We start from the raw sequence: 115,343 nt of genomic DNA, 5'->3' as shown, positions 1-115,343 counted from the left end.
GTTTCGGATTCTGGTCGCGCGATTGCGCACGAGACACCAGGAAGAGCTGATGACAGGCACGCGGGCGCGCCGCGCGAACCAAGGAGGACATGCAACATGGGCCGACTGATCGTCGTGTCGAATCGCGTCGCAACGCCGACGGAAACCAAAGGATCGGCCGGCGGCCTCGCGGTCGGCGTATTCGGCGCGCTGAAGGACGCCGGAGGCGTGTGGTTCGGCTGGAGCGGCGACGTGGTCAGCGAGACCGTCGCCAACGCGGGGCCGACCCTGGAGCAGGACGGCGCCGTGACCTTCGCGACCGTGGGCCTCACGCGCAAGGACTACGACCAGTACTATCGGGGCTTTTCGAACGCGACCTTGTGGCCGGTGTTCCACTACCGCAACGACCTCGCACGCTACGAGCGCGAGGAGTACGCGGGCTACCGGCGCGTGAACGCGTGGCTCGCGCACAAGCTGATCAAGCTGCTCGAACACGACGACGTGATCTGGATTCACGACTACCATCTGATCCCGTTCGCCGAGGCGTTGCGCAATGAGGGCGTGACGAACCGCATCGGCTTCTTCCTGCACATTCCGTTTCCCGCGCCGCAGATCCTGCTCAACATTCCGCCGCACGAAGAACTGGTGAAGTCGCTGTCGTGCTACGACCTGCTGGGCTTCCAGACCGCCACCGACGAACTCGCGTTCAAAGACTACGTCACGCGCCACGCGCGCGGTTCGGTGAGCGCGGACGGCGTGGTCGAAGCATTCGGCCGCAAACTGCGCACCGGCGTCTACCGGATCGGCGTGTTTCCCGACGAGATCGCCGAGCAGGCAAAGCGCTACGAAAGCCGTCAGCACGTGCTCGACCTCAAGCAAAGCCTGGAAGGCCGCAAGCTGATCATGAGCGTCGACCGGCTGGATTATTCGAAGGGTCTCGTCGAACGGTTCCGGGCTTTCGAGCATCTGCTGGAGCGCTCGCCGGAATGGCGCGGCAACGTCACGCTGGTGCAGATCGCGCCGCCGACGCGTTCGGACGTCGCCACGTATCAAAAGATCCGCCAGGATCTGGAGTACGAAGCAGGGCGCATCAACGGCCGTTACTCGGGCCTCGACTACACGCCGATCCGTTATCTGAACCAGCAGTACGACCGCTGGAAGCTGATGTCGCTGTTTCGCGAATCGCAGATCGGTTTCGTGACGCCGCTTCACGACGGCATGAACCTGGTCGCGAAGGAATACGTCGCCGCGCAGAATCCCGACGACCCCGGCGTGCTGGTGCTGTCGATTTTCGCGGGCGCCGCGGCGGAGCTGACCGGCGCGCTGCTCGTCAATCCGCATGATGCAATCGGCATGTGCGAAGCCTTGCAACGCGCGTTGCAGATGCCGCTCGACGCGCGTCAGCGGCGCCATGAGATCAACATGGCCGCGTTGCGCAAGAACGATCTCGGCGTCTGGCGCGATACCTTTCTGCGCGATCTGCGCAGCGTGCCGGTGCAGAAGCCGGGCAAGGGCGGCGGGCATTACTGATGGATTGCATGAACCTGTGTCTGGCCGGCGCCTCGCGCGCGCGGCTTGGCGCGTGCGCGAGCGTGGCCGGGTGGCGGCGCACGCACGCATGCGCGACTGAACGACGGGCGGCAGCATGCTGACCACACTGGCTGTTGCGGGATACCGGTCGCTGCGCGAGTTGATCGTGCCGCTCGGCCGCCTGAACGTGATCACGGGCGCCAATGGCAGCGGCAAGTCGAGCGTGTATCGTTCGCTGCGTTTGCTGGCGGAGACGGCGCGCGGCGGGGTAATTACGTCGCTGGCGCGTGAAGGCGGCTTGCCGTCCACCTTGTGGGCCGGCCCTGAACGCTTTTCGCGCGCCGTGCTGGCCGGCGAGTTTCCGGTGGAGGGCACGCGGCGCAAGGAGCCAGTGAGTCTGCGGCTCGGTTTTGCCGGCGACCAGTTCGGCTATGCGATCGATCTCGGACTGCCTGCGCCGGAACGGCCATCCCCCCCCATACCCAGCAAGTTCCTGCTCGATCCGATCATCAAGCGCGAGTGCATCTGGAGCGGCCCCGCGCTGCGGCCATCGGCCTTGCTCGTGGACCGCCACGGCCCGGCGCTGAGCACGCGCGACGAGCGTGGCGACTGGCAAACCATTCCGCAACCGGTCGCGAGCTTCGACAGCATGATGACGGAGTTCTCCGACCCACGCACGGCGCCCGAGATGGTCACGGTACGCGAGCAGATCCGCTCGTGGCGTTTCTACGACCATTTCCGCACCGACGCGGAAGCGGCCGCGCGTCTGCCGCAGATCGGCACGCACACGCCGGTGCTCGCGAACGACGGCGCGGACCTCGCCGCGGCCTTGCAAACCATCCGCGAGATCGGCGACCCGGACGCGCTCGACGCCGCCATCGACGACGCCTTTCCGGGCTCGCGCCTCGACGTCGCCACCCAGGACGGCCGTTTCGAAGTGGTGATGCAGCAGCATGGCCTGCTGCGGCCGCTGAAAGGCGCGGAGCTGTCCGACGGCACCTTGCGCTATCTGCTGCTGGTCGCCGCGTTGCTGACGCCGCGCCCGCCGGAGCTGCTGGTGCTGAACGAACCCGAGACGAGCCTGCATCCGGATCTGCTGCCCGCGCTCGCCCGGCTGATCGCGCAGGCCGCCCGGCATTCGCAGGTGCTGGTGGTGTCGCATGCGGCGCGTCTGATCGCGGCGCTCGAGCGCGAGGACGCGAGCGAGTCGATCGTGCTGGAGAAGCACTTCGGCGCGACCCGTATCGCCGATGCGGACGAGCGCGACCTGCCGGCCTGGAAATGGCCGGCGCGATGAACGTGAGGCCGTGGCGTCGCGCATCGCATGTAAGTTGAATGTAACAGCGCCGAGGAAATGCAAGATTGGCGGCTTTTTGTTCTACCGTAGTGAATAATGCAGCGATGCCGATCCTGCGTCGCTGCCCACGCGCGACCCTGCATTGATCGGAGGTATCGGCGCTGTCATACTCAGCGCCGCTGACGCGCACCGCCCGAGGCGCAAGCCGTCAGCTCACGGAGACAAAATATGAAGATTGCGCAGATCGCCCCTTTGACCGAATCGGTGCCGCCCAAGCTCTATGGCGGCACGGAGCGCGTCGTGTCGTACATCACCGAGGCGCTGGTCGAACTCGGCCATGACGTGACGCTGTTCGCGAGCGGCGACTCCGTGACCAACGCGAAGCTCGAACCCGTCTGGCCGCGCGCGCTGCGTCTCGATCCGGGCATTCGCGACCGCGTGGCGCCCCATATGCTGCTGATGGAACTGGTGCGCCGCCAGGCCGAAAATTTCGACGTCCTGCATTTTCACCTCGACTATTACTCGTTCTCGGTGTTCAAGCGTCAGGAAACGCCGTTCGTCACGACCATGCACGGCCGTCTCGACTTGCCCGAGCAGCAGCCGGTGTTCGACACCTTCAACACCGCGCCGGTGATCTCGATTTCGAACGCGCAGCGCCATCCGCTGCCGCAGGCCAAGTGGCTGACCACCGTGTATCACGGCTTGCCGGAGCAGCTTTACACGCCGCAGCCGGTCGAGCAGAAGTACCTCGCGTTTCTCGGCCGCATCTCGCCGGAAAAGCGTGTCGACACCGCGATCCGGATTGCCGGCCGCTGCGGCATGCCAATTCGCATCGCCGCGAAAGTGGACGCGGCCGACCGCGAGTATTTCGAACGCGACATCCGGCCGCTGCTGGATTTGCCGTATGTGGAGTTCATCGGCGAGATTGCCGATCATCAGAAGGCCGAGTTCCTCTCCGGGGCGCACGCGTTGCTGTTTCCGATCGACTGGCCCGAGCCGTTCGGCCTCGTGATGATCGAGGCAATGGCATGCGGCACGCCGGTGATCGCGTTCAACCGCGGCTCGGTGCCGGAAGTGCTGGAAGACGGCGTGACGGGCTTTATCGTGGAAGACGAGATCGGCGCGGTGGCGGCGGTCAATCGCCTGCACAAGATGCCGCGTGCGGGCGTGCGGCAGCGCTTCGAGGAGCGCTTTACCTCGCATCGCATGGCGCAGCAGTATGTGGACGCGTATCAGTCGGTGATTCGCGCGCAGAAGCGTTCGCGCTTCAAGGTGATCGATACGTCGGGAGGCTGAGCCGAAGGGATTCGGCGAAAGCGGCAGGATGAAAAAGAGCGGCGATGCGTGATGCGCATCGCCGCTCTTTATTGACGCAGCACTCGAGAGATCGAGACATCGAGGCGCTCAGGACGGCCGGACTTCGGAAGCGGGCAACGCGGGGAGCCTGCGCCGAGCAGCGGCCTGCAAAAGCCTGTCGGCGCGGCGCGTGCCGCGTTGTTCGCATCGCGAGGCAATCTGCGCGGGATTGCGTCTGATCCGGCCACCGCTGCTCACGGAACCCGGCGGATCAGACGCACACCCCGCAGACCGGCAGTCGGACCGCGCGTCTCAGATCTTCAGACGCGTAACCTTCGTGCCTTGCAGCGATACATCGGCCATCAGGCCGGCATTGGTCAGCACGAAGACTTCGACCGGAGCCGTCGCCGTGTTGGTGTCGATCGCGCCGTTGGCGCCCATCTTCACCAGCGCGACGGAAGCGTCGCCGCCCGCGGACCAGCCGTCGGCATTGCGGAATCTATCCAGCGCGTCCTGCGTCATGAACAGGAAGATGATCGCCTTCGACTGCGCACCAGCCTGGAAGCCGAACGAGCCGGAAATCGTGCTGTAGTAGCCGACCGTGCCGCCGCCGACCCTCAGCGAACCTTCGCCGTACTGCCCGCCGACGACGAAGCCGACCTGCAGCACCGACGGGAAAACGAGGACGCCGCGCGCCTTCGAGACCAGTTCGCGCGAGCCTTTCACGGTCGTGAACAGCCGCGACATGGTGCCGTCGACGCTAGCGTCGATCGACTGGCGTTTGGACGCATCGGTAGTGGGGGTGTCCGGGTTGCCTTTGTTCGTCGTACAACCAGCGAGTGCAAGGCCTCCGAAAGCGAGCGCAGCGGTAGTCTTCAGCATGAAGTTTCGTCTTTGCATCGTTTTTCTCCGTCATGGTTCCGGGGCGCAACCTCATTTGATATTGCCGGGTTGCCTTTGAGTTATATCACACGCAAGCACAAATGGCGCGCTTCCTTGAGAGGCGAAAAGCCTTGTGTGACGGGGCTTTCGGGCAAATCGTAAGGCGCCGTGCTGTAATTTTGACTGGCTGCGAAGCGCGCCGCGCGGCCTCGCCGTGCGGCGCATTGGAATGGGTTCCCGGGAATTCGGGCCTGATTTGACCGAACGCAAGGGAAGAGCGCCCAGGGCGGAACCGAAAGATCGTTTTTACCGATTTTTCGCCCGGCGGATTCGCGCTGAAATCAAAATGAAAGTGTTGCTTCGACGCCGCAAAAATGGACGCTGGATTGAACGCTGGATCGAATGGACGTCGTCATCCGTGGTTCGCCGGGCTTTTGACCTGCGGCGGGCGTCGCAGCACACGGCGCAGCATACCGATCAGCACGCCGAGCAGAAACAGCGTCACGGCAGGCACGATCCAGTAGCCGACGAACGCATGCCAGAGATAGGCCATCAACGTGGAGCGGCGCACGCTGTATTCATTGCGGGCGTCCTGCTGACGCGCCGCATTGGCGGCCAGCACCTCGGCCGGGCAGCCCGCGGCTTGTGCCTCGTCGCGCTTGCCGTGGCAGCGCGCGGGAGCACCGGCGGCGCGTTGTGCGTCGGTAAAGTTCCAGGTGGTCAGCGCGCGGTCGAGGTCGACGGCGTTGTACGCCATTTCCTCCCGGATCTCGCTCACTGCCACGATCGCCACGGGCACGGCCCAGAATATGATGACGACCAGCCACCGCCTCAACCAGCGGTTTTTATGCTTCGATACCATCCTTGCCTCCGATGGATGCTCTGCAGCACCAACGACAAGATGGCGGCCCGTCTAATGTTGTTTGTGAGGGTGGGCCGTCTCCGCAGCCATCATAGAAGAAAAATGCCGCGCTCGGGGCGACGGACTGCGAGGGGTGGAACGAGGGGTGGAACGAGGATGGAACGGGAGGCGGGCAACGAGCGGTCCGGATACCGCGCCGCCTTGTTCGAGCGGGATGCGCTCGCGCGCCGCGCTCAACGCGCGGCGCCGGTTTGCTCTGCTGTGCTCTGTTTGATTCGCGCGTTCAGTTCGACGGCGCGGACGACAGGCAACTCTTCATGAACGCCTTGCGGTCATCACCCTTCTTGCCGGTGGCTTGCGTGTTGCACGCCTTCATCTTGTCCTGCTGGCTCATCGGCGCGGCGGCGGCAGGCTTCGCCGACAGACAGGTTTTCATGAATGCCTTGCGGTCGTCGCCTTTCTTGTCGCCGGCCTGCTTGTTACAGTCGGCCATTTTCGTTTGCTGGCTGTTTTCCGCGAACACCGGCGAAACGAGGACAGCGCCCAGCACCAGCGTAGCGATAGCGGATTGGATTTTCATGTGACACTCCATCGGTGGTGAAAACGTTTTTGGTCGTTCATGCGCGCGGGCGTCAATGGCATCCAGGACCCTCGGCACGTCCATTATGGCAAATGCTGTCTGCCAGAACGGCCAAAACAGCAATCCGGTTGACATGCCGCTCACGCTGGTTTTCCCTTATGTGGCGGGGGCGGGCGGCGCATTGCGGAATGAAAGCCCAATGGCGGCGGAGTCGAATTATGTTATGCATTCCAGATTAAATGCGTAAGGCGAATTCAATCGAATTAGTCCGATGCCATTCGACAGAGCCGGTGAAGAAATTCAATCATGCTTTGCGCATTGCTGCAGATGCAACTGAATAGTAAATCGGCAGGAAATTCATTCTCCCGATATATGGGTAATATTGACCACGATGCATGCCGTCGATGCGTCGCCGGTCCGCTTCCACACACTGGCCAAGGAGGCTCGCCATGCACTATCTGTTGACGTACGACCTGGTATCCGACTACCTCGAACGGCGTGCGGCTTACCGGGATGCGCATCTGAAGCTCGCGTGGGCCGCCGTGGAGCGCGGCGAACTGCTGCTGGCCGGCGCATTGGCCGAGCCCACGGACACCGCCGTTCTGCTCTTTCAGGGCGACTCGCCCGCTGCCGCCGAAGCCTTTGCCCAAGCCGATCCCTATGTACTCGCCGGTCTCGTGACGCGCTGGCGCGTGCGTGAATGGACGACGGTGGTCGGCGAGGGCGCGGCGAAACCGGTGCGCTGAGACTCTGGTCGGTCGCTCGTGTTGGAGCGGGTTACCCAGCGCGGCCGGTCGGCTGTGCCAGTGCTGCGTGCGTGGCCTGTGCAGCCCATGGTGATTGCGGCTATGTGCCGCGCATATCCGGTTCAACCACTGCTTCCGCTGTCCACTCGCTCTCCGAAGCGTGGACGAAATGCATCGAAATCCTGTGCGGGAAAGATGCCGGATTCATAAAAGCCTATTCACCGGAGATTGCCAAGGGTTGTGCGATGCAATTACGCTATTTCGTGGCTAGAAGCGACATGATCTGTGTGACGGCAATGCGAGAAAAGACGCAGCAAAAAGGACAAGTTTGTTTCTATCCGTAACACTTGTCTCACTCATATTCACGGAAACCCTGGGGATGGTATGCTTCGTGCACAATTCTCCCATGCACGAGTGAGACCACGTTTTGTGCTTCGCAATAGGGACAAGCCGCACTAAGAAAGGGCGGGTTTGACCGGCTGACAGAACGTACAAGACATATTTGTGCAACCGCGGGCTGCACACGGATCGTGAAGGTTCTGAATCCGTGGCGTCCCAAAGCCGCGGCCCGGCCAGGCTGCGTGGAGAAAATCCAATGTTTTTCGATGAGCTAAGCAATGACGAATGGGCGCTGCTGGCAGCGCTTGTCTCAGACGAGCCGGCCGTCCGTTTAAACCGGCGTGGCCGGCCTCGCGCCGAACCGCGCATCGTGGCGAATGCCGTCCTGTGGATTCTCACAACCGGTGAGCCCTGGTCGAAACTGCCCGGCCGTTATCCGTCGGGGCCTACTTGCCGGCGCCGTTTCGAAGAGTGGCAGTTGAACGGCACGCTTCTGGAGATGGTTCGACTGCTGTCGCAAACCGGGCGCACCTTCGCGTATGTCCCGCAACCGGCGCCGCCCGTCGCGGCCAAACCCGCGGCACCGGTAGCCGAAAGCCCCCGCATGCGTGACGAGAATCCGCGTGGCGTGTCGTGGAGAAGTCCGGAGTCGTGGCAGGCGCCCGGCATGTCGAGCAGCCTCGGCAACTGGCGTTCGGCCGATCCGATTGCCGACATGACGCGTCAATTGTCCGGCGCTTCGAACGGGGTTCCCGGAGGAACGGCAAACGATATGGCGAACGGCGCTCACGTCCCGCCGGTGTCCCGTGCGCCGGCGGTGCACGGTGCAGCGCCCGCACGATACGTCACGCGTGCGGAGTTGCCTCGTGCGGACGAAGCGGGCGCGGTGAACGCGGCCATGCACGGTTTGAATTCCGCCGTTGCGTCGGCGCGCACACCCGCGCCCGACGATCGGCGCAGCCCGCTGTCGATGAGCCTCGCGCCGCGCGGCACGGAAATCGCCGACCGCGGCTATGTGATTTATGTCGCGGCTGAGCGGGTGCCGAATGCCATGTATCGCGCATGGGCGGAAATCATGAAGGACGGCAAGCGCGTCGAGCGTTCCGGCCTCGTCGGCCCACGCTTCGCGGACATGGAGACGGCGCAGCACTATGCGCTCGACTGGGCGCGCCAGTGGATCGACCGCGAATGCCTCACGCTGGCGGCAGCAGCCGAATCCGCGGCGGCGGCTCAGGCAGCGGCCGCGCATGTTTCGGCGAACCCGGCGAACCCGGCGCACGCGGCGGCGCGTCCGTTGCCAGCCTTGCGCCATGTGCCCGAGCCGGTCGCGGTGAATCACGGCGCGCCGTTGCACGGCCCGCTGAATGCGTTCCGGGGTCCGTTGCGACGTTATCCGGGCGAACCGGCCGTTGTCGGCGCAACCACCGAAAGCAGCGCATCAGATCGTTTTCCGTCGTACACAGAACTCATCTCCCACGCGGGGTGAGCACAGCAGTTCCCCGCGGCCGGTAGGAGCAACCGCCGCAGGTTCCCGCTTCAATCGTTGTGATTCACTGGTGATATCGGAAGGACGCCATTCGTTGACGCCCTGGGCCGTTGCGCGTTACTGGCGTCCGTAGGTGTCGTCGAAGCGCACGATATCGTCTTCGCCGAGATACGAACCGGACTGGACCTCGATCATTTCGAGCGGCATCTTGCCCGGATTCTCGAGACGGTGGGTGACGCCCAGCGGAATATAGGCCGATTCGTTTTCGGAGACGATAAAGCGCTCTTCGCCCCGCGTGACGAGCGCCGTGCCGCGCACGACGATCCAGTGTTCGGCGCGGTGATGATGCATTTGCAGCGAGAGCCGCGCACCCGGTTTCACCACGATCCGTTTGACCTGGAAGCGCTCGCCGGTGTCGACGGAATCGTAGTTGCCCCACGGGCGATGCACCTTGCGATGGTTGGCCGCTTCCAGCCCGCCGTCGCTGCGAATCCGGCCCACGATCTTCTTGACGTCCTGCACGCGTGACTTGTCGGCAACCAGAATGGCGTCGGCCGTTTCCACCACCACCAGATCCTGCGTGCCCACGCAGGCAATCAGGCGTCCTTCCGAATGTGCGAAGGTCGACGCGGCGCCTTCGAACATCACGCGCCCACGCCCCACGTTCTGATCGGCGTCCTTATCCGAGATGTCCCAGATCGCGTCCCACGAACCCACGTCGGACCAGCCCGCCTGCAACGGCACGACGATCCCCGAGGCCGCGCTCTGGTCGTTGCCGAGCTGCTCCATGACCGCGTAGTCGATCGAATTCGACGGCGAGGCGCTGAACGCGTCGCGTTGCAGACGGAAGAAGTCGCCGTCCGCCTTGCCGCCCGCGAAGGCCGCGTCGCAGGCTTCGTAAATGGCCGGCTGGAAATGGCGGATCGCCTTCAGCCAGGTCGACGCGCGCATGATGAAAATGCCGCTATTCCACCAGTACTCCTTCGATTCGATATAACGCTGCGCCAGTTCCAGATGCGGCTTCTCGACGAAGCGATCGAGCTTGTGCGCGCCGATCTTGCCAGCCGGTTGCACGCCGGCATCCTGCGCATCATTAGTCGTGCCAAGCGCCGCACCGATGCGAATGTAGCCATAGCCCGTTTCCGCACGTGTCGGCACGATACCCATCGTGACGATATGACCGGCCGCCGCATGCTGCACGCCGGTGGCCACCGCCGCATGAAAGCCGTCGATGTCCGTGACCGCGTGGTCGGCGGGCATCACCACCATGATGCCGTCTTCGTCCTGCGCGGCGACCGAGAGGGCGGCCACGGTGAGCGCCGGCGCCGTGTCGCGGCCGGTGGGTTCGAGAATCAGCCGGGTCGGCTTGCCGCTCGTGCGCAACTGTTCGGCGGTGGTGAAGCGCTGGTCTTCATTGGCCACTACGACGAGTTGATCGGTGAGCGGATAACCGGATTCGAGTCCGTCGAGACGGCGGGTGGTGGATTGCAGCAGCGAATCGTCGCCGAGCAGGCCGATGAGCTGCTTCGGGTGCTGTTCGCGCGACATCGGCCACAGCCGCGTGCCGGAGCCGCCCGCCAGAATCACGGGATGAACCTTGAGCTTGACGTTCAGGGACTTGACTTGCGTGGACCGGGTGTCGGCGGGCGTGGCCGTAACCGGAGCTGTCATGATGGACTCCTCGAGGCTGGGTGAATGCGTCGAGTTTTATCACGAACTCAGGAATCAATAAAAGCGCGTTAAATAGAAACTAGATAAAGCGGCCAATAAATTTATCCATTCCATGAAGAAAAAATGTCCGGTTAATTCTTTTAAAAGAAAAATTATCCGAAAAAAATCGCGGACTATTTTTTTGCCGGCCTTCATGCCGCAGAATGATGCCGGAAGGCCGCGCGTAAGCTTCGTAGGAAAACGCTCAGAAAGCGCGGGATCGGCCCGCATTCTGGCCTTCAGGACGGAGTTCAAACGCCGAATCCGGTAACAATTGCCGGAAAAAATCGAGAAAAAATGCTGAAACTTTGACCGATACAATTTGAGATATTTTGCGGTCTTGCAGTGGGAATTTTAATATCGCTTTATCTATACCTGTACAAGGGTATTCACTCATTCAGACACCCGTTTCCCAATCCGGCCATGCAGATGGTTTTTCGAGCGGGAAACTAGAAGGGCAATTAGCACCGGTTCAAACAGTTTCGCGTCGCGCATGGATCTGGCTGACGCGCATACCGGCGTTGTGCGTCCCATCGCCGGACTGGATTTCAACCAACCAACGGATGGCACTTGACTGACGAACTGAGGGGCAGCGCATGCTGAGCGTTCTATCGAGAATCATCGACATCGCCATGGTCGCGCTCGGTGCTGCCATCGCGGCGGCCGTGCACAGCGGGAAAGCCGTCTGGCTGGACGATATGCAAAGCATCTCGCTCGCGTTCGACTGCCTGCTGGTGGTGGTGTTCTTCCCCGCGCTCGGGATCTATCAGTCGTGGCGCGGCAAGCCGCTGTACGACCTGCTGTGCCGCGTGGCGGGCGGCTGGCTGCTGGTGGAAGTCACCGGCGTGCTGATCAGCTTCAGCCTGCACCGCTCGGACAGCCTGTCGCGGCTGTGGCTCGTCTATTGGGCCGTGGCCACGATCGTGCTGCTGATCGTCACCAAGGTGATCGTCTATTCGATCCTGCGCGGGCTGCGCCGCGAGGGCTTCAATCAGCGCGCGGTGGCGATCGTCGGCGGCGCGCCGTATGGGCGTTTTCTGATCCAGCAGATGCGCGGCCGCCCGGAAGCGGGCTTCAGTCCGGTCGTGGTGTTCGACGAGGACGGCACGATCAATCCGTACGAAGACCCCGACGCGGGCGAGGCGATCGAGGGCGTGCCGGTCGAGCGCGACTATCAGCGCATGCTGCACCTCGTGCGTCAGCGCGCGATCCGCGAACTGTGGCTCGCGCTGCCGATCTCGAAGGAAAAGGCGATTCATCGCTTCGTGATGGACCTGCGCAACGACTTCGTGAACATCCGTTTCATTCCGGACGTGCGCAGCCTGACGCTCTTCAATCAGCCGATGGTCGATCTGCTCGGCGTGCCGGCGATCAACCTGGCCGCCTCGCCGATCACCGATCTGCGCGTGCTGCCCAAGCGCGTGTTCGATCGTCTGTTCGCGCTCGCCGCGTTGACAGCGCTTGCACCGGTCATGCTGATCATCGCCGCCGCGGTGAAGCTGAACTCGCCAGGCCCCGTGTTCTTCCGGCAAAAGCGCAAGGGCATCGACGGCAATCAGTTCGAGATCTACAAGTTCCGCTCGATGCGGGTGCACAAGGAAGAGGCCGGCAGGATCACCCAGGCCACGCGGCGCGATCCGCGCATCACCGCGGTCGGCGCGTTCCTGCGGCGCACCAGCCTCGACGAGCTGCCGCAGTTCATCAACGTGCTGCGCGGCGAGATGTCGGTGGTCGGCCCGCGTCCGCACGCGCTCGAACACGACGACATCTACAAGGATCTGGTGAAGGGCTACATGCACCGCTACCGGATCAAACCGGGCATCACCGGGTGGGCGCAGATCAACGGCTATCGCGGCGAAACCGACCGCATCGAAAAGATGATGGGCCGCGTCAAGCTCGATCTGTACTACATGCAGCACTGGACCTTCTGGCTCGACATCAAGATCGTCGTGCTGACGCTGTGGAAGGGCTTTGTGGGCAACAACGCATATTGAGCGCTGCTTGCCCGCTGCCCGGGCCCTGGCCGCGCAACGCATCGCGCGGGCGCATTCCTGAATCAACTCCATTTTCCGAGGTGTAATACATGAACCTGACGATCATCGGTAGTGGCTACGTGGGCCTCGTGACGGGCGCGTGTCTGGCCGACATCGGCCACGACGTCTTCTGTCTCGACGTCGATCAGCGCAAGATCGACGTGCTCAACAACGGTGGTGTGCCGATCCATGAACCGGGTCTGCAGGAGATCATCGCGCGCAACCGCAAGGCCGGCCGCCTGAAGTTCTCGACCGACGTCGAAGCCGCGGTCGCGCACGGCGATATCCAGTTCATCGCGGTCGGCACGCCGTCCGACGAGGACGGCTCCGCCGACCTGCAATACGTGCTGGCCGCCGCGCGCAATATCGGCCGCCATATGACGGGCTTCAAGGTGATCGTCGACAAATCGACGGTGCCGGTCGGCACGGCCTCGCGCGTGCGCGAGGTGATCGCCGCTGAACTGGCGGAGCGCAACGCCGCGCACATGTTCTCGGTGGTGTCGAATCCCGAGTTCCTCAAAGAGGGCGCGGCGGTGGAAGACTTCACGCGGCCCGATCGCATCGTGCTCGGTTGCGACGAGGACGTGCCGGGCGAGAAAGCGCGCGAGCTGATGAAGCGCCTTTACGCGCCGTTCAACCGCAATCGCGAACGCACGCTGTACATGGACGTGCGCTCGGCCGAATTCACCAAGTACGCGGCCAACGCCATGCTTGCCACGCGTATTTCGTACATGAACGAGCTTGCCAATCTGGCCGACCGCGTCGGCGCGGATATCGAGGCGGTGCGGCGCGGCATCGGTTCCGATCCGCGCATCGGCTACGACTTCCTGTATGCCGGCTGCGGCTACGGCGGTTCCTGCTTTCCGAAGGACGTGCAGGCGCTGATCCGCACGGCCGCCGACCACAAGGCGAATCTGCGCATTCTCGAAGCGGTGGAAGCGGTCAACGAGACGCAGAAGCAGGTGCTCGCGCAAAAGATCGTCTCGCGTCTGGGCGAAGATCTGTCGGACCGCACCTTCGGCGTATGGGGCCTCGCGTTCAAGCCGAATACCGACGACATGCGCGAAGCGCCGAGCCGTCCGCTGATCGCCGAGCTGCTGCGCCGCGGCGCCCGCGTGAAGGCTTACGACCCGGTCGCGATCGACGAATCGAAGCGCGTGTTCGCGCTCGATCTGAAGGACGTGCCGCAGCAGCACGCGCGCCTCGAGTTCGTGAAGGAGGAGATGGACGCCGCCGTTGGCGCCGACGCGCTGGTGATCCTCACCGAGTGGAAGGTGTTCAAGAGCCCGGACTTCGATTCGCTCAAACGGATCCTGAAGACGCCGCTGATTTTCGACGGCCGCAATCTGTACGAACCGGACGCGCTGCTCGAACTCGGTATCGAGTATCAGGCGATCGGCCGTCAGCACGCATTGCGCAATGCGCCGGCGAAGGTCGGCGCGAACGGCTTGCCGCTCGCGCGAACGGAAGCGGCGGAAACGACGGATACGGCCGAAGCCGGCCGCTGATCCGGTTCCAACGCACCGATTAGCCGTCACCACGCGCCTCATCACGGAGCCCGCCATGTTCGCCAACGTATTGATCGTCTGCCACGCCAACGTGTGCCGTTCGCCTGCCGCCGAAATGCTGTTCAAGTCCCGGCAACGCGCGGCATCGCGTTCGCAGGCGGCGCCGATTGCGTTTCATTCGGCGGGCATCCGGGCCGTGAACGGCCACGGCATGGACCCGGTCATGCGACGCCTGCTCGCCGAGCAGGGCGTCGCCTCGGACATCCACTACTCGCGGCGGCTGAACCGTCAACTCGTGCGCGACGCCGATCTGGTGCTGGTCACCGAGCGCGCGCAGGTGGACGACGTCGAAGCGCTCGATCCGGCCTCGCGCGGCAAGGTCTATCCGCTCGGCAAGTGGGAAGCGGATTCCGACGTCGCCGATCCGCACGGCGGGGCGGAAACCGACTATAGGGAGAGTCTCGTGCTCATCGAACATCTGGTCATGGGATGGCTGAAAAAAATATGCTGATGAAAAAACTCACTGCACACTCATTCGCGGACGGCACGTCCAGACTCGCCGCCGCGCTTTTGCTGACGTCCTTTCTGTCGGCCTGCGCCACCGCACCTGGCAATTACCTCGACACCTCCCGTCTGAAAGACGACGGCCAGCACGACAGTCAACCCGCCGAAACCTATCCGGTCCATGTGATCGACGCCGCCGTCGTGACCGCGCAGGCGCAAGCCACCGCCGCGAAGACCCAACTGCTGCCGACCTCCACGCTGAGCGACCCGTCGCAGTACGTATACCGGCTGTCGCCGCAGGACATTCTCGGCATCACCGTGTGGGACCACCCTGAACTGACCACGCCGCAGGGCAGCACGCTGTCGGCGGGCGGCAACACCACGCAGTCGATCGGCGGCGCCTTGCAGCAGCCGTACACGGCCGCGCTGCCGGGCCAGGCCGACCCGTACGGCCAGACCATCGCCGCCGACGGCACGATCTTCTTCCCGTTCGTCGGCCGTATTCGCGCGGCCGGCAAAACCGTCGGCGAGTTGCGCGATCAGTTGAGCTCGGGCCTCGTGCGCTATATCCGCAATCCGCAGGTCGACGTGCGCGTGCTGTCGTACCGCGGCCAGAAGGTGCAGGTGACCGGCGAAGTGAAGACGCCGGGCCCGCTCGCCGTGAGCGACGTGCCGCTCACGCTGGTCGACGCGATCACGCGCTCGGGCGGCACGAACGCAGACGCCGATATTCAGCGCGTGCGTCTCACGCGCAACAACAAGCTCTACATCCTCGACGCCGACCGCATGCTCGATCGCGGCGACACCACGCAGAACGTGATGCTGCAAAACGGCGACGTGATCAACGTGCCGGACCGCACCGATAGCCGCGTGTTCGTGATGGGCGAAGTGAAGACGCCGATCCAGCTGCCGATCATCAAGGGGCGCATGACGATCGCCGACGCGCTCACGCAAGGCGGCGGCATTCTCGATACGGACGCCAATCCGCGCCAGATCTTCGTGATGCGCGGCATGAAGGATCATCCGACCACGCCGGACGTCTACCGCCTCGACATGACGCAGCCTGACGCCATCATGCTGTCCTCGCAGTTCCAGTTGCAGCCGCTGGATGTCGTGTACGTGGGCACGGCGGCGTCGACCACCTTCAACCGTGTGTTGCAGCAGGTCTTGCCGAGCGTGCAGACATTGTTCTACCTCAAGCAGCTGACGCGCTGATCGTCTGAACCGCCGTGGTCAGGCCCGCGCCGCACCGTCCTTCGACAAGACGCGGCGCGGGACCGAAGCAAACGCCGATGTAACCGATACGGGAAGCGAATTGTGAGCAACCAAATCTCTCCACACATGGCCGGTCCGATCAAGACCGAAGAAGAGGACGTCGTCCTCGGACAACTGGTGCAGGTGATCCTCGACGACATCTGGTGGCTCATCGCCATCGCCGCCGTGATCGTCGCGATCGCGGGCGCGTACTGTTTTCTCGCCAAGCCGATCTATTCGGCCGACGCGCATGTGCGGGTCGAGCAGTCCGACAACACCTCGCAGGCGCTCACGCAGACGCAGACCGGCGCGGCGATCACCACCGGTTCGACCTCGTTGCCGACCGACGCCGAGATCGAAATCATCAAGAGCCGCGGCGTGGTCGGCCCGGTCGTGCAGCAACTGAAGCTGAACTTCAGTGTCACGCCGAAGACGCTGCCGCTCCTCGGCAGCATCGCCGCGCGCATGGCGACGCCGGGTCGGCCCGCGCGTGCGTGGCTGGGGCTGTCGTCGTATGCATGGGGCGGTGAGGAGGCCGACGTCGATTCGATCGATGTGATCCCGGCGCTGGAAGGTCAGAAGCTCACCATGAAGGTGATCGACGACCAGCACTACGAACTGTATGCGGCAAACGGCGCGCTGCTGCTGCGCGGCCTCGTCGGCCGGCAGGAGCAGGGCGGCGGCGTGACCATGATGGTCAACAAACTGGTGGCGCGGCCGGGCGAGGAATTCACGGTGATGCGCGCCAACGACCTCGACGCGATCTCCGCGTTCCAGTCGGCCATCGCGGTGCAGGAGCAGGGCAAGCAGACCGGCGTGATCCAGATCTCGCTGGAAGACAAGAGCCCCGAGCATGCCGCGCTGGTCGCCAATGCACTGGCCGAGTCGTACGTGCGCCAGCACGTGCTCAACAAGCAGGCCGACGCGAGCAAGATGCTCGACTTCCTGAAGAGCGAAGAGCCGCGCCTGAAGTCGGACCTCGAACGCGCCGAGGCGGCCTTGACCGCGTATCAGCGGCAGTCCGGTTCGATCAACGCGAGCGACGAAGCCAAGGTGTACCTCGAAGGCAGCGTGCAATACGAGCAGCAGATCGCCGGCTTGCGCCTGCAGATGGCGCAGCTCACCGAGCGCTACGGAGACGATCACCCGATGCTGGTCGCCGCGCGCGCGCAGATGGCCGAATTGCAAGCGCAACGCACCAAGTACGCGGACCGCTTCCGCGATCTGCCGGCGACCGAAGTCAAAGCCGTGCAGTTGCAGCGCGACGCGAAGGTGGCGGAAGACATCTACGTGCTGCTGCTCAATCGCGTCCAGGAGTTGTCGGTGCAGAAGGCCGGCACGGGCGGCAACGTGCATATCGTCGACGTCGCGCTGCGTCCGGGCGTGCCGGTCAAGCCGAAGAAGGTGCTGATCCTGTCAGCGGCGGTGATTCTCGGGCTGATCGCGGGCACGGGCTTCGTGTTCCTGCGCCGCAACATGTTCAAGGGGATCGACGACCCCGATCACATCGAGCGCGCGTTTCATCTGCCGGTGTTCGGCCTCGTGCCGCAGAGCGCCGAACAGGCTGTTCTGGAAAGCAGCTTCCAGCGCGGCGGCGAGCGCCTGCGCTCGGTGCTGGCGAATGCGCGGCCGAAGGACGTCACGGTGGAAAGCCTGCGCAGCCTGCGCACTTCCATGCAGTTCACCATGATGGATGCGAAAAACCGCATCGTCATGCTGACCGGTCCGATGGCCGGCGTCGGCAAGAGCTTCCTGACCGTCAACCTGGCGGTGCTGCTCGCGAATTCGGGCAAGCGGGTGCTGATGATCGACGGCGACATGCGCCGCGGCGTGCTCGAACGCTATCTGGGCGGCGTGCCGGATAACGGCCTGTCGGAACTGCTGAGCGGCCAGATCTCGCTGGAAGAAGCGATCCGCAGCTCGCACGTGGAGGGCCTGAGCTTCATCTCGTGCGGCCGCCGTCCGCCGAATCCGTCGGAACTGTTGATGTCGCCGCGTCTGCCGCAGTACCTCGAAGGCCTCGCCAAGCGCTACGACGTGATCATCATCGACACGCCGCCGGTGCTGGCCGTGACCGATGCGTCGATCATCGGCGCCTATGCCGGTTCGACCTTCTTCGTGATGCGCTCTGGGGTGCACAGCGAAGGCGAGATCGCCGACGCGCTCAAGCGTCTGCGCGCGGCCGGCGTGCACGTGCAGGGCGGCATCTTCAACGGCATGCCGGCCCGCTCGCGCGGCGGCTACGACCGGGGCTACGCGGCGGTTCAGGAATACCTGAGCACCTGAGGCGGGTGCGTTTCGGGATGCGATTCGATCTTCGCGCAACGACGATAAAAAAGGACATCACGATGAAAGTGACGGTACTGGTTCCGACTTACCGACGCCCGGCCGACCTGGCGCGCTGCCTCGCCGCGCTGCAACGGCAGTCGCGGCTGCCGGACGAAGTGGTGGTGGTGGCGCGCGCCGACGACGCGGCGACCCACGCCTGCCTGCGCGATCCGGCCGTGCCGGGCGCGCTGCCGCTCTCGGTGGCGCTGGTCGAGGCGCCCGGCCAGGTCGCGGCCCTGAATCGCGGACTGGACGCGGCCAACGGCGACGTGATCGCGATCACCGACGACGACGCCGCCCCGCACGCCGACTGGGTCGAACGCATTGCGGCCGCGTTCGCGAGCGACGCACGCCTCGGCGCGCTCGGCGGACGCGACTGGGTGCACGAGAAAGGCCGCGTGCTCGACGGCGAGCGGCCGCTGGTGGGCAAGGTCACGGCGCACGGCAAGATCATCGGCAATCATCATCTCGGCGTGGGCGGTGCGCGCGAAGTCGACATTCTGAAGGGCGCGAACATGAGCTACCGCCGCGAGGCGGTGCGCACCATCCGCTTCGACGCGCGCCTGCGCGGCGCGGGCGCGCAGGTCCACAACGACATGGCGTTCAGCCTGGCGGTGAAGAACGCCGGCTGGAAGCTGATGTACGACCCGCGCGTGGCGGTCGATCACTTTCCCGCCGAGCGTTTCGACGACGACCGGCGCGACGCGCAGACCATGGCCGCCTTGCGCAACGCCGCGTTCAATTTCCATCTGATCCTGCGCGACCAGTTGCCGCCGCTGCGCCGCGAGACCGCGTGGTGGTGGTGGACGCTGGTCGGCACGCGGGTCTATCCCGGGCTCACGCACGCGGCGCTCGCGCTGCTCTCGAAGCAGGCGGGCCTGAAGCTCACGCGCTGGCGAGCCGTGCGCACCGGCGCGCACGAAGCGCGCCGCGCGCTGTCCCGCGCCGCGTGATCACCACCCCACGCCCCACGTCCCGCACGTTCGCGCATCGGCGCATGGCCCGCATCAGGGCCGCCGATGCCCCTTTCCACCGGCAGAGCGGAGTGTCTGCATGAGTACGAAAGTTCACGTTCATCTGTTTTACGGCGCGGACCCGCGCTTTTATCGACAGGGCGACAACATCGGTTGTCTGTACGGCTATCACCACGCGGAATCCGACGCGTTCAAGCTCACCTATTCGCAGGACGCGCGCGAAGGCAAGCCGGTGCGCCTGTTGCGGCGTGCGCTGAAGGCGGCGCTCGGCTTCGACTTCATCCATACGTGGCGCAACCGCGCCGAGATGCTGCGCTCGGACGTGATCTGGACGCACACCGAACAGGAATGGCTGTCAGCGGCGCTGATGCTGCTATTGAGCGGCCGCAAGGCCGGCGCCGCTAACGGCCCGTTGCTGCTCGCGCAAAGCGTCTGGCTGCTCGATAAATGGCCTTCTTACGGCATTCTGCGCAGCTGGCTGTATCGCAAGCTGATGGCGCGCGCCGACCAGCTCACCACGCTCGCCAGTGAAAACGCCGCGTTGTGCCAACGCTACTTCGAGCGCGATGCCAGGCCGCTGCTGTACGGCCTGAACACGCGCGATTTTCCGGTCAAGGCACCGACCGAATGGACGCCGCACACGCCGATCCGCATCGCCGCCATCGGCAACGATCGCGATCGCGATTGGGAGACGCTCATCAAGGCGTTCGGCAACGACGCGCGCTACACGGTGAAGCTCGCGACCCGGCGGCGCATTCCCGCCTCGCTGCGCGCGCCCAATGTCGAGATCGCGCTGTTCTCCGGCATCAAGAAGCAGCACGAACTGTACGACTGGGCCGACCTGATCGTCGTGCCGCTGCGGCCGAATTCGCACGCTTCGGGCATCACCGTCATGCTCGAAGCAGCGGCGCTCGGTAAGCCGATGGTGGTCACCAATGTGGGCGCGTTGCAGGATTATTTTCCGGCCGGCGAGGCGTCTTATATCCCGCCGTTCAACCCGCAGGCCTTGCGTGAAGCGGTCGACCGGCTGGCCGCCGCGCCCGTGGACGCGCTGCGCCAGGCGCAGGCGGCCGCGGCCGGCCTGCTCGCGCGCGATCTGACCACGCAGCACTACGCCATGCAGCATGTGCGGATCACGCAGGAGATGCTGCGGGCGAGGGCCGCCACGCGCGCGCGGCCGGCGGCCGGCCTCGCGACGGCGGCTGCGGTGTCCGAGTCCGAGCGCCCGGCGCGCCAGTCGCGCGGGGGTCTCTGAACGATGTCGACGATTGCGCGAAGCGCCGATAGCGCGAACGGCACCGCGGGGGCGCGCTCCCGCGCCCGCAAGGAATGGCTGCCGGAGGCTTTGCTGTGGTTCGTGACGACGCTGCTGATCGGCGCGCATCAGGGCACGGTGCTCACGCTCGCGTTTCCGGTGCTCGCGATCCTGACGGGCCTGTGGCTGTACTTCAAAAGCCCGGCGCGCTACATCGGCTTCATGTGGTGGCTGTGGTTCCTGAGCCCGGAGGTGCGGCGTCTGGCCGACTGGTCCAAGGGTTCGTTCACGCCGACCAGCCTGATCCAGGTCGCGCCGCTCGCGGTGACGATGATCAGCGCGCTGTCGCTGCTGCGCTACTACAAGCTGCTGGCGCAGCGGCGCGGCCTGCCGGTGCTGCTGGTGCTGCTCGGCCTTGTCTATGCGTTCCTCGTCGGCGTGATGTCGAGCGGGCCGCTCGCGGCCACCTACGACCTCGCGAACTGGCTTTATCCGATCCTGATCGGCTTTCACATCATGGCGCACACGCGCCAGTATCCGACGTACCGCGACACCATTGTCAATACGTTCATCTGGGGCATGCTGGTGATGGGCGGCTACGGCCTCGTGCAGTTCTTCATCATGCCGCAGTGGGATGCACTGTGGATGCTCGGCTCGCAGATGAACTCGCAGGGCGACCCGGTGCCGATGGGCGTGCGCGTGTTCAGCACGATGAACTCGTCGGGACCGTTCGCCTTCGCGATGATGGGCGCGATGGTGTTCGTGATGGCGGCCACGCACCGGGTGCGCTGGGTCGCCGCGGCGCTGGGCTTTTTCTCGTTCGCGCTGAGCCTCGTGCGCTCGACGTGGGGCGGCTGGGTCATCGCGCTGCTGATCCAGCTCGTCAAATCGAACAACAAGGTGCGGGTGCGCATTGTCGCGAGCGCGGTGCTGCTGGCCGGGCTATGCGTGCCGCTGCTGGCGGTCGGCCCGGTGGCCGAGCGCATGCAGGCGCGCCTGACCACCATCGTCAACCTGAACGACGACCAGAGCTACGCCGCGCGTAACGAGTTCTACGCGACCTTCGCCAAAACGGCCTTCACCGACGTGTCGGGCGAAGGCATGGGCGCCACCGGCACCTCCACCAAGCTCTCGAACGACGGCGGCCAGCTCGGCCAGTACGGCAACTTCGACAGCGGCGTCATGAACATTCCGTTCGTGCTCGGCTGGCCCGGCACGCTGCTCTACATGTCCGGGATCATCTGGCTGGTGACGCGCGCGGTGCTCGCGTCGTTCAAGCTGCGCAACGACAAATTCGTCTCCGCCTGCCTGAGCCTGAGTCTGGCGACCTTCGCAATGCTGGTGTTCACCAATTCGCTGGTGGGCACGGGCGGGTTGCTGCTTTTCATGAGTGTTTTTTCGATCCTTTCCGCGGTGCATTACGAAAAACTCAACCGCGCCGGGAGGTCATATCGCACGCTATCTTTCCACGGAGGCACTGATTGAGAGTCGCCATTGTCACGCACGTGGTGCGCCATAACGACGGCCAGGGGCGCGTCAACCACGAGATCGCCCGCGCCGCCCTCGACGAGAACATCGGCGTCACGCTGGTCGCTTCGCACGTCGCGCCGGATCTGCTCGCGCATCCGAACGTCCGCTGGGCGCAGGTGAAGATCGGCCGCTGGTGGCCGACCAATCTGCTGCGCCAGCAGGTGTTCGCGTTCAAGAGCGCGATGTGGCTGCGCGCGCACCGCGGCGAATACGACGTGCTGCACGTGAACGGTTTCATCACGTGGATGCCCGCCGACGTCAACACCTCGCACTTCGTGCATAGCGGCTGGTTCGGCAGCAAGTACTACCCGTTCGGGCTCACCAAGGGCGTGTGGTCGGCATATCAGTCGGTCTATACGCGCTGCAATGCGCTGCTCGAACGCTGGGCTTACCGGCGCTCGAAGGTGATCACGGCGGTGTCGCAAAAGGTCGCCGATGAAATCCGCGCGATCGGCCTTACGCCGGAGAACCGTGTCGATGTGATCTACAACGGCGTCGATACGCAAGGCTTCGCCGCCGCCACGGGCGAGCGCGAGAAATTCGGCTTGCCGCAGGACGCGTTCCTGCTGCTGTTCGTCGGCGACCTGCGTACGCCGCGCAAGAACCTTGGCACCGTGCTCGCCGCGCTCAAGTTTCTGCCCGAACACGTGCAGATCGCGGTGGCCGGCTTTCTGCCGGGCAGTCCGTATCCGGACGAGGCGAAGGCGCTCGGCATCGCGCATCGCGTGCATTTTCTCGGCCTCGTGAAGGAGATGCCGGTGTTGATGCATTCGGTCGACGCCTTCGTTTTCCCGTCGCGCTACGAGGCGATGAGCCTGTCGCTGCTCGAAGCGATGGCGGCGGGCTTGCCGGTGGTGACGGCGCGCACGGCGGGCGGCGCTGAAATCATCACGCCGGAATGCGGCATCGTGCTCGACGATCCGGACGATCCCACGGCGCTGGCCCGCGCGGTCGCGCGCCTCGCCGAAGACCACGCCGGGCGCCGCGCGATGGGCGTCGCCGCCAACGAACTCGCGACCGGCTTCGGCTGGGCGCGCATGGCCGCGCAATACATCGCGCTGTATCGCCAGCTGGCGGGCCAGCAGAAGGACCGCCGGCGCAGCGAGGCCGAAACGGCGGCGGTCGCCAGTACCGACGCGCTGACGCTGAACACGCTGGCCGGCCAGGAGAGCGCGGAATGACGCAGCGGGCTTCACCAAACCGGCAGACGCATTCAGCGCTTCACCATCACAACTCTCAGAACGCACAGGGGTCACAATCATGACGACGAGCTCAATCAAATCGCTGCAGATCGGGATGCACTGGTTCCCCGAGCGCGCGGGCGGCCTCGACCGCATGTACTACTCGCTGGTCGGCGCGCTGCCGGGCGCGGGCGTCGCGGTGCGCGGCGTGGTGGCCGGCTCGCCGAAGGTGGCCGCCGACACCGGCGGGGCGATCAACGGCTTCGGCTCCGCCGCGCAATCGCTGCCGTTGCGGCTGATGGCGGCACGCCGCGCGCTGCGCCACGAACTCAGCACGTCGCGCCCCGACGTGATTTCGTCGCACTTCGCGCTTTACACGTTTCCGGGTCTGGACGTGACGCGCGGCATTCCGCAGGTTTCGCATTTTCAGGGCCCGTGGGCCGACGAGAGTCACGTGGAAGGCGCCGACTCGCTCGGCCAGCGCGCCAAGCGCTATCTGGAGCAATCGGTCTATGCGCGCTCGTCGCGGCTGATCGTGCTGTCCGAGGCGTTCGGCAAGATTCTGACTTCGCGCTACCGGATTGCGCCGGAGCGCGTGCGCGTCGTGCCGGGTTGCGTGGACGTCGAACAATTCAATCTGCCGATCTCGCCCGCCGAGGCGCGTTTGAAGCTGCAATTGCCGCAAGACCGGCCGATCGTGTTGGCGGTGCGGCGCCTGGTGCGCCGCATGGGTCTCGAAGATCTGATCGATGCGGTGAAGCTGCTCAAGCGCAGCGCGCCGGACGTGCTGCTGCTGATCGCGGGCAAGGGGCGGTTGGAGGGCGAGTTGCAGGCGCGCATCACCGAGGCGGGTCTGGAAGATAACGTCAAACTGCTGGGTTTCGTGCCCGATCAGCATCTGGCGGCGCTGTACCGCGCGGCAAATATCAGCGTCGTGCCGACGGTGGCGCTGGAGGGCTTTGGCCTCATCACGGTCGAATCGCTGGCCTCGGGCACGCCGGTGCTGGTGACGCCGGTGGGCGGCTTGCCCGAAGCGGTGGCGGGTTTGTCGCCGAATCTGGTGTTGCCGCAGACGGGTGCGAAGGCGATCGCGGATGGACTCGCGGGCGCGCTCAACGGCACGCTGAAATTACCGGATGCGGATGCTTGCCGCCGTTATGCACGTGAGAACTTCGATAACTCGGTGATCGCAAAGCGGGTGGCCTCGGTGTATAGCGAGGCGATTGCGGCGGGCGGGGTGCACTGAGGCAAGGCCGCGGCGTGGTGAAATAAAAAACGCGGAGCTTCGATCATTGCGATCGGACTCCGCGTTTTTTTGCGTTCCGGCGTGGCATGAGAGCAGATCCCAGCCGATCAAGGTGAAGATGGGTGGAGATGGGCGAGCGCCGGCGCGGCCGCGCATTTCCACCGCGCATCAGAAGAATCAGAACGTCTCGTGCTGCTCGTTACGTCCGAGATCCGCATGAACCATCATGTGGCACAACTGCTCCAGCGTGGTTTCCGGCTTCCAGCCGAGTTTCTCGTGCGCCTTGTCGGCGCAGCCGATCAGCAGGTCCACTTCGGCGGGGCGATAGAACTTCGGATTGACGCGCACGAGGGTCTTGCCGGTGGCGACATCGATACCCGTTTCGCGCTCTTCCTTGCCCGACCATTCGAGCTGATAGCCCGCGGCCGCGAACGCCATGCGCACGAAATCGCGGACCGTTTCGGTGCGGCCGGTGGCGAGCACGAAGGTGTCCGGCTCATCGGCTTGCAGCATGCGCCACATGCCTTCCACGTATTCGAGCGCGAAGCCCCAGTCGCGCCTCGCACTCATGTTGCCCAGTTCGAGCACATCCTGCTTGCCGAGCTTGATCTTGGCGACGGTGTCGGTGATCTTGCGGGTGACGAATTCGCGACCACGCAGCGGTGATTCGTGATTGAAGAGAATCCCGCTGCTCGCGAAAAGGCCGTACGACTCGCGATAATTGATGGTCGACCAGTGCGCGAACAGTTTGGCGACGCCGTACGGGCTGCGCGGATAGAAAGGCGTGTCCTCGCGTTGCGGCACGGCCTGCACGAGACCGAACATTTCCGAGGTCGACGCCTGGTAGTAACGCGTCTTCGGATTGAGAATGCGGATGCCTTCGAGCAGATTCAGCGCGCCGATGCCGGTCACTTCGGCGGTCGTCACCGGCTGGTCGAACGAGACGCCCACGAAGCTCTGCGCGGCGAGGTTGTACAACTCGTCGGCCTGCGCGCCTTCGAGCAGGCGCAGCGTCGAACCGAGATCGGTGAGATCGTGTTCGACCAGCCGCAGATTCGGATGATCGAGCACGCCCAACTCGCGCATGCGCCAGAAATTGACGGAACTCGTGCGCCGATAGGTGCCGGTCACGTGGTAGCCCTTGTCGAGCAGCAGCTTGGTCAGATAGGCGCCGTCCTGTCCGGATACGCCGGTGATGATCGCTTTGCGTGGTTGGCTCATAGCTTGCCTTCGAGATTGTTAAAAGAAAAAAGAAAAAGCAGTCGCGCCGGTCAGGCGCATTTCATCGGCACACTCGGAAAGCGCATCTCAGAAGCACGTTTCGCCAGCGCCAGCAACGCCTAAAACACGAAACCCACTTGAAAAAGCGCTTCAGGGCGTGCCGTCCAACAGGCGCCGCACCAGCGGTTCGACGACCTGAAAATCCTGTTCGGCCTTCAGCCGGTACAAACCCGGCTTGGGATGCGCGCCGTCGGACATCAACGTCTTCCAGTCCGGCAGATTGCTGATGTAGGCGAACTGATCGACGAGCGGCACCTGCTGTTCGGCGGCCACGCGGCGTGTCACCGCGACCATCGTGGCGAGCCGCGCGTTGAGCCGGTTGTCGGGCATCGGGTTCGCGGTCTGCAGAACCGGCTCTTTGCCGAGCGCGCGAGCGGTTTTCACGAGCGTCGTCTCGGCCGTGTAGAACTGCTCGGGCGTCTGGTTCTGCATGACTTCGTTGATGCCATAGTTGATCAGCACGATCTGCGCGGACGAGGCGGCAAGCCGCTCCTGCCATGGCAGGCCGGCCGTCGGCCCGGCGCGGCGATTGCCCGTGCCGTCGCGCAGTTGCATCGCCATCGTGTTGCCCACGCCGTAGTTCGTGACGCGCACCCGTTCGCCGTGGCGCGCCTGCAATTCGTCCTGCAGATACGACACGGCGTTTTGCGACTGCGGACCGCAATGGCCGTCGGCGCACGTAATGCCGAGTGTGGTCGAATCGCCGTAGGCTTCGATCAGCACTTGCGTTGCCGGGCCCGGCGCCGCGGCCGACGCGGCCAGCGCGAGCATCGATGCGGCCGCCCACACGCTCGCTGCGAGCCATCCCCGGCGTTTCATGCGCGGCTTTGCGGCGCTTGCGGCGCCGTGCCGACGCGGCTGCCCGTCGCGGCCTGCGTATGCGTCTGTGGTTGCGCTTGTTTCTGCGCGGGCGCGCCGCGCGCCGAGCCGAAAATCAGGCGCTTCTCGAACGCGAACCAGGTGATGCTGGCGTAGGCGAGCGTGATCGCGAGCGCGAGCGCGGCGCTCACATAGCGGTTCAGATGCAGCGGCCACAGCGCGTACAGCACGCTCAGGTGAATCAGATAGATCGTGTAGCTGATGGTGCCGATATAGACCAGCACGGGATTGCACAGCAGCCGTTTGACGATGCCCTTGCTTTGCAGGGCGATGACCACGACGGAAGTACAAAGCACCAACGAAACGCTGTAGAGCCCGGCGTTCGAGAGGGGCGTGTTCGCCGCGCGAAAGCGCGGAAAGTGCAGATGCAGCCACGCCAGCACCGCGAGCGCCGCGAACATGCCCAGCACCGCGACGCCCTTGAACGGTTCGAGCGCATTGCGGTCACGCCGCACGGCAACCGCCAGCAACGCACCCGCGGCGAGCAGGTCCATGCGGAACGGCGTGAGGTAATAGATCGGCCAGAACGAATCGAACCACGGCGTGGCCACCGCGCGCAGCACGGGCACCAGCAGGATCAGCGCGGCGGCCACGTAGCCGAGCACGCGCTCGGGCACGAGCAGGATCACGAACGGCCAGAAAATATAGAACTGCTCCTCAACGGCGAGCGACCACAGCACATTCAGGCTGTCGTGGCCGCTCTGGTTGAGCGCGTCGCCGATATTGGCGGCGAAGAACGCGTACCACTGCCAGTGCTGCGCCCAGCCGAAGCCGAACAGAATCGACGACACCACCATCAGCAGCACGTAGGGCGGCAGGATGCGGCGCGCCCGGCGTGCGTAGAAATAACCGAAATACGACTGTTGACGCGCCTTGCGCTCGAGCAGGATGCCGGTGATCAGAAAACCGCTCAGAACAAAAAACAGATCGACACCCATCCACAGCGGCGCCTTCAAGGCGTGCTGCGCGAATACGGCGAGCACGGCGATGGCGCGCAAGCCGTCGAGCTGCACGATGCGGCGGGAGTGGGAAGGCGCTAAGGGCAGTGCGCTGGCAGTCATGAACCGTCCATGGTGTGAAGCGGATGGGCCGGGCGAAGGATCGCGCGAGGATTGCGGAGAAAGAGGCGCGCTCGCTTCGCGTCGCAACGGAAGTGCAATCGATTCTAGGGAAAAGAAAATCGTGAAAAAACGGGAATGAATTGGATAAATGAATCAGATTGCAACAGGGTGTTTCGTTGTCCATTCTCAATGGATTTTTATGCTTATGTCGAATGGATGGCCGGCGATGTAATAAGTGCGGATCGCGTTGCCGAAGATCGGTAAGGATGATGTGCAGCGGCGCGCAGCGATCCGCGTCGCAGCCAATTTTGTTTTAATTCATTTTTAAATGGGTTTCTTTCACATTGCTTAAAGCATCGAATATTTTTGAATTATTTTCGATTTTCGTCGCGGCGTTTTTTCCGCGTAATGTGAGCCGTGCGGATTGGGTGGCCGGCGACGGCGCGTGGGCTGCGCGCGGCGCGTGAATTCCCGCGTGAGTTCATCAGCGCGTCACGCGCGGCAGCCGTTCTGTCGAGGCTCTGCCTGGGCCCTGTCCCCGCACGAATCTGTCCGATGTCCCTGCATGGCTTCTAGCGACTTGCATCACGAGATCGACCGCGATGCGTACCGTCATTTCACCGGGTTGTGTCGCCGCGCGAGCCTCGTTGCCCGCGCGCGGCGCGACGCTGATTGGAGGAAATACCTTGCCCCGTTTCACGTTCAAAAGCTGGCTCGCCGTGTTCGCGTGCGCCGCCGGACTGACCGCGCAATCGGTCAGTTTCACGGCTCATGCGGAAACCGCGTTGAACGCGAAAACGTCATGGATCGGCAATACGTTCGGTTTCGGCGACGGCACCTGGGCGCAGATCAACATCACCGCCATTGCGGTCGCGCCCGACGGCAAGGTGTACACGAACGCGCCTTGGGATGAGAGCGGCGCCGAGGCGAGCGTGTATCAGAACGGCAAGATGCTCGGCTTCGCGGGCGGCACGCATGGCTGGGGCAACAGCGGCGGCAACGCCGTCGCGGTGAATCGCAAGTATGCGTTCGTCGCGATCGCGGTCGGCAACGAGAAGGGGCGGCTGGTCGAACAGGGCGTGTGGCCGGAGAAGGGCAAGCAGTGGTTCGGCATCTCGCGCCGGCAGATCGCCGATCCGAAACGCGCCGCACCGTTCCAGCCCGCCGCGAAGAGCGCCGATCCGCATGCGCAACTGGCGGCCGGCTTCCTGATGATGAACGAAGTGCCGACCGGCACGAGCGCCGAAATCGGCGGCCTCGCCGCGAACGACACCACGCTGTATGCGGCCAACACGGCGCGCGATCGTATCGAGGTGTACGACGCGGAATCGATGCAGCAGAAAACCACCTGGAGCGTGCACGAGCCGGGCCGGCTCGCGCTGGCGCCGGACGGCACGCTGTGGGTCTTGAGCGGCACGCGCAACGACGCCGCGCCGCATGTCGAGCACTACACGGCGGCAGGCAAACGCATCGACGAAAACTTCACGCTGCCTGCCGGAACGATTGCGGTGGATATCGCGGTGGATGCGCAAGGCCGCATTCTGATCGCCGACAACGGCCCGCGTCAGCAGGTGCTGTATTTCAGCAGGAACGACGGCCGTTACGCGGAGTCGGGCTCGCTCGGCGAGCGCGGCGGCATTTTCAGCGGCGTCGCCGGCAAACCGGGCCCGCGGCGTTTCAACGGACTGACCGGCGTGGGCGTGGACGCGCGCGGCAACGTCTATGTGTCGACCAACGGTATCGGGCCGCGTTACGACCCGATCGGCGCGGGGCTCGGTGCGACGCTCGAAAGCTACGCACCAGATGGAAAGCAGAACTGGCAGGTGCAAGGGCTGCTGTTCGTCGACGGCGCGTGGATCGATCCGTCGCGCCCGGACAGCGTTTATACCGGCAACAAGCGTTTCGAACTCGATCTGTCGAAGCCGGCGGGGCAGGACTGGAAATACGCGGGCTTTCTGTCGAACCGCTTCAAGTATCCGGACGACCCCGTGTTCCACACCGACCAATATCCGGGCCTGCCGATCGCCCGCAAATTGAAGGGGCGCACCTTCCTGTATCTCACGGATATGTATGCGGATCATCTGAAGATCTATCGCTTCGATCCGCAACATGACGGCGAATCGGCGATTCCTTCGGGCTTTATCGCGGGACGCGAGCGCGCGGTGGCCAAGGTGCCGAATGCGCCACCCGGCGGCGACTGGATCTGGCGCGATGCGAACGGCGACGGCCGCTTCAACACCGACGAATTCACGCTCAACACGTCCGGTACGAAGCTCGCGGGCGGCTGGGGCTGGTGGGTGGATACCGTCGGCGACATCTGGCGCACACGTGACACGAAGGGAATTTATCGCTTCCGTTTCGGCGGGCTGGATGCGAAGGGCAATCCGGTCTACTCGTATTCGAACATGACGCAGTACCCGGTGCCGCAACCCTTTACGGAACTGCATCGCGCGATCTACGACCCGGACACCGACACGATGTACGTGACGGGCTATACGCCCGACACGCCGGTCGACCGCGGCTTCTGGAAGGAAGTGGGCCGCGTGCTCGTGCGTTACGACAAATGGTCGAGCGGCAATCCGGTGCAGCGCTATGCGATCACGCTGCCGTGGCAGACGCAGAGCAAGCCGATCGTCACCATCATCGGCCTGACGGTCGAAGGGCAATACCTCTTCGGCGTCGAGCCGGTCGGCGCGGTGCACGTGTGGGACAAGGACAGCGGCAAGGAGCTCGGCGTGATCCGGCCGGGCCCGGAAGTGGGCCGCGCGTCGGGCTGGGTCGACGTGCCCAACGGCATCAGCGCCGCGAAGCGCGCCAACGGCGAGTACCTTGTGTTCGTCGAGGAGGACGCGCGCGGCAAAGTGATGATGTACCGCTGGAAACCTTGATGAGCGACACATGTGCGCTTCATTCGCATGACCAGGTAATCCGCACGCAACACGAAGACAAACGTAGTCAACCCCAAGGCATCCGATGGACAAAGGCATTCTCAGGAACGTAGCGATCAATTTCTTCGGATTGGTGCTGCCGACTTTCGTCTCGCTCGTGACCGTGCCGTCGTATATCAAGCTGCTCGGCGTCGAGCGCTACGGCGTGATCAGTCTCGTGTGGACGCTGATCGGCTACTTCGGGATTCTCGATCTCGGCATGAGCATGGCCGCGCAGAATCACATCTCGAAGGCACGCGCGTCCGGCGACAAGGATGAGAGCGATCGCGTGTTCTGGAGCGCGACATGGCTCAATCTCGCGACCGGCGTGATCGGCGGATTGATCATCTATTTCGGCGCGTTTCTCTACACCGCGTATTTCACCAAGGTTTCGCCCGAGTTGCAGCACGAGGTGTACATGGCGCTGCCGTGGCTCGCGGTGGCGATTCCGATTGCCAATGTCTCGTGGGTGTTCGCGGGCGCGATCAACGGCGCGGAACGTTTCGGCGTCTACAACACCAATCAGACTATCGGCACCTTCCTGTTCCAGTTGCTGCCGCTCGGCGCCGCGTTGTGGATGGGCGCGACGCTGCAGAACGTGCTGGCCGCCGCGGTGTTCGCGCGGATCGTGGCCGCGCTGCTGCTGGGCCGCTCCGCGCTGAAAGTGCTGGAAATCCGCCGTGTTCTGCCGCCGCAGTTCGGCGTGGCGAAGGGGCTGTTCAATTTCGGCGGCTGGATGCTGATTGCCAGCGTCACCACCATGATCGCCGACTCGCTCGACCGCGTGATGCTCGGCACGAGTCTCGGCGCGCGGTTCGTCACGTATTACACGGTGCCGCAAAACCTCGTGACACGTCTGAACATCGTGCCGACGGCGCTGGTGCGCACGTTGTTTCCGCGCCTCTCCGCAGTGGGACGTGCCGACGCCGACACCATCACCCGGCAGTCGCTCGAGTTTCTCAACGGCGTGTTCACGCCGGTCGCGCTGGTGGCGATGCTGGTGCTCGAACCGTTCCTGCATCTGTGGGTGGGCAGTGAAATCGCCACCGTGGCGGCGCCTGTGGGCCGCATCATGATCGTTGCCGTGTGGCTCGTCGGTCAGGCGAACGTCACGCGGATTCTGATCCAGTCGCAGGTCAATCCGGCCACCGCCGCGCGCGTTGGTTTATTCGAATTGCCCCTGTTTGCAGGCGCGTTGTGGTTCGGCATCACGCATTTCGGTCTCACGGGCGCCGCGGTGGCCGTGGCCGGCCGGGCGCTGTTCGACTACGCCGTGCTGCTGCGCCTGTCGGCGATTCACGCGCGGCAGATCGCGCTCGACATGCTCGCTCACCTCGCTTTCCTGCTGGCGAGCCTATGGCTTGCCGGTTTCCTGCCGGGTCTCGCGGCGGCGATTGTCGCCGGCGTATTGATGGTCGGCGCCAATGTCGCCTGGTCGATCACGATGACACCCGCCTTGCGCGATCTTGCGCGTTCACTGCTGTTGCGACTGAATCCGAGGAAAAGCGCATGAACCACGAAGTCCTTGAAGAAGCCGTGCTACAACCCGCTACGCGCAGCGCACTGGCCGAACTCACCACCGTTGCCGTTCCGGCGCCGCCGCGCCGCGCCGCATGGCGCGGCGATAAAACGGTGCGCGTTGCGATCGTGCACGACTGGCTCGTCACGTATGCGGGGGCGGAGAAGGTGCTCGAACAGATTGTCGCGTGCTTTCCCGACGCGGACCTGTTCAGCCTCGTCGATTTTCTCGACGACCGCAGCTTTCTGCGCGGCAAGCCCGTCACCACTTCGTTCATCCAGAAGCTGCCGCTCGCGCGCAACAAGTACCGCTCGTATCTGCCGTTGATGCCGCTCGCGATCGAGCAGCTCGACGTGTCCGCGTACGACGTGGTGATTTCGAGCAGCCACGCAGTCGCCAAGGGCATTCTGACCGGCCCCGACCAGGTGCATATCAGCTATGTGCATTCGCCGATCCGTTACGCGTGGGACCTGCAGCATCAATATCTGAAGCAGTCCAAGCTGACCGCCGGCCCGAAGTCGGCCATGGCGCGGCTGATTCTGCATTACATCCGCAACTGGGATATTCGCACCTCGAATGCGGTGGATGGCTTCGTCGCCAACTCCGAATTCATTGCGCGGCGCATCAAGAAGGTTTATCAGCGCGATGCGCAGGTGATCTTTCCGCCGGTCGATGTCGAAGCCTTCGCGCTATGCACCGAGAAGGACGACTTCTATCTGACCGCCTCGCGCATGGTGCCGTACAAGAAGATCGATCTGATCGTCGAAGCGTTCGCGCGCATGCCGCAGCGCAAGCTCGTCGTGATCGGCGACGGCCCCGACATGCAGAAGATCCGCGCGAAAGCGGGGCCGAACGTCGAGATCATGGGCTACCAGCCGTTCAAGGTGCTCAAGGAGCGGATGAGCCGCGCCAAGGCCTTCGTGTTCGCCGCGGAAGAAGACTTCGGCATTTCGGTGGTCGAAGCGCAGGCCTGCGGCACGCCGGTGATCGCTTACGGCAAGGGCGGTGCGCTCGAAACCGTGCGCGACCTGTCGGAGCCGCGGCCCACCGGCATGTTTTTCGACGAACAGAACGCCGAGTCGATCATCGCCGCGGTGGAGCGTTTCGACGACCACGTGAAACGGTTTTCGCCCCTGGACTGCCGCGCGAACGCCGAGCAGTTCTCCGCCGCGCACTTCCGCGAGCGCTTCTTTGCGCATGTGCGCGCGTCGGTGCCGGCGCTGCGTACGGCGACGTTGCCGCCATACGTGCCTTATAAGGCGGAACCCGCAGCCACCGGGCCGCGCATTCTGGCCGTCGATCAGAGCGGCGTGCTCGGCGGCGCCGAGTTGTCGCTGCTGGAAATCGTCAAGGCCTTGCGCTCGCGCATCGAGGTCGTGCTGTTCGACGACGGCCCGTTCCGCACCGCGCTCGCCAAAGCCGGCGTGGCCGTCGACGTGCTGGAGGCGGGCGCGCTGCGCCATGTGCGCAAACAGGGCGGCTCATTGCCGAAGGGCGACGCGCTCAAAGGCCTGATCTCGCTCGTGCGCGCCACGGCCAAACGCGCGCGCAAGGCCGACGTGATCTACGCGAACACCCAGCGCGCGATGGTGATCGGCGCGCTCGCCGGCAAGCTGGCGCGGCGCCCGGTGGTCTGGCATCTGCGCGATATCGTGAGCCCCGAGCATTTCGGCGGCAAGCAACTGGCGATCATCAAATGGTGCGCGCGTCTTGGCCTCACGCATGTGATCGCCAATTCGGCCGCCTCGGCGCGCGCCTTTGCGGAGCTCACGCAGTTCGACGAAAAACGCATCGACGTGGTGTTCAACGGCATTGCCGCCGCGCCGTTCGACGCGCTGCGCACGGTGCCGCAAGCCACGCTGCGCAAGCGCCTCGGCCTGCCGCAGGACGCGTTTCTGGTCGGCTCGTTCAGCCGTCTCGCGCGCTGGAAAGGACAGCATGTGCTGCTCGAAGCCATGGTCCTCAATCCGCAGATGCACGCGGTGCTGGTGGGCGCGCCGCTGTTCGGCGAGGACCAGTACGAGATCGAACTGCACGCGTTCGTCGCCGCGCACAACCTGGGCGGGCGGGTGCACTTTCTGGGCTTCCAGCACGATATCGCGGCCTGCATGTGCGCGGTCGACGCCGTCGTCCATACGTCGATCACGCCGGAGCCGTTCGGGCGCGTGATCGTCGAAGGGATGCTGGCGCAGCGGCCGGTGGTGGCCGCGCGCGCGGGCGGGGTGCTGGAGATCATCGACGACTATGAGAACGGCGTGCTGTGCACCCCAGGGGATGCACATGGCCTCGCCGACACGCTCGCCGAACTGCGCGCAAACGATGAGTTGCGCAACAGGCTCGTCAGGAACGGGTATCAGACGGCGCTGGGCCGGTTCGGCACCGCCACGTATGTGGAAGGTGTCGAGCGGATTCTGAAGCGGGTGGCGGCGCCTGGAGCGGCTTAGGGAGGCTTTAACGCGGGGTAGGCAGGGGCTCGGCCGTCCCTGCCGTTTGCGCAGCGGGGCGAACGTCCGAGGACATTCGCTCCGTTTTTTTTGCGCGGGTTTTCAGGCCTGTTTCAGCGCCGCTTTCGGCTTGAAACTGGCCGACCACTTCATGGCCGGCAACTCGACCAGCCGGTAGAACACGTAAGCCGCCGGCACGGCCACGAGCATGTAGCCGAACGACGGCCAGATCGACATTTGCAGTGACGAGCGGAACAACAGCGACGACAGCAGCACGAAGATCGGCAGATGGATCAGATACAGCGAGAAGCTGAAATCGCCGAGCCGCGAAAGCAGGCGCATGCCGAACGCGGGGCCGCGGTCCGCGTTGCCGCGCTCCAGCGCCTTGTACAGGTAGAACGCAAAGCCGATCGCCCAGAGCTGGAACGCACCGTATTGACCGAAATGGAACGCCGCGCAGCCGAGCGCGACGAACCCCGCTGCGAGCGCGTAGAGCCAGACCGGCGAGCGCGCGTGCGGCGCGCTGCGCGCACGCGCGTCGGCGATCCATGCGCCGAGCGTCCACGAAAACCAGTACGACGTGAAAAACTGGATGTCGTGGCGCTCGAGCACGTACGCGGACACCACGTTGATCACCGCGACGATCGCCAGCACGGATGTCATGCCGATGCGCCGGCGCAGCGCGAAGAGCAGCGGATAGATCGCATAGAACTGCACTTCGAGCGAGAGCGTCCAGAGCGCGCCGTTCGAGCCGAACGTCTTGCCGGCCACGCCTTGCAGCGAAAACAGGTTGACCAGAAAGGCCTGCAGGCCGATCTCGCGGATCTTGTGATTGACGGGCGGCAATTGCAGGCTGAACCAGTCGAGCGCGAAGGTCAGCACCAGCGCCGCGAGCAGCACGGGGTAAATACGCGCGAACCGGCGCACCCAGAAATTGCCCGTATCCAGCCGGTAAGCGGGATTGCCGGCGAGCCGCAACGCGCCGCCGCGGTGAATGCAATAGCCGCTGATCACGAAGAAAATCGGCACGCCCGCCGAGCCCCACGCGATCGGAAACGTCAAATACGCGGCGATCGCATTCAGACTGAAGGCGTGGCCCACGCTCTGGTGAAACGCCTGCATGCCGACCCATTCGACCTGGCGGCAATGAAAATACGCCACCAGCAAGGCGGCGAAGCCGCGCATGGCGTCGATGACATGCTCCTTGCCGGCGCTGTCGGCGCGCGCTTCGCTGGGCGCGCGCGGCGAGGCGGCCGTGCGAGGCGGGGAGAGTGGCAGGGATGAGCCGGCGGCATCCAGTGCAGAGTCGCTCATGCGCGGTCCTTATTCTGACGGAGGGGAAAGCGGGTTCGCGCGCACGCCTTGCGCGTCCGCGGTGCATGACATGCTAGTGCACCGCGCCGGCAAAAAATCGATAAAAAATTACCCGCCGAATTGAATTAAGTGGCCATTTTGTGACGAATTGTAATTGAGCCTATCCGGATGTGGCGGCGAATTATTTACCGCTTTTGTCGTGCTAATTTAACTCACGGATTCTCTTGACCCGAGGTGAAGTCATGAACCTGCATTTACTTGCCGGCATTGCCGTGCTGCTGATCCTTGTCGCCGCCTCCGCCTATCGGGAGGCGCTGCGCAACGAGCCGATCCGCCGTTTTCGCATGAATCCGGGCAAATTGCCCCAGCTCGACGACCACGAATGACGGGCTTGAATGGGCTGAACGGGCCCGCCGCGCGCACGGCGGCGCCCGAAGCGGCGTGCCTCGCGCATCCGCAGGTCAGTTGTCAGGATATGTAGAATTTTCTGAATGGTCGAAAAATAAATCCATTTCGATGCGTAATTGTTGCTTATCGCCATGATGCATATCGAAATAGAATGGATTTATTTATTCGGATTGAGGAAATTTCACGTGTGCACCGGCGTTATTTTTTGCTAGCCTCTCCGGCGACATCGATTGGCCGCCTGGCCCGCGAACACACTAATTTCTAACCGATGTGGGAATGCCTACCATGCTGAAAGTCACCAAAGCCGTGTTTCCCGTAGCGGGCCTCGGGACACGATTCCTGCCGGCTACCAAGGCAAGTCCTAAGGAAATGCTGCCGATCGTCGACAAGCCGCTGATTCAATACGCGGTGGAAGAAGCGATTGCCGCTGGCATCACCGAGATGATCTTCGTAACGGGCCGCAGCAAGCGCGCCATCGAAGATCATTTCGACAAGTCCTATGAGATCGAGGCTGAACTCGAGGCGCGTAACAAGCAGAAGCTGCTCGATCTGGTGCGCAGCATCAAGCCGGCCAATGTCGACTGTTTCTATGTGCGTCAGGCCGAAGCGCTCGGTCTCGGCCACGCGGTGCTATGCGCCGAAAAACTGGTGGGCGACAGCCCGTTCGCCGTGATTCTGGCCGACGACCTGCTGCACAGCTCGAAGCCGGTGATGAGCCAGCTGGTCGACACGTTCAACCACTATCACAGCTCCGTGATCGGCGTGGAAACCATCGCGCGTGAAGACAGCCGCTCGTATGGCGTGGTGGATGGCCGCGAGTGGGAAGACAACGTGATCAAGCTGTCGGGCATTGTCGAGAAGCCGGCGCCGGACAAGGCGCCGTCGAATCTCGGCGTGGTGGGCCGTTATGTGCTGATGCCGACCATCTTCAAGCATATCCGCGCGTTGAAGCCGGGCGCGGGCGGTGAGCTGCAGTTGACCGACGCGGTGCAATCGCTGCTAACCGAAGAGCAGGTGCTGGCGTATCGCTATTTCGGCACGCGTTTCGATTGCGGCAGCAAGCTGGGTTATCTGAAGGCGACGGTGGAGTTCGCGCTGCGTCATCCGGAAGTGAAGGCGGAATTCGAGGCGTATCTGCAGGCGTATATGCAGACCAACATGCAGGACGGCGTGCCGGCGCAGTATACGGCGCAAGCGGCCTGAGCCGCGCCCCAAGCCGCTGTGCCTCGCGCCAGCGGCTGATGCGGGCGGCACTCGCCCCCAGCCGGCGCACGCCGGCAAACTTACCACGCAGAAGCAACGCGCAGCAGTATCGCGCACATTAAAACGGGCGCCGCTAACCACGCGGCGCCCGTCTTTTTTTCAGCCGGCCCACGCTTCACGCGCAGCCCGGCGAGCGAGGCTTCAGGCCTCCTTCTTCACTTCCAGCCGGAACTTGTGCAGCAACGGTTCCGTGTAGCCGCTCGGCTGCTGGCGCCCTTCGAACACCAGCGCTTGCGCGGCCTTGAAGGCGATCGTATCGAAGCCCGGCGCCATCGGCTTGTAGAGCGGGTCGCCCGCGTTCTGCTCGTCGACCACTTTGGCCATGCGCTTGAACGTCTCTTCAACCAGCTCGCGCTTCACCACGCCGTGATACAGCCAGTTGGCGATATGCTGGCTGGAAATCCGTAGCGTGGCGCGGTCTTCCATCAAGCCGACGTTGTGAATGTCCGGCACCTTCGAGCAGCCCACGCCCTGATCGATCCAGCGCACCACGTAGCCGAGAATGCCTTGCGCGTTGTTGTCGATCTCGCTGCGGATCTCGGCGTCGCTCCACTTCGCTTCGGCGACGACGGGAATCGTCAGCAGGCCGTCGAGCAGTTCGTCACGTACCTTCGCGTAATCCGTGCGTTCCAGTTCCTGCTGAACCGCCTGCACGTCGACCTGGTGGTAATGCAACGCGTGCAGCGTCGCCGCGGTCGGCGAGGGCACCCACGCGGTGTTCGCGCCGGCCTTCGGATGGGCGATCTTCTGTTCGAGCATGGCGTGCATGAGATCCGGCATCGCCCACATGCCCTTGCCGATCTGCGAGCGGCCGCGCAGGCCCGCGCTCAAGCCGACCAGCACGTTGCTGCGCTCATAGGCGGCGATCCAGGCGCTCGACTTCATGTCGCCCTTGCGCATCATCGGACCGGCTTCCATGGCGGTGTGCATTTCGTCGCCGGTGCGGTCGAGGAAACCCGTGTTGATGAACGCGACCCGCTCCGACGCTTCGGCGATACAGGCGAGCAGGTTCACGCTGGTGCGGCGCTCCTCGTCCATGATGCCCATCTTGATCGTGTTGCGCGGCAGCTTCAGCAGGTCTTCCACGCGTGCGAACAACTCGCTCGCGAAGGCGACTTCAGCCGGACCGTGCATCTTCGGCTTGACGATATAGATCGAACCGGTGCGCGAATTCAGCTTGTGCTTGCGGTCGTGCAACGCGCACAGCGAGGTAATGACCGCGTCGAGAATGCCTTCCGGAATCTCGTGGCCGTCTTTGGTGAGCACCGCCGGATTGGTCATCAAATGACCGACGTTGCGGATGAACAGCAGCGAGCGGCCATGCAGCACGACCGGCGCCGTGCCGTTCGCGGCGGTGTAGGCGCGGTCGGCGTTCAGGCGGCGCGTGAAAGTCTTGCCGTTCTTCGTGACCTCTTCGGCCAGGTCGCCGTTCATCAGGCCGAGCCAGTTGCGGTAGAGCTGGACCTTGTCGTCCGCGTCCACGGCCGCGACCGAGTCTTCACAGTCGATGATCGTGCTCACCGCCGCTTCGACCACCACGTCCTTCACATGCGCCGCATCGGTCTTGCCGATCGAGTCGTTCGCGTCGATCTGGATTTCGAAGTGCAGGCCGTTGTGCTTGAGCAGCACCGCGGACGGCGCGCTTTCCTCGCCCTGATAGCCGATGAATTGCGCCGGCGTCTTCAGCTCGCTCGCGCCGTTCTTCAGCGTGACGACCAGCTTGCCGCTTGCCACGCCATAGTGGGTGGCGTCGGCATGCGAGCCGTTTGCGAGCGGGGCGGCCTGATCGAGAAACTTGCGTGCATAGGCGATCACCGCGGCGCCGCGCACCGGGTTGAAGGCCTTCTGTTTTTCGGCGCCGTTGCTCTCGGGGATCGCGTCGGTGCCGTACAGCGCGTCGTACAGGCTGCCCCAGCGCGCGTTCGCCGCGTTCAGCGCATAGCGCTGATTCGACAGCGGCACCACGAGTTGCGGGCCGGCCTGTTCGGCGATTTCGGTGTCCACGTGGTCGGTCGTGGCTTTGACGCTGGCGGGCGCGGGCACGATATAGCCGATGCCTTCGAGAAACGCGCGGTACGCGCGCAGATCGCGCACCGGACCCGGGTTGGCGCGATGCCAGTTGTCCAGTTCGGTCTGCAGGCGGTCGCGCTCGGCAAGCAGCACACGGTTTTTGGGCGCCAGCTCGTGCACGAGGGCGTCGAAACCCGACCAGAATGCGGCACTGTCGATTCCGATGCCGGGCAGGGCTTCGGTTTCGACGAACTGGTCGAGGTTGGCGGCGACTTGCAGTCCGCCGCGCGGGTTCATCTGAGTCATCGACTGCTCCATCTATCTGAATGGGGCCGATGAGGGGGCATCGGCCCGCGTTGTGCAACGGTTTAGCTTCTCTCTTCGATGGCCGCCGCTTGGAACGGCGAACGGCCTTAAGCGGCGATAGCCTGAATGCCGGCCTTGGCGATCTGCGCGTCCTGATCCGACTTGACGCCCGACACGCCGACCGCGCCGACCACCTGGCCGTCGACGAGCACCGGCACGCCGCCTTCCAGCGTGCCTTGCAGCGGCGCGCTCAGAAATGCGGTGCGGCCATTGTTGATCATGTCTTCGTATACCTTGGTTTCACGGCGGCCGATCGCCGAAGTGCGGGCCTTTTCGGTCGCGATGTACGAACTGGCCGGCGCGCTGCCGTCCAGACGCAGCATTCCGAGCGGATGACCGCCGTCGTCGACCACCACGATGGCGACGGCCCACTGATTCTTCTCGGCTTCCGCGCGGGCGGCGTCGAGAATGCGGGTCGTTTCGGCAAGAGTCAACACAGGTTTGCTCAGCATAATGAATTTCCTGATTCGTTTATGGTAAGGATGCTTCTACAAGTTCTATCCAATGACGCACCGGCGTGCGCCCGGCGCCGTCCAGATGCGTCTGGCAACCGATGTTGGCCGTGACGATCAGCTCCGGCCTGCCGCTTTCCAGCGCGTCGAGCCTGTTGTTGCGTAACCGTTGCGCAAGCTCGGGCTGGGTAATCGAATACGTGCCTGCCGATCCGCAACACAGATGGGCGTCGGGCACGGCCGTGAGATCGAAGCCGAGTTGCTGCAGGATCGACTCGACCGCGCCGCCCAGCTTCTGCGCATGCTGCAACGTACATGGGCAGTGAAACGCGATTCTTTGCCGAGTCTGCCCTGGCAAGCTTGCTTGCAGCTGACCGAGCGGCTCGTTAGCCAATACCTCGACGAGGTCTCGCGCCAGCTCGCTGACCCGCTGCGCTTTTGACGCATAGCGAGGGTCGTCGCGCAGCAAATGCCCGTATTCCTTGATGAACGCGCCGCAGCCGCTCGCGGTTTGCACGATGGCTTCGGCGCCGGACTCGATGGCGGGCCACCACGCGTCGATATTACGCCGTGCCCGCGCGAGGCCTGCCTCCTGCGCATTCAGATGATAATCGGTCGCGCCGCAACAGCCGGCCTGGCGGGCATTCACGATGCTGATGCCGAGCCGGTCGAGCACGCGCGCGGCGGCCGCGTTGGTGTTCGGTGACAGCGCGGGTTGCACGCAGCCTTCCAGCATCAGCATTTTGCGCGGATGCCGCGGCGCCGGCCTCGGCTTGGTCCCAGCGTTGACCCGCGCGCCTTGCCTGGGGATTTTACGTCCAAGCGCGGCCGGAAGAAACGGCCGCATGGCGCGGCCGGTCTTCAGGAGCGCGTTGAACACCGCCGGATGCGGGATCGCGCGGCGCAAACCCTCGCGCAGCAAGCGCTCGGACAGGGGCCGCTCGATGCGCCGCTCCAACTCGGCACGGCCGATATCCAGCAGCGCGTGATAGGTGACACCGGACGGGCAGGTGGTTTCACAATTGCGGCAGCTTAGGCACCGGTCGAGGTGCAACTGGGTTTTCTGCGTGACGGGCTCGCCCTCGAGCATCTGCTTGATCAGATAGATGCGTCCGCGCGGGCCGTCGAGTTCGTTGCCGAGCAATTGATAGGTCGGACAGGTCGCGTTGCAGAAGCCGCAGTGCACGCAGGCGCGCAGGATCTGTTCGGCCTCGTCCGCGCGTGACAGGGTTTTGGCGGCATCGCTGAGATTGGTTTGCATGATGGGATTCGCCTTCAGGTCTTCGCAGGACCGCGTTCAGAGGTCGGCATACAGGCGGCCGGGGTTGAAGAGGCCGCGCGGATCGAGTTGCCGCTTCAGTTGCTGATGAAAGCGCAGCAACGCGGGGGGCAGCGGCGTGAACGGTTCGGTGTCGGTTTGGGGGCTGAAGCAGGTTGCGTGGCCGCCGGCGGCATGCGCGATCTGGCGGATCGTCGCGGCCGGCGCCGTGCTTTTCAACCAGCGTTGCGCGCCGGCCCAGTCGAGCAGCGTGTCGCCGGGCAGCGCGGTCAGCGGCGACGCGTTCGGCAATGACAGACGCCAGAGCGGCCGCGGATCGTCGAAAAACGCCAGCCGGTGCTCGCGCAGATCGTCCCAGAAGCGCGGCTCGAGTTCGGCGCCGCCGATCCGGTCCACGGCCGAGGCCACCGACCCCACGCCGCCTTCGAGGCGCACATGCAGACGGCCGTCCACATGGCAGGCCGCACTGATCGGCAGCGCGGCGCGGCGCCAGGCGGACAGTTCGCGCAGCGCTTCGGCCGCTTCCAGCTCCACCGTGAGACTGCTGAGCGCTCGCGGTTTGGGCAGCACCTTCAGCGAGACTTCCGTAATCAAACCGAGGCAGCCGAAACTGCCCGCGAGCAATCGCGACACGTCGTAGCCCGCCACGTTCTTCATCACTTCACCGCCGAAGCGCAGATGCTTCGCCTGACCGGTGATCACGCGGCAGCCGAGCACGAAGTCGCGCACCGAGCCGGACCACGGCCGGCGCGGACCGGCCAGCCCGGCCGCGACCATGCCGCCGACGGTGGCCGCGCCGCCAAAGCCGGGCGGCTCGCACGGGAGCATCTGTCCGGCGGCTTCCAGCGTGGCGGTGAGTTCGGCGAGCGGCGTGCCGGCGCGCGCGGTGATGACGAGTTCGGTCGGGTCGTAGCTCACCACGCCGCGATGCGAGCGCGTGTCGATCTCCGCGCCCGGCACGGGACGGCCGAGAAACGCCTTGCTGTCGCCGCCGCGAATCCTGAGCGGCGCGCGGCTCGCGAGCGCTTGCGAGACTTCGGCGACGAGCCGTTCGCTATCGTCCATGGAGACGGGTTCGATACGCATCAGAAACGCTCCAGTTCGGGAAAGGGCAGCGCGCCGCGATGCACATGCATCGAGCCGAATTCCGCGCAGCGGTGCAGGGTCGGCACGTTCTTGCCGGGGTTGAGGAGGCCGTGCGGGTCGAACGCGGCTTTCAGCGCGTGGAAGAAGCTGAGTTCGTCGCTATTGAACTGCGCGCACATCTGGTTGATTTTTTCGCGGCCCACGCCGTGTTCGCCGGTGATGCTGCCCCCCACCGCCACGCACAGTTCCAGAATGCGCGCGCCGAGCGCTTCGGCGCGTTCGGTTTCGCCGGGCGCGTTCGCATCGAACAGGATCAGCGGATGCATGTTGCCGTCGCCGGCATGAAACACGTTGGCGACTTGCAGGCCGTATTGGGTCGACAGGTCTTCGATGCCCTTGAGCACGCGCGGCAATTCACGGCGCGGAATCGTGCCGTCCATGCAGTAGTAGTCGGGCGAGATGCGGCCCACGGCGGGAAACGCGTTCTTGCGGCCGGCCCAGAAGCGCTGCCGTTCGGCCTCGTCTTTCGCGACACGGATGTCGGTGGCGCCGGCCGCGCGCAGCAGCGCTTCCACGCAGGCCACGTCCTCGTGCACGTCGCTCTCCACGCCGTCGACTTCGCACAGCAGGATCGCTGCGGCATCGACCGGATAGCCCGCGTGGATGAAGTCTTCCGCCGCGCGGATCGCGAGGTTGTCCATCATTTCGAGGCCGCCCGGAATCACGCCCGCGCCGATGATCTGCGCGACCGCCGCGCCGGCTTTCTCGACATCGTCGAAACTGGCGAGCAGCACCTTCGCGCTTTGCGGTTTGGTGAGCAGCTTCACCGTGACTTCGGTGACGATGCCGAGCATGCCTTCCGAGCCGGTGAAGAGCGCGAGGAAGTCGAAACCCGGCGCGTCGAGCGCGTCGGAGCCGAGCGTGATGTGCTCGCCCTCGATGGTGAGAATCTCGAGCTTGAGGATGTTGTTGACGGTCAGCCCGTACTTCAGGCAATGCACGCCGCCCGCGTTTTCCGCGACATTGCCGCCGATCGAGCAGGCAATCTGCGACGACGGGTCGGGCGCGTAGTAGAGACCGTGCGGCGCGGCGGCCTGCGAGATCGCCAGGTTGCGCACGCCGGGCTGAACGCGGGCCACGCAGGCCTCGGGATCGACTTCGAGAATCCGGTTAAAGCGCGCCATCACCAGCAGAATGCCTTTGTCCAACGGCAGCGCGCCGCCCGACAAACCGGTGCCGGCGCCGCGCGCGACCACCGGAATCTGGTGCGCGTCGGCGAATTTCAGCAGCGCCTCGACCTGCTCGACCTGGTCGGGCAGCGCGACCAGCATGGGCGTCGCGCGATAGGCGGCGAGCCCGTCGCATTCGAACGGCCGCAGATCTTCCTGTTCGTGCAGCAGTTGCAGATCGGGAATCAGCGCCTGCAATTGCGCGACGACGGCGGCTTTGTCGTGCGTCGCGAGCGGACCGTCGACGCGTTCATCGTAGTGGTAAGTCATGGGTGTCTCCTCGTGCCGCGCTTCGCCGGAACCTGCCGGAAGCGCCTGGAATACCCGCGGGCGCTGGCGCGCGGGCGTGTTGCCGAGGGGATTGTTGCGGGTATGCGCGCCGCTGTCGACGGTGCGCGGAGGTGGTCGTACCAGTTTTTGATGTGGCCGCTCAAAGCTATTTGCGCTGGAAGACCGGGTGCGTAAAGCTTGTATCCGGCATATCCGCCCCGCACGTGCTAACATCCCATAGTGGTCATACCAGTTGAAATCGTGCGATGCAAACAGCGGATCAGGACAACCCAAGGCAAGTCGCGGACGTGGTCGCGGAGCGTATCGAGCGGCTGATCGTCGACGGTGTGCTGAAAACGGGGCAGGCGCTGCCGTCCGAGCGGCGTCTCACCGACAAGCTCGGAGTCTCGCGCACGGCGCTGCGCGAAGGGCTCAAGCTCCTGCGGGCGCGCGGCATCATCGAGACTGCGCACGGCAGGGGCTCGTTCGTCGCGAGCCTCACCGCGCAGCCGGCCCTCACGCCGTTGATGCATCTGCTCGGTTCGCAGCCGCGCACGCTTTACGATCTGTTCGAAGTGCGCGCGCTGCTGGAAGCGGAGTCCGCGCGACTCGCGGCGTTGCGTGGCACGCCCGCCGACTTCGTGCTGATCACGCGCCGCTATGAAGAGATGATCGCCGCGCACGGCACCGAAACGAGTGCCTCCACGCACGCGCGGCTCGACCACGCGTTTCACCTCGCGATCTGCGAGGCGTCGCATAACCCCGTGCTGGTGCATACCTTGAGCTCGCTCACGGACCTGCTGCTGAGTTCGGTGTTCGCCTCGGTGAACAATCTCTATCACCGTGCGCCGCAAAAGCGCGTGATCGACCGTCAGCACGCGCGGCTCTATAACGCCGTCACCGGCAAGCTGCCGGAGCAGGCGCGCAAGGCGGCGGCCGATCACATCGAAAGCGTGTGCGCGAACCTGCGCGAGATCGAGCAGGAAGAGCAAAGGCTCGTACGGGCGACATTACGGCTGGAAGGATGGGAGTAGAGGGCTTTACAATCAGCAATTAAACACAACGATTCGCACGCTCCCCCCGTGCCCCCACGCCATGGCGACCATCAGCGAGCTTTTTGTCTATCCGATCAAATCCTGCGCGGGCATTGCGCTGCATGAGGCGCGCCTGCTCGCCACCGGCCTCGAATACGACCGCTGCTGGATGGTCACCGACGCGGCCGGCGCCATGCTCACGCAACGCGCGTACCCGCGCATGGCGCTGATCACGGTCGAGATCGGCGCCGAGGATCTCGTGATCCGCGCGCCGGGCATGAGCGAATTGCGCACGCCATTGGACAGCGCGCGACTCGACGCGCCGTCCGCAGTGCAGACCCAGGTCTGGCGCGATGTGGCCTACGGACTCGACACGGGCGCGGCCAGTGCCACATGGTTCACGACGTTTCTCGGTGTCCCCGCGCGCCTGCTGCGCTTCGATCCCGAGCGCGAGCGCACTGTCGATCCGGACTATACGGATCGCGTGGGCGGCGCCACCACGCATTTCGCCGATGGTTTTCCGCTGCTGGTGATCGGCCAGGCGTCGCTCGACGATCTGAATACGCGCCTGAACGGCAAGGGCGCGCCGGCGATTCCGATCAACCGGTTCCGGCCCAATGTCGTTGTCACGGGACTCGATGCGTACGAAGAAGATTATGTCGAGACGCTGAGCGTGGACGGGGACGCGGGCGGGAAGAACGTGCAGCTGCAACTGGTCAAGCCGTGTTCGCGCTGCCCGATGCCCACCATCGACCAGGCGAAAGGCGCGCCCGATCCGGTCTGGCCGAACGAGCCCACCGACACGATGAGTGTTTACCGCGCGAATCCGCAGCGAAACGGGGCGATAACGTTCGGCAACAACGCGCTCGTCGCGAGCGGGGCCGGGCAGTGGCTGCGAGTGGGGCAGTCGGTGGAGGCGGAGTTGGGCTTCGGCGACTGAGGCTGTCGATCGGCGGGAATGCCGGTGAAAGGCCGGTCATGACTGCCGCGGGGCACCTCGGGTGAAAGCGAGGTGCAGGCCCCAAGTGGCGCGCTAATGCCGGACTCGTCCGGTCAGCGCCGCGAGAATCACAGGCATCGGCACGGGTTTGACGAAATGATGATTGAAGCCCGAACGCAGCGACTCGCGCCTTTCTTCAGCGCGCTCGAGCCCGGTGACCGCGACCAGCATGGGCGCGGGCACATCGTCCACGTAGCGGATCCGCCGCGCCACCGCGCGCCCGTCCAGGCGCGGCATTTCGACGTCCAGCAAAGCGGCCTCCGGATGCCAGGCGCAGTATTGGGCCAGCGCGTCGAGGCCGTTGCATGCGGTCCGTATGTCGAAACCGTGCGCGGTGAAAAAGAGTACGTAGGCAGCCAGCAGATTCGCGTCGTCGTCGGCGATCAGAAGGCGTGTGGCTCGTTGATGGCCCATCCGAATTTCCTCAGGGTGGTGTGCGTGTGTTCCGTCTATTCCTGATAGTGAGCAATTTGAAGTCCTGATAGATCGCATGCTCGGGAAAGTGCGGATTGCGCGCGGATAGCGACGATTCCCCCCAAAGCCCCTGTTCATGGCGGATCTCGCCCGGGCCGAAACTACAACTCGCGCAACCGACTTGCCGTACGGACCATTCTTTCCGACGACGGTTGTTTCGGTAATCTCTGCGGGTGAGCCGTTTTACGCGGCCTGTGCAATCGCCTCCCGCGCGATCCGCGCATCGCGCTGCACGGGCGCTGTTCCAGCGTGCGATGCTTCGTCACCTGCCCATGCGCGCTCGACGCCCTCGCCAATCGCGCTGCCCACCAGAATCACCGCCGGGCTGCCGAAGCCCGCGCTCGCCGCATCCACGGCGAGGCGATCGAGGCGGCTCGCGAGGCGTCGCTCGTGACTGCCCCCGGCCCATTGCACGACGGCGGCGGGCGTATCGGCCGGCAGACTCGCGAGCAGAGCGGCCGCGATGCTCTCAATGCGCTTCATCCCCATATAGATCGCTAACGTGGTGCGGGTCGCCGCCAACGCTGCCCAGTCCGGCTCGCCGTGATCCTCGGTATGGGCGGTGACGAAGCTCACGCCGTGGCAATGGCGGCGATGCGTGAGCGAAATGCCGAGCCCCGCGGCGGCGGCGAACCCCGACGAGATGCCGTTGACGATCTCCACCGGAATATCGGCGCCGCGCAATGCAGCGAGCTCTTCGCCGGCGCGTCCGAACAGCAGCGCTTCACCGCCTTTGACCCGCACCACGTGCAAGCCCTTGAGCGCGTAGCGCCGCATCAGGCGTTCGATGAACGCTTGCGGCGTCGACCGGCAGCCGCCGCGCTTGCCGACGCGAATCACGCGTGCCTGCGGCGCCAGCGTCACGATCTCGGGATTCGCGAGGTCGTCCAGCAGCACGACGTCGGCGGCCGCCAGCGCTTTGGCGGCTTTCAGCGTGAGCAGATCCAGGTCGCCCGGGCCTGCGCTCAATAAGGTGACCTTGCCGGTGTTCGTGTTCATCGCGGTGTCCTTCGCTTGTTTGTCGGCTGACCGTAGCTGAATCGTCGCGGCCAAAAAAAACGGCGTCCGCTCGCGATGGTCACGAGGGGACGCCGTTGTCCGTTTGCTATCGGGTGTGTGCTGCTATCTATCTTCGCGTGGACGGAAACACAGCGTTGTGGTTCGTCCGGTATTCGTTCGTACTGCCTGCCATGGTGGCTGCGTTGCCACGACGACGCGACCCGGTCATGCAAAGATCAGGCCATACGTCGGCGTGGCACGCTCGATCCCTTGCCACGTCGCTCCAGCCGCCGCGAAAACGCTTGTCGGCGCACCGCTCGGGTGCCCGCACTTCGCACGCCCGCAGTGCTGCGACGCACCATGCGTGTGCTTCGGTGCATCGAAACGTATCGCGCGCCGGGTTTGCCGCACGCGTGTGCGATTCGGCTCAAAGCCCCGCGCCACCGCGTCTTCCGTGGCGCTCCGCACGATTGGCACGGGCCTTGCGTAAAGCGGTCCCATCGGATCAACGTGGATCCGCTGCGGGTGCAACACAAAGTACTCGCCGCAGGACAGGTCAGGACAACGGCGTCCCCCGAATTCAGTCATCGACTGGGTTCGCGGGACGCCGTTTTTATTTCCGGAATCGCTTTCGCCCCATGCCGCACGACGGCGCTCGCAACCCAGCACATTGAGGAAACCGCGGTCATGAAAATCATCGTTATCGGTCACGGGATGGTCGGCCACAAACTGGTCGAGTGCCTCGCACAAGACGCCGCGCACGGTCTGGACATCACGGTGCTGAGCGAGGAATCGCGGCCGGCCTACGATCGCGTGCATCTGTCGGAGTTTTTCGCGGGCAAGTCGGCGGACGATCTGTCGCTGGTCGAGCCGGGGTTCTTCGAACGCCAGAACGTGCTGCTGAGGCTGAATGCGAAGGCGGTGTCGATCGATCGCGATGCACGCACCGTGACGGTATCGACGGGCGAAACGCTGCCGTATGACAAGCTGGTTTTCGCCACCGGCTCCTATCCGTTCGTGCCGCCCGTGCAAGGCCGCGAACGCGCCGATTGCTTCGTGTACCGAACCATCGACGACCTCGAGGCAATGCGGGAATGCGGCGCGCGCTCGAAGACGGGCACGGTGGTCGGCGGCGGACTGCTCGGTCTCGAATGCGCGAAGGCGCTGCGCGACATGGGCCTGCAAACGCATGTGGTCGAATTCGCGCCGCGTTTGATGGCCGTGCAGGTGGACGACGGCGGCGGCCGCGTGCTGCGCACCAAGATCGAGGAACTGGGCGTGACGGTGCATACGCAGAAGAACACCACGGCGATCGTGGATGGCGAAGCGGGCACGCACCGCATGCAATTCGCGGACGGCAGCCACCTCGACACCGACATGATCGTGTTCTCGGCGGGTATCCGTCCGCGCGACGATCTGGCGCGCGCAAGCGGTCTGACGCTCGGCCCGCGCGGCGGCATCGTGATCGACAATGCCTGCCGCACCAGCGATCCGCACATTTATGCGATCGGCGAATGCGCGCTGTGGAACGGCCAGCTGTTCGGCCTCGTGGCGCCCGGTTATGAAATGGCCCGTGCGGTGGCGAAACAGTTGCACGGCGGCTCGGCCGAATTCGCCGGCGCCGACATGAGCACCAAGCTCAAGCTGATGGGCGTGGACGTGGCGAGCATCGGCGACGCGCACGGCAATACGCCTGGCAGCCGCGCCTATCAGTTCAGCGACGAACGCAAGCAGGTTTACAAGAAACTGGTGGTATCCGAGTGCGGCAAATACTTGCTGGGCGGCGTAATGGTCGGCGACGCCGGCGAATACGGCACGCTGCTGCAGATGATGCTCAACCGCATCGAGCTGCCGGCGTCGCCTGAGTTCCTGATCCTGCCGCAGGCGGACGGCAGCGCGAAGCCCGCGCTCGGCGTCGAGGCGCTGCCCGCCGGCGCGCAGATCTGCTCGTGCAACAACGTTTCGAAGGGCGAGCTATGCGCCGCGGTGTGCGCGGGGGCGACCGATATCGGCGCGCTCAAATGCGCGACCAGCGCCGGCACCTCGTGCGGCGGTTGCGTGCCGCTCGTCACGCAGGTGATGAAAGCCGAGATGAAGAAGCAAGGGCTCGCGGTCAACAATCACGTTTGCGAACACTTTTCGTATTCGCGCCAGGAGCTGTATCACATCGTGCGGGTGGAAGGCGTGCGCAGCTTCGGCGAACTGCTCGCAAAGCATGGTCACGGTCTCGGCTGCGATATCTGCAAGCCCCTGGTGGCGAGCATCCTCGCCTCGTGCTGGAACGAGTTCGTGCTGAAGAAGGAGCACGCGTCGCTGCAGGACACCAACGATTACTACCTCGCCAACATTCAGCGCGACGGCACGTATTCGGTCGTGCCGCGCATGGCGGGCGGCGAAGTGACGCCCGACGGCTTGATCGCAGTCGGCCAGGTCGCGAAGAAATACGGCCTCTATACGAAGATCACCGGCGGTCAGCGCGTCGATCTGTTCGGCGCGCGCGTCGAGCAATTGCCGCTGATCTGGGAAGAACTGATCGCCGCCGGCTTTGAATCCGGCCATGCCTACGGCAAGTCGCTGCGCACCGTGAAGTCGTGCGTCGGCTCGACGTGGTGCCGTTATGGCGTCGGCGATTCGGTGGGCCTCGCGGTCGAGATCGAGAACCGCTACAAGGGACTGCGCACGCCGCACAAGATCAAGTTCGGCGTGTCGGGCTGCACCCGCGAGTGCGCGGAAGCGCAGGGCAAGGACGTCGGCATCATTGCGACCGAGAAGGGCTGGAATCTCTACGTGTGCGGCAATGGCGGCATGAAACCGCGCCACGCCGAACTGCTCGCATCGGACCTCGATAAGGAGACGCTGGTGCGCTATATCGACCGGTTCCTGATGTTCTACGTGCGCACCGCCGACCGTCTGCAACGCACCAGCGTGTGGCGCGACAACCTCGAAGGCGGCCTCGACTATCTGATCGACGTGGTCGTCAACGATCGTCTCGGCGTAGCCGGCGAACTCGAGTCGGAGATGCAGCACGTGGTCGACACCTACGAGTGCGAATGGAAAAAGGCCGTCACCGATTCCGAAACGCGCAAGCGCTTCCGTCATTTCGTCAACAGCGGCGAGTCCGACAGCAACATCGCGTTCGTCGAGGAACGCGGCCAGATCCGGCCGGCCACGCCCGCCGAGCGGCGCTCGAAGCTGGCCGAAATTCCCGTTGTCGTCGAAACCGTCTGATTGATTTGCCTATTCACCGAGGACTACCGTCATGAACAACGATCGCCTGCCACGCGCCTGGACACCGGTTTGCCCGCTCGACGACATCGTGCCCAACACGGGCGTTTGCGCGCTCGTGAACGGCGAGCAGGTCGCGGTTTTTCACGTGAACAACGGTGATGCGGACGCCGTCGTGTACGCGATCGAAAACTTCGATCCGGGCTCGCAGGCAGCGGTGCTTTCGCGTGGGCTGATCGGCAGCCTCGGCGAACGCATCGTGGTCGCCTCGCCGATCTACAAGCACCATTTCGACCTGCGTACCGGCGAGTGCCTCGAAACACCGGCGCATTCCGTCGGCGCGTTCGCCGCGCGCGTGGAAAACGGCCAGGTGTGGGTCGCCGTTTGAATTGCCGATTGTCTAAAACCTTTTCGAACGACCCTGGCCGCCATGTCTTCCACTAGCGTAAAAACCGTGTGTCCTTACTGCGGCGTTGGCTGCGGCATGGTGCTGCACGTCGAGGACGGCCAGGTCGTGAAAATTTCCGGCGACAAGGAGCATCCGGCCAACTTTGGGCGGCTGTGCACGAAGGGCCAGTCGGCGCACGTCGCGTTGCGCAAGTCAGGACGGCTGGAAGGCGCGTTCGTGCGCCATGCGCGCGGCCAGGATCCGGCGCCGTTGCCCATGGCTCAAGCGATCAGCACTACGGCGGCGCGTTTGCGCGGCCTGCTCGATGAACATGGGCCGGACGCGCTGTCGTTTTACGTTTCCGGTCAGATGTCGATCGAGGCGCAGTACCTCGTCAACAAGCTCGCCAAAGGCTTCGTCGGCACCAACAACATCGAATCGAATTCGCGGCTGTGCATGGCGAGCGCGGGCAGCGGCTACAAGCTCTCGCTCGGCGCGGACGGCCCGCCGGGATCGTACGAAGACATCGATCATGCCGACCTGTTCTTCGTGATCGGCGCGAATATGGCCGACTGTCACCCGATTCTGTTCCTGCGCATGATGGATCGCGTGAAGGCGGGCGCCAAACTGATCGTCGTCGATCCGCGCCGCAATACGACGGGGGAGAAGGCCGATCTGTTCATGCAGATCAAGCCGGGCACCGATCTCGCGTTGCTCAACGGCCTGCTGCATCTGCTGCACGAAAACGGCCACACGGATGCCGCTTTCATCGCGGACGCCACTGAGGGCTGGGACGCGATGCCTGCCTTTCTCGCCGACTACACGCCGGAGAAGGTGGCGCAAATCACCGGCCTCGCCGTCGAGAATATCCGTGCCGCCGCGCAGATGATCGGCACCGCGAAGGAGTGGGTCAGCTGCTGGACCATGGGCCTGAATCAGAGCACGCACGGCACATGGCACACCAACGCGATCTGCAACCTGCATCTGGCGACGGGCAAGATTTGCCGCCGCGGCAGCGGCCCGTTTTCGCTGACCGGCCAGCCCAATGCGATGGGCGGCCGGGAAATGGGTTACATGGGTCCGGGCTTGCCGGGCCAGCGCTCGGTGCTCGTCGAAGAAGACCGCGCGTTTATCGAAGACCTGTGGCGCATTCCGAAGGGCACGCTCAAGCCCGCGGTCGGCAGCGGCACGATCGATATGTTCACGCGCATGGCGGCGGGCGAGATCAAGGCGTGCTGGATCATCTGTACAAACCCGGTCGCGAGCGTGGCGAATCGTCAGAACGCGATCGATGGATTGCGCGCGGCGCAACTCGTGATCGCACAGGATGCCTTCCTCGATACCGAGACCAACCGTTACGCCGACGTGCTACTGCCCGGCGCGCTGTGGGCCGAAGCCGAAGGGGTGATGATCAACTCCGAGCGCAATCTCACGCTGATGCAAAAGGGCATCGAGCCGCCGGGCGCCGCTCTGCCGGACTGGCAGATCATCGCGCGCATCGCCTGCGAGATGGGCTTCGCCGAGGCCTTCAGCTATACGAGCGCCGAGGAAGTGTTCGCGGAGATCACCCGCGCGTCGAATCCGCAAACCGGCTACGACCTGCGCGGCGCGAGCCATCGCCGTTTGAAGGAAACGACTTTGCAATGGCCGCTTGCATCGGACGATTGCGCCGAGCGCAATCCGGTTCGCTACCTCAACGACGGCGTGAGCCAGGCACTCAAGGAACAGCCGGACGGCAGCCGTGCGCGGCTCGTCTTTCCGAGCGCGAGCGGCAAGGCGAAGTTCTTTGCGCGCGCGTACGCGGCGCCGGCCGAAACGCCGGACCGGGAATTTCCGATCGTGCTGAATACGGGCCGCTTGCAGCATCAATGGCACACCATGACGAAGACCGGCAAGGTCGCGATGCTCAACAAACTGAACCCGGGTCCGTTCGTCGAGATTCATCCCGAAGATGCCGCCACGCTCGGCATCAAGGAAAAAGATCCGGTGGAGATCCGTTCGCGCCGTGGCCGCGCGGTGTTGCCGGCCGTCGTGACCGAACGTGTGAGCGCGGGCAACTGCTTCGCGCCGATGCATTGGAACGATGTGTTCGGCGACGACCTTTGCATCAACGCCGTCACGAGCGATGCCGTCGACCCGGTGTCCCAGCAGCCCGAACTGAAGTTCTGCGCAGTTGCGCTAAGTCCGGTGACGGCCGAGCGCGTGGAACCGTTTCTGAACGATGACGATGCCTCCGTTGCAGTCGCCGCGAACGTGGTGCCGCGGAACACCGTATCGGCCAGCGCCGAGGATCTGGATATGCCCCGTATCAATGCACTCACCAGCCTGTTGCAGTTGCCGGCGACACCCGCGCCCTCGTTCACCGAACAGCAGCGCGCCTACCTCTCCGGCTTCGTCAGCGGCCTGCGATCGGCGGAAGCAGCGCGAGGAATCGACAGCGCGCCGGTTCTGCCAGGCAACGCGCCGTTCGATACGACCAGCCGCCTTTACGTGGACGGCTTGCTAGCCGGTCTCTACAGCCGCAGCGCGGCGCTTCCCGCGCCTTCGACGGCGGCGCCGCATGCGGAGGCATCGCACGCGTCCGGCGTGCGGATCGTGCGCGCGCGGCCCAAGGTCACCTTGCTGTGGGCCTCGCAAACCGGTAACACCGAGTCGCTCACCGAAGCCTATGCCACGCGTTTGATGGAGTCGGGCTTCGAAATCCGCACGTCGTGCATGGCGGACTACCCGGCCGCGACCCTTGCCAAAGCGCAATACGTTTTATTGATGACCAGCACGTTCGGCGACGGCGATCCGCCCGACAACGCCCAAAGCTTCTGGACGCAATTGAACGGCGAGGGCGCGGCTCGGCTCGATGGCGTGCGCTTCGCGGTGCTCGCGCTCGGCGATCGCAACTACGATCAGTTTTGCGGCCACGGCCGCCGGCTCGATGAGCGGCTGGCCGAACAAGGCGCGCTGCGGTTAATGGAGCGCGTCGATTGCGATAGCGAGTATCAGGAAAGCGCGGATGCGTGGCTCGAGCGCATCATCGTGCGCATCAAGGAAGAGGATGCCGCTCTGTACGCCGTACCGCCGGGCGGCATGGTCAACGCGGTGGTGCCGGGCACCGTGCCGAGCAAGACGCGGCCGGCCGCATCGCGGCTCGTCAGCAATCTGCGTCTGAACAAGCAGGGCGCGGCGAAAGACACGCGCTACTTCTCGCTGCACACGGGCGACTCGGGTCTCGAATACGAAGCAGGCGACGCGCTCGGCGTGTGGCCGAGCAACTGTCCCGAACTGGTCGACGAATTGATCGACCTGAGCGGTTTGAGCGCCGACGCGGCGGTGAACGTGGCGGGCGCGGGCGAGATGCGTCTGGTCGATGCGCTCGGCAAGCATTACGAAATCGCGCGACCGAATCCGGATCTGCTCGCGTTCGTCGCCACACGCAGCAACAACGGCGCGCTGCGCGATCTGCTGGCGCCGGAACGCAAGGCCGACCTCAAACAGTGGTTGTGGGGCCAGCAGATCGCGGACGTGCTGCACGAGTTTCCAGTGCGCCTCACGGCAAGCGAACTGACCGGCATGCTCAAGCGTTTACAACCGCGTTTGTATTCGATCGCGTCGAGCCCGAAAGCGCATGCCGGCGAGGTTCATCTGACCGTTGCCGCGGTGCGCTACAGCAATGGCCGCCGTCATCGCAAGGGCGTCTCATCGACTTTTCTCGCCGACCGCGCAGGCGACGTCAATGTGCCCGTGTTCGTGCAGAAGTCCGCACACTTTCGTCCTCCTCACAGTTCAGACACGCCGATGATCATGGTCGGTCCCGGCACCGGCGTTGCACCGTTTCGCGGCTTTCTGCACGAGCGGCGTGCACGCGGCGACAGGGGGCGAAACTGGTTGTTCTTCGGCGAGCAGCACGCCGCCTCCGATTTCTACTATCGCGACGAACTCGAATCGATGCGCGACAGCGGCGTGCTGACCCGGCTCGATGTCGCCTTCTCACGCGATCAGGCGGAAAAGGTCTACGTGCAGGACCGCATGCGCGAACAGGGTGCGCAATTGTGGGCATGGCTCGAAGAAGGTGCGCATTTCTACGTATGCGGCGACGCCAACCGGATGGCGAAGGATGTCGATGCGGCGCTCAAGGAAGTGGTGGCGCGGCATGGCGGCATGAGCGACGAAAAGGCGCTCGAATATGTGAGCCGTCTCGCGCAGGAAAAACGCTACGCACGCGACGTTTATTGATGGCGGCACGGTTTTCAGAGCGGCGAATGCGCTCGCCGTTTCAAGGTTTCAAAGAGTACGCAGTGAAGCTTCAAAAGACGGAGCCGCATGGCATGGAGGTTGCATGTTCATCCCGGTTATCAACATCGTGATCATTCCGGTGCGTGGCGCGTGGCGCAATCCGCCGGATAGTCGAAAAATCAGTTTTGTGAGGATATCTGATGAAAAATGTGATGAGCTCCCTAAAGAGTGGGGACTGGCGCGCGCTGGTGGCGTGTTTCCTCTATTTCGACACTGGCTTTACCGTCTGGGTCCTGTATGGGCCGCTCGCGCCGTTCATCAGCAAGAGCATCGCGATGACGCCCGCGCAACAAGGTCTGCTGGTCGCGGTGCCGGTGCTGTCGGCCGCGATTCTGCGGGTCACGCTCGGTAACCTGTATCAGTCCGCGCACGGCAAGCGCATTGCGCTGATGGGCGTGCTGTTGTCGGCGGTGCCGACCATCGTGCTGCCGTTGATGCCGTCGGTGCCGTCGTACACGATGCTGCTTGTGCTCGGCGTGTTTCTCGGCGTCGGCGGCGCGAGCTTCGCCGTGGCGCTGCCGATGGCCGGCAGCAACTATCCGCCGAAGGTGCAGGGCCTCGTGTTGGGCCTCGCCGCCGCCGGCAATATCGGTGCGGTGCTCGACGGTTTCCTGTTCCCGCAACTGGCCACGCACTACGGCTGGCAGATGGCGGCCGGCGGCGCACTGCCGTTGCTCGCCATCGCGGCGATCACGCTCTATTTCTGGGCCAATGATTCCGGCGTGAAATCGGGCAGCGCGCTGCGCGCATTCGGCAGTTTCGCGGTGACGCTGGCCGGACTGATCGTGCTGGTGCTGCTGGTCGAAGCCGGCATGTTCGGCTCGGGCAAGACCGGTGTGCTGCTGTTGCCGGTGATCGGCGCATTGCTGGCCATCGCGGTGCTGCCCAAGCGCTATCGCGCGGTGCTGGCAGAGCGTGACACGTGGGCGATCATGCTGGTGTACAGCATTACGTTCGGCGGTTTCGTCGGCATGTCCTCGTATGTTTCGCTGCTTCTGACCAACCTTTATCAGCTTTCGAAGATCGACGCGGGTCTCTTCATGGCGCTGCTCGCCGCCACCGGCGCGATGGTGCGCCCGCTCGGCGGCCTGATCGCCGACAAGGTGTCCGGCGTGCGCGCGCTGACCTTCCTGCTCGCGATCATCTCGCTGTGCGACTTCGTGTTCGCCGCGGCCATGCCTTCCATGGCGGGTGGCATTACGCTGTTGCTGTGCCTGTACGTGGCCTTCGGTCTCGGCAACGGCGCGACCTTCCAACTGGTGCCGCATCGCTGGGCCGGCCGCACGGGTCTGATGTCGGGCATTGTCGGCGCGGCGGGCGGCATAGGCGGATTCTACCTGCCGGTCGTGATGGGGATCGCCAAGGAAAGCACGGGCAGTTATCAGATGGGCTTTGCGACGTTCGGCGCGCTGGCGGCTTGTGCGTTCGTCGCGATCGTCGCGCTGCGCCGTCCGTGGATGGCGTGGTCGATGCACTCCGGTGTGATGCACGCGCACGCAACGGAGTAACGCAGTCACGCTTTCGACCCGGCCTTCGCATCATCGACGCGGTGGCCGGGCCGCGCGACGGGGCCGGCCATAATCATTAGAAGTCGACATGAGCATCACGACAGAACGGGTTCACGCACACACGTCCGACACGGAAGTCTCCAGCGAGGTGATGAGCTCGTTGATCAATATCGCGGGGCGTCAACGGATGCTCTCGCAGCGCATCGTGTTGAAAGCGATGCTCGCATTCCAGCAATTCGACGGCGCGCTGGCGGTCGCGCGCGACACCTTGAACGCGTTTGCCGACAGCCATACGGCGCTGACGCAAGGTCGCGACGGCTTGCCCGGACTATTTTCAACGGCGCTGCGCGAAGCATTTCATGGCAGTGAGAAAGTGGCCGCGAAGATCGCCGACTTTATCGCGCTGGCTTCGGCTGCGTTAGAGGCGATCGGACGCGCGTCGCCGCGCGCGGACGAGGCGCTCAAGGCGCTGGTCGTTTGCGTCGATCCGTTGCTCGCGCATCTGCATGGCGTCACGGCCGTCTACGAGCAGGAAAGCCGGCGTATCGCGCGCCTGCAGAAGAAAGAACAACAGCAACTGATCGAGCGGATCAAGGCGATCGCGAAGGAAGCGCACATCGTCTCGTTTAACGGGCAGATCGTGGCGAGCCGCGCGCAGGTGACCGGGCGGGAGTTTGCCGTGGTGGCCGGCGTGATGACGACGATCACGAAAGAGCTGGAGGCCGTGGTGAGCGCGTTCGTGAAGAAGACGTCGGCGGGATGACACACGCAGTGCGGCAGTATTGTCGTATGCTTGGCGTTTTCCGAGGCGTCAGGTAAATGTAATGAATGACTGGTGGCACGTGGTGTGGACAACCGCCCGGGCGGAATTTTCCGATCTCGGCAGCGTGGCCGACGTCACCGAGGTGCTGATGCGCCTCGGGCTCGCGTTGATACTTGGCGGCATACTCGGTTTCGAGCGCGAGCTGTCGCGGCGCGACGCCGGCATGCGCACGCACATGATGGTGTCGGTCGGTGCGGCCTTGTTCGTGGTCGTGCCGCTGCAGGCGGGTTTCTCGCAGGACAATATGAGCCGGGTGCTGCAAGGCCTCGTGTCCGGAGTCGGTTTTCTCGGCGCGGGCGCGATCATCAAGCTCAGTGCGGAGCGCGAGGTGCGCGGTCTGACTACGGCGGCGAGCTTGTGGTTGAGCGCGGGCGTCGGCGTGGCGGCGGGGTTGGGGCGTGAAGCTACGGCGATTCTCAGCGTGGCGATCGCGCTTGCTATTCTGTCGAGCGCGCGGCTGTTCAAGAGTCGCGAGGGGGAGGAGAAGTAGGGCGAAATCTTCAGACGCTCGCATCGGGCTTTTGTGGGATGCTCGGGTGAGCGAATCGGCCGGCGTACAGCCAAGCAACCATGCAGCCGCGGCAGACCTGACTAGTGCGTCGGACTGTGTTCCGTGGGCAAATCGCCGGCATTCAGACGCCCAATCTTCGCGGCCAGTCGGAGCCGTGCCACGCGCCAGTCGGTCAGCGCCTGGATGCGTTGCTGTCTGGCCTCGGAAAGCGCCTTCTGTGCGTTCAGCAATTCCAGAATGCTCCCCACGCCCACCGCATAGCGGCGCTTTGCAACTTCAAAAGAACGCTGTGCAATCTGTTTTAAGGTAGCGGTGTTGCTCACGCTCTTTATGTTCGTCTGCAACGCCTGATAGCTCTTCCACACGTCGAGCGCGATCTGCCGTCGTGCTTCGTCGAGCGAATCCGCCTGCACTTCCGCCTGGGCTTGAGCCGCACGTACTTTGTACGTGCGGCTCAACCCTTCGAACAATGGAATCTGCAACTGCACGCCGATATACCCGTCGCGCCCGGTTGCGGCGAATTCAGGCTGTCCGAGCCCCAGACTGGCGGGCTGGTTATTCTGGCTGTATTTCGCAATCAGACTCAGATTCGGCAGCCCTTCGGCGCGCGTCCGTTGTTCATCGGCAATCGCCGCGTCGAGCTTCGCTCTGGCGGCCGCAATAGCAGGGTGGATGCTTTGAGCTTCTTCAATCAGGCTGGAGATCGATGCCGTGGCGTCCTGGTCCGGCACCACGCCATCGTCGGCCGCCGGCATGGTGACAGGCTGATCCGGCGCCAGAAACATGTCTGAGGCAAGCGTGCCCAACGCGGTCTGCAAATCGCCTTCGGCTTTTGCACGGTTAAACGTTGCCTGTGCGTAGGAAGTCTGGGCTTGCAACTGGTCGGAAATCGCCGCGACGCCGTGGGCCACGCGTGCCGACGCGGCAGTAAAGCTGTCATAGGCGATACTTTCCGCGTCTTCTGCCAGGGCCAGCTTGCCGGCTGCCGCCTGTGCTGCGTAGTAGTCTGTCGCGACAGTGGCGAAGACCGTCTGCAAGGTTGCGTCCTGGTTGGCCCGCGCGGCTGCGAGCAGAGCCTGCGAGTTGGCGAGCGCGGCTTTCCTGCCCCCGAAGTCGTACAGCACCCAGTTCGCGGAGATCGAGCCGGAATATGCCGTCGAGCGATTTGCCGAACTCAGGCGGGGATAACCACTCACGTTTGTCGCCGTGTGATCGCGCACGTCCTGCAAGTTCGCTGTCAGGGTCGGAAGATAGGCCGACTTCGCCACACCGACCGCCGCGGCCTGCACCTTCACATTCGCCCAGGCTTCCCGCGTTGCCGGGTTTTCACACAGGGCACGATTCACCGCTTCGGCCAGATGGAGCGGCATCTCCAGTTGGCCGAACTGGCAGGGATAGGCGGCGTCGTTTGCGAATGTACTCGCAGGTGTGCGCGGAACCAAGGTGTCGGTGCGAAAAACATCGATGGCCTTCACGGTACCCGGCGCGACACCCAGAACCGATAGCCATATCAACGCCCGCAGCGCGTGAATGTAGCGGCGGCTCGCGCCGCTCGTGAATTTAACGTTCATGCAGACTCTTACCGGCCGTCTGCATCAGCGGGTCAAGAAAATACGCCGCCACACTGCGGTGCCCGGTCCTTATTTCTGCCGTGATTTCCATGCCAGGCGTGAGTCTGACCGGTTTGTCATCAACCTGGATCTGGTTGGTCGGCAAGCGAATGTGTGCTGTGAAAGTCAGGCCCAGTTTCCGGTCCCGGTTCTGCGCTGCGTCGTTCGATACCGACGTGACCTTACCGGTCAGGTAGCCGTAGCGGGTATAAGGGAAGGCCTCAATCTTGACGATGGCATCCTGCCCGACATTCACGAATCCCACGTCCTTGTTTTCGATGCTTGCTTCGACTTCCACCGCGTCGTCCGGCACGATTTCCATGATCGATTGTGCCGTCGTCACGACTCCGCCGGGCGTGTGCGCAGCAAGCTGCTCGACGGTGCCGGAAACCGGCGCGTAGAGCGTCATCAAGCTCTGTCGCGTCACGGCCTTGGTTTCGTCGGCGCTGTACTGCGCAAACTGCTGCCGGGCCTTGTCGAGTACATCGAGCTGTTCACGCGCGAATTGCGAGGTCGTCTGTCCGATCGCCGCCCGCTGTTGGACTATCGCCGCAGCCAGTTCGCGTGCACGGCTCTGCTGCGCGGCGAGTTCGTGTTCCTGTTCCAATGCGGACTGTTCCTTGCCCAGATAGTCGTGTTGCGCGACGTACTGGTCGCGCGCAAGGTATCGGTAGTCATTGGCCTCACGACGTGCCAGCGGTGCGGTTGCGCGCAACTTCGCCACTTCCTGGCGGGTCGTCGCGAGTTCGGCTTCCCGCTTGAGAAGTTCGGCTTGCGACGCCATGAGTTTGTCCGCGTACTCCCTGTACAGTCCTTCGGCGAAATGCTGTGCCTGAGATTGTTGCTCTGACGATGCACCATCCACCGTACGCAGCGCCGGGACACGTCCCGTTTTGACTGCATCGAATAGTGCCGTGGCGCGGGCGGACGCGAGGGCTGCATCGATCCGCGACGAGCGGGCCTTGTCTGCATCAGCCGCTGCCTGTGTCGCGTCGAGAACCAGTAATGCCTGTTGCGCATTCACGCGTTGCCCATCACGAACCAGAATCTGCCGCACAACGCCGGTAATTGCCGGCTGGATGATCTTGACGCGCTCGTTGGGAACGAGTTTGCCTTTTGCCGTCACGACGATATCGAGTCGGCCAACGATACCGATCAGCAGGATCAACATGGCGAGGATCACCAGAATGCGCATTGCCCAACGAGGCGCAGGATGAACGGGCGTTTCGACCAGTTCGAGGTGGGCAGGCTGAAAAGCCAGTTCGTATCCGAGCTTTTCCGGCGCATCCAGCTGGCCGCGGATCGACCACCCGGCCCGCCACACGGCCGAGTATCGACGTATCAGATCGGCGATTGCCTCAAGATGGACTCGCATCATCAACTGTTTTGCAGAGAGAGGAGGTGGGCGTAATAGCCGCCGTGCGCGAGCAAAGCGTCGTGCGCGCCACGCTCCACAATCCGCCCCTTGTCCATTGCGATGATCTGGTCCGCGTGTCTTACCGCACTCAGGCGGTGAGCGATAATAATGACGGTTCGCCCCGCACAGATGGCACGCATATTGTTCTGGATGACGCGCTCGGTTTCGAAGTCGAGCGCACTGGTTGCCTCGTCTAAAATCAGAATGCGCGGATTGGTGAGCAACGCCCGCGCAATCGCGAGGCGCTGGCGCTGGCCGCCCGACAGGTTGCCGCCGTGCTCTTCGACTTGCGTGTCGTACGCCTGCGGTAGCTCGCAGATGAATTCATGCGCGCCGGCCAGTGTTGCCGCGCGCATCACAAGTTCAAGTGGTGCGCCCGGATCGGTCAGCGCGATATTCTCGCGGATAGAACGGTTAAAGAGGACGTTTTCCTGAAGCACCACGCCAACCTGTCGGCGCAGCCATGCAGGCTCGGCGAGCGCAAGGTCGATGCCGTCGATTCGCACGGTGCCCTGTTCGGGCAGGTAAAGCCGTTGCAGCAGTTTGGTGAGCGTGCTTTTGCCGGAACCGGAGCGGCCGACAATGCCGACCACCTCGCCGGCGCGCACGTCGAGCGACAGGTCATCGAGAACGGGTGGGCCGTCGGGCCGGTAGCGGAAACGGACGTTCTCGAAGCGGATATTGCCAACCAGCGCAGGGAGCGCCTGGCGGCTCTGCGCCAGTTCGTTGCGCGTATTGAGAATGTCGCCCAGGCGACCCATTGAAATGCCGATCTGCTGGAAATCCTGCCAGAGTTGTGCGAGACGCAGGACGGGCGAGGCGACATGCTGCGACATCATGTTGAACGCAATCAGTTGGCCCACGGTCAGCCGCCCATCGATGACCAGCTTCGCGCCCAGCAGCAACGTTGCGAGCGTGACCAGCTTGCCGGTGAACTGGATAAGCTGCTGCCCCACGTTGCCGAGCGCCGTCACCCGGAACCCCGATGCGACATAAGCGGCGAGCTGCGTTTCCCATCTCCTGATGAACTGCGGCTCGACGGCCATTGCCTTGACCGTTTCGATACTGGAAACAGTCTCGACCAGAAACGACTGGTTGTCCGCACCGCGCGCGAATTTCTCGTTCAGACGGCGGCGCAGGGCAGGCACCAGTGCGGCGGAAACGCAGGCATAGAGCGGCAACGACGCCACGACGATCAACGTGAGCCGTACGCTGTAGAGACACATCACCCCGAGAAACACAAACGAAAATACCAGGTCAATGACAGCGGTCAGCGCCTGCCCGGTCAGGAAGTTGCGGATAGTCTCCAGTTCACGCACGCGGGCCACCGTATCGCCCACGCGTCGGGCCGCGAAATACGGCAAGGGCAACGCCAGCAGATGACGGAACAGGCGTGCGCCCAACTCAACGTCGATCCGGTTGGTCGTGTGCGAGAAAGTGAAATTGCGCAGGCCCGTGAGCAGCACTTCGAAGGTCGAACTTACGAAAAGCGCGACGCCTACAACGGCAAGCGTGTTGTAGGCACGGTTCACGAGAACCTTGTCCATCACTACCTGGAACATCAGTGGCGAAACGAGCCCGAAAATCTGCAGCACCAGCGACACGGCGAGCACTTCCAGCAGAAGTCGTCTGTACTTGATGATCGCTGGAATGAACCAGGAAAAATCGAAGCGCGCAAGTTCACCGGCAAGCGAGGAACGGGACGCGAATAGCAACATTTTCCCGGTAGTGCGGACCGTGAGCGCGTCGAACGACACCACTGTCGGAGCGGGAGCGTCGGCCTCAAGAATGAAGACAGTTTTGCCGTCGCATCGTGCGATGATGAAGTGCCTGCCGTCCCTGTCGAAGGCAAGCGCCGGTAAAGGTGTCCGGTCGAGACGGTCGATTCGTAGGGGCGCCTGGGTAGCCTTCAGGCCGATTGAGCGGGCACCCAGTATCAGCGCGTCATTGTCGAAGGGTTCACCGTTGCGGGCGGCGGCATGGCTCAACTGCGCAGCGTCAGCGGCCACGCCATGAAACCGCGCGATGATGACGAGACATGCGAGCGCTGGATCATGCACCGGCTGTTTGAGTTCGGGAGCGTTCAAGGGATGCAGGTGAATTCGCATCCGCGAGGCAGAAAGCCGCGGATGCGTGGGCAGCGGGGAAAGGAGCGTCAGTGCAGGTTTGCTGAGAGCATGACCTGGGGCTGCTGCTGGACCGTGTAGGGCGTCTGCGAACTGGCCGCGGGTTCCACGCCGTAAGACGCCATACCCGCGATCAGGTTGTCCACCTGTGTATCGGCGCGGGTCGCAGTGAGCGCGGGTGTCATCTGGAGCAACTGCTGCCTGCTCCATGTCGTGCCGTCGGCAAACTGCACTTGCTGCACGCCGTAGGAACTGCCGTACATGAAAGAGTCGAGCGTGATCTGGTCGCCCGCTATGCCGTCCGTGAGCACCAGATTCTTGCCCGATGTGCGCACTGAAACCGATGACGTGCTGATTCCCGCGCCCAATTGCAGCACGTTGTTGGGTGTTTTACCCGAGTCATATTCCGATATTTCCAGCTTCCCGTAGCCCGCGTTGAAGATGAACGTGTCGCCACCGCCCTGGCTCTGGATATAGTCGTTACCACCCTTGCCGTCGAACACTTCTGAATGGTTGGTTCCGTAGATTTTGTCGTCTGCCGCCGTACCGGTTGTTGCCATGCGCAGCAGTTGCTGCTGTGTCCAGACCGTGTTGTCGGCAAAGCGCACTGCCTGCACGCCGTTGTTATAAAGGAGCATGGCCAGGTCAAGGGTAATCTGGTCGCCCGCGATACCATCGGTCAATACAATGCCTGAGTTGCTGTTCGTGCGCACGGAGACGGATGAGGCACTGATGCCCGGCCCGAATGCGAGTACGTTGTAGGGATTGCTGCCGTTGTCTGCCTCAGAAATTTCGAGTTTCCCGTAGCCCGCATCAAACAGGAACGTGTCGCCTCCGCCGCCGCCCTGAACGAAATCGTTGCCGCCCTTGCCGTCGAACACTTCTGCATTGCTGGTCCCGTACAGCTTGTCATTGCCCGCTGTGCCAGAGAGCGCAGCAGCCTGGATCAGTTGGTATTTCGTCCAAGTCGTGCCGTCGGCAAATTGTACGAACTGGACACCCGCGCCGGCGTCGCGGAATTCACCCTTCAATGTGATCTGGTCACCTGCCACGCCGTCGGTCAATACCATGTCACCGTTGGCAAGCACCTTTGCCCTGATTGATGATGGATCAATTCCTGGACCAAACTGGAGGGTATTGGCAGGCTTGCTGGAGTTCGGATCACTCTCACGAATTTCCACGACACCATCACCAGCGGAGTAGTGGAAGACGTCATGCCCAGGCAGCGTGCCGCTTGGGTCGTTGCCTGCGCGATTGCCGATCAGCACGCTGACTCCCGGGCCTGCGTAGAAGTCGTGGTAGATCGTGCTGCCCGTTTCCTGAATGCGCCCGGAACTGTCAAAACTGATCTGCAGCCCGGCTGCGATGGCATTCGCAACCGAGGCAATAGTGTCGTTTGTCGCAGCGGCAACGTATTTCTCGAATAACGACGTGGACATGCCCATGTCGAATCGGGCTGCGTCTGCGACGCGTAATAGCAGGTCCCATGAAGCAAGGTTCGCAGGAGTGAGCGTACCGAGCCGTTGGAGAGCCGCCCCGAGGGCTGGCGCAAATGTCGCAGTTGCCTGGACCGTATCAGTGGAAGCGTCATATCTGAACTCAGGCGCGACACTGGCCGCCAGCGGCGATTGCAGAACAAGGCGCGCGAGCGCCGCATCGAACAGATCGTTCCAGCTTTGCTCCAGGTAGCTCGATGCCCGGATTCCGGGGTTCACGCCGTCGCCGGTTGAGTTGAACGACTTGCCCAGGTACCGTTCCACGAAACCAAGGTGCCGCGCGTCAATCGAGCCACCCCGCGATGCGGGGGCGAGCGAAGTTACCCCCGCCCACTGAAAGAGAATGGCCTGTGCCGCTGCCTCGATACTGGAGGTCGATGTACCGGAGGGTTGTGCAACGAAGGCCTGCACCAGACTCTGCAAGGCCGGGTCGAGCGACATGGCCGAACGCAGGTCCCGCAATGTTCCCGCACCTGCCAGTTGTGGGAGCGTGGCCGCGGTTGCCGTCACCTCGACGGGTGTGACTGGCCTGGTGTTCATCGTGCTGTTGGTAAACCACGCGTCGGCGATTTCGTGAGTGGTGCCGTCGGTCAACGTAAAGCTGCTGACGGAACTGATCCTGTTACCCGCGATGCTTTCGCTGACCACCGTGTTGTTCAGATTGATGGAGGCGATGCCAAGCTGGCCGAGTGTGTAGAGTTCGCCTGGATCAGAGGTCGCGTTCCCGTTGGTATCGATCCACACCCGCAGGCTTGCGAAGGCAGGATCGGACGCATTGATGATGTTGTCGTGATTGGCGTCGAGCTTGCGCAGGATGTCGAAGCCGTCAGTGGTTTCGTTGCCAAATAGTTGGGTAATATTTGTGATGGCCCGGTCGTCCGGGTCAAAGCAGAGCAGTCCCATGCCCGCGCCAATCCAGCCGGTCTGACGGGCAAAACCATCGTTGTTCAGATCGAAGTAAGGAGCGCTTGTATTGAGTGGTGTCAGGTTAATTCCTGAGCCAGTCAGATCGAGAACTAATGGGCTGGTGGAGTCCAACGGAGGGCCGTCGTATTTGCCCAGGGCGCCGCCACCTGCGCCCGACTCGGGCGGGGAGGCGTCAGAGCCTCCCGGATGTCCGACGCCAGATCCACCTGATCCTCCCGACCCTCCCGCCCCTCCCATGCCGGCCGTGCCTGACTGCGAGTTGATAGCGTCAAGCAGGCTGCCGATTTCGGCCGCAGCCGATTTCACTGCGTCCACTACCGCATTGGTGGCGGTCAGTACGAATAATCCTGCCGCAGCCGAGACGGACAGGCCGAGACTTATCACAGGAGCTGCGGCTGCCGAGCTGACTATGCCTGCTGAAGCCAGCGCATCGGCGACACTCGCAATCGTCGCTCCCATGGTATTAATAACAGTCGCAACGTCGCGCACTAGCGCTTGACCCGCTGAACTGATCGCTCCCTGGTTGCCGGACGCTACTGCCTCGTTGTAATAGTCTATGGACGTAGACATCGTCCGCAGCTGTGTTGGAAAGCTATTAATGAGCGTATACGCCGCGTTGCCTGAGCCGATGACCGTACTAAGCTTCCCGAGATAATTGTTATCGGTGATAACCGATTGCCCGGAAATGATTACCGCTCCATAGGATACCGCCGCCTGCACTAAATCGGTTTTCCCTCCTCCCGCGGCGGTTGTGCCGATACTGACCATTCCTGATATCGAATCGGATATTGGCCCGAAATAACTAGCAATTAAATTGGTTTCGGTCATAGAAAGTATTTTCGTTATGTTTTTGCAAATGAAAAGGCTATGCTAAAACCGCCTTCGAATTTATTTCAGGTACCGCCCACCATCAAGGTTCTTCACGCCCTTCGTCTCTTGTCAAAAGCATTCTCGCCATGTATCCACGATAAGGTTCTGGTAGAGAATTTCCCTGGACATAGAGAACACGGGCCGTCCGGCAAGCATCATCGTCATCGGCGGTCTTTAGACTACCCAGCGCGGCAAGGAACTCCTTTGATTGAGGTTCATACATCGAGCTCAGCAGTTTTCGGATGGTTCGCTTCGCGTCTTCGGCTGACAGAACAATAATTGGTGATCCATTCAACTGTGCCTCGATCGCAGCCCTATTGACGGTGAACCATGCTTTAGATTCGGCTTCGCTGAACGATTCCATCACTGGAAAGATACGGTTTTCGAACTCCGAGTAGGGCATTTCCCCCTTCAAATACCTGCCACAGGTGTAAGTATCCAATGACGCCAATATCTTGCTAACAGACGAAAGACGCTCCTCCAGAAGAGCAGTTGGCAAGCGGGCCGCCCCTTTGTCGATATAGCGGCTGGAGAGCAGAAACTTATCAGCCAAACTTAGTCCACCGGCTTTTTCTGCAAAGCTTTTATCTCCAGACAGCCACTCGCGATATTCTTTGGCCGCTTGATAGACCGGCGATGACTTCGAGAACGGAATAGTCCGTAACGTAGAATCACTCCGCTCCGTTTTCTCAGTGTGTCGCTTAGGCGCAAGAGGGCAGCCATGAAAAAAAACCGTCACGGCACAGACAATCACAACGCCACTGAGCAGGAATCTTGTCGTCAATTTCATTCGTGTCTTATCGTGTCTTTAGATGCGTAGCATGGAGAGGAGGGTTAATTGTGGCTCGACCGCGCTGCTTGGGCGTGCTCAAAAATTTCCACGCCCGTCTTTTCCAGAGAGAATTAATCTAGCCAGGTTTCCTCGAAACGGCTCAGGCAGCAGTACTCCTTTGGAGAACATCGTCCGCACGGTCGCACATGTATCTGTATTGCTTGCAGTCCTTAAATTGATCAGGTTATGCAAAAATGCCTTCGACTCATCTGCTGGAAGCGATGCCGCGACCTTGAGGAGCGCCTCTTTGGCGTTTTCCTGTGACACGGGGACAAACGGCAGATTGTCGAGTCGAGCATTGATCGCCGACTTGGTAATAGAAAAAAATGCCTTCCTCTCAGCATCGGTTAGCGACTCAAGGAGCGGGAATGTACGAGAACTGAAGTCAGTTATTGACATTCTTCCTGTTACGAAGTCGCTGCATTCCTTGTCGTTCAATCCATCCAGTATTTTCTTCATTAACGGCATGTACGCCTCAAGTACAGCGGTTGGAAGCCGAGCCATTCCTTCCGCGCCCAGCCGACCGACTAGATTGATTTGGTCCGCAGGACTCGTGGAATTGCGGGCACTCTCAAGTTTCTTGTTTTGCGCAAGCCATTGATTGAAGTTCACCGTCTCGCGATACGCGGCCGATGATGTCGAAAAAGAATTCGTCGTGGCAGAGGCGACCGGTGTCTTTTCTACAGCATTCTCTGGCGCCGGATGCGAACCACGAAAAAATACCGCCGTGGTACAGATGACTACTGCAGTACCGAATAGGAATTTCGTCGCTGATTTCATTTTGTAGTCCGATCACTCGCTGCGCGCCTTTCGGAGGATTGAGCAAGCCCCTAATTTATCGTTCGAGCGCGTTTTTTGGGTGTGTGCAGAGATGATCCAGAAAATGCCGCACGGCCGTCTATCAGAAACATCTGCAATAGAGCCAGGAATTGTCAGTGCTTATCAGGCGATGCGCACACGCACGCAAGGGCGCGGAGCGCCTACACCGCAGATTGAGTCGGACAACGGTTGCCCAATCTTTTCCATGACATCACGTCGACTCCCGTCGCTGTCTACATAGTGCCGGCCGTCGGTATGCCCGCATTAATTACCCGGTCGAGGTAATCGAATAACAAAAAAGGAGCGAATTATTAGATAGTCCTGATTTGCCGGGTCAATCCGTGGAAAGTAATCAAGATTTATATGGGAAATATTGTCATTACTCTGACTGATAAATTTTTTCATTCCCATTGCGCCCCGTAAGGAGCAGTCTCGCTATGTGTCCCCGATAAGGCTCCGGCAGCGCATTTCCTTTTGAATAAAGCGTGCGGGCCGTCGCGCATGCATCCTCGTCGCTCGCCGTCTTCAAACCGGCGAGCCCACTAAAATATATTTTCGATTGGGATGCATTCGATAGTCTTGCTATTTTTATAATGGCTAGCGTTGCGTCCTCGGTCGATAACACGATATTTGGTGAGCCGGCTAGTTGTGCTTCGATGGCAGCCTTGTTAACCTGGATCCAGGCTTTCGCTTCGCCTTCATCGAACGAGTTCATTACCGGAAAGGCCTGGATCGTGAACTCCGAGAGGTTGAACCCTCCTCTTATGAGCGTACTGCATGTATGAGCATCCAGAGACGCTATTATCTTATTTACCGATGAAAGGCGTTGCTCCAGCAGTTCTGTTGATATTTTAGACACCCCCTTGGCTTCCAGTGTGCCTGAAAGGTCTAATAGATCTTGCGGATTTCCTGAAGGACTGAGCGCGACTATTTTTTTATTCTCCCATACCCATTTTCGAAATTCATCATATTCACGGCGCATGGGTGAGGACGGCGAATACGGATTGTCTGACGCGGCGGATTCATCGACATCGGCTTCGCCAGTTCGGCGGTAGATATTCTTGTTTTCGCTGGCCGGCGTCTTGGCATGATAGTTTGTGGTGAAAAGGCATCCAAGAGAAAACGCGGCGACGGTAGCGACAAGCAAGGCCACAACATGGCGGAGATAAAAATGACAAATGGGAGGTGTCATTGAATTTTCCTGAAATTAATTGTTAAATTTTTTCATTTCCATCATCCCCGGTGAGCAACATTCTTGCGATATACCCGCGATAGGGTTCGGGTAAAGAGTTACCTCGCGAGTAAAGGATTCGCACCGTCGCGCAGGCTTCCTCATCAGACGCCGTCTTCAGTCCCGTCAAACTTGCAATAAATTCCTTGGATTGTGGCGCATACATTGATTTGGCTATCTTGACAATACCTCGCGTTGCGTCTTCAGTGGAAAGGACGATGATCGGTGACCGATGTAGTTGCGCCTCGATCGCGGCTCTACCAACAGAAAACCATGCTTTCGCTTCTTCTGAATTAAATGAGTTCATTTTCGGAACCGACTGCGCCGCAAACTCCGTAGCATCAAAGTTTCCCTTTATTAACGTGGCGCAGATATGGTTGTCCAGCGACGGCAATATCTTCTTAACAGATGAAAATCGTTGCTCAAGTAAGTCCGTTGGCAAACGGGGCATTCCTTTCGCCGCCAGTTGACCAGATAACATCATCAAACCCATTGGATCTGCTGCGTCATTTACAGCCTTTATATCCTTGTTATTTAACAACCATTTTCGATAGTCGTTGAATTCACTGTAAATGGGAGCCGATTCGTCGTAAGGATTAATTCGCAGGGCAACGTAATTATTATAATCTGAATTTTCATTGCCACGGATGACCGGGCGGCTATTGTCAGCACCCCTTGCATTGACGTGGATATTGGTTAAATAGCCGCCCAATAAAAAAGCTGCTGCAGCCGTGGCAACCCAAATCGTAATGTGGAGAGGATTTAATTTCATGTTCATTTCCATTTCCGAGGCTGTGCAGAATTCGGATCTGAGGGCGTCGCTGACGCAACAGTCGTTCACCGCTCGGGCGCTTTTTTAGCGCGTGTTGCAATCATGAAAGAAGCGCCCAGTTTCAGGGTTTCAGAAACATCTGCAAAACTATCGCGAAAGATCAGGTCGTCGAGGTGGTCTTGATTTTTGCTATGCGATTTGCATTATGGAGAGATACGAGTCGACGGAAAGGCGCGAGCAATGGCGCTTTCGAATACTGATTCGATATTCAGATTCCGGACCGGAATCTGAAATAAGAGAGGGTATAGCGGTTCTGTTCTGACGAGAGAACGGCAGATTCGTCAAATTTCGACACAACCCTAGCGCGCCGCTCCGCGGTGTGATCGAATGGTTTGGCTGGTCCACGAACAGGGGCAGGCTTGAGCAGGCGGGGTTTTCTCCCTTTGACCTCCTGCGGGCCCGAATGCTAGTGGACCGGCGCCCACCGATATGCAAAAAACAGAACGAAATCCCGCCTCGCAGGGAGTGCGGTGAGTGCAGTGACCAGCGCGTTACCGATATACCCGCGATCGAGCACTAATCCGCCAGCCGCTTATCCGCCAAAGCACTCTGGCAATCCGCAATCACCTGCCGCACAAGCCTGGCTTGAGGATCGAGTTCATCCGTATCCAGAATCTCCTCGACCGCATCTCTGGCCCAATCGGCCTCGATAAACTGCGCATGCCGCCGCGCAATCTCAACCGCGGTAGCGGAGAGCTTCGCAACACTCAACCAGTCGGCCTCGCGCGCGCGGCGGTCGAGCCATTTATGCGCGGCCTGCACATGAAACGCCGCGTCGGGCCAATCCTCATTCAGGTAATAAGCGCCAAGACTTCCGCATGTGAGCCAGCACAACAGCTCCAAACGGTCACGTGGACTCAGATGATGGCGTACATCACTCATGGCGACGCTCGCTGCTGTAAATTGCGTTCCGGTGAGGACGGCGAGCCGCCGTCCTCCGCTTTCATTGAACAATATCACGCACAATTCAAGCGCGGCAATTCCTGACGTACCCTGGCGCGCCGGCACCACAGGCCGCCGCTCGCGGCCCTGCGGAGCTAGCGGGTGGCAACGATGAACAGCCGCGGAAACGGCAGCAGCACCGTGCCGTCGGCGAGCGCAGGATAAGCTGCGGCGATCGCGTCCCGGTATCGCTGCAGGAAGGCGGTTTGCCCGGCGTCGTCGAGTTCGGCGAGGAACGGCCGCAGCGCGCTGCCCTTGAACCATTCGACCACCGCGTCCGCGCCGCCCGCAAGCGGGTGGTGGTAGACGGTGCGCCATACGTCGACACGCGCGCACAGCGGCTCGAGCAACGCGTAGTACCAGCCGGCGCCGTACCGCACGGTGCGCTCGAGTCCCTTGAGCGTGGGCGCCCACGGGCCGTCCGCAGCGATTTCGCGCAGCAGGCGGTGCGCGGGTTCGTCCAGATTGTCCGGCATCTGCACGGCGAGGCTGCCGCCCGGCGCGAGCTTCGCCACGAGCGCCGGAAACAGCCGCTCATGGTCCGGCACCCATTGCAGCACCGCGTTGGCGAGGATCAGATCGTATGGTCCCGGCGCGTCCCACGTGGAAATGTCGCTCACGTCGAACTGGAATTGCGGCAGGCGTTTGCGGGCCGCCTCGATCATGTCGGGCGAACTGTCCATGCCGCTGACCGCCGCGCCCGGCAGGCGAGCGGCGAGCGTTTCAGTCGAATTGCCGGGTCCGCAGCCAATGTCCACCGCGGTCTTCACGTCCGTTGCCGGCACGGCCGCCAGCAGATCCCTGACCGGACGAGTGCGCTCGTTTTCGAACAACACGTACTGCTTCGCTTCCCAATCCTTCTTCGACATCGTCTGATACCCCTGTTGTGCGTGATGGCCGGACCGGTTGCCGGCGTTGCCGTCTGCCTCGCGTCCTGAGTTGAACCGTTCCGGTTCGCTCATTCTCGCTCACGCACGGGCATCATGGCTTCATGCGAAGTCGGTCGAACGCGACAGCGCTTCCCACGCGTCGATCTCCGCGCCCAGTGCGGCCAGTTTCGTTTTCACCAGATCGAACGCGTCGTTGCCGAGCAGCAGATGCACCGGCGGATTGTTCGCGGCGACGATCGCGAGCAGCGCCTGAGCGGCTTTGCGCGGGTCGCCGGCCTGCTTGCCGCTCTTCGTTTCGCGCGCTTCGCGGATCGGGTCGAAGAGGGCGTCGTAGTCGGAGATGCTGCGGCCTGCGCGAACCATCGAGCGGCCGGCCCAATCGGTACGAAACGAGCCGGGCGCGACCGCGGTCACCTTGATGCCGAAGCCTGCCACTTCCTTCGCCAGCGTTTCGGTGATGCCTTCGAGCGCGAACTTGCTGCCGCAATAGTACGCAATGCCGGGCATCGTGATGAAGCCGCCCATCGACGTGATGTTGATGACGTGTCCCGAGCGGCGCTCGCGCATGGCGGGCAGCACGGCCTTGATCATCGCCACCGCGCCGAACACGTTGACGTCGAATTGCCGGCGCAGATCGTCGAGTGGCGACTCTTCCAGCGTGCCTTCGTGCCCGTAGCCGGCGTTGTTGACGAGCACGTCGATCGGCCCGGCGGTTTGCGTGATCGCCGCGACGGCGGGCGCGATGGCATTGAATTGCGTCACGTCGAGCACGATGGCGTGGGCCCGTTCGGCGGCTAGCGCCTCGAACGCGCTGCGCGCGGCTTCATTGCGCACCGTGCCGACGACGGTATGGCCCGCGTCGAGCGCCGCCTGCGCGAATGCCTGGCCGAAGCCGGAACTGACGCCGGTGATCAGAAACGTTTTGCTCATGGTGATCCACTCCTTTATTGGGTCGGTCGTCGCACGGCGCCTTCGGACGAAAGCGCACGGCTTCGACACTAGCCTGCACAGGACGGAATGGTAGGCGCGGCGCAGCCGGGCGCGAATGCCGGTTCGTCTGCGGTGATTGCCTATTCCTATGAGCGGATGGATTTTCGGGCGCGACGGTGGCACATTGCAATCTGATCCGCCACGCTCACAGGGACCAGAATGAATCTCAAGCACGGTGATTCGGGCGCGCGGCAACGCATGGTGGCCTTGCTCGAAAATCTCGCGCCGGTGGAGGGCTACAACCTCACCGTCTTGCCCGACGTGCGTTTTTTGCGCTCCAACCGGCCGCTCAGCCGCACGCCCGTGCTGTATGACCCGGGCTTGGTGATCGTGTGCCAGGGACGCAAACGGGGTTTTCTCGGCGACACGGTCTACGTCTACGACGCGCAGCACTATCTGGCCGTCTCGGTGCCGGTGCCGTTCTCGATGGAAACCGAAGCGAGCGCGGCCAAGCCTTTGCTCGCGATCTATTTCCGCCTCGACTTCAAGGTCGCCGCCGATCTGATGCTGCAACTCGACGAGCGCGACGCGGGCGTGCCGGCCGAGCCGCGCGGCATGATGTCGACGCCGCTCGATGCCAAGCTGAGCGCCACGGTGCTGCGCTTTCTGGAAGCGATGAGCGTGCCGCTGGAGGCGGAGTTGCTGGGGCCGGCGCTGGTGCGCGAAATCTACTTCCACGTGCTGACCGGCGAGCAGGGCGGATCGATGCGCGCAGCGCTAACCGCACAAGGCCAGTTCGCCAGGATCGCCAGGGTGATCCGCAAGATTCACGCGTGTTATCGCGAACCGCTCGACGTCGGGCAACTCGCGCTGGAAGCGAACATGAGCGTGCCCACGTTGCACTCGCACTTCAAGGCGGTGACACGCACCTCGCCGATGCAATATCTGAAGTCGACGCGGCTTCACCAGGCGCGCCTTCTGATGGTGAGAAACGAGGTGACGGCGGCGTCAGCGTGCGTGCAGGTAGGCTACGAGAGCGCTTCGCAGTTCAGCCGCGAGTTCAAGCGGCTGTTCGGCCGCACGCCGGTTGAGGAGGCCGGGCGGATGCGCAGAACCTTCGCCATTCCGCCGCCCGCGCCAGGCTCGATCTTCGTCGCGTCGCACTGAACGGGCTGGCCCGGTGCCCGCGACGCAAACCGTGCCTGTCCGTTCCGGCGAACCGTCGTTACACTTCGAACCCATGCTGCAGATCCTCGGCAAGACCTCGTCCATCAACGTCCGCAAAGTCTTGTGGACCTGTGCGGAGCTCGCGCTTCCATTCGAACAGGAGGACTGGGGCTCGGGATTTCGCTCGACCGGTGCGCCGGAGTTTGTCGCGCTTAATCCCAACGCGATGGTCCCCGTCATCAAGGACGGCGACTTCGTGTTGTGGGAGTCGAACTCGATCATCCGCTATCTGGCCGGCCGCTTTCACGGCGAGTCGTTGTATCCGGTCGATTCCCGCGAGCGCGCCCGCTGCGATCAATGGATCGACTGGCAGGCGAGCGAACTGAACCGCGCCTGGAGCTATGCCTTCATGGCGCTCGTCAGGCATTCTCCGGCCCACCAGGACGCGCGGCAGATCGATCTGTCCTGTGAAAACTGGGCGAGGCAGATGGCCGTCATCGAAGGTCAACTGGAAAAAACCGGCGCGTTTATCGCGGGAGACGCGTTTTCGCTCGCGGACATTCCGATCGCGCTGTCCATCAACCGCTGGCTGGAAACGCCGTTGCGGCATGGCGATTTACCCGCGGTCGCGGCGTATATGGCGCGTCTCGCCGCGCGCGAAGGTTACCGAACCTATTGCCGCAACGGCACACCGTAACGCCGCACGCCCTCCAAAGACGCTTGCGTGCACCCGTGCCGCTTACAAACACCGTGTGCGAATGCTTACGGATTCCTGCCTGCGCGAGCGCTTCTGCGCGGCGCGCCCGGAGTCGCCTACAATGGCCGCTTTTGCGACACCGATTGAAGGCTCCACGATGCGGGTATCGAAAGTTGCGCTGGCGTTATTGACAGCGTGTTTCACTCTGAACGCGAGCGCCGAGATGACGGCCGCCCAGTACAAAAAATGGGCGCATGCCGATAACAACTCGGTCTACGCGGCGTACATCACCGGCACGATCAACGCGTTCGGCTGGGCGAACGGCGACCAGGTCTCGAAGAAGCGTCCGCCGCTTTTCTGCCCGCCGCAAAATCTCTCCATCGGCAACCAGAACGTCTACCCGTTGCTCGACGAGTTCTTCAACAACCACCCGAGCATTTCGGACGACTTTCCGATCGGCCTCGCGATACTCCGTTCGCTGCAGGGCGCGTTTCCCTGCTGAGATCGACCGGGCGGCGTGGTTCGGGTGGGGCATCCTGGGCCCCGCCGCCTGTCTAACCCGAAGTTAAGCCCGAAGTTAAGCCTGAAGTTAAGCCGGCACTCAAACCCGAGCGAGCTTCAAACCCGAGCTTCAAACCTGAACGAGCTTCGGAATCTGCACGTCCGGATTAACGTCGGCTTCATAATCCACGCCCGCGATCTCGAAGCCGAACAGGCGCAGGAAATCCGTCTTGTAGCCGGCGAAATCGGTGAGTGCGTAAATATTGTCGTTGGTCACCTGATTCCAGAGCGCCTGCACGCGGTCCTGCACTTCGGGATCGAGTTCCTTGTAGTCCGCGCGCAGACGGCCTTCGTCGTCCTGATGCGGCGCGGCGCCGTACAGGCTGTCCTTGTACAGGCCGTAGACCTGTTCGATGCAGCCTTCGTGCGTGCCTTTTTCCTTCATGACCTTGAAGAGCAGCGACAGATACAGCGGCATCATCGGGATCGCGGAGCTCGCCTGGGTGACGACCGCCTTGAGCACGGCAACGCGCGCATCGCCGCCCTTGGCCGCCAGCTTCCCGCGAATGCCGAGCACCTTCTGGTCGAGGTCTTTCTTGGCCGCGCCGATCGAGCCGTTCCAGTAGATGTCGTGCGTGATCTTTTCGCCGAGATAGGTGAAGGCGGTGGTCTTCGCGCCGTCGGCGAGCACGCCGGCTTCGAGCAGGGCGTCGATCCACATTTGCCAGTCTTCACCGCCCATCACCGCGACGGTGTGGTCGATTTCTTCCTGGGTGGCCGGTTCGAGCACGGTTTCCTTGATGACTTCCTTGTCCGTGTCGATGCCGCGCAGATTCACGGCACGGCCGACCGGTTTGAGCGTCGAGCTGAACACTTCGCCGCTCTTCGGATGCGTGCGCTTGGGCGCGGCGAGACTGTAGACGACCAGGTCGACCTGACCGAGATCGCGCTTGATGATCTCGATGGTGCGCTGCTTGACTTCGTCGGAGAAGGCGTCGCCGTTGATGCTCGTCGCGTACAGGCCTTGTTCCGTGGCGAATTTCTCGAAGGCCGCGGTGTTGTACCAGCCGGCGGTGCCCGCCTTGGTTTCGCTGCCGGCGCGCTCGAAGAACACGCCGAGGGTGGCGGCGTCGGAGCCGAATGCCGCGCTGATGCGGGCGGCAAGGCCATAGCCCGTGGATGCGCCGATCACGAGCACCTTCTTCGGGCCGTTGGCGATGGGGCCGCGTGCCTTGACGTACTCGATCTGTTCCTTGACGTTGGCCTCGCAGCCGGTCGGATGGGTGGAAACGCAGATGAAGCCACGCACGCGCGGTTTGATGATCATGAAGCACCTCTTGTCGGAATTGGCGACATTATAGTGGGCCTCGATTGTTGCGGGCAGGCCGCGCCGGTTTGGCGGCTGGCGACGCGCCCACGACGCGCCGGCGCGACAAAAATCGGCCCGCGCCGCGCATCTTGGTAGGATTGCGCCTTTCCAAGCCGACTCGAAGCTAGCGTGAAGCGCCTGATCCCCTCATTTCTGGAGACCCTTGAAAAAGGGCTGACTCTGGCGAACCCCCTGATCGCCCAAGCCCTGTGGCACCTGCGCCATCCTACCCGGCGCGGCGTGCTGAAGGCTTGCGCGGCGACTCCGCTGCTGTTCGTGCTGTATGTGCTGATCCTGATTCCGTTCACGCCGGGCATCGGCGACATCCGCAAGGCCAAGGTCGAGCAGCCGGCGCAGATTCTGTCGGCGGACGGCAAGCTGCTGGCGGAATTCAAGCCCTCGAACCGCGAGTGGGTCAAGCTCAGGGACATCTCGCCGAATGTCGTGAATGCGCTGATCGCCACCGAAGATCACCGCTTCTACCAGCACTGGGGCCTCGACTGGCGGCGCACGGGCTCGGCCGCGCTGCATACGTTTTCCGGCGACCGGCAGGGCGGCTCGACCATCACCCAGCAGCTCGCCCGCAATCTCTATCCGGACGAAATCGGCCGTGCGCCGACGCTCACGCGCAAGCTCAAGGAGGCGATCACGGCCTTCAAGATCGAGGCGCTCTACACCAAGGACGAGATTCTCGAGACCTACCTGAACACGGTGCCGTTCCTCTATAACGCGTACGGCATCGAGATGGCGGCCCGCACCTATTTCGACAAATCGGCCTCCGATCTGAGCGTGCTGGAAAGCGCCACGCTTACCGGCATGCTCAAGGGCAATAGCTACTACAACCCGGTGATCAACCCAGAACGCGCGTTGCAGCGGCGCAATACGGTGCTCGGGCAGATGGTCAAGTACGGCAAGCTGACGCCCGCGGCCTACGCGACGCTCAGCCGCCGGCCGTTGCGCATCGACTTCGAGCGCCAGACCGAGCCGCCCGGACCCGCGCCGCACTTCGCGCAGCAGTTGCGCAAGTGGCTCGCGTCATGGGCGGATCGCAACGACTACAACATGTACGCCGACGGGCTGGTGGTGCGCACCACCATCGATTCACGTTTGCAGACCATGGCGACCCAGGCGGTCACCTTGCAGGGCAACCAGTTGCAGGGCATCGCCAACTCGGCGTGGGGCACCCGCGCGGGCTGTTCGAACGGCCGCGACCTGCTGCAGACATTCCTGCGCGAGACGCCCGACTACCGCGCCGCCAAAGACGCGGGCTTGAGCGATGACGACGCGCTCAAGCGCGTCTCTTCCGAGCGCGATCTGGTGAAGTCGCTCTGCGAGTCCAAGACGCGCGTGCAGGCGGACTTTCTCGCGATGGACCCGCGCAACGGCCAGATCAGGGCATGGGTGGGCAGCCGCGACTTCAGCCAGGACCCGTTCGACCACGTCCAGCAGGCGCGGCGCCAGCCGGGCTCGACCTTCAAGCCGTTCGTCTACGCCGCGGCCTTCGAGGCGGGCGCGAAGCCCACCGACACCTTCGTGGACAAGCCGGTGGAAATCCCGCTGGCGGGCGGCGAAGTCTGGCGGCCGAGCGACGAGGACGAGCCGAGCGAGCGCAAGATCAGCCTGCGCGACGGCCTCGCGTATTCGCGCAACCGGATTACCGCGCAGCTGATGGAGACGGTCGGGCCGAACAAGGTCGCGCGCCTTGCCCGCGCAATGGGCGTGCGCGACAGCGAACTGGAGCCGGTGCCGTCGCTGGCGCTCGGCACGAGCCCTGTCACGCTGAAGGAAATGGTCTCGGCCTACGGCACGATCGCCAATCTGGGCGGCTACGTGGAGCCGGTGATGGCGACGCGTATCGAGAACCGCAAGGGCGAGGTGCTGGCCGAATTCGCGCCGGTGCCGCCCAGACAGGAATTGTCCGCCGATGTCGACCGGGTGCTTATCGACGTGATGCGCGACGTGGTGAATCGCGGCACGGGCTCGAGCATTCGCAGCCGCTTCGGCGTGCGCGGCGATGTCGCGGGCAAGACGGGGACGACCCAGGGCAATGCGGACGGCTGGTTCATCCTGATTCACCCGCAACTCGTGGCGGGCGCGTGGGTGGGCTTCAACGACAGCCGCGTGACCTTGCGCAGCGACTACTGGGGGCAGGGGGCGCACAGCGCGCTGCCGATCGTCGGCGATTTCTTCCAGCGCGCGCAGCGCTCGCGGCTGATCGATACCCGGGTCAAATTTGCGACCGACCAGGAACCCGGCTGGTTCGCCGAGCGTTCGGGCCGGTTGCGTACGTGGTTCCAGAATCTGTTCGCCGCGTCGCCGGCCAAGCCGGAGGCGCCAGTTGCGCCGCGCGGGACGACGCGGCGCGCGCCGGCCGCGGCTCCTGCCGAGCCGTCGGCGTCCGCCGCTGCGGCGCAGCCGCGCGCCTTGCCGCAACCACCGTTGCTTCAGGCGCCGGGCTCCGCGCCGGTGGCCGCGAGCGGGGCGGTCGACGGTGAAGCGCGCGGCGGCGGCGAGCCGGCCTCGGCGCCGACGCCCACCCCGGACGACGTAGTGCCGCCGGACGCCGGCAGCCCGGCCAATGCGTTGCCGGCAACGTCGGCGAACGGCAGCGGCACGCCCTGACGGGCGGAAGCGTCCGCGGCGCTCACTGGTGCGCCACGGCGCGTCCGCTCGCGGCCACGGCGGGAGCAAACGCGCTTACGGCCGCGCCGCCTGGGTCCGGGTCCCGTCCGGCATCTCCGGATCCGTAGATCCGGACGACGCTTCGAGCGAAGCGTCGTGATGCAATAGCAGGACGGCGGCGACCCCGACGAGTCCCGCGCCCGACAGACACAGCAGACCGGCGCCGAAGCCGCCGGTGCTGTCCTTGATCCAGCCCATCGCGTACGGTCCGAAGAAGCCCGCCAGATTGCCGAGCGAGTTGATTGCGGCAATGCCGCCCGCCGCCGCCGCGCCCGACAGGAACGAGGCGGGCAAGGTCCAGATCACCGGCAGGCAGCCGAAAATGCCGAATCCGGCGATCGACAGCGCAATCATCTTCTGCACCGGATTGTCGAGCCCGGCGGCCGCGGCGATGCCGCCCGCCGCCACCAGCAGCGCGAGCGCCACATGGCGTTTGCGTTCGAGCTTGCGGTCCGAATGCCGTCCCCAGAACACCATGCTGATCACGCCGACGATGTACGGCAGCGACGTCACGAAGCCCGTTTGCAGATTGGTGAGCCCGAAGGCTTTGACGATCTGCGGCAGAAAAAAGCTCAGCCCGTAGTTGGTTGCGTTCGCACCGAAATAGACGAGCGCGACCGCGAGCACGCGAGGATTGAAAAGGGCCTCTTTCACGCTGAACGCATGCACTGCTTCGCGATGCTCGCGCTCCCGCTTCTGGCGCGCGACCAGCCACTCGCGTTCGTCGGCGGCGAGCCAGTTGGCGTCGGCGGGTTTGTCGGTCAGGTAGTAGAGCACCGCGAACGCGAGCACCAGCGCGGGCGCCGCCTCGATCAGATAGACCCATTGCCAGCCGGCCAGTCCGGCGAAGCCGTCCATCGACAGCAACGCACCGGAAATCGGGCCGCCGATCACCGTGGACAGCGGGATGGCCGCCATGAAGTAGCCGACCACGCGGCCGCGATACGCGGCGGGAAACCACAACGTGAGCAGGAAGATGATGCCCGGAAAGAAGCCCGCCTCGGCCACGCCCAGCAGAATGCGCAGACCGTAAAACACGTGCGCGGTTGAGAGCCCCGTGAAACGCGCAATATCTGGGATATACGCCATCGCACCCGCGAGAATGCCCCACGTGAACATGATCCGGGCAATCCAGCGGCGCGCGCCGAATTTCTCCAGCAGCAGATTGGACGGCACTTCAAAGAAAAAATACGCGATAAAGAAGATCCCGGCGCCGAAACCGAAAGCACTCGCGGACAGGCCGAGCGCCTTGTTCATCTGCAGTGCAGCAAAGCCGACGTTGACGCGGTCCAGATAAGCTATGAAATAGCAGAGGATCAGGAACGGCACGAGCCGAACCGTCACACGTTTCATGGTACGTGCTTCGAGCTCCATCGATTGTCTCCTCCGGTTCAATGTCCGGGTGGTTGGAATGGCGTGGTTACAGACTAGACGCTGAGGTCCGATTCCGGAAGTTTTTTGCGCCATGCGGCGAGCGATTGTTTAGGCGCGAGCAACAGTGTTTTCAGATGGCGAGGCTGATCTCTTGCGCGTGATTGCGGATAATTCGATATTGGTTAATCCGCAATGATGTGCAGGTGAAATATGTTCAACACGGTTTCAGGGCGCAGGCCCGGCGGCGCGGTGGCATCCGGTCCGCACAACGCGAGAAATCCGCTGCCGGGGCGCGCCTTCATCGCGGTCATCGTCGCGTGCGCGAGTCTGATGGGATGCGCCACGTCGAGCGACGTGGTTGCCACCAGCAAGCCCAACACGTATACGATCGCGGCAAGCGCGACCGGTGGGCGGATGGCGTGGGCGCGCGCGCATGAACAGGCCATGAATCAGGCGCGCGATTACTGCGAGCGTCGCGGCATGCAGACCAGCGTGACGGCCGAAACCGTCAGCGGCGTGCAAATGCTGACGGAGCATGGTTCATCCATGAGTTTTGAATGTCACCCGAAGTTCTAGGCTTGCAATCGACGCCGCACCGTTTCATGTCTCGACCGGACGCCGCAGCGGTCGATCGTCAGCATCCCTGAGTACGACCTCGATCCGCGCACAAGTCTGCGCTGCGTGACGGCCATCGCTTTGACCATGCCGGCGCCGTAGGCTCTACCCGTATTTACTATTGGCTGATCGCCGCCTAGGATGGATTGACATCCGCGCCCGATGACCTACGCGATCGTCGTGGAGGGGATTCAGTGGCCGGCCAATGAGCCGACCTGCAAACAGGCTTAAAACAGGCCTTAAAACAGACTGGCCCACGGTCCACAGCGAATCGCCGAAAGCTTGCCGACAGGCACCGCCGGCACGCGAGCCAACTGGCTCTTCGCGGTGACCCGAGCGGGAGATCCGGCAGTCGCGCGCGATCATCGTCGCCAGAAAGAGAATAGTGCGCGGCTGGAAGTCTTCCGTTGTTCCTGTGCGTCTTACGGCACTAACCACTTTGCGGGAGAGCGTCATGATTCGCGCCGAACGTCGGATCGTGTTCGCGGCCATCGCGGTATTCGTCGCGCTTGCCGGCATGGGAATAGTCATTCGCGGCGTGCTGTACGACACCCATAACGCCACGGTGTACGGAGGCGTATTGCTGGTGCTCGGCGTCGCGGTGCTGGCGGTGATGCTGACGCCGCGGCCGACGGACAAGTCTTGACGCAAAGTTGAAAACGCCCGCTTCAGCGCTTGCGGGAATCGCCTCCAGGCGATCCAGTTCGCGCAAGCAGTCTCTTTGCTGCGAGTGAAAAGGATGTGCCGCAACCGGATGTCGGTCAGAGCCGGCGTGTCCCGGCTGACGTAAGTATCCGTGAGCGGTTGATGAGCGGACGTCCGTCACGCAGCGGCTGCCAATGATCGGTCCGCACGCCGGTCGTCCGGAGCGGTCCTCACACCGCTCCAGATTCTCATGCGTTAGAAGAAACCCAACGGCTGGTTGCTATAGCTCACGAGCAGATTCTTGGTCTGCTGATAGTGGTCGAGCATCATCTTGTGGGTTTCGCGGCCAATGCCGGACTGTTTATAACCGCCGAACGCCGCATGCGCCGGATAGGCGTGGTAACAATTGGTCCACACGCGGCCTGCCTGAATCTGCCGGCCGAAGCGATAGGCACGTGTGCCGTCGCGCGTCCACACGCCCGCGCCGAGACCGTAGAGCGAATCGTTGGCGATTTCGAGCGCTTCTTCTTCGGTCTTGAACGTCGTGACCGATACCACAGGTCCGAAGATCTCCTCCTGAAAGATGCGCATCTTGTTGTTGCCGCGAAATACCGTCGGCTTCACGTAATAGCCTTTGCTCAACTCACCGCCCAGCGTATTGCGTTCACCGCCAATCAGACACTCGGCGCCTTCCTGTTTGCCGAGATCGATATACGAAAGAATCTTTTCAAGCTGTTCCTGCGAGGCCTGCGCGCCGATCATCGTTTTGGTATCGAGCGGATGCCCTTGCGCAATCGCCGCAACGCGCTTGAGCGCACGCTCCATGAAGCGGTCGTAGATCTTTTCATCGATCAATACGCGCGACGGACACGTGCACACTTCGCCCTGATTCAGCGCAAACATCGCAAAGCCTTCGAGCGCCTTGTCGAAATAGCCGTCGTCCTCATTCGTCACATCGGCGAAGAAAATATTCGGGCTTTTACCGCCGAGTTCGAGCGTGACGGGAATGATGTTCTGGCTCGCATACTGCATGATCAGACGACCGGTCGAAGTCTCACCGGTAAACGCGATCTTGGCGATGCGCTTGCTCGATGCCAGCGGTTTGCCGGCTTCGAGACCGAACCCGTTGACCACATTCAGCACACCCGGCGGCAGCAAATCCTGAATCAGTTCGATCAGAACGAGGATCGACGCGGGGGTTTGCTCCGCAGGCTTCAATACGATGCAGTTTCCGGCGGCCAGTGCGGGCGCGACCTTCCACACGGCCATCAGGATCGGGAAATTCCACGGAATGATCTGACCGACCACGCCCAGTGGCTCATGAAAATGATAAGCCACGGTATCCGCATCGATCTCGGAGAGGGTTCCTTCCTGGGCGCGAATGCAGCCGGCGAAATAGCGGAAGTGGTCGATCGCGAGCGGAATGTCGGCGGCGAGCGTTTCGCGGATCGGCTTGCCGTTGTCGATCGATTCGGCAAACGCGATGCGCGACAGGTTCTGCTCCATGCGATCCGCGATACGGTTCAGGATCGTCGCGCGCACGGCAGGCGCCGTATCGGCCCACGCCTGGCGCGCGCGGTGCGCCGCATCCAGCGCGAGTTCGATATCTTCTTCCGTCGAACGCGGGATCGACGTAAAGGGTTCGCCCGTGATCGGCGACACGTTGTCGAAGTACTCGCCCCGCACCGGCGGAACCCATTCGCCGCCGATGAAATTGGCGTACTGCCGCGCATACGGAAATTCGACGTCGAGAAACTGCATATCTGCGTGATTCATGCCTGACTCCTCCAATGATTGTGTGAGCGGTGCCGAGGGAGAAAGCCTGCTTTAGCGCGGCCTGCATGCGCTGCGGCGCTTCTTCATCGTGCGGAGCATTCAGCGAGAAGCGTGCCATTGCCCGACATGCGCGCCGCATGCATGGCGACGAGTGGCGGCGGCGTGTGCGTGGTCCGCTTGATCGGCGGGGAACTGTCATTTTTAGCAACACCTGCGCGCTCGAATGCGCCACGTTGCAACACCGTCGCCACGTCCTGCGAGCCGTTCCTGCGCGTGCATGCGTGCCGCTTTTCATCGGCCATCGTGGCCCCGGACGGAACCGCCGGCAATGGCACGCGACTTGCCTTGAATGGCCGGCAGCCAGTCTGCGTTCACTAGACGATGGCGCCGCACGGCCTCGCGTCGACAACTCAACAGGAGACAAGGATGAAAGCACGTTTAGCTTCGGCGACGCGGCCCACGGCGCTTGCAATGAGCGTGGCGACCGCCGTCGGTCTGGCACTCGGATCGGTAGCCGCGGGTGCCGCGGACGATTACCCGGCCGTCAGCTATGAACGTTTGACAGCCGCGCAAAGCGACCCAGGCTGGCTCACGTATTACCGCACCTACAACGGCCAGGCGCATTCGCCGCTCAAGCAGATCGACACCGCCAACGTGAAGAACCTCAAACAGGTCTGGAGCTACAAGTTTCCAGCGGACTTGCAGCAGGGGTTCGAAGCGACGCCGATCGTCAACGGACGCTATCTCTTCGTGACCACGCCGAAGGACAACGTCTACGCATTCGACGCGGCGACGGGCAAGCAACTGTGGAAGTTCGAACCGAAGCTCGGTGCGGAATCGTTCAAGACGGCGTGTTGCGACGTGATCAATCGCGGCGTGGCGCTATACGGCAAGAATGTGTACGTGGCGATGCTGAATGGCGACGTCGTCGCGCTCGACGCGCAGACAGGCGCGCTCGCGTGGCGCAAGCAGATGTTCGAGCCGGGTCTTGGCTACGCGTTCTCGCTCGCGCCGCTCGCGCTCGACGGTGCACTGGTGGTGGGTAGCGCGGGCGGCGAATACGGCGCGCGCGGCTTTATCGCGGCGTTGAATCCGGACGACGGCAACGTGCTATGGAAGCGCTTTACGGTGCCCGCCGCCGGAGAGAAGGGTGGCGAGACATGGCCGAACGGCATGCAGGAGCATGGCGGGGCGCCGGCCTGGTTGACGGGCACTTATGACGCCGCATCGAAAACACTCTACTGGGGCGTGGGCAACCCCGGCCCGTGGCTCGCCGATCTGCGTCCGGGCGACAACCTCTACTCCGATTCGCTGCTCGCACTCGATCCGAAAACCGGCAATCTCAAGTGGCATTACCAGTACACGAAGCACGACACATGGGACTACGACGGTGTGAATACGCCGGTGCTGGCGACGATCAAGTATCAGGACAAGGAGTACGACGCCATCATCCACGCGGACCGCAACGGCTTCTTTCACGCTATCGACCGCGGCACGGGCAAGCTGATCTACGCGAAGCCGTTCGTGACCGCGACTTCGGTAACGGGCTACACCGCGGAGGGCGCGCCGATTCAGGATGCGTCGAAGTACCCGAAGGCCGGCACGACGATCGAAACCTGCCCGAGCTTCCTCGGCGGCAAGAACTGGTGGTCGGTTTCATACGACCCGGACAAGCACATCGCCGTCGTTCCGGCGCTGCATGCGTGCATGTCGCTGTCGGGCAAGTCGGTGAACTACATGGAGGGGCTGCCGTATCTCGGCGAAGGCTTCGAAATCAAACCGGAGCCCGGCAGCAAGGGCTATGGCGAACTGCAGGCGATCAATGTCGACACGGGCAAGAAAGTCTGGAGCCATTGGAGCAAGCTGCCGTGGAACGGCGGCGTAGCGACCACGGCCGGCGGCCTTGCCTTTAGCGGTTCGCTCGACGGCCACCTGTATGCGTTCGATGTAACGACCGGCAAGGTGCTGTGGCAAAGCCCGAAACTTGCGAGCGGGATCGTCGCTCAACCTTCGGTGTTCGAGGTCGACGGCAAGGAGTATGTGGCCATTCTCGCGGGCTACGGCGGCGCGAATCCGATCTGGGGTGGTCCGATGGCCAAGGCTGCGGAGAAGGTTCCACGCGGCGGCACGCTGTATGTGTTTGCGCTCAACCACGGCTGATGTCCACGCGGCTGTCACGACAGTCTGGTTACGACCACATGGTCGTGGCGGCCCGGCCTCTTCTGGAAACAGGATCATGAAGACTCGACTCAATTGGTTCGCTTTCGCCGGTGTCTTGCTGGCCACCGGCACGCTCGCGCCGGGATTCGCCACTGCGGGCGTGCGCGCGTGCACCTTCCCCGGCAGTCCATCGACCGCGCTGGACGAAGCGGTGACGCGCGAAGCATTTCGCACGGCCGGGATTGCGTTGTCGCTCGGGCCCGGCGGATTCGACGGCGGTGACGATGACGGTGTGTCGCTCAAGGAACTCAACGCGGCGTTGGCGGGAAAGTGCGATGTCATTGCCGGCTTTCCGCGTTCGGCCATCGCGGATGGCGCCGGCAGCAAATTGACCTTCTCGCGCGGCTATCTGCGCTCCGGGTACGTGAGTGTCACCACGCGTGAATCGTCCACGCCCGCCGGCGAGGCCGAGGTGGTGGCGGCCACCTATGCGAGCCCCGCGCAACTGATCGCCGTGCAGCAACCGAACATCCGGCTCGACCTGGAGAACACCGCGGCGCTGACGGTCGACGCTCTCGCGCGCGGGCAGGCGCATCGCGCGATCGTCTGGTATCCGGCGGTCGTGGCCTACACGATCGCGCATCCCGAGCGGCACTTCCGGGTCGTCAAGACCGTCTCGCCGTACGCCGACTGGCAACTGGTGTTCGCCTTCGGCAAGAATGGCGCCGCATTGCAGCCGCGGATCGACGCCGCGCTCGCAAAGATGGCAGCGGATGGACGGCTGGCGTCGTTGTCGCGCCACTGGATGCTCCCTGATACGGCGCATGCGGCCGGTTCGCCAGCGGCCACATTTGCCTATCGTGACGGCCCCGCTCGCAACGATGCCGGATGGCGGCTCACATCGGCATCCAATCGCGGCTCGCAGGCGGGGCGCTTCATCAAGGTCGATGCGAGCGCAGCCGCTGATGCGCCGGGCTTCGATCGTGCGCAGGTCGCGCACGGCAAGACCCTGTATTCGAGTTCCTGCGCGAAATGCCATGGTCCGGACCTGCAGGGACTGAATGCGCCCGCGTTGCGCGGCCCGTCCTTTGCGCCGGCGGCCAATGCGAAGCTGACCATCGGCGGAGTGTACGGATACATGGCGAACAATATGCCGGCCGACCGTCCTGGCAAGATGAAACCGCAGGACTATGCGGACATCATGGCGTTCCTGCTGTATTCCAACGGCTATAGCGCCGGCAGCAGCAAGCTGACTGACGACAGCGCCAAGGCGTCCACCACACCGCTGAACGCCCGCACGCCGCAATAGCCCGGACAGTCTTCTTCACCTTCCTCACCGCACAAAAAAAGGCCCGGCGATCCCCTGTCATTCACGGGAACCGCCGGGCCGCCTGGAAGCAGTCACTTCATCCCAACCGCAATGCGTTCTCTGCGCCGCCGGCGGCGAGCTGATGATGTCAGTCCAGCCAGCCGCGCTGCCGCCCGTGGTCGATGAAACGGTACACGTCGGCGGCGAGATCGGATGCGCTGAACAGATCTTCCAGTTCCCCGATGATGTCGTCCAGTTCGCGGGTTCCGTCACAACGCGCGAGAATTTCCCCCGCGCTCGGATTGAGCTTTACCATGCCTTCCGGGTACAGAAGCACGTAGGCATCCTGAACGTCTTCCCATTGCAGCCGGAACATCGTGCGCAGACAGGGCCGAAGGCTGGCGTCGCGGTCGTGGTGCGGAGCGTTCATATGGGTTACGCCTTTTCGATCGCGTCGGGCATCGACCACAGAATGTCGAGTGTGAAGCGCGGGATGTCGAGGGGACGCTGTTGCACGTCGGCAATGCTGCACGGCGCGTGCCGCGTGAAGTCGTCGCAGGTGAGTCGGGATTCCCTCGTGGGATGACGCCGTTCGCACCCGAGATTTCACGAGCCATGCTCCGGACGCCGACACGCACGCTCGCAGACCGCGAGGGGCGTGCGGCGCCTGATCGTTGCTTTAGCGATTAGCGATATACATCGTGATTTCAAAACCGAAACGCAGATCGGAATAGGCGGGGGTGGTCCATTGCATAGCTGTCTCCTTGAGTACGACATGTGATTGAGGAACCGCGTGGTTCAAGCGGCCATGCTGAATAATGCAAAGTCTGTGCCGGACACATTAAATTCCGCTTCGCGGTCGCACAGATCGAAACACATCATTAGCATGGTCAATCGAATGCAAATTGAAAGAAAAGTCCGCGTTCGTCGGACGATAAACCGCCTCCGGCACTCGCGCACACCGAGGCGGGCTGTTCATTCCAGGCACAGCAGTGTTGCAAATTGGAGCACCTGTGACACACGGGTCAGGCCGCGTCTTCCGCGTCGTTCAAACCGTGCGCCGGCAGCTTTCTATAAATCGTGTTGCGCGAGATGCCGAGCGCGCGGGCAGCGGCCGACACATTGCCGCCATGCTGTGCGACGGTTCTGGCTATGACGCTGGTGGCGACATCTTCGAGACGTGCGCTTGGCAGCGGCAACGTTTCGGTGCCGGCCGCGCACACCGCGGGCTCAGTGCGCAAGCCGTCGAAGAAGTCGTCGGGCAAATGCTCGTGGCGAATCTGCCCGTCCGCATCGACCATTGCGGCGGCCGTGCGCAGCAGGTTGCCGAGCTGCCTGAAGTTGCCCGGCCATGCGCACTGCTCGAACAGCGCCATCACGTCCGGCGCGACGCTCAAAGGCTGCCCTTCGGCGCGTTCGGCCGACGCGCATTGCAGCATCTTGTGGATGACGGCGGATAGATCCGTGCGCTCGCGCAACGGCGGCAGTTTGACCACCATGCCGTTCAGGCGGTAGTACAGATCCTCGCGAAACCGTTTCTGCGCGATCATTTCACGCAAATCGCGATGGGTCGCGCAAATGATGGCGATGTCGACCGGTATCGACTTCGAAGAGCCAAGCGGATTGACAAGGCGTTCCTGCAACACGCGCAGTAGCCGCACCTGCAACGGGTAGGGCATGTCGCCGATTTCGTCGAGGAAGAGGGTGCCGCCATTGGCCTGCAGCAGTTTGCCGACCGCGCCTTTGCGCCGCGCGCCGGTGAACGCGCCTTCCTCGTAGCCGAACATTTCGGATTCGATCAGCGTTTCCGGGATCGACGCGCAATTGACCGCCACGAACGCGCCGCAGCGCCGCGGCGAGTCGTTGTGAATCGCCTGCGCGAGCAGTTCCTTGCCGGTCCCGGTTTCGCCGGTGATCAGGATCGGAATGTCCTTGCCCATCACCTTGCGCACTTTGCCGATGACCGCCGCGATCCGCGGGTCGCCCGTGTCGAGGTAGCTGAGCCTCGACATCGCGCTCGCGGCCGGCGCCGGCGGCTCCGCGCGGTGCGCCGTGCGCGCCTCGCGACGCTCCTGCGGCGGCCAGCTTTCTTCTGCGCGTGCGGCGCGCCGGAATTGGACGTGCGCGCAGGCCACCGAGCCGTTGTGCAGGTTCAGCGACAAATGCCGGTCGCGGCTGATTCGCAGGTCGTCGATCAGTTGCGCGGTGGTGCGCCCGAATAGCGACGACAAGGTATGCGCGCGCAAGCCCGCGAGCGGCATGCCCAACTGGAATTGCGCACTGCGATTGGCCGACAGGAAGCGGCCATCGCAGGTGAACGCGACGATGCCTTCCATCAAGGTGCCGAGAAACTCAGGGCGGCCATGAAAGGCGATTTGCAAGGTGTCGCGAAAGGTATTGGTAAACAGATGATTTTCGATCATCTGCACGGACATTTTCGCCAGCGCCATGGTGTGCTGGTGATAGCTGCGATAGTCGCCGGTGACGTCGAGCACGCCGATCGGATCGCCGTATGGATCGAGGATCGGCACGCTGGAGCAGGTCAGAAAGCGATTGGCCGCCAGGTAGTGCTGCTCGCCGCGAATCACGGTGGGGCATCGCTCTGCGAGCGCCGTGCCGATCGCGTTGGTGCCCTGGCGGTCTTCGGCCCAGTTCGCGCCCGGACGCAGCGCGACCTTCTCGGCCCGCCGCAGAAAGTCGTCGTCGCCGATCGAATGAAGGATCAGGCCTTCGGCGTCGGTCAGCACGATCATGCTCTGCGTGTTGACGATCTGCTCATGCAGTGTTTCCATCACCGGCGTGGCATGTGCGCAGAGCACACGGTTCTGCTCGAGCTTCAACGAGAGTTCGGCGGCCGGCAATACGTCGTAGTCCGGCCGCATCGAGGCGCTCAAGCCGAAGGTTTCGGAACGCTCGTGGGATTTCTGAATCGACGGCGTGAGCCAGCCAGGCTCACGTGGCGCCATTGACGTTACCGCGTGACAGACTTCATCGCGCATTGTCTCCTCCTGTTCAGCCCCGGTCGTTATGCCAAGGTGGTGCGGGTGTTACGACAGGCAAGTCCCATGCCAACGGAAACTGGCGGCGCGTCGGCGGTCGTTGCTGCCATGGCCGGTTTTGGGCGCTCTGTTCTGATCTGAAGTGCCGCGCGTCGTGCGGGCAGCGCCGACACTGGGGATAGTCGTCCCGAAACGCGTAGTCGGTTTGATTTGAATCAAGCACGGCATAGCCGCTCGTCTCTCGAACTGCCTCACGAGCCCGCGGGTTTTCCCCATACAAGCGATTCGGGATGCTGCTCCACGTAGTCGGAAAGTGCCTTCAACGAGGCAAGCGTGCGGCGTAATTCGGTCAACGCCCGTCGTATATCGGTTTGCATCGGCGAGTCCTGCTGCAGCGTGGCGTTGGCGGCGTTGAACGACTGTTCGGCTGTCTCAAGCGTTGTGCGTGCCTGCGGAACCAGTTCTGTGTCGATGCGCAGGAATAGCGCTTGAGCGTGCACGAGCGCCTGATTCAGATTGGCACCGATCTGCTCGATGGGCATGTTGTCGAGCCGGTCCACGAGGTTGGCGAGCTGATCCTGCAACTCCTCGAGCGTGTTGGGCACGGTCGGCAGTTCTACCGGCAGGCGCCGGGTGTCGATGCTGGCCGCCCGCGCGTGCGGGAAGAAGTCCAGCGCCACATAACGCTGGCCCGTCAGGACGCTGCCCATGCGCAACTGCCCGCGCAGACCTTGAGCCACCAGTTGATGCAAAAGCGCCTTGCCAGCCTCGCTCGATCCATGTCCGAGCGCCTCCCTGTAACGTCGCCCCAGACGATACGGGTACAGGTCGAGCGTTACGACCATGTCGAAGCGAACATCTTTGGGATTGAAGCCGACGTCGACGCCGGTGACCTCACCGAGTTCGACGCCTTCGAATTCGACCGGTGCGCCGATCGTCAGTCCGCGCACGGACCCGTCGAACCTCATGCGCACAGATGCAGCGGGGCCGTCGTCGGCGTGGTTCATGGCTTCGGCTTGCGTGGCGGCCAGCGCGAACGCGGCGCCGTCGGCGGCGCGTTCGGTCGAAGCCGGCGTGGCGGGCAGGTCGAACACCACGCCGCCGGAAAGCACGGCGGCGACGGATGGGATGTCGAGGCGCAATCCGCTGGCATCCAGACGCAGATCGATGCCGCTTGCGTGCCACCATCGGGTGCGTGAAGTGACGTAACGGTCGTAGGGCGTTTTCACGAAAACGTCGACAGCGACGCCCACACCGTTTCTGCTCGGCGAATAGTTCAGCACGCGGCCTGCTTGCACACGCCTGAAATAGACCGGCGAGCCCACGTTGAGCGAGCCGAGCGAGGCGGCGTGGAGGACGAAGCGTCCGCCGTTCTGGTCGCGAGCAACCGATGGCGGTGTCTCCATGCCTATGAACGTGTTGCATAGCGTCGACGCGCGGCCGACATCCACGGCGAGGTAAGGCGCGCTGACGAGCGTCGCCAGCCCGGTGACGCCCGTCATGCCGATGCGCGGGCGGACCACCCAGAAGCGCGTGTCGCACGTCGCGAACCGTTTGGCGGAGGGATCGAATTGCACGACGGCGAGCACGTGTGTCCGGTCTGCCGACAACCGCAATTTTTCCAGCCTGCCTATTTCGACGTTCTTGTAGCGCACGCGGGTCTTGCCGGCTTCGAGTCCTTCGGCGGTGAGGAAGCTGACCGCGACCTCCGGGCCCGAGTGCGCGACCCGCGAAATAAGGAATACTACGCAGATCGCGGCTGCGGCGAGAGAAGCAAGCCAGATCGATAAAGATGGCGGGCTCGTTTGCATTACAGTCTTCCGCAGATCACGTCGGCTATGCCCTCAAGCACCTTGCCCATGTGACGGGAGCCGATGGCCAGATACGCCCGCAGGCGGTACACGCCGCAGGTGACGGTGCGACGCGTCGTCTTTCGCGGGCCCCGAGCCATGCTGTTGTCCTGGCGGTGAAGGTTTGTCGGGTGCGGCCGGCGCATGATGTCCTAACCCTCTGAAGACGCCTGTGGGACTAGTGCCAACCGGCATGGCCATCCGGGCCAAAGCCCAGGATCAGCGTGATATAGACGAGCGCGGCGAAGATCCCGGCCAGCGTGCCCAACACGTCCCTGGCAGTTGGACCACGTGCGAAATGAAGCGGCATCCCGACTAGCAGGTACGCCACCGAAAAAACGATGACGACCATCAGCGTCGGCGGCGCACATGAAACGACGAACGCGACAAATCGGTGCATGTGCAGACCTCGCTGTCATCGGGAAAATCGAACCTGGCGTCGCCCCGGGTAGCGCAAACCGACATGTCGGCTCGATCGCGCCATATCGCTGCGCTGTCGCGAGCGAGACGGCAACCGGAACAGCCTCAGCGAATCTCGGCGACCAGCGCGTCGGCGCCCTTGTCGAGGCCGGTCTTTGCGGCGCTCAGGGAACCGAAGGCTGCCGGCAGGTTCATGGCGTTCGGATATTGCTTGGACACGTAGGCCTTCAGGAGTTGGCCGCTGACGCTGTCGTAGATCTCCACGGCGTAGGAGACCGAACCGCTGAAGGCGCCCTGTGCGCCGCGGATCGACTGCACGCCGTTGTACAGATTGCCCGCAAGGTCGAAATGCATCACCTGTCCGGCAAGCAGCGTCGTTTTCTCTGCGCCGGTGAGCGTCAGCTTGACGCGCAGCGTGTTCGGGCCGGCCTGCGTCGCGACGTCGAATCGTGTCGCCATTTTCTTCGAGAAGGTTTGCCCCATGTAATTGGCCAGCGCGCTGCGGTCGTCGCGCGTCAATTCGCCAAACTGGTTGTCGGCACCCTGATAGACGATAACCGGCTCCAGCATGACCTGCGTATATCGGGACCAGACGACCGGCGCCGCGTATTTGTAGGGCACCTTGCGTGAATCGTCGTCCCGGTTCTGCTTCAACTGCGACGACGATGAAATTCCCGTGTACGCGACGGGTTGCACCCCCGCGCATGCGGTGAGAGCGAGCATCGCAGCGACGGAGAAAAGAAGCGGGACGAGTTTGTGCGTGATCATGCGGCGGTCCTTGAGGGGCAACGGGAGGGGCGGGCGGCTTTCAGATCGGGCGAAGACCGATGAGGTCGAACAGTAGCACCGTCCCGGTCCAATTTAAACCGTCTATCCGGTTTGTTTAATAGCGACCGGTGGCGGTACAATCCATTCCTCGCGGCGGCCGCCCGCTTGCGGTAACGGTGGGGGAGCTTGTCTTCACGCATCCGCCGCACCGATTGACCCGCCAGACACCATCACTACGCGACAGCCACCGGCAAACAAAAACGCAGCCGTCGCGATGTCATCGATATCGAAAATGGACAACCAGACCCGCTCGGAGATTTCCCGCAGAAAAGCCATTGATGCGGCGCTCGCCATCCTGACCCGGGAAGGCGTGGGCGGACTGACGTTCGACTCTTTGTCGCGCGAAAGCGGCATCAGCAAGGGCGGCCTGTTGCATCAGTTTCGCACCAGGCAAGGCGTGCTGTGCGCGCTGCTTGAATATCAACGGCAGCAGTTCGAACAGATTGCACGCGAGTATGTGGCGAAGGAGGGCGCCTCGAAAGCCGAGCCGACGCTCGCGGCTCAGATCGCCATCTACCGGGAGTCGATCAATCAGCCGCATTCCGTGGCGAGAGCCGTGCTCGCAGCGCTCATCGAGAGTCCGAACCTGCTGGATGAAATGAAGAGCGCCGACGAAGCGAAAATGAAGTCGCTGCAGGACGAGGCAACAGATCTGGATTTGTCGTTGCTGCGCTACTTTGCCGCCAGCGGCCTCGCGTTTCACTCTCTGCTGGGCATGTCGCCTTTGACGGACACAGCCCGCAACCGGCTGTTCGATCGGCTTCTCGACGAAGAGCAGTGGCATGGGCAGAACACGCAAGGAAAACGTCGCAAACGATCCGCAGGATGACTCGCGGTGCGGGGCGCAAGAAAGCGCGCGTCACCGGCAAAAAAAGCGCCCGGTAACGGGCGCTTAAATTTATGCGAGGGGCGATTGCCGCGCAAATTGGCAGGCAGCCCAGTGCCGTTCCCTCGAACACGGTATGAGAGCGGTTTCGATCAAGCAGGCCGATTTTCCTTGCGCGTCACAAGGCCACCATCCCCATATTGCCGGATCACTTTCGCAATCACGACCCGATAGCCGTCCAACCAGTGAGCCTGCTTCGACTTCGCTTCGAGGTGTGTCGGATGCCTGATCAATTGCAGCAGTGCCTCTTCCGACTCCCAGTAGTAGACGTTCTGGATCAATCCGGCGGTGGCGTTCTCCCAGCTTTCCTCACCCAGATAGCCAGGCATTGCACGCGCGATTTCAGCGATCTTCCGGTCGAGGCGATGGAATTCCTCGTCGTACTGACCGGCCCTGAAAATAAAGGTGGAAGAGTACATAGGGCTCGCTCTGAGGATGAATGAAAGGGCACGCCGTCAGGACGTGAAGGGCTGGGCAAGGCCATCGCCGGCGCCTATCCGGAAGGCCACGCCGGAAGCCTGATTCGGGCAATCCCGAATCGCTTTATTCCGGCTTCTCCGCGGCCCGGGCGAGCATGGCGTCGCCAATCTGGAAGTTCTCGCGTGCCCTGAGCGCCTCACCGGCACCCCGAATATCCCGTGCTTCCTTGTTCTGGCCGAGCTTGCTTTTGCCGATCAGCCGCGTGATGTCGATCTGCAGGCCGATAATCGACTTGAGCATCGTATCGAGGTAGTCCTTCGGCGCGTCGGCCATTTTCCAGGGTTCGGGTTGCGAAGCCTCATGCGTGCGGGTCAGACGGCCGATCACGCCGCGCACGTATCGCTCGTCATCGCGAACGGAGACGCGTCCGTATGCATGCACCACGACGTAGTTCCAGGTCGGCACCTGCTTGTGCGACTCGTGCTTGCTGGGATACCAGTTTGGGGAGATATAGGCGTCTCCCGCGCGAAAGATCACGAGTACTTCGTCGCCGTTCGACACGTCCTGCCACACCGGGTTGGCCCGTGCGACATGGGCGTGCAGCACGCCTGAAACGCCTTCTTCCGCTGACAGTTCGAACGGAAGGTGATTGGCGTCCAATCCGCTCTTCCCATGCGTAATCAACGTGCCAAATGGATGCTCTGCGATACGCGCGTGCAGAATATCGAGGCGGGATTCATTGAAATGGGCGGGTACGTACATGTCTACTCCACGGAGGTGGCGATGCTCAGCGGTTCGAATTTCATCTGGACGCATTGTGATGGAAAACTGGTTTATGCTGCAGATCCAGTTTTGATCATTTTTGTAGAACCAGAATTATGGCGAGAACGGCAGGAGTCGCGGAAATTCCGTCGATCGGTACATTGGACCGCGCAGTAGGGAATCTGAGCCGTCAAGTGGCGCAGGCGTTGCGAGAGGCGGTACGCAAAGGGGACATCCAGCCTGGTGACGCATTGCCGTCCACGCGATTGCTGGCGGCTTCCCTGCAAGTCGCGCGCGGCACGGTGATCGAGGCCTACGAGCAGTTGATCGCCGAGGGCTTTCTTGAATCGAAGGGCGGTGTTGGCACACGCGTCGCTCAAGCATTGGCCGAGCCGCAGCCGGCGAGCGAGCCGCGCGCCTCGCGTCGGCGTATCGCGCGGCCGGGCTTGCCCGAGCCAGCCGCCACGTTTGCCCGGATTGCGCGGGAGTTCAGGCCGCTTGCGCCGGTGCCATTTGCGATTTCCGTTCCAATCGGTTTGACCGCGCCCGCCGACATCTGGCGCCGGCTCGGCAATCGTCTTCGCGCCAAGGGGCCCGGCGCTCCGGCCGGTTATACCGATCCGCTCGGCGCGCTGCCGCTGCGTGAAGCGATTGCCGGCTACGTGCGCAAGTCGCGCTCGGTGCGTTGCGATCCCGGTCAGGTCATCGTGACGAGTGGAACACAGCAGGGACTCTTTCTCGCATGTCAGGTGTTGCTGGCTTCGCGTGATCAAGCGTGGGTGGAAAACCCAGCCTACCGTGGCGTGACGGCCATACTCGAGAGCACGGGCCATCGCGACGCGATGATTCGCGTACCGGTCGACACCGAAGGCATCGATGTCGAAGCGGGGATCCGGATGGCCCCTCACGCGCGGGCCGCATTCGTTACGCCGTCGCATCAGTATCCGTTGGGCATGCCGATGAGCATGGCGCGGCGCAACGCTTTGCTCGCGTGGGCGCGCGCCAACCACGCGTGGGTCGTGGAAGACGACTACGATAGCGAGCTCCGCTATCAGGGTTATCCGTTTCCGTCGCTCCAGGGATTGGACCCGGATCGGGTCGTTTATCTCGGCACATTCAGCAAGATCCTGTTTCCGTCGTTGCGGTTGGGCTACGTGATCGTCCCCGATGATCTGGTCGATGCTTTTTGCGGCGCGCGCGTCCTGATGGACCGTCATCCGCCGAACGCCGATCAGCATGTGCTGGCGGCGTTCATGGCGGAGGGCCATCTGGAGCGCCACATTCGCAGAGTTCGCAACGTGTACGCGGATCATCGAGTCCAGTTGATGGAGACGCTCGATGCGTTGCTCCCCAAGGATCTGGCATGGCTGGAATCCGGCGACCAGGGCATGCACGTGATCCTTTGGCTGGCCGAAGGCATCGACGATCGCAAGGTGGTCGAACTGGCCGCCGCGGCCGGAGTCGCTGTGCGTCCTGTATCGCCGATGTTCGCGCCCGGAACGCAGCGGCCTGGCCTCGTCCTCGGGTTCGGAGGCTTTAGCCATGCACAAATGAAAGAGGCCGCGCGACGCCTTGCCTCGGTTATTGCCGAAGTGACGAAGTCACTCAAACGAAAACACGCTGCGTTAAGAAGACCGTCAATGCGAAGTGGCAAGAATTGAGGGAGCTTCGCGCACGAGCCCGAGCTCGTGCGTGCTGATCGTGATGAATCCACGTCCGTTCAAGGTCTGGCTCCGGGCTGTCATGGACCCGCAAACACGACATTTCAATTTAGCGGAAACACGACATCTGAACTTTGGACCAACATCAAAAATGTCGATAATTTATCTTATGTCAAATTACCGATCCCATTCGACATCACCCGTCGGCATCTACCACGCCACACACTGGAAACACCCAACCCGCCGCTCCGGATGTTCCCAAACCCCACCGACGAACCACACCCGCCCACCAGCCCCAAACGCTCCCCGGCTCGATCACCAGCGTAAAAGCCGCGGCCCCAGCACCGCGCCGATGATCGTCGGCACCAGCATCCCGAGCACATACCACACGCCCCAGAACGGAATGCCCATCTCAGGACAATGCAGGCAATACGCGAGCGTCGCGGTCGAACCGGCCAGCAAGCCTCCCGCCGCGCCCGTCAAAACGAGCCGGGTTGGCGCCAGCCCTCTGAGTGCCCAGAACACGGCGACGAAGCCTGGAATCGACAGCATGGCGATATTGAATGGGCACACGCGCCAGGTCTTGCCGAGCACCAGGGCGAGCCTTGCGTCGCCGGGCGCGGCCACGAGCACAAAGGCACCGGCCAGCCATACCGCCGCGATCGGCGCGGCGATCAGCCAACTGCTGCCACCCATACGCACGCCGGGACGGGCAAGCCGCGTCGACGTCCACAGCGAGCCGACCATCACACATAATGGCAACGCGATCTTGGCCCAGAAGATCGGCGTGACGGCCACTTCGGCCAGGTCGCGCCGGATGCCGAGCACCATCGCCATGATCAGCGTCGCACCGGCAGCACCGACCAGCACCGCGACGCCGAAGCGTTTCGTGAGCGCGTGACGGTCCACCGGCGCAACGCCGGTGGCAAGCAGCGAAATAAAGTCATCCGTTTTCATCGCGTACCTCGAATCTTTGCAGCCAATGCCTTGAGTCCACGATGTACGCCTATCTTGACCGCGGACTCCGACAAGCCGGTCAATTTCGCGGTCTCCGTCACGGACAGTCCTTCGAGTTTCACATGCACGATCGGCAAACGCTGGCGACCAGGCAACTGATCGAGCAGTTTCCCAAGGTCGCGCCTCGCTTGCGCCGGCTCGAGATCGGGCGCGGCGAGCAACTCGAATGCATCGTCAAGCGGATCGTTCAGCGCATCGTGCCGGGCGCGCGCCCGGAAGTAGTCCGTCAGCTTGTAACGCGCGATCGCGTGAATCCATGCCGTCAGCGGTTCCTGCGTGCGATAGGTATGCCGTGCGTTGTGCACCGCAAGCAATATTTCCTGCACGAGATCTTCGGCGTCGGACGCGCCATCGTAAAGCCGCCTGCGCAGGAAGCCGCGCAAGTGCGCACCCAACTCCGTGAGGAATTGCCGGTACGCGACACCGTCGCCGTCCAGCCCACTCAGGAACAGGGTTCGCAGATGCGCCTCTTTCGCCTGCGCTGCGGTGATATCGGTAGTTCGATTCATCTGGGGCGTCGGTTACAGGAAACAGGAGTTTATTCCATCGCCCACCCCTGGCGCTCGCGATCACGCCGCACCGCCCTCTTTTTCCGTTTCAGCAAAAAAAATCGCGCCTGCTGTAACCGCGCCGGCGCTGCTGGCGAACTACCTCACAGATGCGGGATGACGACGCATCGGTAGTTGCCGGAAAGCAGGTTCACCTCATCAACACTCGGACCCGATAGGCCGCTTCGGCCACGCGGTCCGATCAACAACATTCAAGGAGTTGCCATGAAACGCATTGCAATCGCAGCATTCGCCGCAGCGTTGCTCGTGAGCGGTGGTTCGGCGTTCGCCCAGGCGAGCGGCGCCATGTCCAACGATTCGATGTCGAAAGACGCAATGAGCAAAGACTCGATGGCCAAGAGTTCTATGTCCAAGGATTCGATGTCCAAGGACGCAATGAGCAAGGACTCGATGAGCAAGGACGGCAGCAAGATGAAGCCCGACGCGATGAAAAAAGGCGACGCGATGAGCAAGTAAGCCCCGAGGTGCATTCCCGGCCCGCCGGCCGGGAATGCACCTGCGAATCCTCATGCGCCTGTCCAGCGGGAGTCCGTCATGCGCTTCAAACCATTTCTGCCTGTCGCCGCGGCGCGGCTTGCCCGCGTCGCCGAAGGCTCGAGCCCGAGCGCCGCGACGATCCAACCCGCCTGGGTGCGTATCGCGCACTGGCTCAATGCGCTCGCGGCGGTGCTGATGATGCTTTCAGGCTGGCGAATCTACGACGCGTCGCCGGTGTTTCAAGGTTTCAGTATTCCGACCGGCGTCACGCTCGGCGGCTGGCTTGGCGGTGCGTTGCAATGGCACTTCGCGGCGATGTGGCTGCTGTTCTTCAACGCCCTCTTCTATCTGGCGATGAACCTCGTCACGGGCCGGCTCTGGTCGAAGTTCTTCCCGCTGTCGCCGCGCGCGATCCTGCACGACTTAGGTGAAGCACTGAAGGGCCACCTGTCGCACGCGGATCCGGCCCGCTACAACGCGGTGCAGAAATTCGCGTACCTGTTCGTGATGCTGGACATCGCCATCCTGATCATATCGGGACTTGCGATCTGGAAATCAGTGCAGTTCCCATTGCTGCGCGAACTGATGGGCGGCTATGACCGTGCGCGTGTCGTTCACTTCTGCGCGATGGCACTGCTGGCCGGTTTTATCGTCGTCCATCTGACGATGGTCGCGCTCGTGCCGCGTTCGTTGCTCACGATGATTCGTGGCCGCTAACCGAGGAGTACGATTGTGAAGCTTTTCAAACCTTCCTCTCCGGGCGTGGATCGCGAGTCGCTCAGTATCGACGTGCGTCGCGAGCTGGAGATGCCGTCACGGCGGCTCTTCGGCAAGCGCATCGTCACGCTCGGCGGCCTTGCCATGCTGACCGGATGCAGCCTGTCGGACGACAAGTCGGTCGAGACGTTCCTGTCGCGCGTGTCGAAAATCAACGACAGCGTGCAGGGCTGGCTGTTCGATCCGAACCGGCTCGCGCCGACCTACACGGAGGCGGAAATCACGCGTCCGTTTCCCTTCAATGCGTTCTACGGCATCGACGATGTGCCGCATGTGGACGGCCGCGATTTCCGCCTGAAGGTGAGCGGCCTCGTGCGGGAGAAAAAGGCTTGGGCCCTCGATGAACTTTACGCATTGCCGAAAGCCGAGCAGATCACGCGGCATATCTGCGTCGAAGGCTGGAGCGCGATCGGCCGATGGGGCGGCACGCCGTTTTCCGAGTTCCTCAAACGTGTCGGCGCAGACACGTCCGCGAAATACGTCGGCTTCAAATGTGCCGACGACTATTACGAAAGCATCGATATGCCGACGGCGCTGCATCCCCAGACACTCTTGACCTTCACGTATGACGGCGAGCAACTGCCGGCCAGATACGGCTATCCGATGAAGCTCAGGATGCCTACGAAACTCGGCTACAAGAACCCCAAGCACATCATGGAGATCTTCGTGACCAATACGTTCCCGGGTGGCTATTGGGTCGATCAAGGCTACAACTGGTTCGGCGGCTCCTGAACGGCGGCCCGAGTGCGGCTAGGTTCCGGCGCCGGAACGTGGAAAAAACCGGTTCTCAGGCCGTGGCAGCCCCAGATTTTCGCGCAGCGTGGTCCCTTCGTATTCGCGCCGGAACAGCCCGCGCCTCTGCAACTCGGGGATCACCTTGGCGACGAAATCGTCCAGACCGCCCGGCAGGTAAGGAAACATCACATTGAATCCATCGGAGCCCTCTTCCACCAGCCACTGCTCCATCTGATCGGCGATCATGGCGGCCGTGCCGACCATCTCCAGGCCCGCGTAACCGCCAATGCGCTGGGCCAGCTGGCGTATCGTCAGCCCCTCGCGCTCGGCCCATTCGATCACGCGTTGGCGCGCGGTACGGCTCGCATTGGTTTCGGGAATCTCGGGCAGCGGCCCGTCAGGATCGAAGCCGGACACGTCGTGTCCCAATGCAATTGACAATGAAGCAATGCCGCTATCGTCATGAACGAACGTGTCGAGCCGCGCTCGCGTGTCGAGCGCCTGCTCCAGCGTATCGCCCACCACGACAAAGGCGGCGGGAAGAATCTTCATGTGATCGCGTGGCCGCCCCAGCTTCTCCATGCGGCCTTTGACGTCGGCGTAAAAGCGCTTGCCGTCTGCCAGCCGTGTTTGCGCGGTGAACACCACCTCGGCGGTTTCGGCGGCGATCTGACGCCCTGCTTCCGACGATCCCGCCTGCACGATGACCGGCCAGCCCTGAACGGGGCGCGCGATATTCAACGGCCCGCGCACCGAAAAGTTCTCGCTCCTGTAGTTCAGCACATGCAGTTTCTCCGGATCGAAGAATGTGCCGGTGGCCGTATCGCGGATAAAAGCGTCGTCGGCCCAACTGTCCCAAAGTCCGGTGACGACGTCGAAAAACTCGCGGGCGCGCCGGTAGCGCTCGTCGTGCTCGACATGCTCGTCGAGCCCGAAATTGAGCGCGGCGTCCGGGTTCGATGTCGTCACGAGATTCCATCCCGCGCGGCCGCCGCTGATATGGTCGAGCGAGGCAAAGCGCCTTGCCACATGATATGGCGCGTCGAATGTCGTGGACGCGGTTGCAATGAGCCCCAGCCGCTCGGTGACCGCGGCGAGCGCGGCAAGCAGCGTGAGCGGCTCGAACGACGTGACGGTGTGGCTGTGCTTGAGCGCGTCGAGCGGCATGTTGAGCACCGCGAGGTGGTCGGCCATGAAAAACGCGTCGAAGCGGCCGCGCTCGAGCGTCTGCGCGAAACGCTTCAGATGCGCGAAATTGAAGTTGGCGTCGGGATAAGCGCCGGGATAACGCCATGCGCCGGTGTGAATGGTCGTGGGACGCATGAAGGCGCCGAGGCGAAGCTGACGTGACATGAAACGATCTCCGTCGCGAACGAGGTCGAGCCAGTTTAATCTGGCTTCGGCGCGGCTGCTTGCAAGCCGCCGGCGCCGCTATCTGACGCGGTGCGCCGGCCGCCGCAACCCGAGATTCTCGCGCAGTGTCCGGCCCTCGTAGTCTTCGCGGAACAAGCCGCGTCGCCGCAGTTCGGGCAACACCAGTTCGACGAAATCGTTCAGACCGGTGGGCAGCAACGGCGGCATCACGTTGAAGCCGTCCGCGCCGTAATTCACAAAACGCTCTTCGAGTTGATCGGCGATCTGCGCCGGGGTGCCGACGAGCTGCCAATGACCGCGCGCGCCCGCCACGCGCAAATAGAGCTGACGGATGGTCAGATTCTCGCGGCGCGCGATTTCGATCATCAGCGTTTGCCGGCTTTTGCTGGCATTTGTTTCGGGCAGATCCGGGATCGGACCGTCGAGCGGATACCCGGACAGATCGAAGCCGCCGGTCAGCCCCGAGACGAGTGCGAGCCCGACCTTGGGGTCGACGAGCGACTGCAATTGTTCGAACTTCTCTTGCGCTTCGTCTTCGGTGCGGCCGACAATCGGAAACACGCCGGGCATGATCTTCAGATCGTCTGGGTCACGGCCGTAGGTCTGCATGCGGCCTTTCACATCGGCATAGAAATCGATCGCGTCCTGCAGCGTCTGCTGCGCCGTGAAAATCACCTCGGCGGTCTGTGCGGCCAGATCCCGGCCGGCTTCGGACGACCCAGCCTGCACCGGATGCCCCTGGGGCGCGCGGGCGACATTGAGCGGCCCCTTGACCTGGAAGAAGCGTCCCTTGTGATCCAGCACATGCCGTTTGGCGGGGTCGAAGAAGCGGCCTTCCGCCTTGTTGCGAACGAAGGCGTCGTCCTCCCAGCTATCCCAGAGCCCCGCCGTTACTTCGGCGAACTCGGCGGCACGCGCATAGCGCTCGGCATGGTCGAAATGTTTGTCGCGATTGAAGTTCTTCGCTTCATGCTCGCTGGACGACGTGACCAGATTCCAGCCCGCGCGCCCCCCGCTGATGTGATCGAGCGACGCGAATTTGCGCGCAATGTGATACGGCTCGTTGAAACTCGTGGAGGCCGTGCCGACCAGGCCGATGCGCTCCGTCACGGCCGCCAGCGCCGAGAGCAAGGTGATCGGCTCGAACTGCGCGACGTAGCTGTGCGCGGTGCGGCTCAGAAAGTCGACGTTATCGCCCCGTGTGCCCACGCCGTCGGCAAGAAAGACCAGATCGAATTTTGCGGCTTCCGCGGCCCGCGCGAGCTGGACGTAGTGACGGAAATCAACGCCCGCGTCCGCGCGTGCATCGGGGTGCCGCCACGCCGCGATGTGATGTCCAGAGGGGTAAAGGAAAGCGCCGAGGCGCAAATGCCCGCTACGTCTGCTCATGAAAGCCCGCGAATCGAGTGTGGATGGGGACGCGCCGCGCCTGCGGGCTGTGTAACCCGAAGCTGTAGCCTGAAGCTGCAAGCGCGCGGCATCGCGTGTATTCGCCGAAGGACACCGCGGCATTCGACCACCGGTGACAGGCGAAGGCGTGCAACCGGTTCGATTCTCGTTGTGTTCGCCGCATTGCGCCACGAACAAATCGGCAGATCCATATTCGCCAGTGAACTAACGAAAACGGCTCGTAGTAGGCGGGAGCCCTGAAATCTCCGGCGAAAGCGCGTCACGCCCCGCCCAGGCCGCACAGCCGCTGCGCAAGCGGCATGTGCCGCCGGGATATGTACCGGCAGTGCGTGATGCGCCCTCGCCTCGCCACACTTAAAGCGCGGCGGTCTTGTCCCCCACCGCCTTGCTGCCCACCGCGTCCAGCTTGCTCTGCAATTCGGCTTTGCGGATTGCCATTTTTTCGCCCAGCGAGCGGAGGTTGCAATTCGACTTGCGCAGTTCCGGAAAGAGTTCCTGCTCCTCTTCCTCGACGTGATGGCCCACCATCTCGCTCATCACCTTGAAGGTCGCGTCGAATCCCCTGTCGCCGGCCTTCAGCGTTTCGAACTTCGCGATCAGCGTCTTGACGAGAAAATGTTCGATGTACGCTTCTTCCACGTCGATCGCGTCGCTGTCAGGCAGGGCGGCCTGCGCGGCGGGATACAGCAGTTCCTCTTCGAGCATCGTATGAATGGATAACTCTTCGCAGGCGCGCTGCGCCAGCGTCGCTTTCGCGTCCAGATCGTCGTCCGCGGTTTTCTTGAACGCCGCGAACAGCTTTTCTACCGCGCGATGTTCGGCCTCCAGAAATTCGACCGCATCTTGCGTAGCCGGATCGGTCGCTGTCTTGTCCTGTTTCGTCGTTTGCATCTTGCACTCCTCGTTCATGGGGTTGAACGAGTTGTCGCGCAAGCATCATGCCTGAGGGCTCAGGACCAGGGTAGTGTTGATGGCGAGCGAGAGCGCGCCGACCAGCACCAGACTCAGCGCCCACACCGTGTCCAGATTGAACCAGCTTCGCGAGACGAACTTGAGCCCGAGGTAGCGGTAGACCAGCCACGCCAGCAATCCGCCTGCCAGCATCATCGCGCACGCATGGACCGCCGAGACCAGCAACGCCATACCCAGATTCGCTTCGATCAGCGCCTGCGCGGCATGGTGCCCTTGATCGTCGTAGGCGCGGCAAAGCCCGAGGTAGATCGGCACGAGCATCAACCCGGCGCCGTGCGCCATGGCAATGGCGAAGGACCAGAGTGTCAGCCGCGAGGGAGGAATCCGCACGAGGACGCGCGGATGGCGTCGCCAGATCAGCAGAACTACGCCAAAGCCCATCACGAGCACACTGGCGCCGATCTGGATCGGGTGCTGCCAGGCGAGCAGGATGGTCAGCATGGCGAACGGCAGCATCACCAGCAACACCGCCAGCATGTGCCCCGCCGCGAGATAAAGGAGCGCGCGACACAGCGCCTGCGCGCGTCTTTCCATCAATCCGGCCGACACCGCGAGCGGCCATCCCATTGCCGGATTGACCCCGTGATAGAGGCCGCTCGCGAGAATGGCCAGCCACAGGCCGGTCTGCGACCAGCCTGCCCCGATCAAACGCCCACCGACGGGTAACAGAACGAATCGGTCGAGCAGTCTCCGCCTTCGAGCCGGATCTGATGCGCGCGGTATCCGTCGGGAAAGTCCACCCAGTAGTCATCTGTCAATGTCAGACCGCCGCCGGGTTCCGCCCGCGCCATGACCTGTGCCGCGGGCACGCCGTCCGGGTAAAACTGGTTGTCCCACGTCGAGTAGAGCGAGTTGGTCCAGTAGACACGCTTGCCGTCGCGGCTGATCTCCACCATCTGCGGACCACCCGCGAAGGTCTTGCCGTTCGAATGGGGCGTGCGCCGCGCGATGCCGCCGATGTGAACCGATCCCGTGAGCTTGGGCTTGCGGGGTTCCGTCACGTCGTACTGGCGCAGCTCTCCGGTTCCCCAGCAGGCGACATAGAGGAATCTGTCGTCGATGGAGAGATCGATATCGGTGACGAGCGGCGGCACCGCGCCGAAACCCTGGAGCAAGGGCGGCAGCAATTCCGTGGCTGCGGGCTCGGGCGGAATGGTGGCCGTCTTCTCGATGTGGAACTGCCCGCCTTCGCGCCACCATGTCCAGATCGATCCTTCCAGATTCGTCGTATCGACCACCACGCCGATAAAGCCGTATTCCCGGCTGGGATCGTGCGCGGGCCGCACTTCGAGCGCCATCTGGTGGTTCGCGCCGAGGTCGATGGTCTGCACGTTGCGCCTGCCGCTCAGATCCCAGAAATGAATGCGGTGGCCGTACTTGTTCGACAGCAGATCCTCGGGGACGATGCCGTTCTCGAATTGCGGCGGCAACGCCCATTCGCTCGACACCATGTAATCGCGCGGCAGGTTCCACCAGAAATCGTAGTGTTTCTTCTGCAATCCGCGGTCGAGCTCCCAGCGGCCGAGCACCTCGAACGTTTCGCAGTCCATGATGAAAATGCCCGGCGGCCCGTCGGTGCCATCCTTGCCGGCACCGCCGAGGGTGCTGATGTAAATCCCCTCAGGGCCGCAATGCACGGTATGCGGGCGCGAGTAGCCCGTCTTGCGGAAGATTTCCTCGGGCTCGATGATCTTGTGAATGCGCGCCTGGGTCGGGTGCGGATGCGTGTCCACAATGTAGATGCGCGAAGAACGCATGCCCGGAATGATCAGGTAGCGCCGCTCGAGGAACGCGTGGCCGGTCAGCGGCGACAATGCCGACGAGCATGCATTCCACCCGAAATGATGGAATTCGTCCCCTTTGTACGGCACCGGCACCGTATGCACCACCTGGCTGTAGGTTGGCGAACCGGGTTTCACATCGATGACGGCAAGCGCGTCAGGTTGCGAAAAATCGGGGCTGAGCAGTACGGTGTACGCGTACTCTTCCGCCGGCGCATCCATGGCGAGTTTCGGTGATGCATGGAACGTGGGATCCGGGCGCATACCCATGGCGGAAGTCTCCTTGTCTGTCTGGTTCGCAGGCCGTGGCACGGCTTTAGATTTGTAGTCCACGCCGGCAGCGAGAGCAACCGGAAGTTTCGACAATCTTTGTGCACTGCGCCGTCACCGCGCTCAGGCGCCCTTCGTTCATATCGTAGTCGCCAACACCGAATAGTTCTACAGAATCCTCGCGCGGCCTTCAGGTGGCCGGAGTGTGACCGAGGATGCGGCCCGTCAGTGCTGCACGCCCCAGCGCCGAACCGTCACGCGTTCGAGCGTATCGAACACCAGGTGCTCGATCAGCAAGCCGATCACGATCACCGCGGCAAGGCCCGCGAAAACGCGATCCGTATACAGCTCGTTGCGATTCTGGAAGATGTACCAGCCGAGGCCGCCGCTGCCGGAACTCGCGCCGAACACGAGTTCAGCCGCGATCAGCGTACGCCAGGCAAAAGCCCAGCCTACCCGCAAGCCCGCCAGAATCGCCGGCAACGCCGCCGGCACCAGAATCAGCAGCACATGGCGCATGCCGGTGAGCCCGTAGTTGCGGCCGGTCATGCGCAACGTCGCCGGCACCGATTGAAAACCGGAGTAGGTGTTCAGCGCCAGCGGCCAGAGGACGGAATGCACCAGCACGAACAGCAGGCTGCCGGTGCCGAGGCCGAACCACAGCAACGCGAGCGGCAGCAGCGCGATGGAAGGCAGCGGGTTGAACATCGCGGTCAGCATCGACAGGACATCGCGGCCCAGACGCGTCGAGACCGCGAGCGAGGTCAGCACGAAGGCGAGCGCGGCGCCGAGCAGATAGCCGCGCAGCAGCACCGACATCGACACGGCCGTTTTTTGCAGCAGTTCGCCGGACCACACGCCTTGCACGAATGCGCTGAACGTCGCGCCGAACGTGGGCAGCAGCAGGTCGTTGTCGAGCGCGCGCGCGGCGAACTCCCAGATGGCGATCAACACCAGCGCAATCAGCGTCTTGCGTATCCAGCCTTGCGCGAAGATGCGCTTGCCGAGCGGCAGCGGCGCTTCGAGAACGAGTTCGCCGAGCGGTTCGAGCGGGCGCTCGTATTCCTCGCGAACCGGCGGCAGCAAAGTGGCGGGCGAACTCATTGCACGGCCTCCGGCTCTTCAAACAGCAGGTGATGAATACGCGCGACGCTGCGCTGAAAATCGCCGCGCCCGAAACTGTCCTGAGAATACTGATGGCTGTTGAGCTCCGCGCGCACACGCCCCGGATGCGGCGACAGCAGCAAAATCCGGTTGCCGACCACGAGCGCCTCTTCGATGGAATGCGTGACGAACAGCAGCGTGAAGTTCACCTCCTCCCACAGACGCAATAGCTCTTCCTGCATCTTGCGGCGCGTGAGCGCATCGAGCGCGGCGAAGGGTTCATCCATCAGCAGCACGCGCGGCTGCATGGCCAGCGCGCGGGCGATGGCGACGCGCTGTTTCATGCCGCCCGACAAGGTATGCGGATAGGCGTTGGCGAAAGACGCCAGCCCTACCTTCTCCAGATAATGCAGCGCGCGCTCGTTGGCTTGCGCACGCGAGAGCTTCTTCGCGACGCGCAGCGGAAAGGCGACGTTCTGCAGCACGGTCTTCCACGGCGGCAATTGATCGAATTCCTGAAACACGACGATGCGATCGGCGCCGGGGCCGCGCACCACCTGGCCGTCGAGCGAGATACTGCCGGAGGTCGGTTGGATAAAGCCGGCCACTGCCTTGAGCAGGGTCGACTTGCCGCAGCCCGATGGGCCCAGCAGCACGAAGCGGTCGCCGCCATAGACGTCGAAGCTCACGTCATGGGTCGCGCGAACGATCCGCTCGCGTGTGCGGTATTCGAGGTTGACGTGCTCGACCGCGAGCAGCTTCTCGCTGGTCGCCGCAGCGGCCTCATCACCGTGGCGCGGAAACAGCAAGGCAGGATTGGCCACCATCAGATCGCTCCCTGTAAGCCGGCCACTCGGGCCGACGGAAAACCGGCGAAGCTCGGGGACGTGTTCACGGTCAGCTTCCCGCCGCGGTTGCCGGATCGTCGAAGAAGTAATCCTTCCAGGACTGCGGGTCGTTCTTGATCACGCCCACGCGATGCATGAATTGCGCCAGGCCGAACGTATTTTGCGGCGCGACCTTGAACTGCACCTGCGGATCCTTAATGACTTTCAGCAACAGCGTGCGGTCGATCTTCGACTGATTGGTGCGGATGTAGATATCGGCGGCGGCATCGGGATTGGCCGCGATGAAACGCGCCGCGTCCGCCAGTGCGTCGACGAAGGCGCGGTAGGTCTTGGGATTGCTGGCGCGGAATTTCTCCGTCGCATACAGCACGGTCGCCGAACTCGGTCCGCCGAGCACGTCGTACGAATTCAGCACGATGTGCGCTTTCGGATTGCCGGCCAGCTCCTGCTCCTGAAACGGCGGATTGCCGAAGTGCCCGGTGATTTCCGTACCGCCCGCGATGATCGCCGCTGCCGCATCGGGATGCGGCAGCGCCTGCGTGAATTTGTCGAGCCGGTTGTAATCCTTGTCGCCCCAGCGTTTCGCCGCCGCGTATTGCAGCACGCGCGACTGCACCGACACGTTGACGGCCGGCACCGCGATGCGGTCCTTGCCGGTGAAGTCGGCGATCGTCTTGACGTCGGGATTATTGCTGATGAGGTAATACGGCAGATTGCCGAGCGACGCTACGCCCTTCACGTTCTGCTTGCCGTGCGTGCGGTCCCAGATCGTCAGCAAGGGGCCGACGCCCGCACCGGCGATATCCACCGCGCCGGAGAGCAGCGCATCGTTGACGGCGGCGCCGCCGGAGAGCTTCACCCAGTCGACCTTGATATCGATGCCCTGCTTACGCCCTTCTTTCTCGACGAATTGCTGGTCACGCGCCACGTTCAGCAGCAGATAGACGATGCCGAACTGCTCGGCCACACGGATTTGCCCTTCGGCATGCGCGGGCACGCTCGCGCCGAGGCCGGCGGCCGCCACCGACAGGGTCAGCAGCGCCGCGGACAGGCGGCGAGCACAAGACGACCGCGCGGCGGTCGGGTGAAACCTGGCGAACATCGGAACTCCGGTCAGCGTATGAGAGTGGTGAAAACGGGCCACGTTGCCGTCAGAACGGCACGTTGCCTTCAATAGTCGTGCGATACAGTTTGCGGCGCAGATGATCGGGCGTGCCGGCCGCGAGATGCATCAGCGAGCGGTTGTCCCAGAACACCATGTCGTGTTCGGCCCACTGATGCCGGTACAGATGCTCGGGGCGCACGCTATGCGCGAAAATTTCCTCCAGCAATGACTGGCTTTCTTCTTCCGGCATGCCGATCACGCGGGTCGTGAAATGCTCGCTGACAAAGAGCGCCTTGCGTCCGGTCTCCGGATGCGTGCGTACGATCGGGTGCACCACCGGCTTGACCTGGGCGATCTGCTCGGCGGAAAGGTTCGGACGCCACGGGCTGCGCTTTTGCAGCTCGGCGTATTTGGCGAGATACGTGTGTTCCGCCGAGCGTCCTTCCACCGAGGCGCGCAAATGCGCGGGCAGCGTGTCCCACGCCAGATGCATGTTGGCGAACAGCGTGTCGCCGCCTTCCGAAGGCAGTTCCTGCGCATGCAGCAGTGAACCGAGGCTCGGCTTCTCCTTGTACGAGAGATCCGAATGCCAGTAATGCCCGGCGTCGCCCAGACCGATCGGCTGGCCGTTCTCGACAATGTTCGAGACGACCAGCACCTCGGGATGGCCCTGCAACTGGAACTGGTGCAGCACGTGGATCTGCAGCGGACCGAAGCGGCGGCTGAAAGCGATCTGCTGATCCGGGGTGATGCGCTGATCGCGGAACACCAGCACGTGATGGTCCAGGTGCGCGCGGTGAATACGGTCGAAATCGTCCTGGCTCAGCGGCCGGCCGAGATCGAGGCCGAGCACTTCCGCGCCGACGGGGCCGTCGAACGCGCGAATCTCGATGTGCTGGGCACGGTGGGCAAGGCCAGCAGCGCCGGCGTCGGTAGATGCAAAGGCAGTCGTCACAGGACACTCGTCGTCGAATCGGATCGGAACACGCCGGCACGGGCGCAGTCAGCCGAATTTACCGGCGCATGCGCGCGCCGGCAACGAAGCAAATCCGATACGGATATCTGCTGGAGTGATAAAGCCGATGTTCTAACGCGTTGCGGCCCCAAGCGTCCCGTGCGCTGCCCTGCGCCTCCCGTGCGCGGATGCGCCGGTCACGGCCGTCTCTGACGCCTCAGGCAGCTCCCGCGCTAGCCGCGCAGGTCGTAGTGGCTCTTGAGCATACGTTGCAGCTGCCGATTCCTCGCCTCATCCGCGCTGATCCTGCTCCAGGTGAGCCCAGGAATCCTGTAGTTGGACTTGAGCGCGCGCAGGCGTTGAGCGCGGGCCTTGTGCGTTGCCGGGTCGATGGTCACGCGCCACACGAGCTTGCCGTCGAGCCTGCGCGCTTCGAGCTGACTCGGCCCGTCGGCAACGACGCAATAGCCATCCTTGAACAGCAAGGCGGCGTTCTCGTCCGCCAGCCATTTCGCCGTCTTGCCGACCCCTTTCGCTGTCCACTTGCGGACGTAGTCGAGAAGGTTGTCCCACCGCTCGATGCCGGGCACTTGCGTGACGAATCGCGTCGTACCCGGCGGCAAGGCTGAATCCGGATTCTTCGCGAACTCGTAGAGCTGGAACCGGTTGCCCGCGGTGCTGCTCCAGAAGGTGTGCATGTTGATTGGCGGCGGCGTGACCGGCTTGCCGTCAAAACCGGTCATGCCCCATTCGGATCGGCTACCCAGGTTTTCTCTCGTGACATAGGGATAGAAAGAATACTTGCCGACACTGAGAAACTTGCGATCCTCGGCATGAATGAGGTGCTTTCCATCGTATTCGAAAACGCCGTTGCGATTGGTTCGCGCGGACGGCGCCGCACCGGTGTAAAGGTAGCCGCTGTTATCCACGCGAAGCACCCGGTTGTTGTCGCCGGCGAGGTGAAAACGGCCATCGTCGCCCATGACGAATTGGGTAGTGTTGCCCGGCACGTCGGCTCGGCGCGAATAATCGAAGTAAACGTCGCCCTTGTCGCCGGCGTACAGCTTGGTCTGCCATCTGGCATCGCCGTATCCCCACAGGGTCAGCGGGCCGCGATAGTCGAGGCGCCGCGCTTGCCGGCCGGCGAGATACTCCACCTGTGAGCGCGCATGATCGTAGAACTCGGCCTGCGTGCGATTCGGATCCTGATCGGGCCTCGGCACCGCGGGTTTGCCGTCGTACGAGACGCGTGACATGAACGGGCTGTGACGCTTGTCGTTCCACACGGGACTGTCGACCGGATAGCGCGCCAGTTGCGGCTGGGCACCGGCCGTTCGCGTCTGGTTATAGATATCCCAGCGGTAATCCGGATTGGCGACGAACGGCTGCAATCTGCCGTCCTGCATGCGCTGCCATCCCACGATCTGCGTGTAGTCGATACGTCCCATCGCTGCCTGTTCGTGGGTCTGCGGGTCACGGGCGCCCGCGCCGAGACTTCCGTCGACATCCACCATGTTCGGTGTCGGCGCCACCCGGTAGATGTACCCGTCGTTCGACCCGGACGCGAGGCGCTCCCGCGCCACGCTGCCACGCTCGAACGTGCCGAGATAGCCTGCTGAATCGACGGCTGACGGATCCGCACCGACGTCGAAATTGTGCATGGCAAGACTCACGTCTTTCAGCGGCGTGCTCTCCATGCTGAAACCGCCCTGTGCCTTCAACGCTTCGGGCGTCACGGTAGACGGGCGGAACAGCACGGTGTGAGGCGAGGCTTGTGGCGTGTCGGCAGACCGTTTCCTGACCTCTTCGCGAGGCATGCCGAGCCGCCCCATGTCAGGCTCAGGCGGCAGAGTGAGGGGCGGCACGGCCACGTGGTGCGCCTCCGCGATATCGGCCAACGTGACGTTGTTGATCGGCGATTCTGCCGCGACGACGAATTCCGCCTGGCTCGCGCCGTGCACCGGCCGGCTTCGCTTCAGATTGGCAAACCACGTGGTGCTCGCATGGTCGGTGTCGCCCTCTTCCGGGTACTCGGAACCATACCGACTGCTGATCGCGGACGACATATCGGCAAAATTCCGGTAGCTGAATACGCCGGCCGTCGGATCGTAGATCTGGTACGCGTCATTCAGATAGTTCGCGGACGGATTGATCCGTTGCACGATCACCGCCGGATCTCCGCAGGCGACGCTGCCTCGCGCGCGGGTCGTCCCGTCGTCAGCCGGATTGGCGCGGGACGTGAAACGGATTTCGACGAAGTCGTCGTCATAGCCCCGCAAGCTGTTGTCGCGGACATAGGGATGCCCGAAGTGCTGATCGAGATCGTCGGCCAACTGGGCGGCGTTTCGAATATTGCTTTGGCCTTCGTGCCTGATATGGTTCGGCACCGTCGACACCACCGAATACCGGTTCGCAGCCTGCAGGCCGTGGATCTCATCGATTGCGGCTTGACGCGTCGGCGGGTTGCGTAGCCGTTCGCCCAGATCGGCTGAAGCACCTGCCAGGTTTGCGACATGGCCACTGGCAACATTGACGAGCGCGTCGACGGCCATACCGGTGCCGGCATCGGCTATCGCGCCCGGGCCGCTCGTGGTCGTGGAACGAAGGTCCTGCGCCGATGTGTTCCGCTCGCGCGCGGTGGCCGCATACAGGCGAGACCGATAAGGTTCCGGCGAGGGGGCGGGCGGCACCAGCGGCTGCGGGGGAGCCGCTACGCGCCCGCGCGGCTGCGGCGCCCGATGGATCTCGATGCTGTGGGGCACGAGACCGAACCCTCTTTCGTTGTACGCGGAGTTCAGATACCCCGTCAGGGCGTGCGTCATGGCTTCCTCGTTCCGATACACGAATGCGCCGTTGTTCGGATCGAACAGGGTATACCTGCCGTCGGCTTCCCGCTCGAGCAGCATGGCATGGCCGCCGTGGCGGGACCCGTCACGGGTGGAGAGCCGGTCGAACCGCAAGTGCGCGATGTCGCCCGGTTGCATCCCGTCGTGGATACGGCTCATCAAGGTGGCGATGCGCTGGGCGCGATCCTGAGTTTCATCGAACGTATCGACGCGACCCTGCGCATACCGCCTGAGGGCGAGTGCCGACCCGTTCTCCTGAAACAGATCGATCCGATCGAACATGTCCCGGCTGGCGGCGGAGCGGGAATCCGCGTCGATCGAGATGCGGTTGACAGCGGATCGCAGGTCCGGCGTGTTCCCGCCGTCGGCCGGGTCGAGCGGGTCGCTCCGGTCGATGCGGCGCATCGCCTCGCGAACGAGGCCGTCGCAGGTTCCCCGGCCGCTCGCCCCGCGCGTGCGCCGGCGATCGTACTGATCGAACCGCTGATACGACTCGGCCGTTTCCTTCAATGCGTCGCCGCCGCGGCACTCGCGGAACTCGGACTGCGCACCGCACGTGCCGAGTACGCCGCCGCGCCGAATGCGGGAGAGGGTCGAGGCGGGCGCGGGGTCGGTGCCGGCGAGTCGCGGCTGACTGGCGACGCGCGCAGACGGTCTCTTCTGCGACCGCCTCACCGTATCCGCGCGTGGCGAATTCCGGTTCGGCGGGTCGCGCATTTCCGCCACATAGGCTGGTGCGTGAGTACGGCTTATTTCCATACGGCTCTCCCACGAAAGGACACGGTTAGCGTGCCGCGACGATGAAAGTCCACTATTTCGCTTTCCGAACGGACCGCGCTTGTGGACGGCACAAGACCAGTGTCGGGGAGCCTGCATCGCATGGGGAACTGAATAGCTGCTACAACGACGGCGGGCATCATCGGCCCGGGTCGTGGTATGCGTCGCGGAGCGACGCGAGGGGGCCGGCCGTGATCGCCCGGGCCATCAAACGATCAAGCGGTGGCGCCCGATCCCGCCAGGTATCGGCGCGAACCGATCACAACCGGCCCGGGCGGGGATCGGTCACGAATCCGCCGTGATTGGGCATCACCACGCGCGGCAGAGACGCCGCGTCGAGCCGCGTATTCGCCGCAACGATGCCGTTCTGGTTGAGCAGGAACGCGCTCACCGCATAGACCTCGTCAGCGGAAAGCGACTCGGGCGCGTTGTAGGGCATCGCGCGGCGGATATAGTCGAAGAGGGTCGTCGCATACGGCCAGTAGCTGCCCACCGTGCGCTTCGGCTTCGCGCTCGCCAGCGTGCCCTGCCCGCCCACCAGCGCGTCGCCGAGGCCACCCTGGCCCTGCGCGCCGTGACACGCCGCGCACTTCGTGGCGAACACGTGTGCGCCGGTCGCCACATCGCCGCTGCCCGCGGGCAAGCCGCGTCCATCCGGCGCGATATCGATGTTCCATGCGGCGAGGTCCTGATCCGTGAGCGGCGTACCGATGTCGTGCGCCGCGC

Annotated in this window: 93 protein-coding genes (1 of these 93 cut by a window edge); 42 read left to right on the top strand and 51 right to left on the bottom strand. The window is 63.1% G+C overall.

What is annotated here, in order from left to right; genetic code table 11:
• The first annotated feature begins 96 nt into the window (after nt 1–96).
• From otsA to CJU94_RS15250, 3 genes are all read left to right on the top strand, one after another.
• Nucleotides 97–1,509, top strand: a complete 1,413-nt coding sequence (gene otsA / locus CJU94_RS15260; RefSeq protein WP_095419401.1) for an alpha,alpha-trehalose-phosphate synthase (UDP-forming) — start codon at nt 97–99, stop codon at nt 1,507–1,509.
• Nucleotides 1,510–1,624: 115 nt separating this feature from the next.
• On the top strand, nt 1,625–2,806 hold the full coding sequence (locus CJU94_RS15255; protein WP_095419400.1) for an AAA family ATPase: 1,182 nt from the start codon (nt 1,625–1,627) through the stop codon (nt 2,804–2,806).
• Nucleotides 2,807–3,034: 228 nt separating this feature from the next.
• Complete coding sequence (locus CJU94_RS15250) at nt 3,035–4,102, top strand: glycosyltransferase family 4 protein (protein ID WP_095419399.1); 1,068 nt, start codon at nt 3,035–3,037, stop codon at nt 4,100–4,102.
• Nucleotides 4,103–4,414: 312 nt separating this feature from the next.
• Here the strand turns inward: CJU94_RS15250 and CJU94_RS15245 are convergent, their stop codons facing one another.
• From CJU94_RS15245 to CJU94_RS15235, 3 genes are all read right to left on the bottom strand, one after another.
• Complete coding sequence (locus CJU94_RS15245; RefSeq protein WP_095419398.1) at nt 4,415–5,002, bottom strand: BPSL1445 family SYLF domain-containing lipoprotein; 588 nt, start codon at nt 5,000–5,002, stop codon at nt 4,415–4,417.
• A gap of 394 nt (nt 5,003–5,396) precedes the next feature.
• Entirely contained in the window at nt 5,397–5,846 is a 450-nt protein-coding gene (locus CJU94_RS15240) for a hypothetical protein (protein ID WP_095419397.1), read from the bottom strand.
• A 283-nt stretch (nt 5,847–6,129) separates the two neighbouring features.
• Nucleotides 6,130–6,426, bottom strand: a complete 297-nt coding sequence (locus CJU94_RS15235; RefSeq protein ID WP_095419396.1) for a PsiF family protein — start codon at nt 6,424–6,426, stop codon at nt 6,130–6,132.
• Nucleotides 6,427–6,875: 449 nt separating this feature from the next.
• On the opposite strand from CJU94_RS15235, the gene CJU94_RS15230 reads away from it, so the two are divergent.
• From CJU94_RS15230 to CJU94_RS15225, 3 genes are all read left to right on the top strand, one after another.
• A complete protein-coding gene (locus CJU94_RS15230; protein ID WP_095419395.1) occupies nt 6,876–7,172 on the top strand; it encodes a YciI-like protein in 297 nt (98 codons plus the stop codon).
• A complete protein-coding gene (locus CJU94_RS41420; protein ID WP_167397538.1) occupies nt 7,127–7,516 on the top strand; it encodes a hypothetical protein in 390 nt (129 codons plus the stop codon). Before CJU94_RS15230 ends, CJU94_RS41420 begins: the two co-directional genes overlap by 46 nt.
• Before the next feature lie 251 nt (nt 7,517–7,767).
• The gene (locus CJU94_RS15225) at nt 7,768–8,997 is read left to right on the top strand and encodes a transposase (RefSeq protein ID WP_095419394.1); all 1,230 of its coding nucleotides are present in this window, start codon (nt 7,768–7,770) and stop codon (nt 8,995–8,997) included.
• A gap of 117 nt (nt 8,998–9,114) precedes the next feature.
• Here CJU94_RS15225 and CJU94_RS15220 read toward each other — a convergent pair whose 3' ends face one another.
• Complete coding sequence (locus CJU94_RS15220) at nt 9,115–10,668, bottom strand: mannose-1-phosphate guanylyltransferase/mannose-6-phosphate isomerase (protein WP_095419393.1); 1,554 nt, start codon at nt 10,666–10,668, stop codon at nt 9,115–9,117.
• 54 nt (nt 10,669–10,722) lie between these two features.
• Nucleotides 10,723–10,962 (bottom strand): hypothetical protein, encoded by a 240-nt coding sequence (locus CJU94_RS40890; protein WP_157763754.1) that lies wholly within the window; start codon nt 10,960–10,962, stop codon nt 10,723–10,725.
• Between the two features lie 341 nt (nt 10,963–11,303).
• Here CJU94_RS40890 and CJU94_RS15215 point away from each other — a divergent pair, with 341 nt between their 5' ends.
• The 10 genes from CJU94_RS15215 (at nt 11,304) to CJU94_RS15170 (ending at nt 24,520) form a co-directional block, all read left to right on the top strand.
• Entirely contained in the window at nt 11,304–12,701 is a 1,398-nt protein-coding gene (locus CJU94_RS15215) for an undecaprenyl-phosphate glucose phosphotransferase (RefSeq protein ID WP_095419392.1), read from the top strand.
• Between the two features lie 89 nt (nt 12,702–12,790).
• Nucleotides 12,791–14,248, top strand: coding sequence for a UDP-glucose dehydrogenase family protein (locus tag CJU94_RS15210; RefSeq protein ID WP_095419391.1), 1,458 nt, complete (start codon nt 12,791–12,793; stop codon nt 14,246–14,248).
• 55 nt (nt 14,249–14,303) lie between these two features.
• Entirely contained in the window at nt 14,304–14,759 is a 456-nt protein-coding gene (locus tag CJU94_RS15205) for an arsenate reductase/protein-tyrosine-phosphatase family protein (protein WP_095419390.1), read from the top strand.
• Nucleotides 14,753–15,967, top strand: a complete 1,215-nt coding sequence (locus CJU94_RS15200) for a polysaccharide biosynthesis/export family protein (RefSeq protein WP_095419389.1) — start codon at nt 14,753–14,755, stop codon at nt 15,965–15,967. Before CJU94_RS15205 ends, CJU94_RS15200 begins: the two co-directional genes overlap by 7 nt.
• A gap of 126 nt (nt 15,968–16,093) precedes the next feature.
• Nucleotides 16,094–18,292, top strand: coding sequence for a polysaccharide biosynthesis tyrosine autokinase (locus CJU94_RS15195; protein WP_095419388.1), 2,199 nt, complete (start codon nt 16,094–16,096; stop codon nt 18,290–18,292).
• Between the two features lie 62 nt (nt 18,293–18,354).
• Complete coding sequence (locus tag CJU94_RS15190) at nt 18,355–19,287, top strand: glycosyltransferase family 2 protein (protein ID WP_095420383.1); 933 nt, start codon at nt 18,355–18,357, stop codon at nt 19,285–19,287.
• A gap of 100 nt (nt 19,288–19,387) precedes the next feature.
• Nucleotides 19,388–20,563 carry a glycosyltransferase gene (locus tag CJU94_RS15185; RefSeq protein WP_095419387.1) on the top strand — a complete coding sequence of 392 codons (1,176 nt, stop codon included), beginning with the start codon at nt 19,388–19,390 and terminating at the stop codon, nt 20,561–20,563.
• A gap of 3 nt (nt 20,564–20,566) precedes the next feature.
• The gene (locus tag CJU94_RS15180) at nt 20,567–22,048 is read left to right on the top strand and encodes a glucose-6-phosphate isomerase (RefSeq protein WP_095419386.1); all 1,482 of its coding nucleotides are present in this window, start codon (nt 20,567–20,569) and stop codon (nt 22,046–22,048) included.
• Entirely contained in the window at nt 22,045–23,274 is a 1,230-nt protein-coding gene (locus CJU94_RS15175) for a glycosyltransferase family 4 protein (protein WP_095419385.1), read from the top strand. The genes CJU94_RS15180 and CJU94_RS15175 overlap by 4 nt, the downstream gene beginning before the upstream one ends.
• Before the next feature lie 79 nt (nt 23,275–23,353).
• Nucleotides 23,354–24,520, top strand: a complete 1,167-nt coding sequence (locus CJU94_RS15170) for a glycosyltransferase family 4 protein (RefSeq protein ID WP_095419384.1) — start codon at nt 23,354–23,356, stop codon at nt 24,518–24,520.
• A 177-nt stretch (nt 24,521–24,697) separates the two neighbouring features.
• Here CJU94_RS15170 and gmd read toward each other — a convergent pair whose 3' ends face one another.
• The 3 genes from gmd to CJU94_RS15155 all read right to left on the bottom strand — a co-directional run bounded on the left by gmd (nt 24,698) and on the right by CJU94_RS15155 (nt 27,741).
• Nucleotides 24,698–25,741 carry a GDP-mannose 4,6-dehydratase gene (gene gmd, locus CJU94_RS15165; RefSeq protein WP_095419383.1) on the bottom strand — a complete coding sequence of 348 codons (1,044 nt, stop codon included), beginning with the start codon at nt 25,739–25,741 and terminating at the stop codon, nt 24,698–24,700.
• 150 nt (nt 25,742–25,891) lie between these two features.
• Nucleotides 25,892–26,620, bottom strand: coding sequence for an SGNH/GDSL hydrolase family protein (locus CJU94_RS15160; RefSeq protein WP_095419382.1), 729 nt, complete (start codon nt 26,618–26,620; stop codon nt 25,892–25,894).
• Nucleotides 26,617–27,741: an acyltransferase family protein gene (locus CJU94_RS15155; RefSeq protein ID WP_095419381.1), complete on the bottom strand. Its 1,125-nt coding sequence runs from the start codon at nt 27,739–27,741 to the stop codon at nt 26,617–26,619. The genes CJU94_RS15160 and CJU94_RS15155 overlap by 4 nt, the downstream gene beginning before the upstream one ends.
• Before the next feature lie 686 nt (nt 27,742–28,427).
• Here CJU94_RS15155 and CJU94_RS15150 point away from each other — a divergent pair.
• The 3 genes from CJU94_RS15150 (at nt 28,428) to CJU94_RS15140 (ending at nt 34,631) form a co-directional block, all read left to right on the top strand.
• The gene (locus CJU94_RS15150) at nt 28,428–30,629 is read left to right on the top strand and encodes an NHL repeat-containing protein (protein WP_095420382.1); all 2,202 of its coding nucleotides are present in this window, start codon (nt 28,428–28,430) and stop codon (nt 30,627–30,629) included.
• Between the two features lie 85 nt (nt 30,630–30,714).
• Nucleotides 30,715–32,181 (top strand): flippase, encoded by a 1,467-nt coding sequence (locus tag CJU94_RS15145; protein ID WP_095419380.1) that lies wholly within the window; start codon nt 30,715–30,717, stop codon nt 32,179–32,181.
• Nucleotides 32,178–34,631, top strand: a complete 2,454-nt coding sequence (locus CJU94_RS15140; RefSeq protein WP_095419379.1) for a glycosyltransferase family 4 protein — start codon at nt 32,178–32,180, stop codon at nt 34,629–34,631. The genes CJU94_RS15145 and CJU94_RS15140 overlap by 4 nt, the downstream gene beginning before the upstream one ends.
• A 102-nt stretch (nt 34,632–34,733) precedes the next feature.
• On the opposite strand, the gene CJU94_RS15135 is transcribed toward CJU94_RS15140, so the two are convergent.
• On the bottom strand, nt 34,734–35,945 hold the full coding sequence (locus CJU94_RS15135) for an acyltransferase family protein (RefSeq protein ID WP_095419378.1): 1,212 nt from the start codon (nt 35,943–35,945) through the stop codon (nt 34,734–34,736).
• A gap of 242 nt (nt 35,946–36,187) precedes the next feature.
• On the opposite strand from CJU94_RS15135, the gene CJU94_RS41415 reads away from it, so the two are divergent.
• Both CJU94_RS41415 and galU read left to right on the top strand, forming a co-directional pair.
• Nucleotides 36,188–36,331, top strand: coding sequence for a hypothetical protein (locus CJU94_RS41415; RefSeq protein ID WP_167397537.1), 144 nt, complete (start codon nt 36,188–36,190; stop codon nt 36,329–36,331).
• 307 nt (nt 36,332–36,638) lie between these two features.
• Nucleotides 36,639–37,556 (top strand): UTP--glucose-1-phosphate uridylyltransferase GalU, encoded by a 918-nt coding sequence (galU, locus tag CJU94_RS15130; protein ID WP_095420381.1) that lies wholly within the window; start codon nt 36,639–36,641, stop codon nt 37,554–37,556.
• A gap of 201 nt (nt 37,557–37,757) precedes the next feature.
• On the opposite strand, the gene CJU94_RS15125 is transcribed toward galU, so the two are convergent.
• The 5 genes from CJU94_RS15125 to glcD form a co-directional block, all read right to left on the bottom strand.
• Nucleotides 37,758–39,932: a malate synthase G gene (locus CJU94_RS15125; protein WP_095419377.1), complete on the bottom strand. Its 2,175-nt coding sequence runs from the start codon at nt 39,930–39,932 to the stop codon at nt 37,758–37,760.
• A gap of 107 nt (nt 39,933–40,039) precedes the next feature.
• Nucleotides 40,040–40,444: a heme-binding protein gene (locus tag CJU94_RS15120; protein ID WP_095419376.1), complete on the bottom strand. Its 405-nt coding sequence runs from the start codon at nt 40,442–40,444 to the stop codon at nt 40,040–40,042.
• Between the two features lie 19 nt (nt 40,445–40,463).
• Nucleotides 40,464–41,705 (bottom strand): glycolate oxidase subunit GlcF, encoded by a 1,242-nt coding sequence (gene glcF, locus CJU94_RS15115; RefSeq protein WP_095419375.1) that lies wholly within the window; start codon nt 41,703–41,705, stop codon nt 40,464–40,466.
• A 36-nt stretch (nt 41,706–41,741) separates the two neighbouring features.
• Nucleotides 41,742–42,809, bottom strand: coding sequence for a glycolate oxidase subunit GlcE (glcE, locus tag CJU94_RS15110; RefSeq protein WP_095419374.1), 1,068 nt, complete (start codon nt 42,807–42,809; stop codon nt 41,742–41,744).
• Nucleotides 42,809–44,308: a glycolate oxidase subunit GlcD gene (gene glcD, locus CJU94_RS15105; RefSeq protein WP_095419373.1), complete on the bottom strand. Its 1,500-nt coding sequence runs from the start codon at nt 44,306–44,308 to the stop codon at nt 42,809–42,811. Before glcD ends, glcE begins: the two co-directional genes overlap by 1 nt.
• 266 nt (nt 44,309–44,574) lie before the next feature.
• Here glcD and glcC point away from each other — a divergent pair, with 266 nt between their 5' ends.
• Together glcC and CJU94_RS15095 are read left to right on the top strand one after the other, a co-directional pair.
• Nucleotides 44,575–45,342, top strand: coding sequence for a transcriptional regulator GlcC (gene glcC / locus CJU94_RS15100; RefSeq protein ID WP_095419372.1), 768 nt, complete (start codon nt 44,575–44,577; stop codon nt 45,340–45,342).
• Nucleotides 45,343–45,403: 61 nt separating this feature from the next.
• Nucleotides 45,404–46,282 (top strand): MOSC domain-containing protein, encoded by an 879-nt coding sequence (locus CJU94_RS15095; RefSeq protein ID WP_095419371.1) that lies wholly within the window; start codon nt 45,404–45,406, stop codon nt 46,280–46,282.
• A gap of 93 nt (nt 46,283–46,375) precedes the next feature.
• Here the strand turns inward: CJU94_RS15095 and CJU94_RS15090 are convergent, their stop codons facing one another.
• On the bottom strand, nt 46,376–46,756 hold the full coding sequence (locus CJU94_RS15090) for a response regulator (protein WP_095419370.1): 381 nt from the start codon (nt 46,754–46,756) through the stop codon (nt 46,376–46,378).
• A 243-nt stretch (nt 46,757–46,999) separates the two neighbouring features.
• Nucleotides 47,000–47,815, bottom strand: coding sequence for a uroporphyrinogen-III C-methyltransferase (cobA, locus tag CJU94_RS15085; protein ID WP_095419369.1), 816 nt, complete (start codon nt 47,813–47,815; stop codon nt 47,000–47,002).
• A gap of 687 nt (nt 47,816–48,502) precedes the next feature.
• On the opposite strand from cobA, the gene nirB reads away from it, so the two are divergent.
• From nirB to CJU94_RS15050, 6 genes are all read left to right on the top strand, one after another.
• Nucleotides 48,503–51,043 (top strand): nitrite reductase large subunit NirB, encoded by a 2,541-nt coding sequence (gene nirB / locus CJU94_RS15075; RefSeq protein ID WP_095419367.1) that lies wholly within the window; start codon nt 48,503–48,505, stop codon nt 51,041–51,043.
• 31 nt (nt 51,044–51,074) lie between these two features.
• Complete coding sequence (nirD, locus tag CJU94_RS15070) at nt 51,075–51,428, top strand: nitrite reductase small subunit NirD (protein ID WP_095419366.1); 354 nt, start codon at nt 51,075–51,077, stop codon at nt 51,426–51,428.
• Between the two features lie 42 nt (nt 51,429–51,470).
• Entirely contained in the window at nt 51,471–55,655 is a 4,185-nt protein-coding gene (locus CJU94_RS15065; RefSeq protein WP_095419365.1) for a bifunctional nitrate reductase/sulfite reductase flavoprotein subunit alpha, read from the top strand.
• A gap of 200 nt (nt 55,656–55,855) precedes the next feature.
• Entirely contained in the window at nt 55,856–57,223 is a 1,368-nt protein-coding gene (locus CJU94_RS15060; RefSeq protein ID WP_095419364.1) for an MFS transporter, read from the top strand.
• A gap of 88 nt (nt 57,224–57,311) precedes the next feature.
• Nucleotides 57,312–57,986, top strand: a complete 675-nt coding sequence (locus tag CJU94_RS15055; protein ID WP_095419363.1) for a type IV pili methyl-accepting chemotaxis transducer N-terminal domain-containing protein — start codon at nt 57,312–57,314, stop codon at nt 57,984–57,986.
• 61 nt (nt 57,987–58,047) lie between these two features.
• Nucleotides 58,048–58,536 (top strand): MgtC/SapB family protein, encoded by a 489-nt coding sequence (locus tag CJU94_RS15050; RefSeq protein WP_095419362.1) that lies wholly within the window; start codon nt 58,048–58,050, stop codon nt 58,534–58,536.
• A 101-nt stretch (nt 58,537–58,637) separates the two neighbouring features.
• Here CJU94_RS15050 and CJU94_RS15045 read toward each other — a convergent pair whose 3' ends face one another.
• The 11 genes from CJU94_RS15045 to CJU94_RS15000 form a co-directional block, all read right to left on the bottom strand.
• Entirely contained in the window at nt 58,638–60,032 is a 1,395-nt protein-coding gene (locus tag CJU94_RS15045) for a TolC family protein (protein WP_244220843.1), read from the bottom strand.
• Nucleotides 60,033–60,117: 85 nt separating this feature from the next.
• The gene (locus tag CJU94_RS15040) at nt 60,118–61,545 is read right to left on the bottom strand and encodes an HlyD family type I secretion periplasmic adaptor subunit (RefSeq protein ID WP_208645320.1); all 1,428 of its coding nucleotides are present in this window, start codon (nt 61,543–61,545) and stop codon (nt 60,118–60,120) included.
• Nucleotides 61,545–63,692: a type I secretion system permease/ATPase gene (locus CJU94_RS15035; protein ID WP_095419360.1), complete on the bottom strand. Its 2,148-nt coding sequence runs from the start codon at nt 63,690–63,692 to the stop codon at nt 61,545–61,547. The genes CJU94_RS15040 and CJU94_RS15035 overlap by 1 nt, the downstream gene beginning before the upstream one ends.
• Before the next feature lie 47 nt (nt 63,693–63,739).
• Entirely contained in the window at nt 63,740–66,961 is a 3,222-nt protein-coding gene (locus CJU94_RS15030; RefSeq protein WP_095419359.1) for a calcium-binding protein, read from the bottom strand.
• A gap of 82 nt (nt 66,962–67,043) precedes the next feature.
• A complete protein-coding gene (locus CJU94_RS15025; RefSeq protein ID WP_095419358.1) occupies nt 67,044–67,793 on the bottom strand; it encodes a hypothetical protein in 750 nt (249 codons plus the stop codon).
• 78 nt (nt 67,794–67,871) lie between these two features.
• Nucleotides 67,872–68,615, bottom strand: a complete 744-nt coding sequence (locus CJU94_RS40885) for a hypothetical protein (RefSeq protein WP_157763753.1) — start codon at nt 68,613–68,615, stop codon at nt 67,872–67,874.
• A gap of 418 nt (nt 68,616–69,033) precedes the next feature.
• Complete coding sequence (locus CJU94_RS15020) at nt 69,034–69,846, bottom strand: hypothetical protein (protein ID WP_095419357.1); 813 nt, start codon at nt 69,844–69,846, stop codon at nt 69,034–69,036.
• A gap of 22 nt (nt 69,847–69,868) precedes the next feature.
• Complete coding sequence (locus tag CJU94_RS15015; protein WP_244220842.1) at nt 69,869–70,657, bottom strand: hypothetical protein; 789 nt, start codon at nt 70,655–70,657, stop codon at nt 69,869–69,871.
• 576 nt (nt 70,658–71,233) lie between these two features.
• On the bottom strand, nt 71,234–71,599 hold the full coding sequence (locus CJU94_RS15010; RefSeq protein WP_007181921.1) for a hypothetical protein: 366 nt from the start codon (nt 71,597–71,599) through the stop codon (nt 71,234–71,236).
• Nucleotides 71,600–71,754: 155 nt separating this feature from the next.
• The gene (tam, locus tag CJU94_RS15005) at nt 71,755–72,528 is read right to left on the bottom strand and encodes a trans-aconitate 2-methyltransferase (RefSeq protein ID WP_095420379.1); all 774 of its coding nucleotides are present in this window, start codon (nt 72,526–72,528) and stop codon (nt 71,755–71,757) included.
• 120 nt (nt 72,529–72,648) lie between these two features.
• Nucleotides 72,649–73,479: an oxidoreductase gene (locus tag CJU94_RS15000; protein WP_095419355.1), complete on the bottom strand. Its 831-nt coding sequence runs from the start codon at nt 73,477–73,479 to the stop codon at nt 72,649–72,651.
• 219 nt (nt 73,480–73,698) lie between these two features.
• Between CJU94_RS15000 and CJU94_RS14995 the strand changes: the two genes are divergently transcribed.
• The 3 genes from CJU94_RS14995 (at nt 73,699) to CJU94_RS14985 (ending at nt 75,845) form a co-directional block, all read left to right on the top strand.
• Nucleotides 73,699–74,646: an AraC family transcriptional regulator gene (locus tag CJU94_RS14995; protein WP_095419354.1), complete on the top strand. Its 948-nt coding sequence runs from the start codon at nt 73,699–73,701 to the stop codon at nt 74,644–74,646.
• 73 nt (nt 74,647–74,719) lie between these two features.
• On the top strand, nt 74,720–75,343 hold the full coding sequence (locus tag CJU94_RS14990) for a glutathione S-transferase family protein (protein ID WP_095420378.1): 624 nt from the start codon (nt 74,720–74,722) through the stop codon (nt 75,341–75,343).
• Nucleotides 75,344–75,464: 121 nt separating this feature from the next.
• On the top strand, nt 75,465–75,845 hold the full coding sequence (locus CJU94_RS14985; protein ID WP_244220841.1) for a hypothetical protein: 381 nt from the start codon (nt 75,465–75,467) through the stop codon (nt 75,843–75,845).
• A 129-nt stretch (nt 75,846–75,974) separates the two neighbouring features.
• Here CJU94_RS14985 and fabV read toward each other — a convergent pair whose 3' ends face one another.
• Nucleotides 75,975–77,171: an enoyl-ACP reductase FabV gene (gene fabV / locus CJU94_RS14980; protein ID WP_095419353.1), complete on the bottom strand. Its 1,197-nt coding sequence runs from the start codon at nt 77,169–77,171 to the stop codon at nt 75,975–75,977.
• 171 nt (nt 77,172–77,342) lie between these two features.
• Here fabV and CJU94_RS14975 point away from each other — a divergent pair, with 171 nt between their 5' ends.
• Complete coding sequence (locus CJU94_RS14975) at nt 77,343–79,835, top strand: penicillin-binding protein 1A (RefSeq protein ID WP_095419352.1); 2,493 nt, start codon at nt 77,343–77,345, stop codon at nt 79,833–79,835.
• A 75-nt stretch (nt 79,836–79,910) separates the two neighbouring features.
• On the opposite strand, the gene CJU94_RS14970 is transcribed toward CJU94_RS14975, so the two are convergent.
• Entirely contained in the window at nt 79,911–81,269 is a 1,359-nt protein-coding gene (locus tag CJU94_RS14970; protein ID WP_095419351.1) for an MFS transporter, read from the bottom strand.
• Between the two features lie 210 nt (nt 81,270–81,479).
• On the opposite strand from CJU94_RS14970, the gene CJU94_RS14965 reads away from it, so the two are divergent.
• Together CJU94_RS14965 and CJU94_RS14960 are read left to right on the top strand one after the other, a co-directional pair.
• A complete protein-coding gene (locus tag CJU94_RS14965) occupies nt 81,480–81,845 on the top strand; it encodes a hypothetical protein (protein ID WP_095419350.1) in 366 nt (121 codons plus the stop codon).
• Nucleotides 81,846–82,338: 493 nt separating this feature from the next.
• Nucleotides 82,339–82,530 (top strand): DUF2964 family protein, encoded by a 192-nt coding sequence (locus CJU94_RS14960; RefSeq protein WP_095419349.1) that lies wholly within the window; start codon nt 82,339–82,341, stop codon nt 82,528–82,530.
• Nucleotides 82,531–82,784: 254 nt separating this feature from the next.
• On the opposite strand, the gene adh is transcribed toward CJU94_RS14960, so the two are convergent.
• On the bottom strand, nt 82,785–84,305 hold the full coding sequence (adh, locus tag CJU94_RS14955) for an aldehyde dehydrogenase (RefSeq protein WP_095419348.1): 1,521 nt from the start codon (nt 84,303–84,305) through the stop codon (nt 82,785–82,787).
• Between the two features lie 426 nt (nt 84,306–84,731).
• On the opposite strand from adh, the gene CJU94_RS14945 reads away from it, so the two are divergent.
• Entirely contained in the window at nt 84,732–86,465 is a 1,734-nt protein-coding gene (locus CJU94_RS14945) for a methanol/ethanol family PQQ-dependent dehydrogenase (RefSeq protein WP_095419346.1), read from the top strand.
• Nucleotides 86,466–86,541: 76 nt separating this feature from the next.
• Nucleotides 86,542–87,774, top strand: coding sequence for a c-type cytochrome (locus CJU94_RS14940; protein WP_095419345.1), 1,233 nt, complete (start codon nt 86,542–86,544; stop codon nt 87,772–87,774).
• A 148-nt stretch (nt 87,775–87,922) separates the two neighbouring features.
• On the opposite strand, the gene pqqD is transcribed toward CJU94_RS14940, so the two are convergent.
• The 6 genes from pqqD to CJU94_RS14910 all read right to left on the bottom strand — a co-directional run bounded on the left by pqqD (nt 87,923) and on the right by CJU94_RS14910 (nt 93,811).
• Nucleotides 87,923–88,204, bottom strand: coding sequence for a pyrroloquinoline quinone biosynthesis peptide chaperone PqqD (gene pqqD / locus CJU94_RS14935; protein ID WP_095419344.1), 282 nt, complete (start codon nt 88,202–88,204; stop codon nt 87,923–87,925).
• A gap of 249 nt (nt 88,205–88,453) precedes the next feature.
• Nucleotides 88,454–88,528 carry a pyrroloquinoline quinone precursor peptide PqqA gene (gene pqqA, locus CJU94_RS14930; protein WP_007178434.1) on the bottom strand — a complete coding sequence of 25 codons (75 nt, stop codon included), beginning with the start codon at nt 88,526–88,528 and terminating at the stop codon, nt 88,454–88,456.
• Nucleotides 88,529–88,799: 271 nt separating this feature from the next.
• Nucleotides 88,800–90,773 (bottom strand): sigma-54-dependent Fis family transcriptional regulator, encoded by a 1,974-nt coding sequence (locus CJU94_RS14925; protein WP_095419343.1) that lies wholly within the window; start codon nt 90,771–90,773, stop codon nt 88,800–88,802.
• A 251-nt stretch (nt 90,774–91,024) separates the two neighbouring features.
• Complete coding sequence (locus CJU94_RS14920; RefSeq protein ID WP_095419342.1) at nt 91,025–92,584, bottom strand: PqiB family protein; 1,560 nt, start codon at nt 92,582–92,584, stop codon at nt 91,025–91,027.
• A 217-nt stretch (nt 92,585–92,801) separates the two neighbouring features.
• A complete protein-coding gene (locus tag CJU94_RS14915; protein ID WP_095419341.1) occupies nt 92,802–93,023 on the bottom strand; it encodes a hypothetical protein in 222 nt (73 codons plus the stop codon).
• A gap of 125 nt (nt 93,024–93,148) precedes the next feature.
• Nucleotides 93,149–93,811, bottom strand: coding sequence for a DUF3313 domain-containing protein (locus CJU94_RS14910; protein WP_095419340.1), 663 nt, complete (start codon nt 93,809–93,811; stop codon nt 93,149–93,151).
• A 292-nt stretch (nt 93,812–94,103) separates the two neighbouring features.
• Between CJU94_RS14910 and CJU94_RS14905 the strand changes: the two genes are divergently transcribed.
• Entirely contained in the window at nt 94,104–94,700 is a 597-nt protein-coding gene (locus CJU94_RS14905) for a TetR/AcrR family transcriptional regulator (protein WP_095419339.1), read from the top strand.
• A gap of 149 nt (nt 94,701–94,849) precedes the next feature.
• On the opposite strand, the gene CJU94_RS14900 is transcribed toward CJU94_RS14905, so the two are convergent.
• Nucleotides 94,850–95,176, bottom strand: coding sequence for an antibiotic biosynthesis monooxygenase family protein (locus CJU94_RS14900; RefSeq protein ID WP_095419338.1), 327 nt, complete (start codon nt 95,174–95,176; stop codon nt 94,850–94,852).
• Nucleotides 95,177–95,300: 124 nt separating this feature from the next.
• Nucleotides 95,301–95,939 carry an FMN-binding negative transcriptional regulator gene (locus CJU94_RS14895; protein WP_095419337.1) on the bottom strand — a complete coding sequence of 213 codons (639 nt, stop codon included), beginning with the start codon at nt 95,937–95,939 and terminating at the stop codon, nt 95,301–95,303.
• A 116-nt stretch (nt 95,940–96,055) separates the two neighbouring features.
• Here CJU94_RS14895 and pdxR point away from each other — a divergent pair, with 116 nt between their 5' ends.
• A complete protein-coding gene (pdxR, locus tag CJU94_RS14890; RefSeq protein ID WP_095419336.1) occupies nt 96,056–97,600 on the top strand; it encodes a MocR-like pyridoxine biosynthesis transcription factor PdxR in 1,545 nt (514 codons plus the stop codon).
• 315 nt (nt 97,601–97,915) lie between these two features.
• On the opposite strand, the gene CJU94_RS14885 is transcribed toward pdxR, so the two are convergent.
• Entirely contained in the window at nt 97,916–98,557 is a 642-nt protein-coding gene (locus tag CJU94_RS14885) for a DUF1109 domain-containing protein (protein ID WP_095419335.1), read from the bottom strand.
• Nucleotides 98,554–99,126: a sigma-70 family RNA polymerase sigma factor gene (locus CJU94_RS14880; RefSeq protein WP_095419334.1), complete on the bottom strand. Its 573-nt coding sequence runs from the start codon at nt 99,124–99,126 to the stop codon at nt 98,554–98,556. The genes CJU94_RS14885 and CJU94_RS14880 overlap by 4 nt, the downstream gene beginning before the upstream one ends.
• A 264-nt stretch (nt 99,127–99,390) precedes the next feature.
• On the opposite strand from CJU94_RS14880, the gene CJU94_RS14875 reads away from it, so the two are divergent.
• From CJU94_RS14875 to CJU94_RS14865, 3 genes are all read left to right on the top strand, one after another.
• A complete protein-coding gene (locus tag CJU94_RS14875; protein ID WP_095419333.1) occupies nt 99,391–99,642 on the top strand; it encodes a pentapeptide MXKDX repeat protein in 252 nt (83 codons plus the stop codon).
• Between the two features lie 78 nt (nt 99,643–99,720).
• Nucleotides 99,721–100,380: a cytochrome b/b6 domain-containing protein gene (locus CJU94_RS14870; RefSeq protein ID WP_208645319.1), complete on the top strand. Its 660-nt coding sequence runs from the start codon at nt 99,721–99,723 to the stop codon at nt 100,378–100,380.
• 15 nt (nt 100,381–100,395) lie between these two features.
• Nucleotides 100,396–101,172: a molybdopterin-dependent oxidoreductase gene (locus CJU94_RS14865; protein WP_095419332.1), complete on the top strand. Its 777-nt coding sequence runs from the start codon at nt 100,396–100,398 to the stop codon at nt 101,170–101,172.
• A gap of 18 nt (nt 101,173–101,190) precedes the next feature.
• On the opposite strand, the gene CJU94_RS14860 is transcribed toward CJU94_RS14865, so the two are convergent.
• The 11 genes from CJU94_RS14860 to CJU94_RS14810 form a co-directional block, all read right to left on the bottom strand.
• Nucleotides 101,191–102,528, bottom strand: coding sequence for an LLM class flavin-dependent oxidoreductase (locus CJU94_RS14860; RefSeq protein WP_095419331.1), 1,338 nt, complete (start codon nt 102,526–102,528; stop codon nt 101,191–101,193).
• Nucleotides 102,529–102,606: 78 nt separating this feature from the next.
• Nucleotides 102,607–103,938, bottom strand: a complete 1,332-nt coding sequence (locus CJU94_RS14855) for an LLM class flavin-dependent oxidoreductase (RefSeq protein ID WP_095419330.1) — start codon at nt 103,936–103,938, stop codon at nt 102,607–102,609.
• 375 nt (nt 103,939–104,313) lie between these two features.
• Nucleotides 104,314–104,850, bottom strand: a complete 537-nt coding sequence (locus CJU94_RS14850) for a hemerythrin domain-containing protein (protein ID WP_095420375.1) — start codon at nt 104,848–104,850, stop codon at nt 104,314–104,316.
• A gap of 45 nt (nt 104,851–104,895) precedes the next feature.
• Nucleotides 104,896–105,579 carry a hypothetical protein gene (locus tag CJU94_RS14845; RefSeq protein WP_095419329.1) on the bottom strand — a complete coding sequence of 228 codons (684 nt, stop codon included), beginning with the start codon at nt 105,577–105,579 and terminating at the stop codon, nt 104,896–104,898.
• Nucleotides 105,576–106,982 carry a selenium-binding protein SBP56-related protein gene (locus CJU94_RS14840; protein ID WP_095419328.1) on the bottom strand — a complete coding sequence of 469 codons (1,407 nt, stop codon included), beginning with the start codon at nt 106,980–106,982 and terminating at the stop codon, nt 105,576–105,578. The genes CJU94_RS14845 and CJU94_RS14840 overlap by 4 nt, the downstream gene beginning before the upstream one ends.
• Before the next feature lie 225 nt (nt 106,983–107,207).
• Nucleotides 107,208–108,086: an ABC transporter permease gene (locus tag CJU94_RS14835; RefSeq protein ID WP_095419327.1), complete on the bottom strand. Its 879-nt coding sequence runs from the start codon at nt 108,084–108,086 to the stop codon at nt 107,208–107,210.
• Entirely contained in the window at nt 108,083–108,913 is an 831-nt protein-coding gene (locus tag CJU94_RS14830; protein WP_095419326.1) for an ABC transporter ATP-binding protein, read from the bottom strand. The genes CJU94_RS14835 and CJU94_RS14830 overlap by 4 nt, the downstream gene beginning before the upstream one ends.
• A 70-nt stretch (nt 108,914–108,983) precedes the next feature.
• Complete coding sequence (locus tag CJU94_RS14825; RefSeq protein WP_095419325.1) at nt 108,984–110,036, bottom strand: ABC transporter substrate-binding protein; 1,053 nt, start codon at nt 110,034–110,036, stop codon at nt 108,984–108,986.
• 49 nt (nt 110,037–110,085) lie between these two features.
• Nucleotides 110,086–110,994, bottom strand: a complete 909-nt coding sequence (locus CJU94_RS14820; protein WP_095419324.1) for a TauD/TfdA dioxygenase family protein — start codon at nt 110,992–110,994, stop codon at nt 110,086–110,088.
• A gap of 233 nt (nt 110,995–111,227) precedes the next feature.
• Nucleotides 111,228–114,599 (bottom strand): enterotoxin A family protein, encoded by a 3,372-nt coding sequence (locus CJU94_RS14815; protein WP_095419323.1) that lies wholly within the window; start codon nt 114,597–114,599, stop codon nt 111,228–111,230.
• Between the two features lie 277 nt (nt 114,600–114,876).
• Nucleotides 114,877–115,343: the 3' portion of a c-type cytochrome gene (locus CJU94_RS14810; protein ID WP_095419322.1), read on the bottom strand. Its footprint extends 121 nt past the window's final position; 467 of the gene's 588 nt are visible here — the last part of the coding sequence; its start codon lies beyond the right edge, outside the window; its stop codon occupies nt 114,877–114,879.

This window comes from Paraburkholderia aromaticivorans, from assembly GCF_002278075.1.
Classification (GTDB): Bacteria; Pseudomonadota; Gammaproteobacteria; order Burkholderiales; family Burkholderiaceae; genus Paraburkholderia; species Paraburkholderia aromaticivorans.
Note: the sequence above shows the minus strand (reverse complement) of the source record. Positions and strands in the feature narration are given on the sequence as shown.

Excerpts from the sequence above, each read along its gene's own strand:
- CJU94_RS15235 (WP_095419396.1), bottom strand. The coding sequence starts at position 6,426 with ATGAAAATCCAATCCGCTATCGCTACGCTGGTGCTGGGCGCTGTCCTC.
- CJU94_RS15065 (WP_095419365.1), top strand. The coding sequence starts at position 51,471 with ATGTCTTCCACTAGCGTAAAAACCGTGTGTCCTTACTGCGGCGTTGGC.
- CJU94_RS15155 (WP_095419381.1), bottom strand. The coding sequence starts at position 27,741 with ATGACTGCCAGCGCACTGCCCTTAGCGCCTTCCCACTCCCGCCGCATC.
- CJU94_RS14940 (WP_095419345.1), top strand. The coding sequence starts at position 86,542 with ATGAAGACTCGACTCAATTGGTTCGCTTTCGCCGGTGTCTTGCTGGCC.
- CJU94_RS15255 (WP_095419400.1), top strand. The coding sequence starts at position 1,625 with ATGCTGACCACACTGGCTGTTGCGGGATACCGGTCGCTGCGCGAGTTG.
- CJU94_RS14945 (WP_095419346.1), top strand. The coding sequence starts at position 84,732 with ATGAAAGCACGTTTAGCTTCGGCGACGCGGCCCACGGCGCTTGCAATG.
- CJU94_RS14970 (WP_095419351.1), bottom strand. The coding sequence starts at position 81,269 with ATGGAGCTCGAAGCACGTACCATGAAACGTGTGACGGTTCGGCTCGTG.
- CJU94_RS15185 (WP_095419387.1), top strand. The coding sequence starts at position 19,388 with ATGAGTACGAAAGTTCACGTTCATCTGTTTTACGGCGCGGACCCGCGC.
- CJU94_RS14910 (WP_095419340.1), bottom strand. The coding sequence starts at position 93,811 with ATGATCACGCACAAACTCGTCCCGCTTCTTTTCTCCGTCGCTGCGATG.
- galU (WP_095420381.1), top strand. The coding sequence starts at position 36,639 with ATGCTGAAAGTCACCAAAGCCGTGTTTCCCGTAGCGGGCCTCGGGACA.
- adh (WP_095419348.1), bottom strand. The coding sequence starts at position 84,305 with ATGAATCACGCAGATATGCAGTTTCTCGACGTCGAATTTCCGTATGCG.
- glcD (WP_095419373.1), bottom strand. The coding sequence starts at position 44,308 with ATGACTTACCACTACGATGAACGCGTCGACGGTCCGCTCGCGACGCAC.
- CJU94_RS15060 (WP_095419364.1), top strand. The coding sequence starts at position 55,856 with ATGAAAAATGTGATGAGCTCCCTAAAGAGTGGGGACTGGCGCGCGCTG.
- CJU94_RS14870 (WP_208645319.1), top strand. The coding sequence starts at position 99,721 with ATGCGCTTCAAACCATTTCTGCCTGTCGCCGCGGCGCGGCTTGCCCGC.
- pdxR (WP_095419336.1), top strand. The coding sequence starts at position 96,056 with ATGGCGAGAACGGCAGGAGTCGCGGAAATTCCGTCGATCGGTACATTG.
- cobA (WP_095419369.1), bottom strand. The coding sequence starts at position 47,815 with ATGAACACGAACACCGGCAAGGTCACCTTATTGAGCGCAGGCCCGGGC.
- CJU94_RS15125 (WP_095419377.1), bottom strand. The coding sequence starts at position 39,932 with ATGACTCAGATGAACCCGCGCGGCGGACTGCAAGTCGCCGCCAACCTC.
- CJU94_RS15140 (WP_095419379.1), top strand. The coding sequence starts at position 32,178 with ATGAACCACGAAGTCCTTGAAGAAGCCGTGCTACAACCCGCTACGCGC.
- CJU94_RS15240 (WP_095419397.1), bottom strand. The coding sequence starts at position 5,846 with ATGGTATCGAAGCATAAAAACCGCTGGTTGAGGCGGTGGCTGGTCGTC.
- CJU94_RS15180 (WP_095419386.1), top strand. The coding sequence starts at position 20,567 with ATGTCGACGATTGCGCGAAGCGCCGATAGCGCGAACGGCACCGCGGGG.
- CJU94_RS15195 (WP_095419388.1), top strand. The coding sequence starts at position 16,094 with ATGGCCGGTCCGATCAAGACCGAAGAAGAGGACGTCGTCCTCGGACAA.
- CJU94_RS14875 (WP_095419333.1), top strand. The coding sequence starts at position 99,391 with ATGAAACGCATTGCAATCGCAGCATTCGCCGCAGCGTTGCTCGTGAGC.
- CJU94_RS14965 (WP_095419350.1), top strand. The coding sequence starts at position 81,480 with ATGTTCAACACGGTTTCAGGGCGCAGGCCCGGCGGCGCGGTGGCATCC.
- CJU94_RS14825 (WP_095419325.1), bottom strand. The coding sequence starts at position 110,036 with ATGTTCGCCAGGTTTCACCCGACCGCCGCGCGGTCGTCTTGTGCTCGC.
- CJU94_RS14905 (WP_095419339.1), top strand. The coding sequence starts at position 94,104 with ATGGACAACCAGACCCGCTCGGAGATTTCCCGCAGAAAAGCCATTGAT.
- CJU94_RS15210 (WP_095419391.1), top strand. The coding sequence starts at position 12,791 with ATGAACCTGACGATCATCGGTAGTGGCTACGTGGGCCTCGTGACGGGC.
- CJU94_RS40885 (WP_157763753.1), bottom strand. The coding sequence starts at position 68,615 with ATGAAATCAGCGACGAAATTCCTATTCGGTACTGCAGTAGTCATCTGT.
- CJU94_RS15050 (WP_095419362.1), top strand. The coding sequence starts at position 58,048 with ATGAATGACTGGTGGCACGTGGTGTGGACAACCGCCCGGGCGGAATTT.
- nirB (WP_095419367.1), top strand. The coding sequence starts at position 48,503 with ATGAAAATCATCGTTATCGGTCACGGGATGGTCGGCCACAAACTGGTC.
- CJU94_RS15000 (WP_095419355.1), bottom strand. The coding sequence starts at position 73,479 with ATGAGCAAAACGTTTCTGATCACCGGCGTCAGTTCCGGCTTCGGCCAG.
- CJU94_RS15055 (WP_095419363.1), top strand. The coding sequence starts at position 57,312 with ATGAGCATCACGACAGAACGGGTTCACGCACACACGTCCGACACGGAA.
- CJU94_RS15135 (WP_095419378.1), bottom strand. The coding sequence starts at position 35,945 with ATGAGCGACTCTGCACTGGATGCCGCCGGCTCATCCCTGCCACTCTCC.
- CJU94_RS15040 (WP_208645320.1), bottom strand. The coding sequence starts at position 61,545 with ATGATGCGAGTCCATCTTGAGGCAATCGCCGATCTGATACGTCGATAC.
- glcC (WP_095419372.1), top strand. The coding sequence starts at position 44,575 with ATGCAAACAGCGGATCAGGACAACCCAAGGCAAGTCGCGGACGTGGTC.
- gmd (WP_095419383.1), bottom strand. The coding sequence starts at position 25,741 with ATGAGCCAACCACGCAAAGCGATCATCACCGGCGTATCCGGACAGGAC.
- CJU94_RS14985 (WP_244220841.1), top strand. The coding sequence starts at position 75,465 with ATGGCCGCTTTTGCGACACCGATTGAAGGCTCCACGATGCGGGTATCG.
- CJU94_RS15205 (WP_095419390.1), top strand. The coding sequence starts at position 14,304 with ATGTTCGCCAACGTATTGATCGTCTGCCACGCCAACGTGTGCCGTTCG.
- CJU94_RS14915 (WP_095419341.1), bottom strand. The coding sequence starts at position 93,023 with ATGCACCGATTTGTCGCGTTCGTCGTTTCATGTGCGCCGCCGACGCTG.
- CJU94_RS15090 (WP_095419370.1), bottom strand. The coding sequence starts at position 46,756 with ATGGGCCATCAACGAGCCACACGCCTTCTGATCGCCGACGACGACGCG.
- CJU94_RS14990 (WP_095420378.1), top strand. The coding sequence starts at position 74,720 with ATGCTGCAGATCCTCGGCAAGACCTCGTCCATCAACGTCCGCAAAGTC.
- CJU94_RS15025 (WP_095419358.1), bottom strand. The coding sequence starts at position 67,793 with ATGAAATTGACGACAAGATTCCTGCTCAGTGGCGTTGTGATTGTCTGT.
- fabV (WP_095419353.1), bottom strand. The coding sequence starts at position 77,171 with ATGATCATCAAACCGCGCGTGCGTGGCTTCATCTGCGTTTCCACCCAT.
- CJU94_RS15015 (WP_244220842.1), bottom strand. The coding sequence starts at position 70,657 with ATGAAATTAAATCCTCTCCACATTACGATTTGGGTTGCCACGGCTGCA.
- CJU94_RS15190 (WP_095420383.1), top strand. The coding sequence starts at position 18,355 with ATGAAAGTGACGGTACTGGTTCCGACTTACCGACGCCCGGCCGACCTG.
- glcF (WP_095419375.1), bottom strand. The coding sequence starts at position 41,705 with ATGCAAACCAATCTCAGCGATGCCGCCAAAACCCTGTCACGCGCGGAC.
- CJU94_RS14895 (WP_095419337.1), bottom strand. The coding sequence starts at position 95,939 with ATGTACGTACCCGCCCATTTCAATGAATCCCGCCTCGATATTCTGCAC.
- nirD (WP_095419366.1), top strand. The coding sequence starts at position 51,075 with ATGAACAACGATCGCCTGCCACGCGCCTGGACACCGGTTTGCCCGCTC.
- CJU94_RS14855 (WP_095419330.1), bottom strand. The coding sequence starts at position 103,938 with ATGAGCAGACGTAGCGGGCATTTGCGCCTCGGCGCTTTCCTTTACCCC.
- pqqD (WP_095419344.1), bottom strand. The coding sequence starts at position 88,204 with ATGAACGCTCCGCACCACGACCGCGACGCCAGCCTTCGGCCCTGTCTG.
- CJU94_RS15035 (WP_095419360.1), bottom strand. The coding sequence starts at position 63,692 with ATGCGAATTCACCTGCATCCCTTGAACGCTCCCGAACTCAAACAGCCG.
- CJU94_RS14900 (WP_095419338.1), bottom strand. The coding sequence starts at position 95,176 with ATGTACTCTTCCACCTTTATTTTCAGGGCCGGTCAGTACGACGAGGAA.
- CJU94_RS14995 (WP_095419354.1), top strand. The coding sequence starts at position 73,699 with ATGAATCTCAAGCACGGTGATTCGGGCGCGCGGCAACGCATGGTGGCC.
- CJU94_RS14815 (WP_095419323.1), bottom strand. The coding sequence starts at position 114,599 with ATGGAAATAAGCCGTACTCACGCACCAGCCTATGTGGCGGAAATGCGC.
- CJU94_RS15095 (WP_095419371.1), top strand. The coding sequence starts at position 45,404 with ATGGCGACCATCAGCGAGCTTTTTGTCTATCCGATCAAATCCTGCGCG.
- CJU94_RS15145 (WP_095419380.1), top strand. The coding sequence starts at position 30,715 with ATGGACAAAGGCATTCTCAGGAACGTAGCGATCAATTTCTTCGGATTG.
- CJU94_RS15215 (WP_095419392.1), top strand. The coding sequence starts at position 11,304 with ATGCTGAGCGTTCTATCGAGAATCATCGACATCGCCATGGTCGCGCTC.
- CJU94_RS14850 (WP_095420375.1), bottom strand. The coding sequence starts at position 104,850 with ATGCAAACGACGAAACAGGACAAGACAGCGACCGATCCGGCTACGCAA.
- CJU94_RS14840 (WP_095419328.1), bottom strand. The coding sequence starts at position 106,982 with ATGGGTATGCGCCCGGATCCCACGTTCCATGCATCACCGAAACTCGCC.
- CJU94_RS14880 (WP_095419334.1), bottom strand. The coding sequence starts at position 99,126 with ATGAATCGAACTACCGATATCACCGCAGCGCAGGCGAAAGAGGCGCAT.
- CJU94_RS15170 (WP_095419384.1), top strand. The coding sequence starts at position 23,354 with ATGACGACGAGCTCAATCAAATCGCTGCAGATCGGGATGCACTGGTTC.
- CJU94_RS15200 (WP_095419389.1), top strand. The coding sequence starts at position 14,753 with ATGCTGATGAAAAAACTCACTGCACACTCATTCGCGGACGGCACGTCC.
- CJU94_RS14830 (WP_095419326.1), bottom strand. The coding sequence starts at position 108,913 with ATGGTGGCCAATCCTGCCTTGCTGTTTCCGCGCCACGGTGATGAGGCC.
- CJU94_RS15245 (WP_095419398.1), bottom strand. The coding sequence starts at position 5,002 with ATGCAAAGACGAAACTTCATGCTGAAGACTACCGCTGCGCTCGCTTTC.
- CJU94_RS15220 (WP_095419393.1), bottom strand. The coding sequence starts at position 10,668 with ATGACAGCTCCGGTTACGGCCACGCCCGCCGACACCCGGTCCACGCAA.
- CJU94_RS15230 (WP_095419395.1), top strand. The coding sequence starts at position 6,876 with ATGCACTATCTGTTGACGTACGACCTGGTATCCGACTACCTCGAACGG.
- tam (WP_095420379.1), bottom strand. The coding sequence starts at position 72,528 with ATGTCGAAGAAGGATTGGGAAGCGAAGCAGTACGTGTTGTTCGAAAAC.
- CJU94_RS14860 (WP_095419331.1), bottom strand. The coding sequence starts at position 102,528 with ATGTCACGTCAGCTTCGCCTCGGCGCCTTCATGCGTCCCACGACCATT.
- CJU94_RS14835 (WP_095419327.1), bottom strand. The coding sequence starts at position 108,086 with ATGAGTTCGCCCGCCACTTTGCTGCCGCCGGTTCGCGAGGAATACGAG.
- CJU94_RS14920 (WP_095419342.1), bottom strand. The coding sequence starts at position 92,584 with ATGCAAACGAGCCCGCCATCTTTATCGATCTGGCTTGCTTCTCTCGCC.
- glcE (WP_095419374.1), bottom strand. The coding sequence starts at position 42,809 with ATGCGTATCGAACCCGTCTCCATGGACGATAGCGAACGGCTCGTCGCC.
- CJU94_RS41415 (WP_167397537.1), top strand. The coding sequence starts at position 36,188 with ATGAACCTGCATTTACTTGCCGGCATTGCCGTGCTGCTGATCCTTGTC.
- CJU94_RS15020 (WP_095419357.1), bottom strand. The coding sequence starts at position 69,846 with ATGACACCTCCCATTTGTCATTTTTATCTCCGCCATGTTGTGGCCTTG.
- CJU94_RS14960 (WP_095419349.1), top strand. The coding sequence starts at position 82,339 with ATGATTCGCGCCGAACGTCGGATCGTGTTCGCGGCCATCGCGGTATTC.
- otsA (WP_095419401.1), top strand. The coding sequence starts at position 97 with ATGGGCCGACTGATCGTCGTGTCGAATCGCGTCGCAACGCCGACGGAA.
- CJU94_RS15160 (WP_095419382.1), bottom strand. The coding sequence starts at position 26,620 with ATGAAACGCCGGGGATGGCTCGCAGCGAGCGTGTGGGCGGCCGCATCG.
- CJU94_RS15225 (WP_095419394.1), top strand. The coding sequence starts at position 7,768 with ATGTTTTTCGATGAGCTAAGCAATGACGAATGGGCGCTGCTGGCAGCG.
- CJU94_RS41420 (WP_167397538.1), top strand. The coding sequence starts at position 7,127 with ATGGACGACGGTGGTCGGCGAGGGCGCGGCGAAACCGGTGCGCTGAGA.
- CJU94_RS15250 (WP_095419399.1), top strand. The coding sequence starts at position 3,035 with ATGAAGATTGCGCAGATCGCCCCTTTGACCGAATCGGTGCCGCCCAAG.
- CJU94_RS15120 (WP_095419376.1), bottom strand. The coding sequence starts at position 40,444 with ATGCTGAGCAAACCTGTGTTGACTCTTGCCGAAACGACCCGCATTCTC.
- CJU94_RS15010 (WP_007181921.1), bottom strand. The coding sequence starts at position 71,599 with ATGAGTGATGTACGCCATCATCTGAGTCCACGTGACCGTTTGGAGCTG.
- CJU94_RS14885 (WP_095419335.1), bottom strand. The coding sequence starts at position 98,557 with ATGAAAACGGATGACTTTATTTCGCTGCTTGCCACCGGCGTTGCGCCG.
- CJU94_RS15030 (WP_095419359.1), bottom strand. The coding sequence starts at position 66,961 with ATGACCGAAACCAATTTAATTGCTAGTTATTTCGGGCCAATATCCGAT.
- CJU94_RS14925 (WP_095419343.1), bottom strand. The coding sequence starts at position 90,773 with ATGCGCGATGAAGTCTGTCACGCGGTAACGTCAATGGCGCCACGTGAG.